111 protein-coding genes and 7 pseudogenes are annotated in these 115,343 nt (G+C 37.9%); 90 read left to right on the top strand and 28 right to left on the bottom strand.

All coding sequences use genetic code 11. The features are described 5' to 3' along the window. Positions 1-130 precede the first annotated feature (130 nt). A complete protein-coding gene (locus tag SLH51_RS07345; RefSeq protein ID WP_335960293.1) occupies positions 131-271 on the top strand; it encodes a hypothetical protein in 141 nt (46 codons plus the stop codon). 173 nt (positions 272-444) lie between these two features. Then, positions 445-1,767: a coiled-coil domain-containing protein gene (locus SLH51_RS07340; protein ID WP_335960292.1), complete on the top strand. Its 1,323-nt coding sequence runs from the start codon at positions 445-447 to the stop codon at positions 1,765-1,767. A 162-nt stretch (positions 1,768-1,929) separates the two neighbouring features. On the opposite strand, the gene SLH51_RS07335 is transcribed toward SLH51_RS07340, so the two are convergent. Further along, complete coding sequence (locus SLH51_RS07335; protein WP_335960290.1) at positions 1,930-2,922, bottom strand: ABC transporter substrate-binding protein; 993 nt, start codon at positions 2,920-2,922, stop codon at positions 1,930-1,932. A gap of 224 nt (positions 2,923-3,146) precedes the next feature. Between SLH51_RS07335 and SLH51_RS07330 the strand changes: the two genes are divergently transcribed. From SLH51_RS07330 to SLH51_RS07300, 7 genes are all read left to right on the top strand, one after another. Further along, positions 3,147-4,151, top strand: coding sequence for a FecCD family ABC transporter permease (locus SLH51_RS07330; RefSeq protein WP_335960288.1), 1,005 nt, complete (start codon positions 3,147-3,149; stop codon positions 4,149-4,151). Further along, positions 4,148-5,209: a FecCD family ABC transporter permease gene (locus SLH51_RS07325; RefSeq protein WP_335960286.1), complete on the top strand. Its 1,062-nt coding sequence runs from the start codon at positions 4,148-4,150 to the stop codon at positions 5,207-5,209. Before SLH51_RS07330 ends, SLH51_RS07325 begins: the two co-directional genes overlap by 4 nt. A 20-nt stretch (positions 5,210-5,229) precedes the next feature. Then, positions 5,230-6,066, top strand: a complete 837-nt coding sequence (locus tag SLH51_RS07320; protein WP_335960285.1) for an ABC transporter ATP-binding protein — start codon at positions 5,230-5,232, stop codon at positions 6,064-6,066. Then, the gene (gene fhuF, locus SLH51_RS07315) at positions 6,038-6,799 is read left to right on the top strand and encodes a siderophore-iron reductase FhuF (protein ID WP_335960283.1); all 762 of its coding nucleotides are present in this window, start codon (positions 6,038-6,040) and stop codon (positions 6,797-6,799) included. Before SLH51_RS07320 ends, fhuF begins: the two co-directional genes overlap by 29 nt. Before the next feature lie 238 nt (positions 6,800-7,037). Further along, complete coding sequence (locus SLH51_RS07310; protein ID WP_335960281.1) at positions 7,038-8,441, top strand: DHA2 family efflux MFS transporter permease subunit; 1,404 nt, start codon at positions 7,038-7,040, stop codon at positions 8,439-8,441. 64 nt (positions 8,442-8,505) lie between these two features. Beyond that, entirely contained in the window at positions 8,506-8,808 is a 303-nt protein-coding gene (locus SLH51_RS07305; protein ID WP_335960279.1) for a 4a-hydroxytetrahydrobiopterin dehydratase, read from the top strand. A gap of 177 nt (positions 8,809-8,985) precedes the next feature. Continuing rightward, positions 8,986-9,165, top strand: coding sequence for a hypothetical protein (locus tag SLH51_RS07300; RefSeq protein WP_335960277.1), 180 nt, complete (start codon positions 8,986-8,988; stop codon positions 9,163-9,165). An 89-nt stretch (positions 9,166-9,254) separates the two neighbouring features. On the opposite strand, the gene SLH51_RS07295 is transcribed toward SLH51_RS07300, so the two are convergent. Continuing rightward, complete coding sequence (locus tag SLH51_RS07295; RefSeq protein ID WP_335960276.1) at positions 9,255-9,461, bottom strand: heavy-metal-associated domain-containing protein; 207 nt, start codon at positions 9,459-9,461, stop codon at positions 9,255-9,257. Between the two features lie 200 nt (positions 9,462-9,661). On the opposite strand from SLH51_RS07295, the gene SLH51_RS07290 reads away from it, so the two are divergent. From SLH51_RS07290 to SLH51_RS07235, 12 genes and pseudogenes are all read left to right on the top strand, one after another. Beyond that, a complete protein-coding gene (locus SLH51_RS07290) occupies positions 9,662-10,960 on the top strand; it encodes a lysine N(6)-hydroxylase/L-ornithine N(5)-oxygenase family protein (RefSeq protein ID WP_335960275.1) in 1,299 nt (432 codons plus the stop codon). Positions 10,961-11,008: 48 nt separating this feature from the next. Beyond that, positions 11,009-11,203, top strand: a pseudogene (locus SLH51_RS07285) (ectoine hydrolase DoeA); the annotation flags it as partial. 676 nt (positions 11,204-11,879) lie between these two features. Then, the gene (locus SLH51_RS07280; protein WP_418769531.1) at positions 11,880-12,350 is read left to right on the top strand and encodes a LysM peptidoglycan-binding domain-containing protein; all 471 of its coding nucleotides are present in this window, start codon (positions 11,880-11,882) and stop codon (positions 12,348-12,350) included. Positions 12,351-12,544: 194 nt separating this feature from the next. Continuing rightward, on the top strand, positions 12,545-12,961 hold the full coding sequence (locus SLH51_RS07275) for a MarR family winged helix-turn-helix transcriptional regulator (protein WP_335960274.1): 417 nt from the start codon (positions 12,545-12,547) through the stop codon (positions 12,959-12,961). Positions 12,962-13,195: 234 nt separating this feature from the next. Further along, positions 13,196-13,714 (top strand): MFS transporter, encoded by a 519-nt coding sequence (locus tag SLH51_RS07270; protein WP_335960273.1) that lies wholly within the window; start codon positions 13,196-13,198, stop codon positions 13,712-13,714. Between the two features lie 50 nt (positions 13,715-13,764). Next, entirely contained in the window at positions 13,765-14,109 is a 345-nt protein-coding gene (locus SLH51_RS07265) for a DUF1904 family protein (protein ID WP_335960272.1), read from the top strand. 688 nt (positions 14,110-14,797) lie between these two features. After that, positions 14,798-15,855, top strand: a pseudogene (locus SLH51_RS07260) (tartrate dehydrogenase). Positions 15,856-16,066: 211 nt separating this feature from the next. After that, positions 16,067-16,225, top strand: a complete 159-nt coding sequence (locus SLH51_RS07255) for a glycerate kinase (protein WP_335960271.1) — start codon at positions 16,067-16,069, stop codon at positions 16,223-16,225. Positions 16,226-16,424: 199 nt separating this feature from the next. Then, positions 16,425-17,153 (top strand): ABC transporter ATP-binding protein, encoded by a 729-nt coding sequence (locus SLH51_RS07250; RefSeq protein WP_335960270.1) that lies wholly within the window; start codon positions 16,425-16,427, stop codon positions 17,151-17,153. Further along, entirely contained in the window at positions 17,150-18,166 is a 1,017-nt protein-coding gene (locus SLH51_RS07245) for an ABC transporter permease (RefSeq protein ID WP_335960268.1), read from the top strand. The genes SLH51_RS07250 and SLH51_RS07245 overlap by 4 nt, the downstream gene beginning before the upstream one ends. Positions 18,167-18,243: 77 nt before the next feature. Then, complete coding sequence (locus tag SLH51_RS07240) at positions 18,244-18,903, top strand: TetR/AcrR family transcriptional regulator (protein WP_335960266.1); 660 nt, start codon at positions 18,244-18,246, stop codon at positions 18,901-18,903. Between the two features lie 72 nt (positions 18,904-18,975). Then, complete coding sequence (locus SLH51_RS07235; protein ID WP_335960264.1) at positions 18,976-19,584, top strand: methyltransferase; 609 nt, start codon at positions 18,976-18,978, stop codon at positions 19,582-19,584. Between the two features lie 45 nt (positions 19,585-19,629). Here SLH51_RS07235 and SLH51_RS07230 read toward each other — a convergent pair whose 3' ends face one another. Further along, positions 19,630-20,451, bottom strand: a complete 822-nt coding sequence (locus SLH51_RS07230) for a formate/nitrite transporter family protein (protein WP_335960262.1) — start codon at positions 20,449-20,451, stop codon at positions 19,630-19,632. 421 nt (positions 20,452-20,872) lie between these two features. On the opposite strand from SLH51_RS07230, the gene SLH51_RS07225 reads away from it, so the two are divergent. Continuing rightward, positions 20,873-22,477: an amidohydrolase gene (locus SLH51_RS07225; RefSeq protein WP_335960260.1), complete on the top strand. Its 1,605-nt coding sequence runs from the start codon at positions 20,873-20,875 to the stop codon at positions 22,475-22,477. Between the two features lie 34 nt (positions 22,478-22,511). Beyond that, a complete protein-coding gene (locus tag SLH51_RS07220; protein ID WP_335960258.1) occupies positions 22,512-23,144 on the top strand; it encodes a pyridoxamine 5'-phosphate oxidase family protein in 633 nt (210 codons plus the stop codon). 205 nt (positions 23,145-23,349) lie between these two features. Here SLH51_RS07220 and SLH51_RS07215 read toward each other — a convergent pair whose 3' ends face one another. Then, positions 23,350-24,615 carry an L-lactate MFS transporter gene (locus SLH51_RS07215; RefSeq protein ID WP_335960256.1) on the bottom strand — a complete coding sequence of 422 codons (1,266 nt, stop codon included), beginning with the start codon at positions 24,613-24,615 and terminating at the stop codon, positions 23,350-23,352. Positions 24,616-25,155: 540 nt separating this feature from the next. On the opposite strand from SLH51_RS07215, the gene SLH51_RS07210 reads away from it, so the two are divergent. The 12 genes from SLH51_RS07210 (at position 25,156) to SLH51_RS07155 (ending at position 37,796) form a co-directional block, all read left to right on the top strand. After that, positions 25,156-26,361: an ROK family transcriptional regulator gene (locus tag SLH51_RS07210; RefSeq protein ID WP_335960254.1), complete on the top strand. Its 1,206-nt coding sequence runs from the start codon at positions 25,156-25,158 to the stop codon at positions 26,359-26,361. A 25-nt stretch (positions 26,362-26,386) separates the two neighbouring features. Next, positions 26,387-27,241, top strand: coding sequence for a sugar phosphate isomerase/epimerase family protein (locus SLH51_RS07205; RefSeq protein ID WP_335960340.1), 855 nt, complete (start codon positions 26,387-26,389; stop codon positions 27,239-27,241). A 1-nt stretch (position 27,242) separates the two neighbouring features. Further along, on the top strand, positions 27,243-28,232 hold the full coding sequence (locus SLH51_RS07200; RefSeq protein ID WP_335960252.1) for a Gfo/Idh/MocA family protein: 990 nt from the start codon (positions 27,243-27,245) through the stop codon (positions 28,230-28,232). Positions 28,233-28,245: 13 nt separating this feature from the next. Then, the gene (locus tag SLH51_RS07195; protein WP_335960250.1) at positions 28,246-29,250 is read left to right on the top strand and encodes a Gfo/Idh/MocA family protein; all 1,005 of its coding nucleotides are present in this window, start codon (positions 28,246-28,248) and stop codon (positions 29,248-29,250) included. Further along, positions 29,247-30,224 (top strand): Gfo/Idh/MocA family protein, encoded by a 978-nt coding sequence (locus SLH51_RS07190; protein ID WP_335960248.1) that lies wholly within the window; start codon positions 29,247-29,249, stop codon positions 30,222-30,224. The genes SLH51_RS07195 and SLH51_RS07190 overlap by 4 nt, the downstream gene beginning before the upstream one ends. Positions 30,225-30,263: 39 nt before the next feature. Further along, positions 30,264-31,205 carry a carbohydrate ABC transporter permease gene (locus SLH51_RS07185; RefSeq protein WP_335960246.1) on the top strand — a complete coding sequence of 314 codons (942 nt, stop codon included), beginning with the start codon at positions 30,264-30,266 and terminating at the stop codon, positions 31,203-31,205. A gap of 11 nt (positions 31,206-31,216) precedes the next feature. Further along, on the top strand, positions 31,217-32,098 hold the full coding sequence (locus SLH51_RS07180) for a carbohydrate ABC transporter permease (protein ID WP_335960245.1): 882 nt from the start codon (positions 31,217-31,219) through the stop codon (positions 32,096-32,098). Positions 32,099-32,199: 101 nt separating this feature from the next. Next, positions 32,200-33,579: an ABC transporter substrate-binding protein gene (locus SLH51_RS07175; RefSeq protein WP_335960338.1), complete on the top strand. Its 1,380-nt coding sequence runs from the start codon at positions 32,200-32,202 to the stop codon at positions 33,577-33,579. A gap of 57 nt (positions 33,580-33,636) precedes the next feature. Then, positions 33,637-34,500 (top strand): sugar phosphate isomerase/epimerase family protein, encoded by an 864-nt coding sequence (locus SLH51_RS07170; RefSeq protein ID WP_335960244.1) that lies wholly within the window; start codon positions 33,637-33,639, stop codon positions 34,498-34,500. Between the two features lie 15 nt (positions 34,501-34,515). Beyond that, complete coding sequence (locus SLH51_RS07165) at positions 34,516-35,577, top strand: Gfo/Idh/MocA family protein (RefSeq protein WP_335960243.1); 1,062 nt, start codon at positions 34,516-34,518, stop codon at positions 35,575-35,577. A gap of 124 nt (positions 35,578-35,701) precedes the next feature. Then, a complete protein-coding gene (locus SLH51_RS07160; RefSeq protein WP_335960241.1) occupies positions 35,702-36,913 on the top strand; it encodes an MFS transporter in 1,212 nt (403 codons plus the stop codon). A gap of 331 nt (positions 36,914-37,244) precedes the next feature. Further along, on the top strand, positions 37,245-37,796 hold the full coding sequence (locus SLH51_RS07155) for a hypothetical protein (protein ID WP_335960239.1): 552 nt from the start codon (positions 37,245-37,247) through the stop codon (positions 37,794-37,796). Positions 37,797-37,909: 113 nt separating this feature from the next. Here SLH51_RS07155 and SLH51_RS07150 read toward each other — a convergent pair whose 3' ends face one another. The 3 genes and pseudogenes from SLH51_RS07150 to gdhA all read right to left on the bottom strand — a co-directional run bounded on the left by SLH51_RS07150 (position 37,910) and on the right by gdhA (position 40,137). Next, complete coding sequence (locus SLH51_RS07150; protein ID WP_335960237.1) at positions 37,910-38,200, bottom strand: hypothetical protein; 291 nt, start codon at positions 38,198-38,200, stop codon at positions 37,910-37,912. Between the two features lie 76 nt (positions 38,201-38,276). Continuing rightward, positions 38,277-38,561 (bottom strand): annotated as a pseudogene (locus SLH51_RS07145) (sulfatase-like hydrolase/transferase); the annotation flags it as partial. A gap of 193 nt (positions 38,562-38,754) precedes the next feature. After that, the gene (gene gdhA, locus SLH51_RS07140; protein WP_335960234.1) at positions 38,755-40,137 is read right to left on the bottom strand and encodes an NADP-specific glutamate dehydrogenase; all 1,383 of its coding nucleotides are present in this window, start codon (positions 40,135-40,137) and stop codon (positions 38,755-38,757) included. A gap of 190 nt (positions 40,138-40,327) precedes the next feature. Here gdhA and SLH51_RS07135 point away from each other — a divergent pair, with 190 nt between their 5' ends. From SLH51_RS07135 to SLH51_RS07085, 11 genes are all read left to right on the top strand, one after another. Further along, complete coding sequence (locus SLH51_RS07135) at positions 40,328-41,233, top strand: LysR family transcriptional regulator (protein ID WP_335960232.1); 906 nt, start codon at positions 40,328-40,330, stop codon at positions 41,231-41,233. Between the two features lie 333 nt (positions 41,234-41,566). Next, positions 41,567-42,124 (top strand): 5' nucleotidase, NT5C type, encoded by a 558-nt coding sequence (locus tag SLH51_RS07130; RefSeq protein ID WP_335960230.1) that lies wholly within the window; start codon positions 41,567-41,569, stop codon positions 42,122-42,124. Further along, a complete protein-coding gene (locus SLH51_RS07125) occupies positions 42,111-43,061 on the top strand; it encodes an NAD(P)/FAD-dependent oxidoreductase (protein ID WP_335960228.1) in 951 nt (316 codons plus the stop codon). Before SLH51_RS07130 ends, SLH51_RS07125 begins: the two co-directional genes overlap by 14 nt. Positions 43,062-43,139: 78 nt before the next feature. After that, positions 43,140-43,670: a type 2 periplasmic-binding domain-containing protein gene (locus SLH51_RS07120; protein ID WP_335960227.1), complete on the top strand. Its 531-nt coding sequence runs from the start codon at positions 43,140-43,142 to the stop codon at positions 43,668-43,670. 177 nt (positions 43,671-43,847) lie between these two features. Then, the gene (locus tag SLH51_RS07115) at positions 43,848-44,303 is read left to right on the top strand and encodes a VOC family protein (RefSeq protein WP_335960225.1); all 456 of its coding nucleotides are present in this window, start codon (positions 43,848-43,850) and stop codon (positions 44,301-44,303) included. Positions 44,304-44,334: 31 nt separating this feature from the next. Further along, positions 44,335-44,793 carry a VOC family protein gene (locus SLH51_RS07110; RefSeq protein WP_335960223.1) on the top strand — a complete coding sequence of 153 codons (459 nt, stop codon included), beginning with the start codon at positions 44,335-44,337 and terminating at the stop codon, positions 44,791-44,793. A 29-nt stretch (positions 44,794-44,822) separates the two neighbouring features. Continuing rightward, positions 44,823-45,272 (top strand): VOC family protein, encoded by a 450-nt coding sequence (locus SLH51_RS07105; protein ID WP_335960221.1) that lies wholly within the window; start codon positions 44,823-44,825, stop codon positions 45,270-45,272. A gap of 197 nt (positions 45,273-45,469) precedes the next feature. Continuing rightward, positions 45,470-46,390 (top strand): aldo/keto reductase, encoded by a 921-nt coding sequence (locus SLH51_RS07100; RefSeq protein ID WP_335960337.1) that lies wholly within the window; start codon positions 45,470-45,472, stop codon positions 46,388-46,390. Continuing rightward, entirely contained in the window at positions 46,387-47,034 is a 648-nt protein-coding gene (locus tag SLH51_RS07095) for a ThuA domain-containing protein (RefSeq protein WP_335960219.1), read from the top strand. Before SLH51_RS07100 ends, SLH51_RS07095 begins: the two co-directional genes overlap by 4 nt. A gap of 91 nt (positions 47,035-47,125) precedes the next feature. Continuing rightward, the gene (locus SLH51_RS07090) at positions 47,126-48,112 is read left to right on the top strand and encodes a 2-hydroxyacid dehydrogenase (RefSeq protein WP_335960335.1); all 987 of its coding nucleotides are present in this window, start codon (positions 47,126-47,128) and stop codon (positions 48,110-48,112) included. A gap of 52 nt (positions 48,113-48,164) precedes the next feature. Next, a complete protein-coding gene (locus SLH51_RS07085; protein ID WP_335960218.1) occupies positions 48,165-48,446 on the top strand; it encodes an aldo/keto reductase in 282 nt (93 codons plus the stop codon). Between the two features lie 217 nt (positions 48,447-48,663). On the opposite strand, the gene SLH51_RS07080 is transcribed toward SLH51_RS07085, so the two are convergent. After that, entirely contained in the window at positions 48,664-49,116 is a 453-nt protein-coding gene (locus SLH51_RS07080) for a hypothetical protein (protein ID WP_335960217.1), read from the bottom strand. Positions 49,117-49,272: 156 nt separating this feature from the next. Next, entirely contained in the window at positions 49,273-49,863 is a 591-nt protein-coding gene (gene yyaC / locus SLH51_RS07075; RefSeq protein WP_335960216.1) for a spore protease YyaC, read from the bottom strand. Between the two features lie 228 nt (positions 49,864-50,091). On the opposite strand from yyaC, the gene SLH51_RS07070 reads away from it, so the two are divergent. Both SLH51_RS07070 and SLH51_RS07065 read left to right on the top strand, forming a co-directional pair. Continuing rightward, the gene (locus SLH51_RS07070) at positions 50,092-51,264 is read left to right on the top strand and encodes an MFS transporter (RefSeq protein ID WP_335960215.1); all 1,173 of its coding nucleotides are present in this window, start codon (positions 50,092-50,094) and stop codon (positions 51,262-51,264) included. A gap of 335 nt (positions 51,265-51,599) precedes the next feature. Then, entirely contained in the window at positions 51,600-52,487 is an 888-nt protein-coding gene (locus SLH51_RS07065; RefSeq protein ID WP_335960213.1) for a hypothetical protein, read from the top strand. 114 nt (positions 52,488-52,601) lie between these two features. Here SLH51_RS07065 and SLH51_RS07060 read toward each other — a convergent pair whose 3' ends face one another. Further along, the gene (locus SLH51_RS07060; RefSeq protein WP_335960211.1) at positions 52,602-53,279 is read right to left on the bottom strand and encodes an NAD(P)H-dependent oxidoreductase; all 678 of its coding nucleotides are present in this window, start codon (positions 53,277-53,279) and stop codon (positions 52,602-52,604) included. 368 nt (positions 53,280-53,647) lie between these two features. Here SLH51_RS07060 and SLH51_RS07055 point away from each other — a divergent pair, with 368 nt between their 5' ends. Then, positions 53,648-54,625 carry a ring-cleaving dioxygenase gene (locus SLH51_RS07055; RefSeq protein WP_335960209.1) on the top strand — a complete coding sequence of 326 codons (978 nt, stop codon included), beginning with the start codon at positions 53,648-53,650 and terminating at the stop codon, positions 54,623-54,625. Between the two features lie 48 nt (positions 54,626-54,673). Here SLH51_RS07055 and SLH51_RS07050 read toward each other — a convergent pair whose 3' ends face one another. Continuing rightward, positions 54,674-56,128: an NADP-dependent isocitrate dehydrogenase gene (locus SLH51_RS07050; protein ID WP_335960208.1), complete on the bottom strand. Its 1,455-nt coding sequence runs from the start codon at positions 56,126-56,128 to the stop codon at positions 54,674-54,676. 304 nt (positions 56,129-56,432) lie between these two features. On the opposite strand from SLH51_RS07050, the gene SLH51_RS07045 reads away from it, so the two are divergent. Further along, positions 56,433-57,356: a S66 peptidase family protein gene (locus tag SLH51_RS07045; RefSeq protein ID WP_335960206.1), complete on the top strand. Its 924-nt coding sequence runs from the start codon at positions 56,433-56,435 to the stop codon at positions 57,354-57,356. A 109-nt stretch (positions 57,357-57,465) separates the two neighbouring features. Here the strand turns inward: SLH51_RS07045 and SLH51_RS07040 are convergent, their stop codons facing one another. Continuing rightward, positions 57,466-57,927 carry a hypothetical protein gene (locus SLH51_RS07040; protein WP_335960204.1) on the bottom strand — a complete coding sequence of 154 codons (462 nt, stop codon included), beginning with the start codon at positions 57,925-57,927 and terminating at the stop codon, positions 57,466-57,468. Positions 57,928-58,391: 464 nt separating this feature from the next. Between SLH51_RS07040 and htpX the strand changes: the two genes are divergently transcribed. Then, positions 58,392-59,306, top strand: a complete 915-nt coding sequence (gene htpX, locus SLH51_RS07035) for a protease HtpX (protein WP_335960202.1) — start codon at positions 58,392-58,394, stop codon at positions 59,304-59,306. 54 nt (positions 59,307-59,360) lie between these two features. Here htpX and SLH51_RS07030 read toward each other — a convergent pair whose 3' ends face one another. Both SLH51_RS07030 and SLH51_RS07025 read right to left on the bottom strand, forming a co-directional pair. Beyond that, the gene (locus SLH51_RS07030; RefSeq protein WP_335960200.1) at positions 59,361-59,654 is read right to left on the bottom strand and encodes a hypothetical protein; all 294 of its coding nucleotides are present in this window, start codon (positions 59,652-59,654) and stop codon (positions 59,361-59,363) included. 218 nt (positions 59,655-59,872) lie between these two features. Beyond that, the gene (locus tag SLH51_RS07025; RefSeq protein WP_335960198.1) at positions 59,873-60,295 is read right to left on the bottom strand and encodes a VOC family protein; all 423 of its coding nucleotides are present in this window, start codon (positions 60,293-60,295) and stop codon (positions 59,873-59,875) included. 237 nt (positions 60,296-60,532) lie between these two features. On the opposite strand from SLH51_RS07025, the gene SLH51_RS07020 reads away from it, so the two are divergent. The 3 genes from SLH51_RS07020 (at position 60,533) to SLH51_RS07010 (ending at position 63,502) form a co-directional block, all read left to right on the top strand. Next, positions 60,533-61,450, top strand: a complete 918-nt coding sequence (locus SLH51_RS07020; RefSeq protein WP_335960196.1) for an aldo/keto reductase — start codon at positions 60,533-60,535, stop codon at positions 61,448-61,450. Positions 61,451-61,611: 161 nt separating this feature from the next. Further along, the gene (locus tag SLH51_RS07015) at positions 61,612-62,244 is read left to right on the top strand and encodes a cyclase family protein (RefSeq protein ID WP_335960194.1); all 633 of its coding nucleotides are present in this window, start codon (positions 61,612-61,614) and stop codon (positions 62,242-62,244) included. A gap of 94 nt (positions 62,245-62,338) precedes the next feature. Further along, positions 62,339-63,502 carry an iron-containing alcohol dehydrogenase gene (locus tag SLH51_RS07010; RefSeq protein ID WP_335960192.1) on the top strand — a complete coding sequence of 388 codons (1,164 nt, stop codon included), beginning with the start codon at positions 62,339-62,341 and terminating at the stop codon, positions 63,500-63,502. A gap of 193 nt (positions 63,503-63,695) precedes the next feature. Here SLH51_RS07010 and SLH51_RS07005 read toward each other — a convergent pair whose 3' ends face one another. The 3 genes from SLH51_RS07005 to proC are packed head-to-tail and all read right to left on the bottom strand — an operon-like array spanning position 63,696 to position 67,001. After that, positions 63,696-64,967: a glutamate-5-semialdehyde dehydrogenase gene (locus SLH51_RS07005; protein WP_335960334.1), complete on the bottom strand. Its 1,272-nt coding sequence runs from the start codon at positions 64,965-64,967 to the stop codon at positions 63,696-63,698. Positions 64,968-64,981: 14 nt separating this feature from the next. Further along, positions 64,982-66,112: a glutamate 5-kinase gene (proB, locus tag SLH51_RS07000; protein ID WP_335960191.1), complete on the bottom strand. Its 1,131-nt coding sequence runs from the start codon at positions 66,110-66,112 to the stop codon at positions 64,982-64,984. A gap of 31 nt (positions 66,113-66,143) precedes the next feature. Next, the gene (gene proC, locus SLH51_RS06995; protein ID WP_335960333.1) at positions 66,144-67,001 is read right to left on the bottom strand and encodes a pyrroline-5-carboxylate reductase; all 858 of its coding nucleotides are present in this window, start codon (positions 66,999-67,001) and stop codon (positions 66,144-66,146) included. Between the two features lie 325 nt (positions 67,002-67,326). Here proC and gltB point away from each other — a divergent pair, with 325 nt between their 5' ends. Continuing rightward, positions 67,327-71,922: a glutamate synthase large subunit gene (gene gltB, locus SLH51_RS06990; protein WP_335960190.1), complete on the top strand. Its 4,596-nt coding sequence runs from the start codon at positions 67,327-67,329 to the stop codon at positions 71,920-71,922. 3 nt (positions 71,923-71,925) lie between these two features. Next, positions 71,926-73,410, top strand: a complete 1,485-nt coding sequence (locus tag SLH51_RS06985) for a glutamate synthase subunit beta (protein ID WP_335960189.1) — start codon at positions 71,926-71,928, stop codon at positions 73,408-73,410. On the opposite strand, the gene SLH51_RS06980 is transcribed toward SLH51_RS06985, so the two are convergent. After that, positions 73,384-73,653: a hypothetical protein gene (locus SLH51_RS06980; protein ID WP_335960188.1), complete on the bottom strand. Its 270-nt coding sequence runs from the start codon at positions 73,651-73,653 to the stop codon at positions 73,384-73,386. The genes SLH51_RS06985 and SLH51_RS06980 overlap by 27 nt on opposite strands. A gap of 383 nt (positions 73,654-74,036) precedes the next feature. Here SLH51_RS06980 and SLH51_RS06975 point away from each other — a divergent pair, with 383 nt between their 5' ends. Next, a complete protein-coding gene (locus tag SLH51_RS06975) occupies positions 74,037-75,485 on the top strand; it encodes a DEAD/DEAH box helicase (RefSeq protein WP_335960187.1) in 1,449 nt (482 codons plus the stop codon). A 33-nt stretch (positions 75,486-75,518) separates the two neighbouring features. Further along, positions 75,519-75,863 carry a toprim domain-containing protein gene (locus SLH51_RS06970; protein WP_335960186.1) on the top strand — a complete coding sequence of 115 codons (345 nt, stop codon included), beginning with the start codon at positions 75,519-75,521 and terminating at the stop codon, positions 75,861-75,863. A 107-nt stretch (positions 75,864-75,970) separates the two neighbouring features. Here the strand turns inward: SLH51_RS06970 and rluF are convergent, their stop codons facing one another. Further along, the gene (rluF, locus tag SLH51_RS06965) at positions 75,971-76,678 is read right to left on the bottom strand and encodes a 23S rRNA pseudouridine(2604) synthase RluF (RefSeq protein ID WP_335960184.1); all 708 of its coding nucleotides are present in this window, start codon (positions 76,676-76,678) and stop codon (positions 75,971-75,973) included. Between the two features lie 195 nt (positions 76,679-76,873). On the opposite strand from rluF, the gene SLH51_RS06960 reads away from it, so the two are divergent. The 5 genes and pseudogenes from SLH51_RS06960 to SLH51_RS06940 form a co-directional block, all read left to right on the top strand. Next, positions 76,874-77,029: a hypothetical protein gene (locus tag SLH51_RS06960; protein ID WP_335960183.1), complete on the top strand. Its 156-nt coding sequence runs from the start codon at positions 76,874-76,876 to the stop codon at positions 77,027-77,029. 78 nt (positions 77,030-77,107) lie between these two features. Then, a pseudogene (locus SLH51_RS06955) lies at positions 77,108-77,308 on the top strand (alpha/beta hydrolase family protein); the annotation flags it as partial. A gap of 88 nt (positions 77,309-77,396) precedes the next feature. Continuing rightward, complete coding sequence (locus tag SLH51_RS06950) at positions 77,397-78,398, top strand: asparaginase (protein ID WP_335960182.1); 1,002 nt, start codon at positions 77,397-77,399, stop codon at positions 78,396-78,398. A gap of 46 nt (positions 78,399-78,444) precedes the next feature. Then, complete coding sequence (locus SLH51_RS06945) at positions 78,445-78,783, top strand: copper homeostasis protein CutC (protein ID WP_335960332.1); 339 nt, start codon at positions 78,445-78,447, stop codon at positions 78,781-78,783. Positions 78,784-78,822: 39 nt separating this feature from the next. After that, positions 78,823-79,007, top strand: a pseudogene (locus SLH51_RS06940) (sugar phosphate isomerase/epimerase family protein); the annotation flags it as partial. Positions 79,008-79,043: 36 nt separating this feature from the next. Here the strand turns inward: SLH51_RS06940 and SLH51_RS06935 are convergent. Further along, positions 79,044-79,130 (bottom strand): YjcZ family sporulation protein, encoded by an 87-nt coding sequence (locus SLH51_RS06935; protein ID WP_335960330.1) that lies wholly within the window; start codon positions 79,128-79,130, stop codon positions 79,044-79,046. A gap of 281 nt (positions 79,131-79,411) precedes the next feature. Beyond that, positions 79,412-80,068, bottom strand: coding sequence for a DsbA family oxidoreductase (locus tag SLH51_RS06930; protein WP_335960328.1), 657 nt, complete (start codon positions 80,066-80,068; stop codon positions 79,412-79,414). A 221-nt stretch (positions 80,069-80,289) separates the two neighbouring features. Here SLH51_RS06930 and SLH51_RS06925 point away from each other — a divergent pair, with 221 nt between their 5' ends. From SLH51_RS06925 to SLH51_RS06900, 6 genes and pseudogenes are all read left to right on the top strand, one after another. Continuing rightward, positions 80,290-82,038: a WG repeat-containing protein gene (locus SLH51_RS06925; RefSeq protein ID WP_335960181.1), complete on the top strand. Its 1,749-nt coding sequence runs from the start codon at positions 80,290-80,292 to the stop codon at positions 82,036-82,038. Positions 82,039-82,190: 152 nt separating this feature from the next. After that, a complete protein-coding gene (locus SLH51_RS06920) occupies positions 82,191-83,288 on the top strand; it encodes an MBL fold metallo-hydrolase (protein WP_335960180.1) in 1,098 nt (365 codons plus the stop codon). 41 nt (positions 83,289-83,329) lie between these two features. Continuing rightward, on the top strand, positions 83,330-83,584 hold the full coding sequence (locus tag SLH51_RS06915) for a DUF3006 domain-containing protein (protein ID WP_335960178.1): 255 nt from the start codon (positions 83,330-83,332) through the stop codon (positions 83,582-83,584). Positions 83,585-83,767: 183 nt separating this feature from the next. After that, positions 83,768-84,025: a hypothetical protein gene (locus tag SLH51_RS06910; protein ID WP_335960177.1), complete on the top strand. Its 258-nt coding sequence runs from the start codon at positions 83,768-83,770 to the stop codon at positions 84,023-84,025. A 338-nt stretch (positions 84,026-84,363) separates the two neighbouring features. After that, positions 84,364-84,726: pseudogene (locus SLH51_RS06905) on the top strand (substrate-binding domain-containing protein); the annotation flags it as partial. Positions 84,727-84,845: 119 nt separating this feature from the next. Further along, complete coding sequence (locus SLH51_RS06900; RefSeq protein ID WP_335960176.1) at positions 84,846-84,995, top strand: hypothetical protein; 150 nt, start codon at positions 84,846-84,848, stop codon at positions 84,993-84,995. 86 nt (positions 84,996-85,081) lie between these two features. Here SLH51_RS06900 and SLH51_RS06895 read toward each other — a convergent pair whose 3' ends face one another. Further along, positions 85,082-86,347, bottom strand: coding sequence for an ammonium transporter (locus SLH51_RS06895; RefSeq protein ID WP_335960175.1), 1,266 nt, complete (start codon positions 86,345-86,347; stop codon positions 85,082-85,084). Positions 86,348-86,558: 211 nt separating this feature from the next. Between SLH51_RS06895 and SLH51_RS06890 the strand changes: the two genes are divergently transcribed. Continuing rightward, positions 86,559-86,831, top strand: coding sequence for a YkvA family protein (locus SLH51_RS06890; RefSeq protein ID WP_335960174.1), 273 nt, complete (start codon positions 86,559-86,561; stop codon positions 86,829-86,831). Between the two features lie 102 nt (positions 86,832-86,933). On the opposite strand, the gene SLH51_RS06885 is transcribed toward SLH51_RS06890, so the two are convergent. Then, on the bottom strand, positions 86,934-87,830 hold the full coding sequence (locus tag SLH51_RS06885) for a LysR family transcriptional regulator (protein WP_335960172.1): 897 nt from the start codon (positions 87,828-87,830) through the stop codon (positions 86,934-86,936). A 623-nt stretch (positions 87,831-88,453) separates the two neighbouring features. Here SLH51_RS06885 and SLH51_RS06880 point away from each other — a divergent pair. The 3 genes from SLH51_RS06880 to SLH51_RS06870 all read left to right on the top strand — a co-directional run bounded on the left by SLH51_RS06880 (position 88,454) and on the right by SLH51_RS06870 (position 90,973). Beyond that, a complete protein-coding gene (locus SLH51_RS06880) occupies positions 88,454-89,224 on the top strand; it encodes a fumarylacetoacetate hydrolase family protein (protein ID WP_335960171.1) in 771 nt (256 codons plus the stop codon). A gap of 551 nt (positions 89,225-89,775) precedes the next feature. Then, entirely contained in the window at positions 89,776-89,916 is a 141-nt protein-coding gene (locus SLH51_RS06875) for a hypothetical protein (protein WP_335960170.1), read from the top strand. 133 nt (positions 89,917-90,049) lie between these two features. Next, a complete protein-coding gene (locus SLH51_RS06870) occupies positions 90,050-90,973 on the top strand; it encodes an NAD(P)H-dependent flavin oxidoreductase (RefSeq protein WP_335960326.1) in 924 nt (307 codons plus the stop codon). A 241-nt stretch (positions 90,974-91,214) separates the two neighbouring features. Here SLH51_RS06870 and SLH51_RS06865 read toward each other — a convergent pair whose 3' ends face one another. The 3 genes from SLH51_RS06865 to ybaK all read right to left on the bottom strand — a co-directional run bounded on the left by SLH51_RS06865 (position 91,215) and on the right by ybaK (position 95,931). Continuing rightward, complete coding sequence (locus SLH51_RS06865) at positions 91,215-93,032, bottom strand: LysM peptidoglycan-binding domain-containing protein (RefSeq protein WP_335960168.1); 1,818 nt, start codon at positions 93,030-93,032, stop codon at positions 91,215-91,217. A gap of 563 nt (positions 93,033-93,595) precedes the next feature. Continuing rightward, the gene (ilvD, locus tag SLH51_RS06860; protein WP_335960167.1) at positions 93,596-95,287 is read right to left on the bottom strand and encodes a dihydroxy-acid dehydratase; all 1,692 of its coding nucleotides are present in this window, start codon (positions 95,285-95,287) and stop codon (positions 93,596-93,598) included. A gap of 167 nt (positions 95,288-95,454) precedes the next feature. After that, entirely contained in the window at positions 95,455-95,931 is a 477-nt protein-coding gene (gene ybaK / locus SLH51_RS06855) for a Cys-tRNA(Pro) deacylase (protein ID WP_335960166.1), read from the bottom strand. 147 nt (positions 95,932-96,078) lie between these two features. Here ybaK and SLH51_RS06850 point away from each other — a divergent pair, with 147 nt between their 5' ends. From SLH51_RS06850 to SLH51_RS06800, 11 genes are all read left to right on the top strand, one after another. Continuing rightward, on the top strand, positions 96,079-97,563 hold the full coding sequence (locus SLH51_RS06850; protein WP_335960165.1) for a nicotinate phosphoribosyltransferase: 1,485 nt from the start codon (positions 96,079-96,081) through the stop codon (positions 97,561-97,563). Between the two features lie 106 nt (positions 97,564-97,669). After that, entirely contained in the window at positions 97,670-99,085 is a 1,416-nt protein-coding gene (locus SLH51_RS06845; protein ID WP_335960164.1) for a Na+/H+ antiporter NhaC family protein, read from the top strand. 605 nt (positions 99,086-99,690) lie between these two features. Beyond that, positions 99,691-100,890 (top strand): endo-1,4-beta-xylanase, encoded by a 1,200-nt coding sequence (locus tag SLH51_RS06840; protein ID WP_335960162.1) that lies wholly within the window; start codon positions 99,691-99,693, stop codon positions 100,888-100,890. Positions 100,891-101,575: 685 nt separating this feature from the next. Then, positions 101,576-102,790 (top strand): NupC/NupG family nucleoside CNT transporter, encoded by a 1,215-nt coding sequence (locus tag SLH51_RS06835; RefSeq protein ID WP_335960160.1) that lies wholly within the window; start codon positions 101,576-101,578, stop codon positions 102,788-102,790. A gap of 100 nt (positions 102,791-102,890) precedes the next feature. Beyond that, on the top strand, positions 102,891-104,195 hold the full coding sequence (locus SLH51_RS06830) for a pyrimidine-nucleoside phosphorylase (protein WP_335960158.1): 1,305 nt from the start codon (positions 102,891-102,893) through the stop codon (positions 104,193-104,195). 101 nt (positions 104,196-104,296) lie between these two features. Next, complete coding sequence (gene deoC / locus SLH51_RS06825; RefSeq protein WP_335960157.1) at positions 104,297-104,968, top strand: deoxyribose-phosphate aldolase; 672 nt, start codon at positions 104,297-104,299, stop codon at positions 104,966-104,968. A gap of 31 nt (positions 104,969-104,999) precedes the next feature. After that, positions 105,000-105,161: a XapX domain-containing protein gene (locus SLH51_RS06820; protein WP_335960156.1), complete on the top strand. Its 162-nt coding sequence runs from the start codon at positions 105,000-105,002 to the stop codon at positions 105,159-105,161. Between the two features lie 78 nt (positions 105,162-105,239). Continuing rightward, on the top strand, positions 105,240-106,415 hold the full coding sequence (gene deoB / locus SLH51_RS06815; RefSeq protein WP_335960155.1) for a phosphopentomutase: 1,176 nt from the start codon (positions 105,240-105,242) through the stop codon (positions 106,413-106,415). A gap of 24 nt (positions 106,416-106,439) precedes the next feature. Further along, the gene (locus tag SLH51_RS06810) at positions 106,440-107,261 is read left to right on the top strand and encodes a purine-nucleoside phosphorylase (protein WP_335960153.1); all 822 of its coding nucleotides are present in this window, start codon (positions 106,440-106,442) and stop codon (positions 107,259-107,261) included. Positions 107,262-107,277: 16 nt separating this feature from the next. After that, positions 107,278-107,676, top strand: coding sequence for a cytidine deaminase (locus SLH51_RS06805; protein ID WP_335960152.1), 399 nt, complete (start codon positions 107,278-107,280; stop codon positions 107,674-107,676). A 195-nt stretch (positions 107,677-107,871) separates the two neighbouring features. Then, positions 107,872-108,603, top strand: coding sequence for a GntR family transcriptional regulator (locus SLH51_RS06800; protein WP_335960151.1), 732 nt, complete (start codon positions 107,872-107,874; stop codon positions 108,601-108,603). A 6-nt stretch (positions 108,604-108,609) separates the two neighbouring features. Here SLH51_RS06800 and SLH51_RS06795 read toward each other — a convergent pair whose 3' ends face one another. After that, positions 108,610-108,840, bottom strand: a complete 231-nt coding sequence (locus SLH51_RS06795) for an SDR family NAD(P)-dependent oxidoreductase (protein WP_335960325.1) — start codon at positions 108,838-108,840, stop codon at positions 108,610-108,612. Beyond that, positions 108,789-109,144 (bottom strand): annotated as a pseudogene (locus tag SLH51_RS06790) (SDR family oxidoreductase). The gene SLH51_RS06795 and the pseudogene SLH51_RS06790 overlap by 52 nt, the downstream one beginning before the upstream one ends. Positions 109,145-109,459: 315 nt before the next feature. Between SLH51_RS06790 and SLH51_RS06785 the strand changes: the two are divergent. The 6 genes from SLH51_RS06785 to larC form a co-directional block, all read left to right on the top strand. Next, complete coding sequence (locus SLH51_RS06785) at positions 109,460-110,293, top strand: purine-nucleoside phosphorylase (protein ID WP_335960150.1); 834 nt, start codon at positions 109,460-109,462, stop codon at positions 110,291-110,293. Positions 110,294-110,532: 239 nt separating this feature from the next. After that, complete coding sequence (locus SLH51_RS06780; protein WP_335960149.1) at positions 110,533-111,465, top strand: LysM peptidoglycan-binding domain-containing protein; 933 nt, start codon at positions 110,533-110,535, stop codon at positions 111,463-111,465. Positions 111,466-111,945: 480 nt separating this feature from the next. Further along, complete coding sequence (locus SLH51_RS06775) at positions 111,946-113,214, top strand: nickel pincer cofactor-dependent isomerase, group 22 (RefSeq protein WP_335960148.1); 1,269 nt, start codon at positions 111,946-111,948, stop codon at positions 113,212-113,214. A gap of 100 nt (positions 113,215-113,314) precedes the next feature. Beyond that, entirely contained in the window at positions 113,315-114,115 is an 801-nt protein-coding gene (larE, locus tag SLH51_RS06770) for an ATP-dependent sacrificial sulfur transferase LarE (RefSeq protein ID WP_335960145.1), read from the top strand. A 167-nt stretch (positions 114,116-114,282) separates the two neighbouring features. Further along, on the top strand, positions 114,283-115,044 hold the full coding sequence (gene larB / locus SLH51_RS06765; protein ID WP_335960143.1) for a nickel pincer cofactor biosynthesis protein LarB: 762 nt from the start codon (positions 114,283-114,285) through the stop codon (positions 115,042-115,044). After that, positions 115,041-115,343, top strand: a 303-nt coding sequence (gene larC / locus SLH51_RS06760; protein ID WP_335960141.1) for a nickel insertion protein, incomplete at its 3' end; no start/stop codon positions are given. The genes larB and larC, both read left to right, overlap by 4 nt.

The following is a 115,343-nucleotide window of genomic DNA, read 5'->3' as shown; positions in this document are numbered from 1 at the left end:
TGAAAATAAATTCGTTTTGTTTCCCAAATGTGATGTGTGTTTTTTTCCAAAGATGACATGAAAGTAATATCATTTTTTTCTTAATTTTGTACATCATATAAACAAGCTTATCAATAGGGGGAAAACGTAAATGGATGAGCAATGTTTTTATTGTAACAACACAATTGAAGATACTTATTACCATGGCGTATTTGTCCAGCAAAATGAACATGTTGATAAACCTCTGTGCAATGAATGTTATAAAGAATGGCTTGAAGGGATAAAAGAATAGGTCTTTGAAAAAGGTAAGGGGGAAACCCTTGCCTTTATCACTTTTGTCAAGAAATGGTTTTAAATAAAAGGGGCATCTCGAAAATCATTGCTCGCAACCACAACAGTTAGTAAATTATCAGGCACTTAACACACATTGATTTCATAGACTAACTGTATCTTGGATAGCAAGGAGTGAGTGCTGTTGTGGGCAATTTTTATGATGAGAATACTTTGAAGCCCAATGTATATGTGCAAAAAAAAGACCATGTCAATCAAAATATCTTTTACTCAAATAGTATAGAGTCTCAAATGAGTGATTTCCAACAAACAATAAGAACTCTTAGTCAGTTTAATAAAAAATTGCTGAACCAATTAGAAGATCAGGAGAAAATGACACAAAAACTGGCGAAAAGGAACAAGAAATACGAACGAACCGTTGATAGTCATAGTAAGATTCACAAAAAGCTTTCTAGTAAAATAAAAGCGCAGGAATCTACCACTGATAAGTTACAAGGAAAGAACAAAAAACTGCAGCACAGACTAGAGTCGCATGAGCAGGTGCACGAAGACCTTTCAACTCAATTAAACCAGTTGGAGACCACAACGCAAAGTCTGCAACAAACACAAGCGCATCTTATTCAGAAACATGAGGAAGTTCCGCTTCTGATAAAAGAGCAGGAGAATAACACTACCCAAACCTTGCAAGAGATACAAAAAATGGTGAACCAAACAGTTGTAAGTAAAGAACAGATAAATGAAGAACTTACGAATCTAATAAAAGAACAAGAGACTAGCACAATCCAAACTCTGCAAATGATGGAAGAAAAATTGCAACAATCGCAAAAAAGCTATGATCAAAGAAATGAAGAACTTTCAAGTCTATATGGAAAACTTTCAAATGCTTTAAATGAACAGGGAAACAGCGCAAATCAAAACCTTCAAACAATGCATGAATACATTCAAGATATAAATAAGCAAAAAAATGATCTAGAACTAGAGTTAGTGAACAAGTTAGAAAAGTATGAAGAAGAGAGAAGTGCCTTACAATTAGAGCTTTTAAAGCTTGCTGATAATCAAAAAACATTAACAGAGCGACTCAATTGTATAGAGCAAGCAAATGAAGATCTATTTACTGAAATCAATCAATATAGCAATCGTTTAATGTCCCAGGAATTGTTATCTAAAAAGGTAGAAAGCGAACAAGAAAACCAAAAAGTAAGACAGGATGAAGTAATTCAACAATTTGAATTACAAAAGGTTGATCACGATGATTTACTTCAGAAAGTGAAGAAGAATGAAGAAGACCAAAAACAAATTAAGGAAAGTTTTAAGGAACTTGTAGATATTACGTCGACAATATCAGGACAAATTAGCGATCATGAAAAAGTGCAATTAGAACTTTACACACAACTTAATCAGCTACAACCTGTTCATGCAGCAAGTTCTAACCAACCGAAGAAACCCATCTCTAAGGAAATGTCACATTTTTCAACAAAGATAGAGAGGTCTGAATAGAAAACCAACCAATAGGTGTTATCTATTATAAAACCATAACAGGATGCAGCTCCTAATTATTTGCTGATTCCTAAAAGAAATAACGATAAGAGGACGAAACCGTTGAGATTTCGTCCTCTTATTGTTATTGTATTTTCGTATTTTACTTGCTGTATTTCTAAATTAATCGAGGATTTTGCTTTCTAAGTCATCAATCATAAGATTAGCAGCAATAACTCCACCTGCTGTATTCCAAACTTCATCGCTCACTTTATGCGCATTTCCACTTTCTACAACTGGTAACTGTTGGAACAGGGGATCATCTAACCATTCTTGTTCTACTTTTGATCCTTCGCCGTCACCTGTTTCATATGTGAAGTAAAACAGAATATCACCGTCCATGTCTGGAATCATTTCTTTCGTTGCTCCCATAATAGCAAATTCATCGACATCTTGTGATTCAGGACGGTTAAAACCAATCTCCTCAAGAATGACTCCTGAGAATGAATCCTTTTGATAAATACGAACATCGCCACCAAGGAAACGGATCATAGAAACTTCTAAATCTACTAAATCTCCAGCTTGTTCTTGGAATTGAACAATGCGGTCAGCATACTCATCTAAGATTTGCTGGCCTTCTTCCTCTTTGTTAAGAGCTTGGGCGTAAAGCTCGAAATTAATTTTCCAATTTCCTCTAAGGGACTCTGCAAAGACAGTTGGTGCAATGGCGCTTAATTGTTCGTAAACAGCTTCCTGACGCATTTTGTTTCCGATAATTAAATCAGGTTTAAGGGCAGCAATCGCTTCTAGGTTTGGCTCACTTTCTGTTCCTACTTCTTGAACACCTTCCATTTGATCACTAATATGCGCATACCAAGGGTCACCAGTCCAAGATGAAACTGCTCCTACTGGTGTAACACCTAATGCTAGTAAAGCTTCTGTTCCTTCATTTGTTAAGATCACGACTCGTTCAGGTGTTTTCTCAATTTCGGTCGTATCCATGGCGTGTTCAACCGTATAAGCAGTGTTATTTGTTTCGGCTTCTGCATTATTTTCTATTTCAGTGTCTGAAGTTTCTGGTGTCGTTTCTTCAGAATTATTTCCGCAAGCAGTTAAAGCTAAGATAAGTGTAAGCATTAGTGCAATAAGAATCGACTTCATTGATTTTTCGATCATAGTAATTCCCTCCAAATATTATGTAATTGATAATAAATTTCATTTGCAGTTACAATATTAAAGTTTGTTCTGTCATATGTCAATACATAATTGAAAGTGATTCTCGTAATCATTGACAATAGTTATCACTTGCAATAAACTAATAGACATAGAAACATGACGTTATAAATAAGTAGAAATTAAAATAGGAGACATTGCACTATACTAAAGAAGGAGTCACCATCATGTTATTACAAACAAAACGAGCAAAAGTTCTTGGACTTTTACTTGGATTCTTATTATTTCTCTTATTTATTTGCTTTAGTATTGTTTATGGATACACAAATACAACGTGGACTACAGCAATTGAAGCCTATACAAAGTATGACGGGTCGAATGAACACCTTATTATTCAAACAGTGCGGATGCCAAGGGCTTTAATTGCCGCTGCGGTTGGAGCTAGTCTTGGAATTGCAGGTGCGTTAATGCAGGCATTGACGCAAAATCCTTTAGCCGATCCAAAAATCTTTGGAATTAATGCTGGAGCTAGCTTTTTTATTGTTTTTGCTGTCTCCTTTTTTTCGATTACTTCATTAGGAGCCTTTATTTGGATTGCTTTTTTAGGAGCTGCTGTGGCAGCTATCATCGTCTACTTTATCGGTTCATTAGGGCGAGATGGATTAACGCCGATGAAATTCACATTAGCAGGCGCTGCAATTTGGGCTTTGTTTTCCTCCTTAACGCAAGGAATGCTTGTATTAAATGAAAAAGCATTAGAGGAAGTCTTATTCTGGTTGGCTGGCTCTGTACAAGGACGAAAGCTTGAATACTTACAAAGTGTATTGCCATATCTGACGATTGCTTGGGTTGGCTCATTGATACTCGCACGCCATATTAATCTTTTATCGATGGGGGAAGATGTTGCAAAAGGATTAGGTCAAAAGACCGTACTCATTAAATTAGTTACTGCTGTCATCGTTATTCTTCTTGCAGGAGGGTCTGTCGCAATAGCAGGACCAATTGGTTTTGTTGGGATTATGGTTCCTCATCTTGCTCGTTTTTTTGTAGGCATTGACCATCGCTGGCTGATTCCTTACTGTGCCATTATCGGAGGGTGTCTGTTGCTTGTAGCCGATATTAGTGCTCGTTATATTATCATGCCGCAAGAAATTCCGGTTGGGGTCATGACGGCGATTATTGGAACTCCATTCTTCATTTATATTGCACGTAAGGGGTTGACTAAATCGTGAAGTTTACTAAGTATCGTGCATTTCGTTTTGGAAAAGAAAACATATCCTTTTTAGTTGACCGCAAAAGTTTAATTGTCATCCTTGTACTCCTAATTTTGACCATTCTTATAGCATTAGTTAGCGCTGGGTTAGGTGATATGAAGATTAGCCCAATCAATGTAGTAAAGGCGTGGTTTGGTTATGGACCAGACACGGAGCGTCTCGTTGTGAATTCGTTTCGATTGCCTAGAATTATCATAGCGATTCTAGTTGGAATTTCCTTCGCTATTTCAGGAGCGATGTTACAAGGAATTGTTCGGAATCCTTTGGCTTCTCCCGATATTATTGGGATTACGGGAGGAGCAGCAGTAGCTGTTGTATCCTTTTTAGCCATTTTTAGTGATGAGAATAATGCATTAACCGTAAGCATTAAATGGATGCCATTAGCTGCCTTTATCGGTGCTACGGCAATTGCCTTTCTTATATATATATTAGCGTGGAAAAATGGGGTATCACCGATTCGATTAGTGTTAATTGGAATTGGTTTATCTGCCTTAACTCAAGCATTAACTACATTATTTATGATATTAGGTCCGATTTACCGGGCAAGCCAAGCCAACATTTGGCTAACGGGATCAATCTACGGGGCAAGCTGGGAAAATGTCTCGACTTTATTACCATGGACAATTTGTTTACTTATCATCCTAGTTATGGTTACGAGACATCTAAATGTACAAGAGTTAGGTGATTCCGTTGCAATGGGTGTTGGGAGTGCAGTCGGGCGTCAGCGCATGGTCCTCCTCCTTATAAGTACTGGTTTTGCAGCTGGAGGAGTTGCATTTGCAGGTGGAATTGGGTTTGTAGGATTAATAGCACCTCATATTTCTAGAAAACTTGTCGGTTCCTCCTTTGGAGCATTACTCCCAGTTTCTGCATTAATCGGTGCAATATTAGTGATGGTTGCAGACTTAATCGGAAGAGTGTTCTTTGGTCCAAGTGAGATCCCTGCTGGTGTCTTTACGGCAGTAATAGGAGCTCCATATTTTATTTACTTATTGTATAAACATAGAAACCTTTAAATAGAAAGGAGTTACATGTTATGAGTCTAGAAGCATCGGCATTAACACTTGGTTATGGTGAGTCAATTATTATAGAGGATCTTAATTTGCAAATTCCTAAAGGTGAAATTACCGTTTTTATTGGTGGAAATGGTTGCGGGAAATCTACGTTACTACGATCACTTGCAAGATTATTGAAGCCAAAAACAGGTTCAATTATTCTCGATGGAACGACGATTCAGAAAATGCAAACGAAAGAGATTGCCAAACAATTGGCTATTCTTCCGCAAGGTCCAGAGGCGCCTGAAGGTCTAACTGTTTTACAATTAGTGAAACAAGGACGGTATCCTTATCAAAACTGGCTAAAACAATGGTCTGAAGAAGATGAGAGGAAAGTTAACGAAGCTTTAGAAGCGACACAAATGACGGAACTAGCAGAAAGACAAGTTGACTCTCTATCAGGAGGTCAACGTCAAAGAGCTTGGATTGCAATGACGCTTGCTCAAGATACAGATACAATTTTATTAGATGAGCCAACAACGTATTTAGATATGACGCATCAAATTGAAATTCTTGATTTGTTATTTGACTTAAATGAAAGAGAGAATCGAACGATTGTAATGGTTCTCCATGACTTAAATTTAGCCTGTCGTTATGCTCATAATATTGTAGCTGTTCAAAATAAAACGATTTATGCTCAAGGAAAGCCTGAAAATGTCATTACTTGTAACCTAGTAAGAGATGTGTTTCGAATGGAATGCCAAGTTACGAATGATCCTATTTTCGGTACACCATTATGTATTCCTTATGGAAAAGGGCGGTGTTTAGTTAATAAAGTGGGTGAAAACGATGGAATGCCTTCCGCTAAAATTGGATGAACAGCAAAGCCTTCGTGAATTTCGTGTTTGCTTTCAAAAAGGTGAAGGAGATTCGTTAACGATTCCAATCAGAGAATTAACAAATAACGTTCTCTTGAAAAATTATATGGATAGAGTCCAACAAAAGTTGAACGCACCTAATTTAATGGTTGCAGCTTCCATGTTTGCTAAGCGCTATAGTTATTTAATTGTTGTTCCGGCACTATATTCCTTTTCAGCTTTGAATAAAAGGGTGAATGTATCAATCGATCATGTCAGTCTTGAGCCGTCTGGGTCCAAAGAGTATTGGCTGCCAGAGCTTTATCTTATGGATCAAACGGTTGTTTCTCCAAGTACGATAAAGGAAAGAGAAGAGTTACGAGAGCAGGTTATAACAGAGTTGTTTGCTGATCACTTGAATGTCATTTGGGAGGAACTTTCAAAAATCGGCAAAATCCCTAAACAAACCCTTTGGGAAAATACTGCTATTTATCTTTTTTGGTTGTATGAAACGTTGTTAGACAAAGATTTTCCCGAGTTAACAAGAAAAAGGATTAAAGATGATTTTCATTATCTATTGTACAACGCTGATAGTTCTCTGTTCGGAAACTATAATAGAAATCCTATAACTAAATTTTTTCATGATAAACAAATGATGGATGGTAGTATGGTTCGAAAAAGAAGGACTTGTTGCTTTTCTTATGAATCTGAAACGCGGAAGATGTGCAAAACTTGTCCTAAGAATTCCTGCTGATATAATAGAAGTTAACTAAGTGATATCTTAAAAGTGAAAAAAAGGCAGCGGCTTCGCTCATTGCTTCGGGGGTGTCCAAAAAGGTCAAAACGAGACCTTTTTGAACACCCCCTTAAAGTTGTGCATAGAAAAAATTTAGAAGTTCGAAATAATAGATTATTAGTAACGATTCGTGTACTCTATAAAGTATGAACTGAGCCTGCCATTATCGTGAAAATAAAAAGAATGAGGGAAAGAAATGGAAACAACTGAGTATAAAAAATCGACAATTGTGGCGCTTTTGCTTGCTGGATCATTCATCGCCATATTAAATCAAACATTAATGATTACAGCGATACCGCCAATTATGCAAGAAATGAATATTACGGCGAATAGTGCACAGTGGCTTACAACCGTTTTTATGTTAGTGAATGGGGTGATGATCCCTGTTAGTGCCTTTTTGTTGGAACGATTTACAACAAGGCAGCTTTTTATTACCGCTATGAGCATTTTTGCTTTTGGAACGTTGGTTGCTGGGCTCGCACCTAATTTTGAAGTGTTACTACTTGGACGGGTCATTCAATCAGCTGGAGCAGGTGTCATGCTTCCACTAATGACAACCGTATTTTTAATGATTTTCCCTGTGAATAAACGAGGGGCAGCGATGGGGTTAATTGGCCTTGTTATTTCTTTTGCTCCTGCGATTGGTCCAGCCTTGTCGGGATGGATAACGTCTAATTATTCATGGCGCCTCTTGTTCTTTATTATCTTGCCGATTGCTATAATTGATATTATTATTGCGTTTTTTGTTTTGAAGAATGTAACGGAAGTAACCAGACCAAAAGTGGATGTACTGTCAATTATGTTGTCTTCCTTTGGTTTTGGAGGGTTACTTTACGGATTTACTTCTGCAGGGAATAATGGATGGACCCATATCATTACCTTGGCTTCGCTAGCGATTGGAGTTCTAGCACTTATTTGGTTTATCATTCGTCAACTGAGATTGGAGCACCCGATGCTTGAGTTTCGAGTGTTTAAGTATTCGATTTTTCCATTTGCTGTTGTGATTGGAATGATCGCCTTCATGGGATTAATCGGAGTAGAAACGTTAGTGCCTTTATTCATGCAAAACATGCGGGAATTTACGGCATTTGAAGCAGGTCTCGCCCTTTTACCAGGAGCGGTAATTACAGGGGTTATGTCACCAATCAATGGACGTATCTTTGATAAAATAGGAGCACGTTGGCTTGTGTTAATTGGGTTAATTATTATGACAGCCTCTTCGTTCGCTTTTATTAATTTAAGTCATGAAACATCCTTTACATATATTACGGTAATGTACGGGGTGCGTATGTTTGGTTTATCTATGGTTATGATGCCGATTCAAACCGCAGCATTAAACCAGCTACCAAAACGATTAATTCCACACGGTGCTGCTATGGACAATACGATGAGAATGATGGCCGCATCTGTAGGGACGGCAATTCTTGTCACTGTAATGACAACGACTGCGATGTCTGCCGAGCATCGCCCAGACATCTCATACCCTGACATTCATGGTGTAAATATAGCGTTTCTAGTCGTATCAGTTCTTTCGTTGTTTGCTTTAATTCTTTCCTTTTTTATCAAATATGGAAAGTCGGCAGAGACTAAAAATGGGTGAACAGAAGCAAGAAAGCCCCGGTAAATGAGTAGTTTTCTATTGAATGAAAGAAAGGAGGGTTAAAATGGAAAAGATAGCTCTTGGTGTAGTAAATGAGAAGATCAAAAACGTAGAAGGCTGGAGGGTGTCGGATGAAAAATGGTTAATTAAAAAATATCGCTTCCGATCATATCTGAATGGTATTTCATTTGTGAACAAGGTGGCTGAGCTTTCAGAACAAGAAAATCACCATCCATTTATATCAATTGATTATGTAGTTATTACGATTAAGCTCTCTTCATGGCGAGCAAATGGAATTACTGATCTTGATTTAAAGCTGATTGATGAGTATGATCAGTTCTACCGATTAGAGAATCCTACCCTTTAAAATAATTATCATTCCTGTCCTTTCTTACTTAAATGGGCAGGAATTTTTGGTGGTTAAATGTATTGAAGATAAATCAATTTTTTTTGATGTTTTAATTGCCAAAACATACCTTTCTGAATATAATAAGGTATATCAAAAAAAATTGATTAGTTAGTAGTCAAAAGGAGGAAAACAATAATGATGAATTATGATCCTTTTACAAAGGCTGAAGTTGAGTATCGGCAAAGCGAAGCGAGTCGTTCTTACCAAGAGGTCAATTTCAAAAATGACAGAAGAATGGCAGTGGCAAATGGATGGTTGCAATCATTTAAAGCGCTCTTTACGAGAAAGAGACCTTGTTGCACTTATGAATGTTAAGAAGTATTATGTATTATTGATCAAAAAAATTGATGGCGTAACTTTGACTCCCACTAAACTTTATCAATCAAAGTTAGTGGGAGGTATGCTTAAATGATTAAGTAGCCCGCGTGCCTAACAGCTTTTGCCATATGTACTACATCTGTTATCGTTTCATCATACAAAACGGTTACAGTTTTATTTTTTAATGATCCTTTTGCTTCACTAACCCCATTAATCCCTTTCAATGCATTTTCAACAGTTGAAAGACAATTCCCGCAACTCATTTTTTCTACTTGAAGAGAGATATTTTTCATAATGTGTCACCTTCTTCTTTTTTTATAGGTTTTGAATGTAAGGTTGTTTCTATTCAACTTGCAAGAGAGTGAATACCTGGAATTAGTAACGTAATGACAGGATTGGCAGCTGAAAAGTCCAGTAAAAGCCCGGCACTAAGAATTCTTTTTATGTTTTTCCTAATAATAGTAAAAAGAAGACTTAGAGGAGGAAAGGCAGTATGGATAATGAAGTACATGATTTAATTGGAGTGGGGATTGGACCTTTTAATTTAAGCCTTGCAGCTTTACTGGAGGATCTTTATGAAGTGAAATCAATCTTTTTCGATAAAAAGTCACATTTTGAGTGGCATCCAGGAATGTTAATAGTAGGAACAAGGCTTCAAGTTCCTTTTATGGCGGACTTAGTAACATTAGCTGATCCAACAAATCAATATAGTTTTTTGAACTATTTGGCTAAGGAAAACCGCTTGTATCCTTTTTATTTTTTACAACGCTTGGATATTCCAAGAAGAGAATATAACGATTATTGTCAGTGGGTTGCAAATGAATTGGAGAATTGCCTTTTTGGAAAAAAGGTCGTAGGGTTGGAATACATTCAACAAGAGGAAATATTTTTAGTGAAAGTTCAAGACATTCATACAAAAGAAACAATGAATTATAAAGGCAGGAACCTTGTTTTAGGGACTGGAAGTGTTCCAGTCATACCTGAATCTATGAAAGGTCTGCCTGCAGAAGACGTTTTTCATACTTCTGAATTTCTTGATCGTCAAAAACGCTGCAGAGAAGCGAAATCAATTACTGTCATCGGTTCAGGCCAAAGTGCTGCTGAGGTGTTTCGAGAGTTGTTAAAAGAACAGATGGATCATCATTATCGGTTAAACTGGATAACAAGGTCGCGAAGCTTTTTGTCGATGGAAGAATCTAAATTGAGTGTAGAGCAATTCTCTCCAGATTATGTGAATTATTTTTACCAATTCTCACAGGAACAAAAAGACAAAATCTTTGCATCTCAAGATTTACTCTATAAAGGGATCAGTTCGCATACAATTACTGATATTTACAATTTGCTTTATGAGCATTCTGTCTCCGGTGAAGAGGTGGATGTAAGGTTACAAGTTTTAACAGAAGTTAAAGGGATTCAAGCAAAAGGAAATGAATATGAAATTCTATGTAATCAGTGGCAACAAAATAAAGAGTTTATCCATGAAAGTGAAGTTGTAATTGTAGGGACAGGCTACCGTCCTTATATACCTGAATTTATTGAAAATATAAAGACTTATATTCATTGGGATGACCAGGGGAGATATAGGGTTGAGGCTGATTATCGCTTACGTCTAGACATTCCTAATCAGATTTATGTACATAGTGGGATATCACATTCTCATGGAGTGGGATCAACCAATTTAGGGCTAGCCGTTCATCGAAATAAGGTGATCATTAATCATTTAACTGGAAGAGAGGTATTTCCAATTTATGATAAAAATGTCTTCCAAAACTTTGATGCAGAAACGTTCTAACCATGTCTATAGAAAGTAAGAAGGGAGCGAACAAACATGGATTTCTAAAAAGATTCACGGGTCGGATATTCAGTTGGGTTAAGTAATCCACCAGACTGGGGGAGCATACCGCAAGCCTTCGAAAAGGGGACAAAACAATTATCAAACCGAATATGACCATTCATTTGATTCTGGTATGACGATTATGGAGTGGAAATTAGTGAAACGTTCGAAGTTACGAAAGCGGGATGTAGAAAACCCTAAGCGACTTTTCGAGAAAGTTGTTTGTTGTTACAAGTACGTATTACTATTAACTAATAGCCTGGGGTTATCCCTAGGCTATTTGTAAAAGAATGTGAATTATATATGTTCCTCAATAATTTTTTGCCTGTTCAACGTTATTACTACTAAACTCCTGATACTGTACATGGACGTCTTGAATTATACTGACAGCATGTTCTACTACAGCCTTCCTAAAATTAGGTATGTATTTTTTCGAATGTACGTGTCCTCATCACTAGCATATTGAAATATATGATCCTTTTTATTTTGATTTAAATCCTGTAAAATGTTTTCTTCCATTATAGAATAAAGCGTAGTTCGCTGTGCTTTTGCATGGTCGTAATATCCCATTCACATCAATTTCCTTTCTTTAAAAATTCTCCTGTTTTGTTGATTCTCATGCATGGATTGTTATTCAATGACATATGAATCAGTAATAATAGTTATAATTATACTATTTATTTTTGCTGTTTATTTGCTAGATTTTCTATTATGAGGACACAGTTAATCGAAATTTCGACAAGTACAAGGCACGCGCCAATGAGGAGGGATTTGTATCTTAAATAATTACAATTATTCACGGTCGTATGTAAGACAGCATTCCACGTGTCAGTATGACCAGCAATATTATGTCCAACCTGGAGATACTTTTTATCAATTGGCCGAGCGCTATGGCATATCAATTATTGGAATCGAACAGGCAAATCCAGGTGTCGATGACAACCATCTACTCGTTGGCCAAACCATTTGTTTGCCTTTGCCACCGTGTCAAAATGGTTTTCAATATATAATCAAACCAAATGATACATTGCATCATATTTCGCAAATGTATAATGTTACTGTCGAATCGATTTTAAACCGTAACCGTGAATTGAATCCATACAATCTGCATATAGGGCAAGCAATTTGCATTCCTCCAAGCATTGATGTCGACTGTCCAATGGAGCGTTTTCATATTGTTAGACCGGGAGAAACATTACATGAGTTAGCAAACCGTTTCCATATTTCATTGCAATCATTGCTTTTTGCTAATAATCATATTGAAAGTCCAAATCGGGTACCAGTTGGAACAAAGTTATGTGTACCTAGTTCCATGGAAACAATAGCTCGGAAGGAGTTTGAAAAGTGACGAATTAGATTTAAAGAAAGTGTTTCTTTCAACGCTAGGATTACCTAGCGTTTTTTCTTCTTCTGCTGTATTTTCTGCCATAGGTCCCTTGATGGTTTTCTTTAGACACTCAAAACAAAAAGGTTGAATGATCTGTCCATAGACTATATACTTACTTAGGTAATTATATAGTCTTGATGAAAGTAGGGATAGATATGACTTTGCTATATGGACATGTGGTAAATCAGCTCGCACGTAAGTTCAAGAAAAAATTAGATGAACAAATTTCTCCTCTTGGACTTTATAGCTCGCAATGGGCGATTATTTATTATTTAGCTGACAAGGAAAAGGTCAATCAAATTGAAATTAGTCATTATTTAAATGTAGAAGCCCCAACGATTACCCGTACGTTAACTCGTCTTGAAGAAGAAGGCTGGATAAAAAGAGAGTCTGGGCAAGATCGACGTGAGAGATTTGTTATGCTCACACAAAAAGCACGAGAAAAATATGATGAATTGTTTAAAACTTCGCAAGTCATGGAAACAGAAGCTAGTGCTGGGATTAGTGAGAATGAATTATTTATTTTTAGACGTGTTATTGAACAGATGAATGAAAACTTGGATCGTCTTTAATGAAGAGAAAAAATAATTTAAAGCTGATAATTACTTAGGTAATTATATAGCCAATACAATCGGACGGAGGAAGGGAACATAATGAGGAACTTTATTATGCTTTGTCCTTTAATTTTGCAGTTGTATTAGGACCGTTCATTGGCTTAACGGCTATTTATCAGTGGAGTACAAGTATGTTATTTGGAATTGTTGTTTTATGTAGCCTGTTATCTATCATAATGGGGCTTATCGATTTTGTCCTTTGTTCCTGTCTACGCAGAGGAACTTGGTTTTTTACAAGCGTCTAGTTATTTCTTTGTTGTTTATGCTTTAGTTATGCTGCTGTCTAGACCATTTACGGGAAAGTGGTTGGACGTTTATGGAGCGAATGTCATTGTGTATCCATCGATTCTGATCTTTTCATTTGGTATGTTTCTATTAGCGATGTCCGAGACAACCGTTATGTTCTTGTTAGCTGGAGCGTTCATCGGTTTAGGGTGGGGGACGCTGTTCCCGACATTTCAAACGATTTCTGTTCAGAAGGCGGCTGCAGAACGAAGAGGTTTGGCAATGGCGACATTTTTATCAATTTTTGACCTAGGGATCGGAGTAGGTTCGTTCATTGTCGGAATGGTAGTGGCGGAAACGAGTTTACATACGTTTTACTATTCTGGATCTTTTATCTTACTTTTAGGCATTGTTGTATACCATTTGATGCACGGACGCTATCTTTTAAAAGAACCGAATTATCAGAAGAATAATCACATTGGATGAGGACAAACACGAATTCATCTAGATAGTCTTATAAGAAGGAGTTATTTAGAATGCCATTTCTACGATTTAAAGGGTTTGAAAAAAAACATATTGAAGCAATCACACCAATGCTTATAAACGAATTTTCTGTGATTGCAGATGTGCCAAAAGAAATTGTAAAAGTAGAACTTCTGGAGATTGAGCAAATTACCAACTCGCCCTCTTCTGTAGAAATCTTTATGTTTCAACGAAAACAAGAGACACATGATGCGATTGCGTCGATGATTTATAAAAAAATCAGTAAATATGGTTATGATCATGCACATATTTTTTATGTTATTCTTACACATGAACTATATTATAAAGAAGGCAAACCATTGCAGGAGATCCCTAAAAATCGAATATCAACGTATTAGGGTTGGTTAGGTTACTAAAAGAAAAATTGTGAAATAGTTGATAGTTTATTAGAGAGTAGAAGGTCTTATCGATGAGAACTTCTTTATTGTAGTTCGACAACATTCGGGCGGTGCCAGGCGCCATAAAACTGAAAAACTTAGAATGTCGTAGAAAAAATAAGATAAGTGAAGAGAATAATGGAAAAAATATATATAACGGAATATTTAGAATGTTTACAAAATAATGACAATCATTTATTCTAAGATTGTAACAAGCAACACTACTTAATATTTAAGAAAGGAGATAGCACAGTACAACAACCTTTTAATTTTATGCCTACATAATTGGCTAACAGAAGGGGTGTGGATCCAATGATTTGAGTAAGCGAAGTGTACTTGGATTGAACAGTACATGGGGAGCTAAAAAGAAACTATAACATCTCTTACCGAGTAGAAAGGTTCTGCAGTAATGAAAAATGACATAATTTGAGCGACTTTATTATCATAAATTGATAATAAGGTCGCTTTTAATTTATATAATAGTTTTCTTGTTGTTATAAGTTTATAGAAGGAAGATCTTATTGTTTTAGAGATGAAATCTTCTTTCTAATTCGGGCGTTTCCTGACACCTCCCGAATTGCGGTAATCATAACTTGATAGTACTATGTTAGTAAAAGGTTGAATTTTCTAAATAGTGAGGAGATTTATTGTGAGATCATTAAAAATAGCAAATATACCTGGTGATGGAATTGGACGAGAAGTCGTGCCTGCAGCAACAGAAGTTTTGAAAGCGATTGCAGATGTTCATGGAGGACTAACCTTTACCTTTGAAGAATTTCCTTGGAGTTGTGAGTATTACCTAGAGCATGGGCAGATGATGCCAGAGGACGGGTTAGATAGATTAAAAGAGTTCGATACTATTTTCTTAGGGGCCGTCGGGAATTTGGAGCTCGTGACAGATCATATTTCATTATGGGGATTGTTAATTAAAATTCGCCGTGAGTTTGAGCAAGTGATTAACATTCGACCTGCCAAAACGTTAAAAGGAGTTAGATCTCCATTACTTAATCCGAAAGACTTTGATTTGTTGGTTGTTCGGGAAAATAGTGAAGGGGAATATAGTTTAGTCGGAGGAACGATTTATCAAGGTGAAGAGCAAATTGCGATTCAAAATGCTGTTTTTTCTAGAAAAGGGACAGAACGGGCAATGCGTTTTGCGTTTGACTTAGCAGCAAAACGGAAAAAGCATGTAACGAGTGCAACAAAATCGAATGGGATCATTTATTCTATGCCTTTTTGGGACGAGGTTTTTAAAGAAGTATCAAAAGACTATCCAGAAATTCGTACAGATTCTCAGCATATAGATGCGCTAGCAGCCTTTTTTGTGACACAGCCCAAACGATTTGATGTATTGTTGCAAGTAATTTATTTGGAGATATATTAACAGATATTGGTGCTGCAATTATGGGAAGTGTTGGAATTGCTCCGGCAGCTAATATTAATGTGAATGGCAAGTATCCCTCGATGTTTGAACCGGTACATGGCTCTGCTCCAGACATTATTGGAAAAGGGATAGCTAATCCAATTGGTCAAATTTGGACGGCAAAAATGATGTTGGATCATTTTGGAGAGGAAGAATTAGGGTCTAAATTATTAGATGTGATTGAGAGTGTCACAAGTGATGGGTTTTTAACTCCTGATATTGGAGGTGATTTTTCTACTAAAGAAGTAACTGATGAAATGATAAAACGCGTGAAGGCTCTGTAATACTAGTGAACTGATCACAATTATTATAGAAGGGTACAGGCACTATTCAGTGCTTGAAAAAGTTGGTAATTCTTTTGGTATCCTGCAAAGTACATAGTGAAATCGAATTTGAGCGAGAGGCTTAAAAAATGAAAGTCCTAATTGCGATTGATTTGTTTAAAGGGTGTATATCTTCCTCAGCTGGGAGTAACGCCATAGCACGACAGAAGAAATGATGAAAGAGCTTGACATAGTACTGAAACATTTTGCACAAGTTGCTAATCATCATTTGGATAGAGAGATTGATAAGATTGCTGGAGCTGGTGCAGCGGGAGGTTTAAGTGCAGCATTTTTAGGCTTTTTACAGGGACATCTTCAGTATTTGGAATAACGGATAAGCAGTTATTTAGGCTTATTCAAGCTAGTAAATAATAATGTAAATATGAAAACAGAGCAAACTTCAAGAAGTGAATGTTGCTCTGTTTTCATATTTATAAAACGAATAAATAAGTGATTACTCACTTTACAATCGGATGCACCTAAAGTAAAATAAAGTGAGTAATCACTTATTTTGTGATAGGAGGGATTAGATGAATACATCACGCATCATTCATGCTACTGAAATCAGCAAACGCTTTGGGGATAAAACAGTAGTAAACAACATTTCAATGAGTGTTTTTCAAGGAGAGATCTTTGGTCTGTTAGGTCCATCAGGAGCTGGAAAAACAACACTCGTTAAAATGATGGCTGGAATCGATATAGCAGATTGTGGAGAGATTACCGTTTTGGATATGACAATGCCTACATTTAAAGTGATAAACAAAATCGGCTTCATGTCACAATCAGATGCATTATATGGAGAGTTAAATGCATTTGAAAATTTGGAGTTTTTCGCATCTATTTACGGTCTGAAAAAGGCTCAAAGAAAAAATAGAATACGAGATGTCGTTGATTTAGTCAATTTGAATGATGATATCAAGAAACCAATTAATCAGTTTTCAGGGGGAATGAAAAGAAGGTTGTCATTAGCCATCTCGTTATTGCATGAACCCGATGTTCTCATTCTTGATGAACCAACAGTAGGAATTGATCCTGTCCTAAGACAATCGATTTGGAATGAATTGCGGAGGCTCAGTCAAAATGGGACGACGATTGTGGTGACGACTCATGTAATGGATGAAGCAGAAAAATGTGATCGATTAGGAATGCTTCGAGATGGAAATTTACTAGCAAAAGGGACTCCTGAAGAATTAAAAAAACAAACAGGAATGCAAACAATTGAAGGAGCATTTTTGCAGTATGGAGGTGCTAGACAATGAGAATAAAAGCACTTGTCATAAGAATTATTCGTCAGTTTTTACGGGATAAGCGGACACTAGGAATGATGGTCATCGCACCTATTTTTATTCTTACGCTTATTTCACTCGTCTTTTCTAGTGATCAATACGAGCCAGTGATTGGTGTCATCGATGTAAATGATGAAGTAGTGATGAATTTTGAAGAACAAAACGCCGTGATCATGCAATATAAAAAAGAAGAGGAACTAATAGAAGCTTTACGAAATAAAGAAATTGATGGTTATATGCAACTAGGCATTAGTCCACAAATTACGCTTGAAGGCAGCGATCCAACAGTAAATCAAGCTGTTCTTAAAACCGTTCAAATGGTGTTAGGTGGACAAGTGGGAGGGGCTAAGCCAGTGGTTACTTATTATTATGGGGCAGAAGAAATGGGTATATTTGATAACACCGGACCTTTCTTAATTGGATTCTTTGTCTTTTTCTTTGTGTTTTTAATCGCAGGTGTTTCCTTTTTAAGGGAGAGAACGAGTGGGACACTTGAGAAGTTACTATCAACGCCTCTTAGAAGGTGGGAAATTGTTGTCGGTTACGTAATAGGGTTTGGACTTTTTACAACGGTGCAGTCAGCTATTATTGTTTGGTTTTCGATTCATGTGCTTGATATGATGATGTTTGGATCGATTGGATTGGTTATGCTTGTGACACTTGTGTTATCAATTACCGCACTCACACTAGGGACATTGCTATCTACTTTTGCACGAAATGAATTTCAAATGATTCAATTTATCCCGATTGTCATCGTCCCTCAGGTGTTCTTTTCCGGCCTTTTTAACATGGATGTAATGTCCCCTTGGCTTCGTTCAATTGGAATGGTTATGCCGTTAACTTACGGAGGAGAAGCGATGAGAGATATTATGATTCGAGGAAAAGGAATAGATGAGATCGCAATGAACCTCTTGATATTACTTGCATTTTCAATGTTGTTTATGTTTTTAAATAATTTTGCACTGAAAAAGCATCGGAATCTATAAGGTTCGCCGTACATTGTCCTTTCATGTAACCAAGGTATATAATAGATATATCCTTGGCTGTTAAAGGAGCACGAGTCATGACACAGTATGAATCACTAAAAGAATTAATAATGCTAGATGCGAATGAAGAAGCTAAGTTTAGTGAAAAGCAATTAAAAATCATTGAAGCAGCAATTGAGATTTTTTCAGAAAAAGGCTTTGCAGCAACATCGACAAATGAAATCGCCAAAAAAGCGGGAGTAGCTGAAGGAACGATTTTTCGCCATTATAAAACGAAAAAAGAGCTGTTGGTTTCCATTGTTTCCCCACTTATGGCAAAGCTTCTCGGTCCTCATTTTGCAAAGGATTTTGCAAATGAAGTATTTGAGTTAAAATACGAGACGTTTGAAGAGTTTATTCGAAACCTTGCGTCAAACCGCTATGAATTTATCAAGAAACATATAGCAGTTGTGAAAATACTGATTCAGGAAATTTCCTATCATAAAGAGTTGAAAGAGCCGTATGTTAGATTATTTAAAGAGCATGTGTATGAGAAATTCAAAAATATCATCCTGCACTTCCAGAAAAAAGGGGAGATTGTTGATGAATCTCCTGATACAATTATGCGTTTAATTATTACAACAATAATGGGGACGTTAGTATCGTTATTTTTAGTATTACCTGATAATGAATGGGATACTGAGAGTGAGCTTGAGTCAACAATTCAATTTCTAATTAATGGATTATCAGTGAAATAAGTCAGACCTGTCCCCCATCAAGATAACGGGGAGCAGGTTCTTTTTGTAATAAAATGTAGTAGAGGAGAACAAATGAAAGAACACTATTATGATAAACTGTTAAATATTAACACAAAAGGCGTGCAAAAAGAACGAAATAAGGTGGTGCACTATAATCGTTACGAACCAACCCCATATAGTGCCATAGAGAAATTATTTGAAAGTTATCAGCTAAAGAGCAGTGATCGACTAGTAGACTTTGGGTGCGGGAAAGGAAGATTTTCTTTTTATATTCATTATTTTTATAAAGCATCAGCTGTAGGTGTAGAAATGAATGGAGCTTTTTACCAAGAGGCTATAGAAAATCAAGATCGTTATGCAAGGAAAGTGAAAAATGAAAGTCACCATATTCATTTTTATTGTGGCTTAGCTGAAGAGTATGAGATTGACCACAGAGACAATCGATTTTACTTTTTTAATCCATTCTCTGTTCAAATTTTCATGAAAGTAATCAACAATATTTTGCTTTCCTATGAGAATTCAGAAAGGCAAGTCGAGTTGATTTTGTATTATGCCCCAGATGAATACGTTCATTATTTGGAAACACAAACCTTTTTTGAATTTAAAGAAGAGATTTCACTTGTTACAGATTACAATCAAGACCCTTTTGAGAGATTTCTAATCTATCAATTATCGTACTAGCAAGAAGCAGGAATTCTTTACACTTTAAATTCCTGCTTTTTGCGTTTATTTAATCGCTTTAATTGGCTCATGTTCGTTTTCTTCTGTTTCTTCTGCTTGCTTTGGATGATTGACGTAATAGTAGAACATGCCCATAAGCATGCTACCGCCAATAATGTTTCCAAGAGTCACAGGTACAAGGTTATGAATAACGCCACTAAATGAGATCGAATCTGGGTGATTTAACACAAGTGAAATAGCAAACGTGCACATATTAGCGATGCTATGTTCGTAACCGGAAATAAAGAAACAAAAAACAAACAATACCATCGTGAAAATTTTAGCTCCTTCGCTTTTTAATGTCATAGGAATAAAGAAAGCAAGGCAAACTAGCCAGTTACAGAGAATTCCACGAAAGAATAGTTCAAGCCAAGGGGTGTTCATCTTTTGATCGGTTACACTGAATAAAAAGCTATTTACAGAGTGATCATTAAACAAACCGGTAAAATAAATCAATATAGCAAATGCGACCGCGCCAAGGAAGTTCCCAAGATAACTCATACTTAGCAATTTTCCAACGTCGATCCAACGCATCTTCTTTTTAAGTGAAGTATAGGTGAAATAAAATGTATTTCCTGTAAATAAATCGCCGCCACCATAAGCAATCAAGATAATAGCTGCTCCAAACGTTATGGCTGCCATAGGGTAGGTTAATGGAGAATTTTCTAAATAAAAGAGATTCCCAGTTTTAAAAGCGACAATGACGCCAAATCCAATAAAAAGACTTGCTAAAATCGAACGCAATAAATAACGAATTCGACTTTGCTGATAAACCCTTTGTTTTTTCAGTGCCATTTGTTCAACTTTTGCGAGTGCGGCATGTTCCATGTAAATGATCCTTTCTCGTAAGTTCCTTCTTCTCATTAAGGGGAGGAACGAGGTAATAGTTTCGGTTGAAAGTATCCTTACTTTATCATGAAAAAATGTAATTTAAATAGAGATATGAAACTGTCAAAATCATGTCATATCGGTCGCGCTTTCATTGTTAATATATTGTGAAGTAATTCACAATGTTATGTGTGTGCTCTTTCAGTGATGGTTATTTTTTATTTTTAGTGATTTTTGTATGCAATAAATTATTTACTCACTTCGAAAAAGAAGATATCATTCTCAAAGAGTTTTGTGATGTGTTAGAACAAGAACTGAATTATTCAGCCATTCAAAAAATCGTCCGTATTCAAGTGGATAGTGGCCTATTTGTTGCGAACCAAGTTAGTAAAAATTACATAGATTTGCGGAGGGGATCAACGTGAAGAAATTATTTTATAATGGCTTTATTTATACTTCTAATCCTAATCAACCTCATGCAGAGGCGATGATTGTTGAGGCAGGGAAGATCATATGGATTGGGAATCAGGCAGAAATAAAAGAGGGGATGTCAGATGCAGAAGGGATTGACTTACAAGGGAGAAGAGTATTGCCAGGTATCATTGATGCCCACATGCATCCTGTAATGTTAGCTGATGTTGATCAACAAATTTATTGTGGCCCGCCGAAAGTCCATTCTATTTTTGAGATGCAAGGAGAAATTCAAAAAAAGTATGACGAGCTCAGTGCCCAAGTTCACAATACTTGGATTCGTGGGTGGGGGTACGATGAGGTGAAATTAACTGAGCAAAGGTCGCCCACTCGGTGGGATTTAGATCAAGTAGCCCCTGATGTCCCTGTGATTTTAACAAGAACGTGTTCGCACATCATCGTAGTTAATAGTGTGGCACTGCAATTAGCTGGTATAAATGAAAAGACGGTGTCACCTACAGGTGGAGAAATTGATGTGAATGCTAAGGGAGAACTGACTGGGATCTTTAAAGAGAAAGCAAGAGAGTTTATATACAGTGTGATACCTGAGCCAACGATTGATGAGCAGGCACAACGACTTGCAACATTTAGTGAGAAATTGTTTACTCAAGGAATTACTTCGACCACTGAATTAATGGCAACGTCATTATCAACCAATTTCTATGACCTCTTTATGAAAGCTTACACATTTGGTTACAAACAAAGAACGGTTCTTTATTATTTATGGGAGGAGATTAGCCGAAGCGAGGAAGTATTAGCAACTCATAAATTGAATCGCAATTCCTTCTTACACATTGGTGGAATAAAACTTTTTGCAGATGGGAGCATTTCAGGAAAAACGGCATGGGTAGACAGTCCTTATAAAAATGAGCGAGAAAATATTGGTTTATCGACAACGACATCTGAGGAATTAGTAGATGCGGCAAAGGTTGCAAAGAAACATGACATTCAATTAGTCGTGCACGCGATGGGGGAGCGAGCAATTGAGCAAATTGTCGACACATTTCATAGACAGCACAATTGGATAAAAGATGCACCGTCCATCCGAATTGAACATGCAGCCTTGCCTAAGAAAGAGACGCTACTAAAAGCAATTGAAATAGGAATCAGCTTTGTCACCCAGCCAATCTTTTTGTTTGCAGAAATTAACAGCTATCTGACAAACTTAGGTTCAGAAAGAACTAATCAATCTTATCCATTAAAAACGATGATACAATTGGGAGCGAAAGTCGCCATCTCTTCAGATGCTCCAGCCACATCATGGGCTGATACATCTAATCCATTTATTGGAATCAAGGCAGCAGTGACTCGAACTGCCTATACGGGACAAACGTATAATCTAAGTGAATGTGTTACGGTAGAAGAAGCAATTGACTTGTATACTCGTCATGCTCAAGAGATCGCGCGTATTGCGAATGTTGGACAATTAAAAGTTGGGTATTGTGCAGATTTTATTATTTTAGATAGGGATATTTTGAACATGGATGTAAATGAGATTGATCAAATAAATGTGCTGCATACGTATTTAGATGGTCAGTTGGTCCATTCAACATAGAAAATCATTGGATAAAGAGAAGGAGGAAAATGGGTTGAATCAAGTATTTAAAAACGTGATAACATCTGAAGAAGAACTTAGGGCACTTGCAGGGTATCCAAGTGAGGGTGTAAAAAAGAAAGTTATTCCCGCTTTGGACTCGCATTGTCGAGATTTTATGGCAAAGTCCCCTTTTTTAACTCTTGCAACAGCAGATAGCAATGGGGCGTGTGATGTGTCTCCGCGTGGGGATGCCCCAGGCTTTGTTCACATTATTGATGACCATCATTTTGTCATTCCCGAGAGACCAGGAAACCGGCGGATGGACTCGATTACAAACATATTAGCGAATCCTCAAGTTGGAATTCTCTTCTTTATTCCAAGATTAGGTGAAACATTAAGGGTGAATGGGAAAGCAGTGTTAATTACTGATGATGACCTATTAGAAAAGATGCAAGTGCAAGGGAAAAAGCCTGTTTTAGGAATTGGTATTCAAGTAGAAGAATGTTTCATTCATTGTGCCAAGGCCTTTATACGATCTGGTCTTTGGAATCCAGATTCATGGTCTGAGAAAGAATTACTTCCTTCTGTGGCGAGGATATTAAAGGATCATATTCATTTACCAGATGTAGAAGTAGAGGTAATTGAAGAGGACCTCAAAGCGAGTTATGAGAAACATTTATATTAACTCGTTTTTTACTGAAGCAAAGAGGCTCATTTCAGTAATAGAATGAGCCTCTTTGCTTGTTCAACTGAAAAATATTCAATTAAGTGATAAAGTTTTTCAACGAATGAATTCATTAAAGGGTCGCCCCTCGAGTTGACTTTTACTCTTCTTCTCGTGACAGACTGACTAGTTAGTCTGTCGGGAATCAACTAAAATTAAACTACTTCTATGAAACCGCATGTTGTTGTTTCTCTCGTAAAGCCTTCTCGCTTTTTTTAATATCTAGCTTCATCATAATCGAAACGATAAAAGCCAATAGAATTAAAGCAGAGAATACATAAAAAACAGGAATATAACTATCCGTTCTTTCTCTAATTTGAGACACAATCATTGGGCCAAATACCCCACCAAGAGACCAAGTAGTTAACAAGTACCCATGAATGGCACCGAGCTGTTTCGTCCCAAATAAATCACCAACAAATGCTGGTAAGTTTGAGAAACCACCACCGTAACAACTAACAACAAGTAAAATTAGAATTTGAAACAAAATAATACTTGTAATAAAAGGAAGTGTTAAAAAAGCGACAATTTGGATAGAGAAGAAAATGATGAAAACAGTTGGGCGTCCAATATAGTCAGAGACAGCTGCCCAGCCAAGTCTACCTCCACCATTAAAGATCCCCATAATTCCAACCATTGAAGCAGCTGAAGCAGCTGTTAACCCCACAACTTCTTGAGCCATAGGAGAAGCGACAGAAATCATCATAATCCCAGCCGTTGTATTAATGAGCATCATCGTCCAAAGCATCCAAAAGCGTTTCGTCTTAACCGCTTCTTTTGACGTTAGTTGTTGCAAATCTTTTTTGACAACTTTCCGACCAGAAGCAATATCTTTCTTCATTGAATCCGGCATCCAACCTTCTGGGGGAGGGGCGATATAGGAGGCACCAAGCATCATAAGGACAAAATAGCAGGCACCGAGTACATAGAATGTATTTGTGATTCCAATTCCTTCCATCATGCTTGCTGCGACTGGCGCTGTAATGAGAGCACCAGCTCCAAAGCCAAGTACGGCCATGCCGGTTGCTAATCCTCTTCTATCAGGGAACCATTTCACGAGTGTGGATACGGGTGAGATATATCCAATACCAAGTCCAAGCCCACTAGCTAAACCGTATGTAAGAAGAAATAAAGGCAGTGAACCAACCGCGATTGCCACACCAGATCCTGCTTGCCCGATTCCAAATAAAATAGCAGCCACCATTGCAGATTTTCGTGGTCCATTTCGTTCAACAAATTTTCCAAACAAGGCGGCAGAGGATCCTGCAAGCGCCATCATAATTGTAAATGCAATCGTTACTTCTGTTGCAGTCCAGCCCATTTGTTCACTGATCGGATAGGTGTAAACGCTATAAGCGTAAGCTGCACCAATTGAAATGTGAATGGCAATAGCAGACATAGCAATTAGCCATCTATTTTTAGTTATCTTCATGTGTTTCCTCCTTCTCTTTATCTCATTTTTGTAAACCCTTACATATATAGGATATAACCCAGTGGATAAAAAATCAAACTAATTAAAAAATTTATAAATTTAAGTTTCTTTATTAGGTAAATAGATGTTAACTTAAAATAGCTAATATCTTACAATACAAGTGATGAAAAAGGATGATAATGTTGTTTGAAAATGGATTTTGTCAGAAAGTGTGACTCTGAAATTTATTTTTAATATTGAAACAATTTTGAAGATATGATAAATTGTTTTTAACAACTTACTAAAGGCATTGGAAAAAGTAAGTTTACACCTCAGAAATGCAAATGTTTCCTATCTACTCTGTTTAAACTTCCACAAAACTCTACTTCTTAGCTTTGTACTTGAATTTGTTTTGCTTGTACTTATGCAACCACATCTAGTATTTCATACGTTATTTACTACCTAAAACGGAATGTCACTCCAATCTATTTGTTATTCTGTCAGATTTTTTGGTCACTGTAAAAAGTAAATAAATTCTTAAAAAGGAGGTGGTATCTGTAAATGAGGAGAACTGGCGATTTAAAATTTATTCAAGAATTAAATCGTTCGATTATTTTAGATGCAATTAGACAACTTGGACCTATTTCAAGAAGTGACCTAGCTCAAAAAAATAATCTTAGTCCAACGACGGTGACAGCTGCTGTTAACGAATTGATTCAGGAAGGATTAGTTTGTGAAGATGGATTCGGGACTTCAAAGGGAGGGAGAAAACCGATTCTCGTTCGATTTTCTCCAGATAGCCAATTTTTGATTGGCATCTCGATTAGAAGTTCAACGATTACGATAGCAGAGATGAATTTAGAAGCCAAAGTACGAAGAAAGCAGACATATGCTGCCCATGGATATTATGGAGAACAAGTAATTGACTTTATTTCTGATATAACTACGGATTTTATCGAGAATACCTTATTCTATGAAAGGTGTATCGGGATATCGATCATCTCACAAGGGATCGTCAATTCTTCGAAAGGTGTTATTCTATTAAACACAAAAATGAAGATGAAGGATATTCAAATAAAGAAAATACTTGAAGAACGCTTCAAGAAAAATGTTTGGTTAGACAATGATACGAATGCGTATATTCTTGCAGAAAAACAATTCGGTGATTATCAAAAATACCAAAATATTGTTTACATTACGATTGGTGACGGTGTTGGAGCTGGAATTCTTTTGAATGGAGATATTTACCGTGGTCATAATGGAAGTGCAGGTGAATTAGGGCATACAAGCATTGATAGAGGTGGCATTCAGTGTGAATGTGGTAATAAGGGCTGTCTTGAGAATTACATAAGTTGGCCTGCTATATTTTCAAGAATTATTTCCGCCATTACGAATGGCAAAGAATCAATAATGGAAAAAATGGTGAAGGGTCAGTTGACTGATATTTCACCTGCGATATTTAGAAAAGCTGTACTACAAGAGGATGAGCTCGCATTAACGATTATGAATGAAACAATTCATTATTTATCAACAAGTCTTGTCAATCTCGTTAACCTATGTAACCCTCATGCCATCATACTAGGTGGGGAAGTGGTTTATCAAAACCCCGTATATATTGAAAAAGTAAAACAGCTAGTTAATAAATATACGATTCACCAAGACTATGAAATTTGTTCGACCTCACTTGGGGAGGAATTTGAAATGATAGGTGCGGCATCGGTATTGCTTCAAGATAAATTTCAATTTTCCTTTACAACAACGAGTTAATAATAGGTGACTATTCTTGAAAGGAATGATTTGTTTGTTAAAAGGTATAAATCAATGGTGTTATCCTGATGGAACTCCATTAGAAAAAGTTTTTGAATATAGTAAAGAGGCGGAATTTGATGCGGTTGAACTGAACCTTAATCCAGTTGGTGGTATCGGATTAACAATGGAAACGACAGCAAGCGAAGCTCAAGACATACGAAAATTAGCTTCTTCCTACGACTTAACATTAAAGAGTTTGTCAACGAGCTTATTATGGAAGTTTCCATTATCTTCACCTGATGAAGAAGTAAGAAGGCAAGGGAAAAATGTTGTCATAAAGCAACTTGAACTAGCAAATATAATGGGAATGGATAGTGTACTAGTTGTTCCGGGAGCTGTCAGTTCAGAAACGAGCTATAGTGATTGCTATGAGCGAAGTCAGAATGAACTTAAGGAAGTACTTGAAGTAGCAGAGCGGTTTTCGGTTAAGATTGGGATTGAGAATGTTTGGAATAAATTTCTATTGTCTCCGCTCGAAATGGCGCGATATATTGATGAACTTGGTTCGGAGTATGCAAAAGCCTACTTTGATGTTGGAAATGTGCTTCAATTTGGCTTTCCAGAGCAATGGATTAAGACCCTTGGGGACCGCATTACAAAAATTCATGTAAAAGATTTTAACACAAAGGTTGGAAATATTACGGGATTTGTCCCACTACTTGCAGGAGACGTGAATTGGCCAGCAGTCAAGAAGGCTTTAGATGAGATCGGATATACAGATACGATTACAGCCGAAATTTCACCTTATGCAAGTAGTCCAAAACAAGCAGCCATTGATACGGCAAATCAAATGGATATTATTTTAGCCAAAGATGTACTGTTAAAGGAGGAAGTATAATATGAAAGTACGAGTTGGTTTTGTCGGAGTAGGGGGAATTGCAGATGTTCATTTGCAGAATGTTTCTAAAAATAAAAATGCCGTTGTCGTCTCCGTTTGCGATATAGCAAAAGAGAATGCGGAAAAAGCAGGAGCGAAGTACGGAGCTATCTCATATACGGAATTAGATGAAATGCTAGATAAGGAAACACTGGATGCAATTTTTGTCTGCGTACCTCCATTTGCTCATGGAGATATAGAAGAAAAAATAGTTGAACGCGGTATTCATTTAATGGTAGAGAAGCCATTAGGATTGGAAATGGAGACGGTTCAAAAGAAAGCGGAAATCATAAAGAACTCAGGGGTTATTTGCGGAGTAGGGTATTGCTTACGTTATTTAGACACAGTAGCCAGAGCGAAAGAATACTTAATGAATAAACAGATTGGAATGGTAAGGGGACACTATATTACGTCTTTTGTACAAATACCATGGTATAGACAACTAGATAAATCGGGCGGCCAGTTAGTGGAACAATCAACCCACACCTTAGATTTAATGCGTTATCTAGGTGGAGAAATAGAGGAAGTCTATGCGAATATGAGCTTGCAGCTATTAACAGATATTCCGAATATCGACATACCTGATGTGACGTCAGTTAATGTCAAATATACATCTGGTGCAGTCGGACATCTTGATAGTTCTTTCACCCAAGCCGATCATCAATCAGGAATCGAAATTTTAGGGAAAGAATTTAGGGTAATTCTTGATGGAGTCAATTTAACGATAGTTGAGAAGGATCAGACAATTACTTACAAATCGAAGGTTAATTTTTATGAGGAACAGGATAAGTGTTTTATTGAAGCCATTATGGTAGGAAAGCGAGAATTACTCCTTTCTTCCTATGACGATGGGGTAAAGACATTGGCAGCTACTATTGGTGCGAATAAATCAAATGAATTAGGTCTCCCAATAAAAGTTTCAGAGTTAGTAGATTTTACAATTACTCAATAAAAGAGGTGCCTTTATGTTGAAAGTAGTTGTTGTTGGGACTGGTGTGATGGGGTGTTTACACCTTAACACCTGGTCTCATCAAAGCGGTGTTAAGATAGTTGGGATTATTGGAAGAAATAATGAAAAAAGAGACGAGTTAGCAGAAACTTATGCGTGTGGCAGCCTTGAAACATTACAAGAGTTATTGAATGTTGATGTCGATGTCATTGATATATGTCTACCTACTTATTTGCATGAAGAGAGTATCAAGGAAGCTTCTAAATATTGTAAACATATCATATGCGAGAAACCTTTGGCTTTAAATGTCGATTCGTGCCGTTCGATTATTGACGTTTGTAAGGAGCAAAAGATTCAATTATTTGTTGGACAGGTGTTACGTTTCTTCCCGGAATATGTAGACGCATGGAGAAAAGTGAAGGAAGGTGCCATTGGAGAGCCTGGAGTAGTACGATTATCTCGTGGTGCACCCTTTCCAAGAGGGAAGGATGCTTGGTATGGTGATCAATCTAAAAGTGGAGGGGTCATTTTAGATCTTGGCATTCATGATTTTGATTGGCTCAGATGGACATTTGGTGAAGTTGAGCGAGTGATGGCAAGGAAAAAAGTGATTATACGAGAAAATCATCCGATCGAGTATGCATTAGTAATGCTCCGAATGACAAATGGAACAATCGCACATGTTGAACTTTCTTGGTCAAAGTTAGAATTTGAGGCTTCATTTGAGCTGGCAGGTAAAAAAGGAATGATTTCTTATAATAGCAATGAAAGTAAACCTATTCAAATGCAGCTGCTTGAAGAAGAGAAGGAACTTCTCCCATTAATTGTACCAACAAGCATCCTCGAAAGGTCTCCTTTAGATAGGCAGTTAGCCCATTTTAAGGAGTGCATTGAAAAGGGAGAAGAACCGATTGTTTCGTATAATGATGCTTTGAAATCAGTTGAAATTGCAGAGGCTGCAATAACTTCTGTAAGATTGGGCAAGCCAGTGTTTCTTAAACAATCGGAGGTGCTGAAATGAAAATAGGAATCATCAGTTTCGCTCACATGCATGCTTTAAGTTATGCCAGATGTTTACTAAAGCACCCTCAGGCAGAGCTTGTTAGTATTTGGGATAACAATCAAGATAGAGGCAACAAAATGGCCCGTGAATTTACCTGTGATTATTATGATGATTTGGATTTGTTTCTAAAGTCCAATGTTGAAGCTGTAATTGTTTGTTCAGAAAATGCAAACCACAAGGAGCATGTCCTTTCAGCTGCGCGTGCTAAGAAGCATATTCTCTGTGAGAAGCCAATTGCAACTGAAATTAACGATGCAAAGGAAATGATTCAAACGTGTGAACAAGAAGGTATCATGTTTCAGATTGCTTTCCCAGTTCGTTTTTCCCCTGCTATTCTAGAAGCTTATGAAATCATAACTTCTGGTGCGATTGGAGAGGTCATGGCGATTAACGCTACAAACCATGGGCAAATGCCAGGGGGATGGTTCATTGAAAAAGAGCTTTCTGGAGGCGGGGCTGCCACTGACCATATTGTCCATTTGATGGATGTCATTCGTTGGTTCTTAAAGGATGAGGTTAAAAATGTTTATGCTGAATTAGATACCAGGTTTTATGATATCGAAGTAGAAGACTGTGGAATGGTTTCTATTGAATTACAATCTGGTGTCATTGTCAGCATTGACCCTAGTTGGTCTAGACCTGCTACGTTTTCAACTTGGGGTGATGTGAAAATGGAAATCCTCGGAACAAAAGGAAGCCTCTCTATCGATGCCCTTAAACAAAGTTCCCTCTACTTTAATGATGCAGATGGGAAAGTACAGGATTTGTTCTGGGGGGATGATATGGACAAAGGACTGATTGACGACTTTATAAATAATGTTCTAAACGATTTACAACCTTCTATTACTGGAGAAGACGGATTAAGAGCGTTAGAAGTCGTTAAAGCAGCCTATGAATCAAATGAACATCAACAAGTGGTAACGCTTACGTAAGAGTACTAGCTTCGTTATTTTTCAAAAAGGGGTGATGATATGCCAAAAGTAGAAGTACCAATACCAAAAAACAATCCGAATCTAGTATTAAATAAAAAGAAGTTTCTTACGAGTCGTGATTGGGCGGGGTTCTTATTTTCCGCCCCCCTATTAATAGGAATTCTTGCATTCTCTATTTATCCTATGTTTGGAGCGTTAGTATTAAGCTTTAAGAGAGGCCAATCTTATGAAGGGGCTTGGGTGGGGATTAGTAACTATTCATACGTATTATCAGATTCATTATTTTGGAGGTCGATCTATAATACTTTTTATATGGGAATTCTCGCTGTTGTTTTAGGGGTAGCTTCCTCTTTTATTCTGGCCAGTTTGATTCATAACTTAGCAAGTCATAAATTAAAAAATTTCTTTAAAGGTGTCTATTTCCTACCTAACGTTGTCTCTTTAGTTGCCACAAGTATTTTGTTCTCCTTTTTATTTAATCCTGGAAGTGAAGGATTGCTAAACTATGTTCTTGGTTTTGTTGGCATTGACCCAGTCGGTTGGTTTACGGATCCGAAATACGCACGTTTTAGTATTGTCTTAATGACGCTTTGGGGAATGCTTGGCTATAATACGATTATTTTTATTGCAGCTCTTACAAGTGTTCCGAGAGATTTGTATGAAGCTGCTGAAGTTGATGGGGCTAGCTGGCTAAAAAAATGGTGGTATATCACTATCCCTTATTTAAGACCGATCATTATGTTTATGATCATCATTGGGACGATAAATGCTATGAAACGCTTTACAGATGTTTGGTTAATCGGTGGAACAGCTGGAAATCCAAGTGGGTCTCTCATGACTGCAGTGCTGTACATCTACCGGAATGCGTTCCTTTCTGGACAAATGGGAATTGCAACAGCAGCTTCGTACATCTTATTTATTTTTATCCTTATTTTAACGATTTTATTACTCCGCTTTAACCGAAGAAATAACTTTGATTGAGAGGTGATTGGATGAAAACATCTATTTTAAATACCACAACGAGTAAAGGTATAAAACAAACGAAGCGTACTAAAAAATTAGGAAACATAATTTTAACAATCGTCCTTTCACTTGGATCACTAGTTATGATTATCCCCTTTCTTTGGATGGTGATTACCTCCTTTGACTGGGCGGCAAGATTAAGCATTCCATTTCCTCCAAGGTTCTGGCCTGAGGATCCCTCAATCAGAACTTACCAACTAGCATTTACGAACATACCAATGTTTAAATACATGATAAATTCATTAATTGTTTCGGGTGGAGTCATCATCATTAGCCTTGTTTCCGCTTTGTTATCTGGTTACGCGATTTCCAAATTAAAGTTTAGAGGGTCTAGTATTGTTCTCGTGCTTGCTTTAAGTACGATGATGATTCCTTTTGAAATGACAATGATTCCACAGTATCTATTGTTTGGACAATTAAAGCTGCTAGATACATATTGGGCATTCTTTCTTCCAGCATTAAATTTTGCTTTTGGTACCTTTTTAGCAAAAGCATTTATCGATCAACTCCCTGGAAGCTTGAGAGAAGCTGCCATCATTGACGGAGCAAATGAAGTGATCGTATTTCTAAAAGTTTATTTACCTTTATGTATTCCGATTTTAGCAACGATGGTCATCCTTCAGTTTTTAGCAGTATGGAACGATTTACTTTGGCCTTTATTAGCATTAAAGACACCAGACAAATTTACGATTCAGTTAGGTTTAGCGATGTTCTCCTATAATAAAGATTTGCCTTTGCCATCTGTTATCATGGCAGCGACAACCGTAAGTTTATTACCAGTCATTGTTTTGTACTTATTCCTTCAGAGATATATTGTCGAAAGTATCGCTCTTTCAGGGATTAAACAATAGTGAAATCAAATAGAAAGGGGGTGGTTCTACTCACAGGTTCATGTCATCTAAGTCAGTGGCAAAGGTTAAATATCTATGAAAAATAGGGGGGAATAACATTGATGAAACGATTTCTTTTTAGCGTCTTTGCTGTTGTTATGGTAACTGCACTTTCTGCTTGTGGAGGTTCATCGAGTAGTACGGATAGTGAAGCTTCAGATGTTGACGTAGTATCAGATATGGAAGCTACTGTACGTGTCGCTTTAGCTGGTTGGCAACTAGAAAGCGGGATTGACCCCATTACCGGAGTTGAAAATATGGGATTAAATGAATATGTTGAAAAAGAGTTTAAGCCAAGATATCCAAATATTAAATTAGAATTGTATCAAGTTCCATGGGAAAATGCACAAGCCAGTCAAACGGCAATGCTTCAATCAGGTGATGTTGATGTTCTTTATACAGGTGGAGCCTTTGCTTCACAATGGCAGGAAAGAGGATTACTACGTCCATTAGATGAATTAATTGAGGGTGATGAGAGTTTTGATCCGGATATGTACCTAAGCGGAATATGGGAAGGTTCTTATAGCACGAAATCATTTGATCAAAGTGTTCATTTTGGAATTCCAGCCGTTCTTGGAAGACGTGTAACGATGTATGACACAAAGATCTTTAACGAATGGGGAGTTGAACATCTTTCTGAAAATCCAACGCCAGAAGAAATTTTAGAGAAAGCGAAACAAATGACGGGTGAGAATCCAGAAACTGGTGAGATGAACTACGGACTATGGTGGGACGGGAAATCATTGAATGCAGCAACTTTTGTAGCATTAACTCATTATTATGGAGTAACAGGGGGGGAAGGCACACTTAACGACCTGAAAAATATTGATTGGGATTTAAATTCACCAGAAATGGTTAAAGTCTTTGAATGGTTAGAAGAAGCAGCACAATATGCACCACCTGCCTTCTTGAATAGCCAAGGAAATGAAAACTTTGGTTTAGAAAACAATAATAATATTGCTATTTTCTTAGATGCTTCAGGAGCAAGCACAATGGGTGAAGTGAAAGCATCTGGAAATACTGATTTATTAGATCGTTATGGTTCTTCGTTAAATTTAGGACCAAATGGAGAAGGGTGGGTCGCAGTTGATCCATTCGTTATGGCGAAAGAACCTCAAGATCTTGATGCATCATGGGAAGTATTGAAGTTTATGACTAGCTATGAGACTCAGAAATTCGCTTACGAAAATTTCACGTACACACCAACATTAGCAGAGGCTGATTTTGTTACCGATGAAGATAAGTACATGCTAACTGCGATGGAAATCGCTGCTGTTTCACAAGCAACACTTATGGATGAAGCAAATCCTTTCTTTGGTAGTGAAATGACACCCATTATTAACGGGTTTATCAGTAATGCCCATAATGGCAATACACCAAATATACAATCAACTCTCGATGATTTACAAAAGCGTGCGGAGAACTGGTCTGCACATCAATAAGAATACTGATCAATTTGGATGTGGCACTTGCCACACCAAAAAATTGGAGGTTACAACGTGAAGCTAGGATTAAGTTCGTATAGTTTGTATTCAGCGCTAAAATCAAAGGAGTTCGACATCCTTGATGTAATTCAGTGGGGCGCTGAACAGGGGTTTGACCATGTTGAAATTGTTCCTTTAGGGTTTACGTTAGACGACAATCCACAACTAGTGGCAGCAGTAAGAAAAAAGGCTGAGAATACAGGGATTGAACTTTCGAATTATGCCATTGGAGCAAATTTCATTACTGATGATAATCATTCATATGAACAAGAAATTGAACGAGTAAAAAAGCATGTGCGTATTGCTAATGAGTTAGGGATAAAACTAATGAGGCATGATGTAGCGTGGAGACCAATTGGGGATAATTCAATCGGAAATTTCGAAAAGGATTTACCAAGACTAGTAGAAGCTTGTCAACAAATTGCTGATTTTGCAAGTGATTATGGCATAACAACTAGTGTAGAAAATCATGGATTCTATGTTCAAGCAAGTGATAGAGTTTTGAGCTTAGTAAACCATGTCAATCGACCAAATTTTAAAACTACATTGGATACAGGGAATTTCTTGTGTGTAGATGAGAATCCACTTTCGGCAATTAAGAAAAGTTTACCCTATACATCCATGCTGCATATAAAGGATTTTTATTATCGACCTTTTTATAAGAATCCGGGTGAAGGCTGGTTTCAAACGGAAGCTGGAAATTTTTTAAGAGGATCGATCATCGGACATGGAGATCTTGATATGTATGAAATTATTAAATTAATTAAACAGTATGGTTATGATAATTATGTTTCGATTGAATTTGAAGGAATGGAAGAGTGTAAACAAGGGTCCAAGATTAGTTTAGACAATGTCAGGAGAATTTGGGAAGAAGTATAGGGAAGGGATGATCACATGGAAAAAATTAAAATAGGCGTAATTGGAGTCGGTTCTATATCTGATTCTCATTTGCAATCGTATGTAAAAAATGAGCAAGCTGAGTTGGTTGCGGTCTGTGATAAGAATGCAGAAAGAGCACAAGCAAAAGCAGAGAAATACAATGCTAGCAAAATATATAGTGATTATCACCTTTTATTAGAGGATAAGGAAATTGATGCCGTTAGTATTTGTACGTGGAACAACTCTCATGCCCCTATTGCCATTGCTGCATTAAAGGCTGGGAAAAACGTGTTAGTTGAAAAGCCGCTGTGTACAACGGTAGAGGAAGCAAAGCAAATTGAAGAGACAGTTAAAGACACTGGTAAACTACTTCAAGTAGGCTTTGTCCGTCGTTATGCAACAAATACAAATATTATTAAAAAGTCAATTGATGCGGGTGAGCTAGGGGAAATCTATTATGCAAAAGCTTCTTGCTTACGCAGACTAGGAAATCCAGGAGGTTGGTTTGCCGATAAAGAAAGATCAGGTGGTGGCCCACTCATTGATTTAGGTGTTCACGTAATTGATATTTGTTGGTATTTAATGGGCAAGCCTAAAGTGAAATCAATTACGGGGAATACTTATAATAAATTAGGAAATCGTTCCAACGTCAAAAACTTATCGTTTTACAAAGCAGCGGACTATGCCCCCAACAAAAATACAGTCGAAGATTTAGCAAATGCTCTAATCCGTTTTGAGAATGGAGCATCGTTAATGGTCGATGTCAGCTTTACCTTACATGCAAAAGGAGATCATATTTCAGTAAAATTATATGGGGACAAAGGCGGGGCAGAACTAGAACCAGAACTCGCTCTTATTACAGAAAAGCACGATACCATTTTTAATGTGACCCCTCAAGTCGATTCTTTAACTTTTGATTTTGTTCAGAGCTTCCAACATGAAATAGACCACTTTGTGTTAAGTTGTTTAGGACAGAAGGAGACTTTGAGCCCCGTTGAAGACGGAGTTGAAATAATTAAAATCTTAACTGGAATCTATGAATCAAGTGAAAAAGGGATTGAGATACAATTTGATTAGTTGAGTAAGGTCAATTGAAAAGGCAGGGACAGAGTCCTTGCCTTTGTTGCTTGCAAATATTCATTTGTAAAAATAGCGTAAAATTATTTTACTTCCAACAGGGAGAACGTTAAGGGGAATAAACATGCAGTTATTGTCCGATGTAAAGATGTTTTTTAATGTAAAAGGATCAACAAAATTAGTGTTCACTTTATTTTTCTATGGTTTAGCTTTAGGTATTTTAGCCCCAATGAATGCAATTTACCTGAGTGATGAAGTCGGCTTGTCAAAAGGGGAAGTAGCCGTAGTCTTTGCTTCTTCATTAACTTTGAAAATGATTTTTACAGTCACGATCGGAATCATTAGTGATAAGATGAGAAAAAGGAAACGAATCCCACTTATTGCTACAATCTTTTGTATCACGGGTTTGCTTTATTATATGAGGGCAACAGATTTTACGACTGCTTTAATCGGAATGTCGATTGCTACAGCTCCCTCAGGATTAATTATGGGTCAACTGTTTGCAATGTCGCGTATTCACTATTTAAGACTAGTTCCTACTATGGTGGAAATGTGTCAGCTATGGTTACGCTCTAGTTTAAGCATTGGTTTTTTTAGTGGGCTATTAGTAGGGGCGAATTTATTTCTCGTTGCTACATTTGAAGGTGTGCTATGGGGGAACTTAGTGGGCTACGTTCTCTTGTTGATCTTGCTCTTATCTTATAAGGAGTTGGATGAACCAGTAACGAAGGTAAGGGCTGCAACGGGAAGTGGTGAGCCATTCTCCCTCACGATGTTAATTGCTTTATTGTTACTTGCATCAAGTGATTCATTAAGAGGTCTTTATTTGCCTTTAGTCGTTAATGAGTTATTTGGAAAGCCAGAGCTGATGTCTTATTTATGGAGTGTTCAGGCGATCTTTGAATTGCTCTTTATGACGTTGGCGGGCTATTGGGCGTTTAAATATGGATCAAAGCGAATTATTCTGGCAGGAAGTATTTTTGCTTTTATTGTTTATATTACCTATATGAGTAGTTCCTCTATAATTATCTTTTTTATTGTTCAACCATTCTATTCTTTTTACGTCTCGATCCTTTTAGGAGTTGCAATGGGGTATGTGCAACGGATGTTTATCAATCGAACAGGATTTGGTTCTAGCCTCTATGTCCTCATTTTTGATATGGCTGCATTAATTGGTTATTTTACCCCTCTTCTTATTCAGGGTATTTCACAAACTATCTTTAGAATACCGAGTATATTCGTTGGAATAGCAATGATTTTAATTTTGAAAGAGTTATACGTTGATTATATGAAAAAAAGATACCACAAAAGTAGAATTTTTGAAGAGACGGTGTAGCTATATTCCCAAATAGAGAGTACTAACGAAAAAGTTAGTATGATATTCGTTAGTTTACCTGAAGTAATATTTGCTTCACATTACACGAAGGAGAAAGGTGGTTGGGTTCATTAGGATAGGTTTCGGATAAATTGATAGAAGCTAGTTTTTTACAGAATGAAGTTGTAATCTAAATAGGTTTCATCTAAAATAGTGACGTTATTGTCACAGCTCGATTCGATTTGAAAATTTAAAGTTTGGTTTGTAGAAGTGCAGAACAATCTTACTTAAATATTGCGCTGTCGTTACGAAAGTGAAATTATACGATTCCAAAGAGAAGGAGACAAAGCAAATGGACAGTATAACCCAAGCAAATTTTGAAAATCTAGAATCAAAAGACAAAGACGTTCAATACGAAGCCTATAACAAGATACTAAAGGCGACAGAAAAAGAAGTAGATTGGGCTTATGAAGTTTGGGACAAGTTGAAAGAAGAGTTAACTCATTCTGATAATCACAAAAGGTCAAGAGCGGCACAATTTCTCTCGAGCTTGGCAAAAAGTGATCATGAGAAAAGAATACTAAAGGATTTCCCTGCTTTATGGAAAGTGACGAAAGATGAAAAGTTTGTCACGGCTAGACATAGTTTGCAGTCTATTTGGAAAGTCGGTTTAGCTGGACAAAAACAAAAAGAGGTGGTTATCAATCATCTCATTGAACGCTTTACTACCTGTATGGACGAGAAAAATTATACTTTGGTTCGATTTGATATTATCCAATGCCTACGGAATTTATATGATCAAGAAAAAGATGAGTCACTAAAACAAAAGGCATTGGATTTGATAGAAAAAGAAGAGGATAGTAAATATCGGAAGAAGTATGCTACTTTATGGAAAAAGGCGTGAACAGTAGATTCTGTAGATGAGTAGTATGTTTGAAAATCAGCAGGCACTCGCTGCAATGAAGCGATAAGTGCCTGATTTGTGTTTTATTTAAAAAGTGAAATGCCATACGTAGGTCAATTGTCGCATATTGGCTTTCCGGGTACATCACCACTCGTAGGATATAATCGTTTTTGACGACACTGTTCTCCAAGAACTTTTTCTAACATCTGCTGATTTTTTTTAGAATCAGTAGTTTGATGTAACGGATCGGCTAAATTCCTTTCTTCGAGTGGGTCAGTTGTTAAATTGTACATTTCAAATTGATCAGGCACGGGTTGTGTTTTTGTTATTGTGAAACAAATAGAAACAGTTGTGTTGTCTGATAGAGGAATTGAGCCTTTTTGTTTCTCCTCTACATCGGACACACCAGGATTACTCCAAAATTGAGGGTTGTCAAAATATCGAGATAACTTCCAAATTTCTTCTTTTTTCAAACGTCCCTTTGGCAGCTCCAGTTGTTTGCGTTACCCCATGAAGTGATGGATATTGTCCAGTAAAAAGAGTAGCTCTACTCGGAGAACAAGCTGTACTGCCAATATAATGGTTTGAAAAAGTCATCCCATTTTGACGTAATAATTCTTGTGTTTTCAAGTTTTTTCTAAGCCATTTCTTTAGTTCCTTATTTTCATATACCGTTTGAAATCGTTCCTCATCGACGACGAAGAAAAGGAAATTTGGTCTTTTTTTGTTTTTGGAACTGGTTGGAAGGTGTTTGTTAGGTGTCATTTTTAAATATCCCCCAAAAAGTATTTGTTAAATTACTTTATGTTGGGGGAGAATTTTTTGATTATATGATGGGGGACTTTCTCATTGGAAAAAATAATAGAAAAAGGTTAGTGAGAAAGAAAAGACATGGAAACGTCCATTTGTGGTGGCTTACTTATCGTACGTTCTCACTTTTATAAACCTTATAATTAAATTAAACAACTCCCTGCGCAATCATCGCATCTGCTACTTTTTTAAATCCGGCAATATTTGCTCCTACAACTAGATTGTCTACAGCTTCATATTCTAAAGCGGCATTCATACTGTTTCGATAAATGTTCTTCATAATTTCTTGCAACTTTGCATCGACTTCTTCAAATGTCCAAGAAAGTCTCATGCTGTTTTGAGCCATTTCTAATGCTGAAACGGCAACTCCACCAGCATTTACAGCTTTTGCTGGTCCAAACAAAATTTTGCGATCGAGAAACACTCTCATTGCATCTAGAGTTGACGGCATATTTGCGCCTTCACCAATCGCAACAACGCCATTGGATACTAGCATGTTGGCGGATATTTCATCGATTTCATTTTGAGTTGCGCATGGCAAAGCAATTTCACAAGGTATGGACCAAATCCCTTGGCACCCTTCAAAATATTGGGCATGAGGATGTTTGTTTACATAGTCACGAATTCTTTTTTTCTCAACTTCTTTCAGGTGTTTAACAGTTTCAAGGTTAATACCTTGCTTATCATAAATATAACCGCTTGAGTCACTGCAAGCTACTACCTTTGCCCCTAGCTGTTGAGCTTTTTCTATGGCGTATATGGAGACATTACCAGATCCTGATACGACAACAGTCCGTCCTTTAAAGCTAAGGCCTTTGTCCTTTAACATTTCTTCTACGAAATAAACGGTTCCGTATCCTGTTGCTTCTGTTCTTCCTAAACTTCCTCCGTATTGGAGGCCTTTACCAGTTAAAACCCCAGCCACATAGCCGCCGCGGATTTTCTTATATTGGCCAAACATAAAGCCGATTTCTCTTGCACCTACACCGATATCTCCAGCCGGGACATCGACATCTGGTCCGATGTATTTACTCAGTTCACTCATGAAGCTTTGGGTAAATCGCATAATTTCTCCATCAGATTTTCCTTTCGGATCAAAATCTGATCCGCCTTTGCCACCGCCGATTGGTTGGCCTGTTAAAGAATTTTTGAAAATTTGTTCAAAACCTAGAAATTTCACAATACTGGCATTTACAGATGGGTGAAAACGAATACCACCTTTATAAGGTCCGATTGCGCTATTAAACTGTACACGGAATCCGCGGTTCACCTTGACAGCTCCATGATCATCCACCCAAGGAACTTTAAAGCTAATAACCCTTTCAGGTTCGACCATTCTTTCAAGAATATTTTGTTCGATATAAATAGGATTTCTGGCGAGTACAGGAATCAAAGAATCAAACACTTCTTTCACCGCTTGATGAAATTCACTTTCATATGGGTTGCGTTTTTGTACTAGTTCAAACACTTCATTCACATAATTGATTGCAAATTGCATTTCTGTATGTTCCTGTTTCAAAATAGTAGGCATGTTCTTCCCCCTTAGTTTAAGAATAGTTTAACGTAGGACTTTCTAGTAACAGTGAACCTGTGGTCAACTTATTCTTAATCATTGTTAGATTTTCTGTTATGATGTATTTTATTATTGATAACCAATCTAAACAATACTAAAAATAGATAATTTCAATGCCGAAATGAGATGAAAAGAGGGAGGGATCATTATGGAACTAAGGCAAATTAAATATTTCATGGAAGTGGCGAAGCGAGAACATGTAACTGAGGCTGCTGATGCTATTCATGTGGCACAGTCTGCAGTGAGTCGCCAAATTTTTAATTTAGAAGCCGAGTTAGGAGTTGATTTATTTATAAGAGAAGGTCGAAGAGTTAGGTTGACTCCGATTGGGAAAATGTTTTTTGAACGAATGAAACAAGCAATGAATGTTATTGATAATGCAAGGTTAGAAGTTGAAGAATACTTAGATCCAGAACAAGGTACGATTCGAATTGCCTTTCCAATTAGTATGGCAGCTTATACGCTGCCAAGTGCCGTTGTTGCATTCCGAGAACGGTACCCGAATGCTAAGTTTCAGCTTAAACAAGCTTCCTACCGTAAGTTAATTGATGGTGTTGTTAATGGAGATTTTAATATGGCGTTAATTGGACCTGTACCCAAGCAAGAGAGGAAAGTAGTAAGCAATATTTTATTTACTGAAGAGATTGTGGCACTATTACCGTTTAATCATCCATTAGCAAATAGTACGTCGTTAAAACTAAGCCAATTACAAGACGAACCATTTATTTTATTGCCAGATGGATATGTCTTACGAGATATAATTGTGAATACTTGCTCTGACCTTGGATTTAAGCCGAAGGTATCATTCGAAGGGGATGATATTGATGCATTAAAGGGGTTGGTGTCAGCGGGTTTAGGAATAACGCTCATACCTGAGATTACATTGGTCGATAACTTGCCTCACTCTACAGTTAAAATACCTGTCATTGAACCAACTGTAACACGGACAGTTGGTGTTATCATCCCTAGTGAACGCCAATTGCTCCCGACAGAAAAGCTATTCTATGAGTTTTTGAAAGAATTTTTCAGTAGAATGGATGGGTTCAGAAAATAGGAAGAAATTGCGTGAGAACGTTTGTGAAAATAAAGAAAGATAAGAAAGTAAGTGAGCTTGGAGCATGATCAATACAGCCCAAGTTTATTTGCAATTTACCTTATATTCGTGTTCGATTGATTGTCTACCCTTTCTAGGTTGAGAGTGAATGGATAGTTTTTTTTAGGAGGTTATTTTGTTCACCTCGCTTGGAGTTAAAAAGTCGTATTTTGTTTTCATAATCACACTAATTAATTCTTAGAGCTTTTATAAAGATGTTACAATCATAGAAACGCATTATTAAACGGTGAAAGAATCATAAGAAATACCAACTGTAAAGGAGTTGCGAAGCAATTGAAAACATTATTAATAGATATGGACTCGGTAATTTGTGATTTAATGTCTGAATGGCATAAGCGCTATAACAAAGATTACAAGGACAATCTATCTGCTGCTAGATTAAAATGCTGGAATTCAGAAAAATATGTAAAGCCAGAATGTGGTGCAAAGATTTATGACTACCTAAAGGAACCAGGGTTATTCCTCCATTTAACCCCCTTACCTAATGCGATTGAAGTACTAGATAGGTTACATACAAAATATGACATTTTAATCGTAACGAGTAGTGTATCAACGGCCTTTACGGAAAAAGAAATGTGGATTGAAAAGCACCTTCCTTTTATTGGTAAGCGGAATTTAATTTTCTCTCATCGGAAAAATATGATATGTGGTGACTTGTTATTTGATGACGCTCCCCATAATCTTACTGCATTTTCAGCAACGGGTCGACTTGCGGTAGCGATGGATTATCCTTACAATCGAGATGTTAATGTGCCAAGAGTTCAAAATTGGTTGGAATTTGAAAGTTTTTTAAAGAAAGAAAGTTGGAGGGACAACCATGAAACCAATTGATGTCATCATTATTGGAGGCGGACCAGCTGGGATTTCTGCTGCTATTTGGTGTAAGAGACTTGGCATTAATCATCTACTACTTGAGAAACAAGAACAGTTAGGTGGACAATTGTTTGAGATAAAGAATGAAATTATTGATTATCCAGGAGTAATAGCAAAAGATGGAAAAGAATTGCAAGAGTTCTTTGTTAGGCATTTTAAAGACATCGGATGTTCCTATAAACAAAATGCGGAAGTATTGGCTGTAAATAGTACTTTAAAGACGATAGAAGTTAAGTGTGGAAATAATATTGAGCAATATCCATTTCAATATATTATATTAGCAACGGGAGCTGGACCTGCTTATCTTGATGTTCCCGGGGAGAAGGCAATGATTACTAGAGGGGAAATGTATTCTGCTACAACTGATGCTTATTTGTTTAGAAATAAGAATGTCGTGATTGTAGGAGGAGGCGATCGAGCATTCGAAGGAGCAATCTTACTAGCAAAGGCAGAAGCAAATGTTTATTTGATTCATCGATCAACACAATTTAAGGCTAGAGAAGAATATATTGACGAAGCAAAAAAGATACATAATATAAAAATTATTACAAATGCCCAAGTGACGAGGATTCATGGGGAACAAAAAGTCACAGCAGTAGATTATGTAAATCACAAGGGAAAGATGTGTACACTCCCATCAGACGCCGTATTTATTCGAATCGGAATAAAACCAAATAACACCCTAATAAAACAGATTGTTAAAACAAATGAAAAAGGGTTAATTGTGACAGATTCATTCGGAAAAACGGGGACAAGTTTTATTTATGCTATCGGTGATATTTGTACTAACCCCTTATTTTCAAGTATATCTTCATCAGTTGGGCAGGGCATGATTGTAGCAAAGAATTTATCTTTGTTTTTAAAGGGACAGTATGAGGGATTAAGAGAGTTGTAAGTAATTACAATATACGAAAGAAAACAACCTGAGAAGTCAATTTTCAGGTTGTTTTAGTTAATGTTTTTTGGGAGGGAGATGGATTTTACTTTCGATAGGAAAAATGTGAAGGAAAGATTAAAAAAAAATAATTTTACTATTGGGAACTGGTTTGCAAACTTGTTATCTATCTATGCACCAGACGTAGACTATCGTGCAGTGCCGATTCCGGTTCCACCTGGTGGCAGAGAAGACGCAACGGTGTTTGGTACAAATGTCTGGATGGTTCCAAAAGGGGCAAAAAATCCTGAAGCTGCTGTAAAGTTCATATTGTATGGAAGTCAACCAGAGATATTAGCGGATAATATTAACATTTGGAGATCAATTTCTATCTTCAAAGAAGAAAGTGATGCGATTAAGTGGTTTGATGAAGGAGACGAAATCTATAAAACGGTTATGGATATTGCCAGATCACCACATTCTGGTCATCCAGCTTTAACCTCAGTAAGTGCTGAGTTGAAAAATGAGCTAGATTTAATTCGTGATAATGTCATCTATAATGGCACGGACCCCGGTCCACTTTTAGAAGAATTAGAGAAACGACTTCAAAAAGATTTAGATAGTCAGTGATTGAGGAAGAATAAATAGAGGCTCACTCGGGGTCATGCCCTATCCCTATCAAATTCCGTAATATGCTGTATTAGTTGGGGGGCAGACCCCAGACCCCAGACCTCTAAGCTATGAATCTATTATCAATAGTCGCTTTTTTGTAAAAGGTGAAATTCAGCGAGAAAGGTAGACTCTACCATGGATAAAAATATTCTAGGGACGAATGCAATTACGCAAATTGGTATTGTTGTAAATAATATTGAAAAAACGTCTGAGGCGTATGCCCGCTTTTTGGGAATGGATAAGCCAAAGACGAATCGAACGGAAACAGTTGATCAAACAAAAATGGAATTTAGGGGCGAAGTGAGCCATGCCCAAGCCAAATTAGCTTCTTTTCATCTAGGAGCGTTGCAACTAGACTTAATAGAGCCTGATGAGCACCCTAGCGCATGGAGAGAGTTTCTAGACGAGCATGGAGAAGGGGTTCTTCACATTGCTTTCATTGTCGATGGGATGCAAGAAAAAATATCGCTTCTAGAAAGAATCAACATCCCTCTTGTTCAAAAAGCAGAGTTTAAGGGTGGGAGATATGCCTATATGGACAGTCTGAAAGATTTAAAAGTATTACTTGAGGTTATGGAATTTGATCAATAATTTGCAAACCAATTCAGTCTTAGGAGGAATTATGATGGGAATCATAGATAAAAGTGCAATCTGTCAAATCGCTCTAGTAGTAAAAGATATTGAACAAGTTTCCAAAAATTACGCTGAATTATTTGGAGTAGAAGTACCTACTATCTTTACGATTCCTCCAATTGAAGAATCAAATACAGAGTATCGAGGGGAGCCGACGAAAACACGGGCTAAATTAGCTGTTATTGATTTAGGGCCTGTTGTGTTGGAATTGACAGAACCTGATGAAGAGCCTAGTTCATGGAAGGAATTTTTAGAAGGTAGCGGAGAAGGTGTTCATCACATTGGATTTAAAGTGGAGGACAGAGGAAAAGTCATCGAACATTTCTCAGAAAAAGGAATTCCAATCAGACATTACGGGGAATATCCAGGGGGGAATTACACATTTGTAGACAGCACTAAGCAACTAGGGGTAATACTTAACATTAAACATGAACCGAAGGAATCGTAAGTTACTTAATAAAAGGAGAGATAAACAAGATGGATAAAATGATAGGAACAAGTACAGTAGCACAGATTGGAATATTGGTCCACGATATCGAGAAAACGGCAAAAGTCTATTCAGAGTTTTTAGGGGTAGAACCGAAATTTGTTACAACAGATGCTTATAATCAAGCTGAGACAAACTATTTAGGTAGTCCTTCTGAAGCAAGAGCGAAATTAGCATTTTTCTCGGTTGGTCCGTCTCTAGATATTGAATTAATTGAACCAGATGAACATCCAAGTACGTGGAGACATGACCTTGATAAAAATGGAGAAGGAATTCATCACATTGCCTTCTTTATTAAAGGGATGGATGAGAAGGTGATGGTATTAAATCAAAAAAATATGCCTCTATTACAAAGGGGAAAGTATACGGGTGGCGAATATTCTTATATAGATGCAACAGACGATTTAAAAATCGTTTTAGAATTACTAGAGAACCATTAAAGAGGATAGTTTAAATGGGAAGTTATTATTTCAAACTGTTTTCCTTGCAGCAATAAGTGTAATCGCTACCATAGTGTCCGACATTAAATCTACCTAATCTCAAAGGGGCTATCATTAGAGTAGACAGATAGATTAGCGGAGTTGGTTACCTAATTTTGTTGACAGACGTAAAGGATGAAAAGGAAGTGAGAAATATATTGGAAAAACGAAGATATGGAAGTACAGAATTGAATGTAAGCGTGCTTGGATTTGGAGGCAGTGAAATCGGTGGGTTAGGTGGACCGGATGCCCACTCTAAGGGGATAAATCTCAAGGAAGTTGAGAAGCTTCTTGGAAGTGCATTGGATGCTGGGCTTAATGTAATCGATACTGCAGAATGTTACAACGACAGTGAAGAAAAAATTGGTTCAGCGGTATCACATAGACGGGATGAATATTACTTATTTACGAAATGCGGTCATGGGAAAGGGTTTGACCTCCCTCATTGGGATCCAAAAATGCTTGAGATGAGTATTGATCGTAGTTTGAAGCGCTTGAAAACTGACTATATCGATATGATTCATTTACACACATGTTCAGAAGAGATTTTGCAAAGAGGGGAAGTCATCGACGTGTTGCAGAGGGCTAAGGAAAAAGGAAAGGTCAGATATATCGGCTATAGTGGTGATCACACTGATGCTCTTTATGCAGTGAAGTGCGGTGCATTTGATTCATTAATGACCTCCCTGAATCTTATGGATCAAGAAGCGATTGACCTAACGATTCCCAAAGCGCAAAAGCAAGGAATGGGTGTGACCATTAAGCGTCCGATTGCCAATGTCGTCTGGAGATATGATCAATTGCCGGAAAATCAGTATCATCATGCCTATTGGGAGCGAATGCAACAGTTAGAGTACGAGTTCCTTCAAGCAGATAAGCAGGAGTCTGTTGGGACTGCTCTACGCTTTACATTATCAGTTCCGGGGGTGCATACAGCGATTGTCGGCACAACGAACCCAACACGATGGAGCGAAAATGCGAGGTTGCTTGAGAAAGGAGCTCTTCCTACTGAGCAATATCAAGCAATCCGGAAACGCTGGAAAGAAAAAGCTAAAACAGATTGGATTGGTTTGGAATGAAGCAATTATTAGCCGTTTGTGGAGATCACTATCATCCATCAGAACCGATTAAAGAGGCACTAACAAAAGCATTAGCCCATTCCGCCTTAAAACAGAAATACGCCATTCGTTATATCGAGCCTAGTGAACTGGTAGATGCGCTCAATGATAAACCAGATTGTGTTATTTTATCGAAAGAAAATCGCTTAAATCCGACTGATGATATTGTAACGTCATGGATGACTATTGAGATTGAGACAGCGATTGCAAACTATGTAAATGAAGGAGGGAGCTGGCTCGCCTGGCATTCTGGTTTAGCCTCCTATCAACCTGGAAGTCCATTTACCAATATGCTACGAGGATATTTTGAATATCATCCTGAAAAACACCAGCAGGTAACGTATAATCGTAAAGGTTCTGAAGACGCATTAACCTTTACGATTTTAGATGAGCATTATTTTGTATATTGTGATGTAGCGAACACAGACGTTTTCCTCCGTTCTGAATCAATTGATGGCCAGTCCATTGCTGGCTGGCGACACTCATATGGAAATGGAAGAGTAAGTTGTTATGCTCCTGCTCATAGGAGAGAAGGGTTAAATCATCAAATGGTTATCTCTCTCTTAGTTGAAAATATAGCTTGGTGCTGTAACGATAACGAGTAAGCCATAAATAAACTGACTATTGCAGTCAGTTTGTTTTGGTTATATAGTTAAATTAACAAAATTTTCGTAAAAAGGGGATGTTAAAAAAGTGATGAAACCTAGAGTATTTACACAAAATCCACTTCCGCAAGACATACAAGCATATCTAAATGAACATGTCGAATTAAAAATATGGGACAAGACAGATTCGCTAACACGAGAGCAACTTTTAAATGAACTTTCTGATGTCGATGGACTACTAACGAGTGGTACGGCTATAAATGAGGAATTATTAGAGCAAGCTCCACAACTTCGCGTGGTAAGCAGTATCTCTGTCGGGTACAATCATTTTGATACGAAAGCGATGAAAGAGTACGGCGTGATTGGGACACATACACCTTATGTGTTAGATGATACGGTCAGTGATCTTGTCATTAGTTTAATGCTCTCAGCAGCAAGAAGAGTCCCTGAGTTGGATGCACTAACAAAAAGAGGTGGTTGGGAAAAAGGAAAGGATCAAGAAATGTTTGGCGTGGATGTCCATCATAAGAAATTAGGGATTATTGGAATGGGCCGAATTGGTGAAACGATAGCGAAAAGAGCAAAATACGGATTTGATATGGACGTTACATATTTTAATCGAACTCGTAAAAAGGAAGTAGAAGAAAAATTAAATATAAGCTATCAGTCTATGGATGATTTACTATGTGAGTCTGATTTTATCGTTTTAATGGTTCCGCTTACAAAGGATACGAAACAGTTAATCGGTGCGAGAGAATTTCAATTAATGAAAAAGTCTGCGATCTTTATTAACGCATCACGAGGACAAACAGTTGATGAACAAGCATTGGTTGATGCTCTTCAAACAGGTGAAATTCTCGCGGCTGGTTTGGATGTATATGATCAAGAACCAATTAATGAGAACAATCCGTTATTAAAAATGAAAAATGTAGTGACACTTCCGCATATCGGTTCAGCTACAAGCGAAACGAGGCACGCGATGGCGATGCTTGCGGCAAAAAATATTGTGGCAGCACTCACAGGTGAAGGTTCATATTATGCGGTGAAGGAGTTACAGGGTGTTGAGGTTAGGCTGTAAAATAAGAACTACTTGCTATATTAAATGAAGAGATCTTTTTGTTGATCAAGAGATGTACACAAAGCGTTATTCGAACGAGGTTAATTATGATATTGCTGAGCGTTTTTCTGCATACGCAAAAGAAAGAGAGGTTCATCCAGCTTCTTTAGCGATTGCATGGGTCATGGCACACAAAGGTGTAACGGCTCCAATTATAGGCGCTAGAAATCTTGAACAGTTAGAGGTTGCATTAGCTTCTCTTGATTTACAGATGACACAAGAGTGGCGCAATGAAATTTCAAATTTATCTGTTGCTCCACTACTTGCTACAGATCGTGCTGAGGAAGCTTTGTAATCTTTAGAACCAACTCTAGGATGATAGAGTTGGTTTTTTACGTTACTTTAAAAGAACATATCCTAATCAGTGTCTTTACAGTGGAATAGATAAATCGAAACAGAGATTTTAGGGAGTATTTAAAATATGGATAAGTGATGAGTTATGCTTCAAGAGAATAATTTACACCTGCCCATAAATTAACTAATTGGTGGGCAGGTGTATTTATAAGCGATCATTAATTAATAGAGACACTATCATCACAAGGTTTTTTCTTTGATTGCAAATTCTTAATTTTATCAGTTAAAAAGGCTAGTTTCGCTTTTGTTTCTTTGATATTCACTTGGTCGTTTGCCTCTATGTATTCATGAAGCTCGAGTAAGTGGTAATCAATTTCTAAGTATAATGTTTTATACGTTTTATTTTGGTTATTATCGAGTCTAAGTCCTAATACTTTTTCAAATACAGATATTACTTTAGGGTTAGTCGATTCTAAAGACTGAAAAACTAGGTTTTCTCCATTGGTAAACGTTGCCTCGCTCGATTGCTTTGATTCTTTATCTACAATATTTAAAATGCTGTAATGGTCTAAATGGTTCCAGAAAATTTTAAAATTCTTATTAGGTAACGCGCGGATAACATAACGAAGTGCTGGTTTGCTAATAATCATATTACCAGTTGATTTTTTCATAGTTAATCACCTCATGTTTATTTATATATCCCCTTAGCTTTATTATAAACGTATTTTTTAAATAATTAAAGCGCTTTCATTAATCAAAATAAGATAATATGATTCAACATGGAACAAGGATGTACTTCAATTGACAAAATTCTCTTAAATCGTATTTTAATTAGAGCGTAGTATTGGATGATCGGAAGGATATCGAAAATATTGCCTAACTAAAAGAGCGATTCCTCGTGCGATATTCATTGCCATTGTGTAGATGAAATGCAAATTGGTGTAAAGAAGAGAGCTTATGTTCATAGGCTCCTCTCTCAACATGACTCCCATCACGCTACAATCTCCAATCGGAGGAAGTTTCTGACCTAAACCTTCACCAGGCAACAATGAACCGTCGCGAATGACAATTGAATTCACGAATCCTTCTGTACTTATGACACTATCAATTGCAACGACAAAGCTATTCGTTGGTAACTTAATTTGCGAAAACGTTGGAACGAGTGTTGTCGCATCTAATGGATGCTCAAGATTTCCAACGACCGTTAAATGGTTTGGAAATAAGTCTCGAAGAAAAGTGCCAACAAATGGGCCAAGGCTGTCGCCACTAATTAGATTGGACCCAATTCCAACAACGTAGATTTGCTCTGTTCCATCAGGAATAAGGGAATACAAGTTGTTGCGAATGTGTAGTGGGGCTAGTTTATGATTATATGGAATCATTCTGATGCTGCTGACTTTTTCACATTGCTTAGACATATACCACACCTCACGTATTATTCATTTCCTAATGGTATTGAGATTTATATTCTTCATTTATAATAAAAAGTCCTTTAAAAATAGTGGAATATATGTATTTTTTCCTGACTTACCGACTAAAAGGTTCAATGTTCATTGTCTTGTGGTAGAGTAAAGAAGAGTGAGAGATATTCAGTATTTTGTATATTGTTGCATTTTATTTGCGATCTATCTAGGGAGAGGATTACGGTGTTCATTTTATCGGCTTTTAATTTTTTATTTTATGCTGGTTATTCCATTATTATATTCTTTCTGCCGCTATACCTTCGCTCTAAAGGGTTAATGACTGTTGAAGTGGGGCTCGTTATGGCTGCTGGGGCGTTTGTGTCCATCTTTGCACAGCCTTTTTGGGGCATAATAAGTGATCGGAAAAAAACAGTGAAGTGGATTCTGTTGATTGTGTTGATTTCGGGTTTATGCGTCAGTATCCCTTTGTTTTTAGCTGATCAATTCCTTTTAATAGTCGTCTTAATGTTTCTTTTTATGTTCTTTATCTCTGCATGTTTGCCGTTGACAGATAGCTTGACTTTTAGATTTGCACAGGAGAATGGACGTAATTTTGGGTTTATCCGTTCTTGGGGAGAAGTGGGGGTTGCTGCTTCTACTATTAGTGTAGGCCTACTTATTGAAATTTATGGAATTCGATATTTAGGATTTATGTATATCTTTCTTGTATTTCTCCTTATTTGCACAACCTTTTTAGTAAAGGATGTCGTTAGAAAATCAGAACCAGTAACAAAAGAAGGGGTAGTAAAGCTTTTTACAAATTCGAGAATCATCTGGTTTCTCATTCTTGTGCTATTTTTAGCGATTCCCCATCGTATGAATGACAACTTATTGGCTATCTATTTAATGGATATGGGAGCAAAGGAATCGCAAGTAGGAAAGGCATGGACTGTTGCAACGCTGAGCACAGTTCCAGTGTTGGCATGTATGGGATTCCTCGTTCGGCGCTATAATGAATTCGGGTTGTTCGTTATAGCTGGGTTCATGTATTCTCTGCGGTGGATTTTGTATAGTATTGCGACTGAGCCTAATACACTTGTATATTTGCAAATTCTTCATAGCTTATCTTTCCCTGTTTTATTTGTTTCTGCGATAACCTATTTAACTCGCATCGTACCAGATGAGTTACGGGCAACTGGACAAACGATGTTTGCTGCTATATTTGGAGGGATAGCCGGAATTATTGGAAGCTCCACTGGAGGGTGGCTATATGACTTTTTTAGTCCACAAACCGTTTATTTATCGGGTGGTTTACTCGCATTTATCGGGGCATCGGCTGCTTTATTTACCTATCTTGTGATGAGAAAAGATCGTCAATTGAATGTGAAACATGCTAGGAAACATGAAGTGTCGTGAATGAAACTTACTGCTAAGGCAGGACTTGCAGTTTAATATATGTTCGTATCGTAAACTGAAAAAGAAGAAATAGGACATATAACTAGGGGAATACAGATGAAATTAAATATTGGTTCTTTATGCGAAAGTTGCGGGAAGTATCACGATGAACTACCGATGAGTTATAGAAGTCCGGCTCCAGAATATTATTACGATGTTCCGTCGGAAGCAAGATCGAATTGAGATGAATGATGATTTATGCACGTTTGATAACAAATTCATTTTTGTTTGCGGCAGTATACCAATGATAGAGTGTTATTTTGAAGGACTCTTTCATTTGTGGCATATGGATGAGAATGGATAAAAAGGTGGAATGGTATTTGAGCTTTTTCTATCAAAATGGGTTTAGATTTTATGAGAGAGAAAAGAAAACAATTGTAGTGGATGAAGCAAAAATTCAATCCTATGTAGACTATATAAATGAAAATCAAATAAAAGTTGTTGCCGTTAATAGTCTTTATTACCATAAGAATGACCTTACCTTTTTGGAACAATGCCCGCATGTTGAGGAGGTTCATATTAATAGTATTTTCATCACAGACCACTCTAAACTGTATTCTTTGAAAAATTTACAAGTTCTTTCTATCGAAGAGCCTAAGATGGAATTAGACTTATCCGTATTTTCAAATACACTAAAAGAGCTAAGTATTGAACACAACAGATATGTTAAAAAATTAGAGACTTGTACCAATCTCCATACTTTGATGATATGGAAGTACAAGCCGAAATCTAAAAATTTAGAGGAGCTAAAAAGTCTTAAACAAGTAAAAGATCTAAGTATAATACAAGGAAATATTAATTCTTTAAAGGGATGTAGGTCATTCCAAAAGTTAACAAAGTTGGAAGTGCACTATTTACGAAACCTAAAGCACATTGATGAGATAGAAAATAATTCAATGACCATAAAAAGTGTTGAATTCGGACATTGTAGAAACCTTAAAAATCATGGTTACGTTGTTTGTTTAAAAGAGTTAGAAACACTTATTTTCGAAAGTTGTGGAGATATACAAAATTTACAATTTGTCAAAGCGTTAACAAAACTAACACATTTAAGTTTTGTTGACTGTAATATTGTCGATGGGAATATTAAACCTTGCATAGGGTTAAATTTTGTTGGATTTAATAACAAAAGGCATTATAACCATACATTCGAAGAATTGAATCCGAATTTTAAAGTGAATTAACATGATGGAAGTTTATTGTTCCTCATGTTGGGACATGAAAGAATAGATGTAACCGCATAAACAAGACGTACATAAGGCGAGGAACTAATTGTTCCTCGCCTTTTTTAAAAAGTGTTATTCAATCCACTGAACTACGTCTTTCACTTCTTTTCTTGTTTTAGGACGTGGCTCTTTTGCTCGATACCCAAAGGCAACCATAACCGAAATGGCTAAATGACCATCTTCAAGTAAATTTTCTTCCTCTAATATTTCTTGAACTTTATCAAAATTAAATCCTTCAACTGGACAAGAGTCAATGCCGATAAGAGCGGCAGCGGTCATCATATTTGCTAGGGCAATATACGTTTGTTTTCCTGCCCAATCGAGCATCGTGCGTTCATTTTCTAAAAGATGAAGATCATCTTCTTGGAAAGACTTGTATCGTGCTTTAATCTTATCAAACAGGTCAGCTGGAAACTTTTTCACATTTAGCATTTGATCCTTAACATACTCTGAATCATATTTCGTATCTTTGATCGTTCTAGCAAGAATCACAACGAAGTGGCTAGCAGTAGGGAGCTGTCCTTGTGCACCCCATGAAACCTCTTGCAATTTCTCTCTTAGTTCAAGATTTTGAACGACGACAAATTTCCAAGGTTCATATCCGACTGAGCTCGGAGATAATCTACCAGCTTCTAAAATAAGGTCAAAGTCCTCTTTTGATATTTTTTTTGTTGGATCAAATTCCTTTGTAGCATGTCTGAATGTAAATGCATCAAGGATTTCTTTATTCTTACTTACGTTATTGGTCATATGTATACTTCCTCCCATAATATTTCGAAGATCTAAAAGTTATTATTACATAGTTATTATCTCAAGGAATGAATAAAATATGAAATAAGTGTAGACTACATCTGCTTTGAAAGTGAAATGATATGCTCATTATATTATGTAGATTTAATAACCAAACTAACATATCTAGTAGAGTGGGAGGGCAATGAAGAAGGATAAAAAAACGACTGTCTTATAGAGGAGTTCTTCCATTTATAACTTACTTACTTATTGACAGTGGAATTTAATGTGTGATATATTTATCTCGAATCAAAGATAAATTAATTAGAGATAAAATTCATGAGATATATTAGTAGAGATATATATAACGGAAAATTGGAGGAAGAATTATGAACGAATTAAAAGGAATACACCATGTAACCGCGATTACGAGTAGTGCAGAAAAGAACTATGAATTTTTCACCTATGTATTAGGCATGCGTTTGGTCAAAAAGACGGTAAATCAAGACGACATTCAAACGTATCATCTATTCTTTGCTGATGATTCAGGCAGTGCAGGCACAGATATGACGTTCTTTGATTTTCCAGGTATTCAAAAGGGAAGCCACGGAACGAATGAAATTTTCAAAACATCTTTCCGCATACCGACAGATCGAGCCCTTGATTACTGGGTCGAACGCTTTGATCGCCTTAAGGTCAAGCATACTGGAATCAAAGAACAATTTGGTAAAAAAACGCTTTCGTTCGTTGACTTTGATGATCAACAATATCAACTGATTTCCGATGAATTTAATCAAGGAGTTGCTTCTGGAAACCCATGGAAAAAAGGACCAATTCCATTGGAATACGCAATTACAGGTTTAGGGCCAATTTTTATTCGCGTTGCGCAATTTGATTATTTTAAAGAAGTGTTGGAGAAAGTTCTATTATTTAAGGAGATCGCCAAGGAAGAATCTATGCATTTGTTTGAAGTCGGAGAAGGGGGAAACGGGGCACAAGTTATCGTCGAACATAATGTCCTTCTCCCTCAGGCAGGACAAGGGTTTGGAACCGTTCATCATGTTGCATTCCGTGTCGATGATCGAAAAGTGCTAAACGAATGGATTGACCGTTTGCCAACTTTCGGGCTGCAGACGTCTGGGTACGTTGATCGTCACTTCTTTGAATCGCTTTATGCGAGGGTTGCACCACAAATTCTCTTTGAATTTGCGACAGATGGTCCAGGGTTCATGGGAGATGAACCATATGAAACACTTGGAGAAAAATTATCGTTGCCGCCATTTTTAGAACCGAAACGAGAACAAATTGAAAAAGTCGTGCGCCCGATTGATACGGTGAGAAGTACGAAGGAGTTTGTGAAAGAATAGAAGAAAGACCTCTTCTCCATTTTATTATAGTATGGAGGAGAGGTCTTTTTATTGACCTTGACCTAACGAATATCCGAGCTCGCCGTTAAAAGTATAAAGGTTTTCCGTTTTAATAAAATCTAATCCTGCTCGCTGAATACGACCTAATAGGTTTAGAATTGCTTCGTTTGATGAAGTGTTATTTAGTTGGAACCGACAGCGCCAATGATCTGTTGTGAACGTTTCTGGAAATCCACTTGGATAGACTTTTACACCTCGATTTGTAATGACAGCTAAGGTGAATTCTGGCCCAGCAAGTGATTCTAAGGTTTCACCGATTTCATCTGATGTTTGTTCATTGTTATAAAGGAAGACATCAACGCCATCTAATTCACGTACAACATCCGCTTTCGGACGATCTTTCACTAATGGAGAAAGTTGGAATGGCGTATCCTTTGAAGGATCGACTTGTTTGTAGGTGACTGGTGTAAAGGAAGTCGGTAATTGTCCAAGTCTTGCAAGTACGGCTTCAGCAAATTCAGTTGTTCCGACAGACGGTCCTCCTTTTGCAATATCTCCTGTGAAAATCTCATCTTCTAACGTTTTCAACCACGCGTTATGTATACGGGTTGCGACCTCGGGTTGTCCGATGTGAACCAACATCATAACCGCTCCAAGAATGAGACCTGAAGGGTTAGCAATCCCTTTACCTGCAATGTCTGGTGCACTTCCATGAATTGCTTCAAACATCGCAAATTGATCACCAATGTTAGCAGAGCCAGCAAGACCGACACTACCTGTAATTTGGGCAGCAACATCTGAGGCGATATCTCCATAAAGATTAGGCATAACAATTACATCAAAGTCTTGTGGCGTATCGGCGATCTTTGCCATCCCAATATCAATAATCCAATGTTCGGTTTCAATTTCAGGATAATCTATAGCGACCTCTTTAAAAACTTTGTGAAAAAGACCATCCGTCAATTTCATAATGTTATCTTTCGTAAAGCACGTTACTTTTTTCCGGTTATTCTTTCTAGCATACTCAAAGGCGTAACGGATAATTTTCTCTGAACCAGGTCGTGTAATTAATTTTAAACATTGTACAACTTCAGGTGTTTGCTGGTGTTCAATTCCTGCATATAAATCTTCTTCGTTTTCACGAATGATCACTAAATCCATGTCTGGGTGCTTTGTTTTCACAAATGGAGCATAGGCTACATTTGGTCTTACGTTTGCGAATAAGCCTAATGTTTTACGAATCGTTACATTTAAGCTTTTGTACCCTCCCCCTTGAGGAGTAGTAATGGGGCCTTTAAAGAAAACCTTTGTCCGTCTAAGAGATTCCCATGCTTCATCAGGTATGCCGGACGAATGTCCTCCTAAATATACCTTTTCCCCAATTTCAATGAATTCAGGTTCAATCATCGCCCCTCCATGTTCTAAAATTTTTAAAGTTGCGTCCATAATTTCAGGACCAATGCCGTCGCCTCTTGCAATTGTGATGGCGCGTCTTTGTGTCATCCCTTACATCATCCTTTCATGGTTAATTAAATAAGATTGCGCTATGGAAGAGGGTTTATAGGGTATAGTGTTTACTTAAATTTGGGTTTTTATCGGTGCTCCTCTGTACAAATTTGTGCAGAGGAGCAATATATTCAAAAGAGAGAAAAGGAGATAGTGCCCACTTCATAGCGAACATAAAATGGAAGTTTATTCATACTTATTAATAAGTGCATGTTAATTTATTTTAAAAACGCATGCTCGTATCACTAGAGGAAAAGGATCTATACTTGGCTTATGACACAATATGCAGGGAGAGGAAACGATGGCTATAAAACCACCGTTGTTACAAAGTGGAGATACGATTGGATTGGTTACCCCTGGTAGCCCTCTTGATGCAAGTATTATAAATACAAGAGCTCAAACGTTGATGGATATGGGTTTTTCCATTGTATATGGGAATTACGTATATTCTTTTGATGGGATTGCAGCTGCACCAGCACAGCAGAGAGCAGAAGATGTAATGAATATGTTTAGAGATCCGAGAGTGAAAATGATCCTACCTACACGAGGAGGGACAGGGGTACAGACGATTCTTCCTTATTTGGATTTTGAGGAAATAAGAGCGAACCCAAAAATCATCTCTGGATATAGTGATATAACCGTACTGTTAAATAGCTTATATCAATTTAGTGATTTGGTGACATTTCACAGTCTCATGCTGATTGATTTTAGAATCGATACACCCGCTTATAATTTTAACCAATTTTTTGAAGCGACGTCTACTACGATTTCGCCAAGGATCATTTCCAATCCACCGAATATGCCATTGATGAGTTTAGTCCCAGGAAATGCAACGGGACCCATTGTAGGTGGAAATATGACATCATTAGTAAATACACTTGGAACTCCATATGAAATTGATACCGCAGGAAAAATCCTTTTTCTAGAAGAAATCAATTCACCTACGACAATGATTTTCCGCTATTTAACTCAATTATTGATGGCGGGTAAATTTGAAGACTGTGTTGGCATTATTATGGGAGAATGTACGAATTGTCTTGTGTCTTGGGGGACAACGTATATCGATTTAATTAATGAGTGGTTGGTTCCTTTAGGGAAGCCTTTAATGATCAATCTTGCTACAGGGCATGGTACGTATAAAGCTGCGATTCCAATCGGTGCGACTGTTAATTTAAATACTGCCAATAATACAGTAACGGTACTAGAGCCAACCGTTTCTAGATGAAGATGAGTATTGGAACTGGTTCGTTGAATCATATATCTAATTTTAGGGTTACAAAACCAGACGCACTTCCTTCTTAGGAGGAAATGCGTCTGGTTGATTGTAATAATCCTTAAATGCGCGAAAAACCTTCTTCGTCCAAGTAATGTGTGGCTTCTTTATACGTAGTAAACGTACCATCTAAAATATCATCAGCGTAGACGTTCCACATATCCTCTTCTTTTAACAAGGTAAGGGTTACGGTATTGTCATTGATCCACACTTCTTCTTCTGGTTCATTTTCCGCTTCTGTTTCCTTTGGTGTTAAAGAAAGAATAGATTTTCGAATTGTTGATCGGAGTGCCTTTTCAGTAAAGTCACGGATGTTTACCATCCCTTTATCATTCGTTTGGTAGCCTGTCATTTTTCCTGCATAAACAAAGCCATTTCCATTAGGATGTAAATGATAAACGACATTTTTTTGATCATACGAACTGTTCGTGTAGTGGAAATTTACTCTTCCCAATGAAACATCCTTTCGTTCCAGCTCAGGAAACGATTCAATTATCGATAATTTTTCTTCAAATGTTAACATGTTGCCTCCAGTATGGTCTGAACTATTTTGTTTGCTCATTATACCATAATAGTTATCAAACTGCTTGTTACCTCTCATAGGACAAGGCACAATTCTTGCGTTCAGCATATGTATACGATATATTTCATACAAAGATTTAAAGGTTAGAAGAAAAGAGGTGTGCTTGTTATCGACAGTTTGAAGGATATATATAATGAAAGTTTCATTTAGAGACTTGTCTACAAGAAAACATTATAAAGGAGTTCATTCACTAACTATTATTAGTAATGGAGTTCCAAAAGCCTCATTTGATTTCATTGTGGAGTAGGTTGAAAGCTGTAACATGGCAGTGGCAAGGAAGAGACTGGATCAATAGGCAGGATTTTAACGAAACAATTCAGTTACTAATTCTAGTATACTTGTCGCTCATGTCCGTTGAAACATGTTAGAATAGACATATATAGATTAAAAATGGAGGCGTAGGAATGGGGAAACGATTATTGCTTTTTATATTGACCAACATTCTCGTTATGACAACGATTGTCATTGTATGGTCACTTATTACAACTTACACAGGCATTAGTGGTTCGTTTGAAACAGGAGGTCCAGGACTCGGAATTGATTACGCGTCGTTAATGCTATTTAGCTTACTTGTTGGTTTTACAGGGGCGTTTATCTCACTTGCGATGTCACGCTTTGTAGCAAAGAAAATGATGAAGGTCAAAGTGTTAGATCCAAATGGTACATTATCAGCACATGAACGTGCTGTTGTGGAGAAGGTTCATCGGTTTTCGCGTGCAGCTGGCCTTACTCATATGCCAGAGGTTGGAATCTATCAATCTGCTGAGGTCAATGCCTTTGCAACAGGCCCTTCGAAAAAACGTTCACTAGTGGCTGTTTCATCTGGGTTATTGACTACGATGGATGACGATGCTGTTGAAGGCGTTATTGCCCATGAGGTTGCTCACGTTGCAAATGGTGACATGGTCACAATGACCTTGTTGCAAGGGGTTGTGAATACATTTGTTGTCTTTTTCTCAAGAATTGCAGCCATTCTTGTGTCGCGTTTAGTGCGTTCTGAAATGCAAATGATTGTTCGTTTTGCGGCAATTATTATCTTCCAAATTTTATTCTCTATCCTTGGAAGTCTCGTTGTTAGTGCGTACTCCAGACATCGTGAATTCCATGCTGACCGCGGTGGTGCTGATCTAGCAGGGAATGATAAGATGGCGCATGCCCTAAGATCGTTGCAGCGCTATGTCGATCGAGCAAAAGTCGATGATCGTACAGACGATTCTGCGATTCAAACAATGAAGATTAACGGAAAAGGCGGGATGACGAAGCTCTTTTCATCTCACCCTGATCTAAATGAGAGAATTGCACGTTTGGAGCAACGGTAAAATAAGGTGAAAAAGCGAACTGCCTCTAGGGCAGTTCGCTTTTTCAGTGATATCCTAAATAGTCAAACTAATGCCGCCATCTTCACTAATTTCTAACGTCGAGTAGCTTTCAAAGGTACCCATATCGGTTATTTCATGCTTAACCGGGCTTGCAAAGCTTTCCATATATTGTTGATACACTTCTGGATTTTTCACAACATGATAATAATACACCTTCTTGCCATTAATCTCATCACTGCTTCTTAACAAAAAATCATCGCCAAATTCCTCTTTAAACCATGCTCTCGCTTCTTCATGACTCTTGAAATCTGGCATGCGCTCATAAATGGATGTTAGATCTAAGTTCATACTATATCCCCTTTCTTCTGGAATATAGTATTGACATTTTAGTGTCTTCTATCCATTGTGTTGCTAGATTTCAAAGATTGAGTATGCTGTTCGGATCGCTTAAGTTGTTGTTTCTAGGACAATGATTATTCTGTAGATGAATCTAAAACATTTACAATAAGTATAGCTTGCTACTATGTAAATGCTCCTGTTTTTATATCAGGAATTGACTGTTCAGCTTACTCAAAAAGATCCCAATGTGGGTTCCAAACGACTTCCCACAAATGACCATCGGGGTCTTGGAAGTGGCCAGAGTATCCTCCCCAAAACGTGTCGTGAGCGGGGTCTGTAATAGTAGCACCAGCACTTTTTGCCTGTTCCATTACCTGGTCAACTTCTTCTTTACTACTGACATTATGGCCAATCGTACATTCAGTAGGACTTGGTGGGGTTTGGTGAACGTTTGCCTCATGGGCAAGATCTTTGCGATTCCAAAGAGCAAGCTTCAAGCCTGCTTGAAATTCGAAAAAGGCAACGGCACCATGCTCAAATTCTTTCCCTACTATTCCTTGAGTTGGGAGACCTAAACCGTCACGGTAGAACGATACCGATCTTTCCAAGTCATCTACACCTAATGTAATAACTGTAATCCGTGGTTTCATAAAACGATGACACACCTCCGTATATATGGCAAAGGTTCTGTAGCAGATTGTTTCTCAAGCTTAGTAAGTTCGAAATCAAAGATAAAGTTAGTTGTAATTATATCAAATATGATCGAAGCTGTCTTACTTCGACTTTTTGGTAAGAAGATTGTCGAAAGAAAAGTGATCTTGATTTATGACCGCTATGCTTTATACGTGATAAAATTAGAATGATGATACGAAAAGGAGTGTTCTTACTTGAAAAAAATCAGATTAGGAAACAGTGATTTGCATGTAGGAGAAATTTCGTTAGGTTGCATGCGTATGGACAAGCTTTCGAAAAAAGAAGCAGCATATGTAATTGAAAATGCGATGGAGGCTGGCGTTGATCTATTCGATCACGCTGATATTTATGGTGGTGGAAAGTCAGAAGAAGTTTTTGCTGATGCGATTGATTTAAATTCATCTATTCGCGAAAAAATGATCATTCAGACAAAATGTGGAATTCGCAAAGGTTTTTTTGATTTTTCCAAAGAGCACATTCTGACATCAGTTGATGGCAGCCTAGAACGATTGAAGACAGATTATATTGATATTTTGCTTCTACATAGACCCGATGCATTGATGGAACCAGAAGAAGTAGCCGAAGCTTTCACGAAGTTAAAGGAAAGCGGGAAGGTTCGTCATTTTGGTGTTAGTAATCAACATCCAATGCAAATTAAATTATTGAAAAAGTATTTAAAAGAAGATTTGATTGTAAACCAACTGCAATTAAGCATCATGCATACACCTATGATTGATGCAGGTGTAAACGTAAACATGCAAAATGATGCATCTGTCGTTCGTGATAGTGGCATTCTTGAATATTGCCGTTTGCATGATATAACGATTCAAGCATGGTCACCGTTCCAATACGGCATGATCAATGGAGTATTTGTTGGCAATGACCAATTCCCAGAAGTAAATGCAAAATTACAGGAACTTGCTGAGAAAAAAGGTGTTACGGATTCAGCAATTGCGATTGCCTGGATTTTACGGCACCCTGCTAAGATTCAACCAGTCGTTGGAACAATGAACCCAGAGCGCTTAAAAGACATTGCTCAAGCTTCTGAAATTCAATTAACGAGAGAAGAATGGTATGAACTGTATCGCGCAGCAGGAAATAAATTACCGTAGAGTACTTGGCACGCCTCGAAGTTTGTCAAATGTACAAGCCCTGACTCGTGCTTCATATGTAGCGAATGAGGAAGGGTCAGGGAGGTTTTTTCTTAATTGTAGGCTCGCTTTAATTGGATACATTGTTAAAAACTATCAAAAAGATTAAGTAGGTGTAAAAGATGAAAATCATTGATATAAGTGTACCAATCTATGAGGGAATGCCAACGTATATGGACAATCAAGCGAACCAACCGAAAGTAAACACACAAACAAAAGGATACATAACAGATACGACACTACAGGTTAATATTCATACTGGCACACATGTAGATGCTCCACTTCACATGATGCAAAATGGTGAAACGATCGAAACAATCGGGCTTGAACAGCTCGTGCGTACTTGTAAGGTTATGGACTTAACCAATGTACATGATTGCATTACTGCAGCTGATCTAGAGAAGCTTCCTATCGAGAAAAATGATTTCATCTTATTAAAAACGAAGAACTCATTAGGAGAAACATCTGCCGTTGACTTTGTGTTTCTAGCAGAGGACGGGGCACAGCTGCTAGTTGAAAAAGGAATTAATGGAGTTGGAATCGATACGCTTGGAATTGAAAGAAGCCAATCTGGGCACCCAACTCACAAGCTTCTATTTGCTAATGACATTATTATTGTAGAAGGGCTGCAATTAAACGATGTCGAAGAAGGAGAGTATATGATGGTTTGTGCGCCAATAAAGTTACTTAATACAGAGGCGGCTCCTGCCCGTGTATTCTTGGTGCCTGGTACACCTCGAAGTTTGTCGATATAAGTAAAGCGTTGTACAAAATAATAAATACTACTAAATGTGTAAGCGGTTGCTATGATTCTTTGAAATAAGTAAAATAAATATTGGAGGCGATAGTATGCAGAACTTTACGTTTCAAAATGGGACGAAGATTATTTTTGGGAAAGATCAAGAGCAGCTGGTTGGACAAGAAGCTGCTCAATATGGGAAAAAGCTTCTTTTGCATTATGGTGGAGGAAGCATTAAAGAAAGTGGATTGTACGATAGAGTTGTTCAGGCTGTTCTTGAGCAAGGAATTGAAATCATCGAACTAGGAGGAGTGCAGCCAAATCCACGAGTGAGTCTTGTAAGAGAAGGCGTTACACTTTGTAAGGAACATAACATTGACTTTATTCTAGCGATAGGAGGCGGAAGTGTGATTGATTCGGCCAAGGCGATTGCTGCTGGTGCGAATTATGACGGGGATGTTTGGGATTTCTTCACAGGAAAAAGTCCTGTAACAGACTGTTTACCGATTGGCGTTGTGTTAACGATTCCTGCAGCAGGTAGTGAAAGTAGTGCAGGTAGCGTCATTACAAATGAAGAGGGCGATTATAAGAGAGCTGTCGGACATGGGACGATGAGACCGAAATTTGCTATCTTAAATCCAGTTCTTACATATACATTGCCATCTTACCAAACAGCTTGTGGAATTACCGATATGATGGCACATATATTAGAAAGATATTTTACAAATGAAAAGAATGTGGAACTTACCGATCGCTTATGTGAAGCAACGTTAAAAACGATCATCAATAATGCGCATACTGTCATAGAAGATCCAACGAATTATGCAGCTAGAGCTGAGATTATGTGGGCAGGTACACTTGCACATAACGATTTATTAAACACGGGTAGGATTGGTGATTGGGGTAGCCATGATATCGAGCATGAGGTAAGTGGGATTTACGATATTGCGCACGGAGCTGGACTTGCGATTATCTTTCCAGCATGGATGAAATATGTGTATAAACACGATGTTAATCGCTTTGTTCAATTTGCGAACAGAGTATGGGATGTTGAAATTGACTTAAATGATTTAGAAAAAACAGCTTTAGCTGGTATTAAGGAAACAGAACAATTTTTCAGCTCAATTGGCATGCCAATCACACTAGCGGAAGCAAATGTTGGTGAGGAGCATTTTGAGGAAATGGCTAAGAAGGGTACGGAGCGAGGTCCACTTGGTAATTTTATTAAGCTGCAAGAGGACGATGTGTTTGAAATTTATCAATTAGCAAAGTAAGAAATAAGACCTCGTTTGTAAACGAGGTCTTATTTTCCTGTTCTAGCGTACAAGGTGATTGTATGGCTAGTAAGCGAGCTGCAACGGCGACTAAACACAACATTACGGATAGTGATGAGCAAGTTATGGCGAGTAAACAAAGAGATATGGCGAGTAATATGCAATCCTCTCTTTGTCTCTTGCATAATTCAGCCTACCGAATTTGTCCGTTTCCTGTAATGCACAATTTGGTAGTTGTTAGTGCGGGTAACCCCATTGGTCCACGAGCATGTAGTTTTTGAGTGGATATCCCAATTTCTGCTCCATAACCTAAAGCACTACCATCGGTAAATCGTGTAGAGGCGTTTTGATAAACAGCAGCAGCGTCAACGCCTTGCATAAATTGGTCTGCTGCAGTTTGATTTTCGGTAATGATCGCCTCTGAATGCTTCGTTCCGTATTTTTCAATATGGTCAATTGCTTCTTGGATGTCATTGACCACTTTTAAAGCAAGGTCTAAACTTAAGTATTCTTCAGCCCAGTCTTTTTCTTCAGCCTTGACAGCACCTGGAATGGCCTGCATGACTTCTTCATCCCCATGAACAACGACCTTATATTCATTTAGCTTTGAAATTAAAGAATCTTTATGATTTGTAAACCAATCTCTATGAATAATGACGGTTTCTAAAGCGTTACAGACAGCTGGACGATCAGTCTTTGCATTGATAAGAATATTTAATGCTTTTTCTACATCTGCTTCTTTATCAATATAAATATGGACATTTCCAACTCCAGTCTCGAGTACAGGAATGGTTGCTTTTCTTACAACGGTCTCAATTAATGAACCTCCACCTCTAGGAATTAAGACATCAATATGTTCTTTTAATGTAAAAAGCTGTTCCGTCGCATTTCTGTCCGTACTAGCAATAAATTGTACAGCATCTACAGGTATTTTCGTTTTCTCGAGAGCTCGATGAATAACGGAAATAATCGCTTTATTTGAAAACAGGGCAGAAGATCCACCTTTTAAGACAATGGCATTACCAGATTTTAAGGAAAGTCCTGTTGCATCAACGGTTACATTTGGTCTCGCTTCATAAATCATTCCAATAACACCAAGCGGAACACGTATTTTCTTGACATTTAAGCCATTTTCTAAAGTCCATTCCGAGAGAATGTCCCCAACAGGATCATCCAATTTTGCTACTTCTCTGAGTCCTTCTGCAAAATCATTCACACGCTCTTTCGTTAAGCGAAGTCGGTCCATGAAGGCACTATCGAAATTGTTTTCTGTCCCTTTTGTTAAATCCTTTTGATTTTCCTCTAAGATAAATGCGTACTCTTTTTCTAATTCATCTGCAATGATCAGTAAAGCTTCATTTTTATCAGCGGTTGACAAAATACTTAGTGGTTTTCCCGCTTTTTGTGCTTTTTGTGCCTGCTCTTTTACATTTACTTCAGTACTGCTTTCTGTAATCAAGAAAATCTCTCCTTTGTAAGTTAATGAGGTGCTGTTATATTCGTGTGGCACACGAAGTCATCTTGACTAATCGCTTCACTCTTCGTCACTTTTATATGGTCTGGAATATCTCTTAGTTTGAGTCTTTTAATTTCTCGGAGCTGGTCAGCAGAGTAGTTAATGACACCGCGTCCGACTTCGTCTCCGTTCAAATGTCGGATAATAACAACATCGCCGCAATCAAACGTTCCCTTCACTTCTCGAACCCCTTGTGGCAGCAGGTGGCTTTGTTCTTCGGTGATTGCTACACGGGCACCATCATCAATGATAACTTCCCCTTTTGTGCCTGAATTAAAGGCAATCCAATGCTGTCTTACATCAAGATCTTCTTGGTCAGCGTTCGGTTTAAAATAAGTTCCTTTTGCCTTGTGGTTCACGGCATCAAATAGAATATTCGGTTTAATGGCATCACCGATAAATGTTTCAATTCCTGCAGCTAATGATATTTTGACTGCTTCTATTTTAGAGCCCATTCCACCTGTTCCAACGTCACTATCTGAATCTCCAGCCGCCGCTTCTATCTCGGGGGTAATTTCATGAACGATCTCTAGGAGTTTAGCGTCTGGATTTGTTCTCGGGTTATCGTCGTAGAGGCCGTCAATATCCGATAAAATAATTAGCTGATCTGCTTCAACCAAACCCGCGACTTTCGCTGATAACGTATCATTATCACCAAATTTTAATTGTTTAATCGTAATGGTGTCATTCTCGTTTACAATTGGAACGGCTCCACGTTCAAGCAGGACTTGTATCGTATTCCGGGCGTTCATATAACGCTTTTGATCTAAAAAGTCACTGCGAGTAATTAAAATTTGTGAAGCAACATATCCATGAGAGCCGAACCTTTCAGAGTAAGCTTCCATTAAAAGACATTGCCCGATCGAAGCAGCCGCCTGCTTCTCGGCGAGTTTGTCAGGGCGCTCGACAAAGCCAAGCTTTCGGTACCCTGCCGCAACGGCCCCCGAAGAGACCAAAACAAGTTCATGACCCTCATCTAAAATAAGAGCAATTTCATCGACTAAACGAACCAATTTTCGTAAACTAATTTCACCGTTTCGACTCGTTAATGAACTACTACCAATCTTGACTACTATTCGTTTTTTTTCTGTCATCTTTCCACCTCTAATTCAAAATATAAAAAAGTCATTTAATTGTGTTTGCGGGTACCGTCGACATCTCTTTCGTAATTTCTTTAGAGCGTTGTGCTGCACGGTTTATACAGTTCCTCATTGTCTCTTGGATTTGATTGTCCTCAAGCACTTTCAACCCAGCTTCGGTTGTTCCCCCGGGGCTTTTTACTTTTTGATAAAGTTCTCTGGGGGTGTGCCCCGAATTCTTCATTAGATCGACTGATCCTTGAATCATTTGTAAAATTAACGCTTCTCCAAGCTGTCGATCTAAATGAAGTTCATCTAATGAGTCAAACATAGCCTCTACTATGTAATACATGTACGCTGGACCACTGCCTGCAATGGCTGTAACGCTATCAACATCCTCTTCTTTCACCTGTCTAACCATCCCGACGGCTTGAAACAAGGATTCCGTTATTGTTAAATGTTCGTCTTTTACAGATTTTCCAGGAGCAAAGACTGTCGCAGAAGATCCAACTGCCGCTGACGTATTTGGCATCACGCGAATTACGGGGGCGTTGTGACCTAATAAGTATGAGATATAATCGGTAGTGATTCCAGCAAGTACGGAAATAAACAATTGATTTTCGCTCGTGTAAGATCGAATGGACTCAATCGCTTTTTGAACTCCTGCTGGTTTCATTGCGAGTATAACAACATTAGCTTCTGCTAATACATGTTCATGATTCGAACTGATTTGTACACCATATTTTTCTTTCAATTCAAGAAGTCTTTCCTCGTTTTGGCGGTTCGTAACAATAATATTTTCTGGGGACATTTTGTTTTGTTGTATGAGTCCAGAAAAAATCGCTTCAGCCATTGAACCTGCCCCAATAAAAGCTAGTTTATAGTTCTGTGTCACTAATATCATCTCCAGTTTTGTTAAGCTTGCCTTATGCAATTAAACCTATTTTGTCCAAGAACACCTAAATAATCAGAAAAAAACAGCAAGTATTAACCATAACATAGAATTCGACTAATGAAAAAAAGAGAGGCTTAATCGGTTCATTGATAAAAGATAAAACTCATGCAAAATGTTTACAAAACAACTTGTATTAAATAGGTGGAAGAAGTTTACACTACTTTATGATGCAAAAAGTTCCGATGAAATCTTGGATTTGCGAGTAGCTGGAATACCAGCCTAAGCAAGGTATACATAACCTAGCTTGATTATCTTCGGTAAGGGGGATGTTGTGATGAGTTTGAAAGGATACCCGGATGCACAAGGTTTATATCATCCTGAGAATGAACATGAAGCTTGTGGGATCGGAATGGTAGCAAATATTGACGGAACAAAAACACATGAAATCGTTGAAAATGCGATTACGATTTTATGTAATTTGGAGCATCGTGGAGGGCAATCGGCAGATATTAGTACTGGGGATGGCGCTGGAATCTTGACGCAAATTCCGCACTCTTTCTTTGAGAAACAATGTGAGAAAGAAAACATTATCCTTCCAGAAGAAGGCGGATACGGGATTGGCATGGTTTTTCTTCCTCAGGACCCAGAGGTTAGGAAGAAATTTCAAAAACAAATTAGAAACTTGATCGAAGAAGAGGGGCAAACCTTTCTTGGTTGGCGTACTGTTCCAGTGAATGATTCATTTGTTGGGGATTTAGCAAAAAAGTCAAAGCCGTTTATAAGGCAAATGTTTATTACTCCGTCAAGTGAAATTGTGGATCAAGATGATTTTGAAAGAAAATTATACGTAATCAGAAAAAGGTTAGAAAAGGAAGTTCCATCCACAGATAAAGAGCATCGTGAAGGCTTTTATATTTGCAGCTTGTCAACAAGAACGATTGTCTATAAAGGAATGTTAATTCCAGAACAATTGGATTCGTTTTATATTGATTTGAATCATCGTTACTTTAAGTCTGCATTAGCACTTGTTCATTCACGTTTTAGCACGAATACATTTCCTAGCTGGGAGAGGTCTCATCCGAATCGCTTAACGATTCACAATGGTGAATTTAATACGATTAAAGGAAATGTGAAGTGGATGCAGGCGAGAGAGGCCGAGTGTCAATCTGACAAGTTTAGCAGCAACGATGATCAAAAGCTCTATCCGGTGATTGACACGGAGGGCAGTGACTCCTCGATGTTTGATAACTGTTTTGAATTTCTACACTTATCTGGACGATCACTTGCTCATACAGCGATGATGATGATTCCGGAGCCTTGGGCACATGATGAAGAAATGGACCATGAAAAAAGAGCGTTCTACGAATATCATAGCTGTCTTATGGAACCATGGGACGGACCTGCAGCTGTCGTGTTTACTGATGGAAAACAAATTGGTGCGTGCCTTGACCGAAATGGGCTTAGACCAGCAAGATACTATGTAACAAAAGATGGGATGATTGTATTAGGCTCTGAAGTAGGTGCTTTAGATATTTTTGCTGAAGATATTGAAGTTAAAGACAGACTTCATCCTGGAAAAATGCTTCTTGTCGATTTAGAAAAGGGCCGAATTATTCCTGATGAAGAAATTAAGGGGCAAATCTCATCAGAGCACCCGTATCAAGATTGGTTAGCAAAGCACTTATTGCGCCTAGATGATTTACCAGAAGCAAGCAGTAAGAATTATTCATTGGAAGCAGAAGAACGGACGCAGCAACAGCTTGCATTTGGATATACGAATGAAGAGTTAAATAAAATTTTAAAGCCAATGGTAACAGACGGGAAAGATCCGGTTGGTTCAATGGGGTATGATTCCCCACTCGCGGTTTTATCAAAAAAACCACAGCTTCTCTACAACTACTTTAAACAATTGTTTGCACAAGTAACGAATCCACCGATTGATGCGATTCGTGAGGAGATTATTACATCCGTTATCACAACGATCGGACCAGAAAGAAACTTGCTAAAACCGGAACCAAAGAGTTGTAGTCAACTACAAATGGATACACCGATTTTGAGCAATCAGCAGCTGGCCAAGCTTCATTCATCAACGTTTCAGACAGAAAGACTTTCCATGCTCTTTTCTATTGAACGTGAAGATCCAGCTTTAGAAAATATATTGAGTGAACTCTTTAGACGAGCGGATGCGGCAATCGAGAGTGGAGCAACTTTGCTTGTTTTAACCGATAGAGGAGTTGATGCTAAACAGGCAGCCCTACCGGCATTGCTAGCTGTTTCTGGTTTGCATCATCACCTGATTCGAAGTGGAACCCGGTCTAAAGTCAGCATCTTAGTTGAGTCAGCTGAACCAAGAGAGGTTCATCATTTTGCAGCCTTGCTCGGATTCGGTGCAGAAGCGATCAATCCGTATTTAGCATATGAATCCTTGCAAGGGATGATCGAAAATGGCGACATACGTGATACATCCGTTGAAAAAGCGATTGATGTTTACAGAAAAGCGGCCACGGATGGCATCTTAAAAGTATTATCGAAAATGGGCATTTCGACGATTCAAAGTTATCGTGGTGCACAAATTTTTGAAGCGATTGGAATTCAACAAGACGTGATTGACAAATACTTTACAAAAACCGCGTCGCGCATCGGTGGAATTGGACTCGATATTATTGCAAAAGAAGTGATAATGAGGCATAAGAGAGCATTTGCTGTGCCAAGAGGTGAGAAGAAGTCATTAGAATCGGGTGATGATTTTCAGTGGCGCCAGGACGGGGAAGATCATCAATACAACCCAAAGACGATTCACCTGCTTCAACAAGCATGCAGAACAAATAACTACAAATTGTTCAAAGAATACTCATCCTTACTTACGGATACGAATCATAATTTACAATCAATTCGCGGATTGCTTTCCTTTAAGAAAAGAGAATCGATTCCGATTGATGAAGTGGAATCAATTGACGCGATTTGCAAAAGATTTAAAACGGGAGCCATGTCTTACGGATCTATCAGTCAAGAGGCTCATGAAGCCCTAGCGATTGCGATGAATCGAATCGGTGGGAAAAGCAACTCAGGAGAAGGTGGAGAAAACCCTGAGCGATATACACGTGATCCGAATGGGGACTTGCGTCGCAGTGCGATTAAACAAGTTGCTTCCGGACGGTTTGGAGTAAGTAGCTATTATCTCGTCAATGCAGATGAAATCCAAATAAAAGTAGCCCAAGGTGCAAAGCCGGGAGAAGGCGGTCATCTACCAGGAAAGAAAGTCTATCCATGGATTGCAGAAGTAAGGGGTTCTACTCCAGGAGTTGGTCTCATTTCACCACCTCCACATCATGACATTTATTCAATCGAGGATTTGGCCGAGCTCATTCATAATTTAAAAAATGCCAATCCAGCTGCTCGCATTAGCGTCAAGCTTGTATCAGAGGTAGGAGTGGGTACGATTGCCGCTGGTGTAGCGAAAGGAAGAGCAGACCTTGTGTTGATTAGTGGATATGACGGGGGAACCGGGGCTGCACCACGGACGAGCTTAAAGCATGCGGGACTACCTTGGGAAATTGGGCTTGCTGAAACGCATCAAACGTTGCTTTTAAATCGCCTCCGTGATCGTATTGTCGTTGAAACAGATGGAAAGATGATGACAGGGCGAGATGTTGTGATTGCTTCTTTACTAGGAGCGGAAGAGTTTGGATTTTCAACGGCACCATTGGTTGTTCTTGGCTGCATTTTAATGCGCGTCTGTCATTTGGATACATGTCCAGTAGGTGTGGCGACGCAGAATCCAGAGTTGCGGAAAAAATTTCCTGGCGAAGCGAAGCACGTAGCCAATTTTATGAGATTCATTGCCAGAGAAGTTCGAGAATTAATGGCTGAACTTGGGTTTAGAACGATAAATGAAATGATTGGTAGAACGGATGTATTAGAAGCCAATCAGGCAATTACTCATTGGAAAACGAAAGGGATTGACCTAAGCGCTCTATTATATCAACCAGATGTACCGAAACATGTAAGCCGATATGCAATAGTTGAACAAGTGCATGGCCTTGATAAAACGTTAGACAAGCAGGAATTAATCCCGTTGTGTATTGACGCGATTGAAAAGCAGGAACCGGTTGAAGCGACGTTTTCGATTCGCAATATTAACCGTGTGGCAGGAACGATGCTTGGGAGTGAAATTACGAAACGGTATGGTGCTGCGGGATTGCCGGAGGATACGATTCGTTTGACTTGTAAAGGGTCGGCTGGACAAAGTTTTGCTGCATTTATCCCACCTGGGTTAACGATGAGACTGATTGGAGATGCAAACGACTTTTTAGGGAAAGGATTATCTGGAGGAAAGATTATTGTCCATCCTTCGCGCAAAAGTACTTTTATTGCAGAAGAGAACATCATTGTCGGGAATGTTTCCTTTTACGGAGCAACCGCAGGTGAGGCATATATCAACGGCATTGCAGGAGAACGTTTCTGTGTTAGAAATAGTGGGGCAAATGTCGTCGTGGAAGGTGTCGGAGACCATGGATGTGAGTACATGACAGGCGGCAAGGTCGTTGTTCTTGGGGCAACGGGAAAGAACTTTGCAGCAGGAATGTCAGGTGGAGTCGCTTATGTGTTAAATGAAACAGGTGACTTTAAAGGAAAGTGCAATCAAGAACAAATTATTCTCGACCACGTTGACGATGAGGAGGAACTTGCGTCGGTTTATCGCATGATTGAACAACATGTCAATTACACAAATAGTCCATATGGAAAACGAGTGTTAGATGACTGGGAAAAGATGAAAGAACTACTGATACGAGTCATTCCAAAAGATTATTTAGAGATGCAAGAGCGAATTGGACGCTACGAAGCAAGTGGTTTAAGCAAATATAGGGCAGCGCTTAAGGCTTTTGAAGACGGCAAAAAAGCAGTGAATCAAATAAAAGATGGAGGGTGAACGATGGGAAAGCCAACTGGTTTTATCGATTATCAAAGGAAAACTAGGCCCGAACGTGACCCTAAAACACGTATCAACGATTGGGACGATTACACATTACGGCTAGAAGAAACTGAACTAAAAGAGCAAGGTGCTCGTTGCATGGATTGCGGGATTCCAACCTGTCATACAGGCACAATGTTAAATGGGATGACATCAGGTTGTCCTGTTCACCACTTAATTCCTGAGTGGAACGACTTAGTGTATCAAGGTCAATGGCAAGAAGCGTTAAAACGTGAGCACAAAATGAATAACTTTCCTGAGTTTACAGGGCTAGCTTGTCCGGCTCCTTGTGAAGGGGCCTGTGTTCTCGGAATAAATGAGCCTGCTGTTGCCATTCGTTCCATTGAGTTAGAAATTGTTGAAAAAGGATTTAAGGAAGGCTGGGTAAAGCCTGAGCCTCCAGAGAGTCGAACCGATAAAAAAGTAGCAGTTGTCGGTTCTGGACCAGCTGGTCTAGCGTGCGCGGCCCAACTTAATAAAGCGGGGCATAACGTCACCGTGTTTGAACGTAATGATCGAATTGGCGGATTGTTAACCTATGGAATTCCTGAAATGAAACTTCCATATGCAGTCGTCGAACGGCGGGTCAATCTTTTAAAAGAAGAAGGAATTACCTTTGTAACGAATACAGAAGTAGGCAAAGATTATCCAGTTTCTAAGCTTCAGAATGAGTTTGACTCAATCATTCTTTGTGGCGGGGCAACAAAACATCGTGATCTAGAGGTCGAAGGAAGAGAGTTAAAAGGGATTCATTATGCAATGGACTTCCTTCATGCCAATACTAAGAGCTTATTGGACTCCAACCTTGAAGATGGCAAGTATTTATCAGCAAAAGACAAAAATGTCGTCGTCATCGGTGGAGGCGATACGGGAACGGATTGTTTAGCTACCTCAGTTAGACATAAATGCAAAAGCCTGACCCAGTTTGATATTTACGAAAAGAAAGGGGATGTTAGGCCGGATAACAACCCTTGGCCGCAATGGCCGATCATTCACCGTGTGGAGTACGGGCAAAAAGAAGCGGCGGCTGTGTTTGGCAAAGATCCGCGTGCATATGCGGTGATGACAAAAAAGTTTGTTGGAGACGAGAACGGTCATGTAAAAGAAATTCACACAATTGACGTTGAAACGACAACAGATGAACATGGTAGACGGACTCGAAACGAAATTCCTGGTACAGAGAAAGTGTGGCCAGCCGAGCTGGTCCTACTTGCAATTGGCTTTAATGGCCCAGAGCAAGGTCTTATTCAAACATTGCAAGTGGAAACAGATGAACGTACAAATGTGAAAGCCGAATATGGAAAGTATCAAACAAATATTGAAGGCGTCTTTGCAGCTGGCGATATGCGTCGTGGCCAAAGTCTTATCGTTTGGGCAATCAATGAAGGAAGAGAAGCTGCAAGAGAGTGTGATAAATACTTAATGGGAGAAACGAGCCTTCCTTAAAGGTGATTGTGCGGTCTGACTTTTAGATCGATAATCTCTTGCGACATTATTAACCGAAAGACCCACCTTTTTAGGTGGGTTTTCTCGAGTGAAAAAGGATTGAATCACGATGATACAGTTAGCAATAATGTGTATATAACTGGCTCTTTTGGTACCAGATACTTCAATTTGAGGAATGATAATATTTAACACCTCGACTTCCATTCTCTCATCAAGTAATTCAATTGTGTTTGCCTCGATCATTACTCCAAGTCGATTACTATCGTCAACGAGATAGCGTGGTGCCTTTCTCGCAAACGAAATAGAAACCTTTCACTTTCCCTAATTCGCCACCTGTTATTCGAACAATGTAAGGTTATATTGAACTGGTTTTGAAAAGAATAATAATTTCCTCCTTTAACGTGGCTACTTTTTGAATCGACTTTACAGAAGAAGTAAACATTGAGTCATCTGCTTTACTATTTTGTTAGCTTGTTGTTAGTTTGAGGGGTGGTATAATGTGTGAATGAGTAAGACCTTAAGTAAAAGATAGATAACAACCACGATGAAGCATGATAATGCATATGCTATTCACATGTTGGAAAAATAAATAATAACGCAAAATACATAATAAATGAGGGTACTTCATGAGTAATAACGGTTTTAATGATTACAAAGTAAGTGAAGACATTGTAAAAGCGCTACATAGTTTGAACTATAAAATTCCGACAGAAGTTCAAGCAAAAGTTATTCCAATCGCGCTTGAAAAAAAGGATCTTGTCGTGAAATCACAAACAGGTAGTGGCAAGACAGCTTCGTTTGGGATCCCTATTTGTGAGATGGTTGAGTGGGGAGAAAATAAGCCCCAGGCATTAATTCTTACACCTACACGAGAACTAGCTGCACAGGTGAAAGAGGATATTACAAACATAGGAAGATTTAAACGAATTAATGCAACGGCTCTTTATGGAAAACAACCTTTTGATAGGCAGAAGTTAGAGCTGAAGCAAAAGACACATGTCGTTGTGGGGACACCGGGACGCGTACTAGATCACATTCAAAAAGGGACACTCCCTTTAGGGAAGCTACGTTATTTAATTATCGATGAAGCGGATGAAATGCTTAATATGGGCTTTATCGACCAAGTAGAAGCAATCATAAATGAACTACCAACAAACAGAGTAACGATGTTGTTTTCAGCGACGCTACCAAAGGATATTGAAAGTCTTTGTCAAAAATATATGAAAGCCCCAATTGAGATTGAAATTGCAGCGAGTGGGTTAACAACAGATAAGATCGAGCACGTACTTATAGAAGTAAACGAGAATGATAAACTTTCCCTTTTAAAAGATATTTCCATTGTGGAAAATCCTGATAGCTGTATTGTTTTTTGCCGAACACAAGAGCAAGTAAATCATGTGTTTAATCAATTAGATCGTGACGATTACCCGTGTGACAAACTACATGGTGGAATGGTACAAGAAGACCGGTTTGATGTTATGAATGATTTCAAGAGAGGTAGATTCCGGTACTTAGTCGCAACTGATGTTGCAGCAAGAGGGATCGACATCGAAAATATTACCCATGTCATTAATTATGACCTCCCGTTAGAAAAAGAAAGCTATGTGCATCGAACAGGAAGAACAGGACGTGCGGGTCATACAGGAAAAGCGATTACTTTTGCGACTCCGAATGAAAAAAGACATGTTGCTGAAATAGAAGCATATATTGGATTTGAACTACCGAAATCAAATGCTCCATCCAAAGTTGAGGTAGCTAGAAAAAAAGCTGCGTTTGAAGAGAAAATTCAAGCTAAACCTGAGATTAAAAAAGAAAAAAGTGCGCAATTAAACAAAGACATTATGAAGCTTTATTTCAATGGAGGCAAGAAAAAGAAAATCAGAGCGGTCGATTTCGTCGGAACAATTGCCAAAATTTCAGGTGTGACTGCAGATGACATCGGAATTATTACCATTCAGGAAAATGTTTCGTACGTAGATATCTTAAACGGCAAAGGACCGATTGTCTTACAAGCAATGAAGCAAACGACAATCAAAGGGAAATTGTTAAAAGTACACAAGGCAAAAAGGTCTTAACAATAGATATTCCCTATGTAAAGGATGAGTAAAATGGAAGACAAAGTCTTAATTGTTGAAGGGAAAAATGACCGTAAGCGAGTCAAGGAAGTTCTTAATGAACCTGTAGAAATCATTTGTACATATGGGACGTTAAGTGATGAGAAGCTTGAGACATTAATTCTACCAATTGAAGACCATGATGTCTTTATCCTTGTTGATGCCGATGAAGCAGGAGAAAGCTTGAGGAAACAGCTAAAAAGGGAATTGCCAAATTCCACACATTTGTACACAAAGAAGGAATATGGTCAAGTTGAGACGACCCCTTTTGAATATCTTGCGGATGTGTTGAGGGGGCATTTTGAGGTGAAGGAAACGGGGCAGGAAAGTAAATTCTGACTAACGGCTTCGTACTTATCATAGTTTACAGGAGGAAAGGGTATGCATTTTTGACATGCATACCCCTTTTTGCTGAAAAGTTTAGGACTAAATTCAAACCGATTTTTCTACCATTCCTTTGGCTCATAGTTTAGATCATTAAATAATTGAGTGCGTTCTTTCTTTGATAGATCTCTCCATTGCCCAACTGGAAGGTTTCCTAAGTGAATGTTCATGATTCGAGTTCTCTGCAGTCTGAAAACGTCGTAGCCTAACGCCTCACACATACGACGAATTTGACGATTTAATCCTTGTGTTAATATGATTTGAAAATCATATTTTGACAACTGCCTTACTTCACAAGGGAGTGTTTTTGTTCCTAATATTTCTACTCCTTCTGACATTTTTTTGATAAACTCTTGAGTAATTGGCCTGTCCACGGAAACGATGTATTCTTTTTCATGCTTATTTTCGGCACGCAATATTTCGTTTACAATATCACCATCGTTCGTAAGGAGTATTAAGCCATCAGAATCTTTATCTAATCGTCCGATATTGAAGATTCGTAAAGGATGATTGACTAAATCAATAATATTCCCCTTCACCTTTTTTTCAGTTGTGCTCGTAATGCCAACTGGTTTATTTAAGGCAATATAAACATTATTTCTGGCTACCCGGATAGGAGCTCCATTTACTCGAACATCATCGCCAGGTTCGACTTGGCTACCTATTTCTGCACGTTTTCCATTAATCGTGACTCTACCTTCACTAATTAGTTTATCTGCACCTCGTCTTGAGGATTTTCCAGACTCGCTTATATATTTATTAATACGCATTTGAACCACACCCTTACGTGGAGGATTGTTTTCTTAGAATACCTAACTATAGCCTTCTTTTCAAGGTCTAATCATAGTGATCCTTAACATTATAGTCGAACTTAATGATTACATAAGAAAAACTCTAGCATAAAAGCAAAAGGGAAGAGACAAAATAAAAAAGAATGTCTTATAAATTTACTAGGGGTGGCAATGATGGACGTCGAGAAAAAAGAACAAAACCAACAGCCGGTGCAAACTACCACTGACGAACAAATACAATCGTCAGTCAATCAAAAAGCAAAAGAAGGCGGAAAAACAGCTCAAAATGACGGATTTCGTTATGATTATGACGACTCTTCTGATGTGTGAGGAATAATCGACCTATTCTAAATGTTGATAGCGAACAGGGAAAAGAACTGTTCGCTATTATTTATTTTGTTTCTTGACTGGGTTATGAAACCTTTCGGATTTGAAGAAGGAAAAAAGTACCCAACAATCATTGAAATTCATGGCGGACCACATGTGATGTATGCAAATACATATTTCCATGAATTCCAAACACTAGCTGCAAAAGGAGTTGTTGTCGTATTTACGAATCCTCGTGGAAGTCATGGCTATGGGCAAGCATTTGTTGATGCAGTAAGAGGTAAACGGATAAAGCTCTTACTAAATGAATATACATTGACTTAAAGGTTATTCAACGTTTTGTAAAGGATGATTGAGAGGAGATAAAAAAATGATTAGTAGATTGGTTGTAGAAGAACGGCGCTCATCGATAGTGGAAAATTATCATCCTATTAATTATGTAATCTTAAATAAACAGAAAGAGATCAAGTATTCATCAGGGGATATAGAATCGCCTGTTTATTTTCGTTCAGCAGCAAAACCTTTACAAGCGATACCAGCCTTTCTTGCAGGTGCTCCTAAAGCATATCATTTAACCGAGAACGAAGCCGCATTATTTTGTGCCTCTCATCGTGGAGAAAACATACACCAGAAACAGTTAAGAAGACTAATAGGTAAACTCAAAATATCAGAAGAAAGATTGGTCTGTAATCACAGCTATCCCCTTAATACGAAGCCGAAAGAAGAACTTATTTGGAGGAGGGAAAAAAAGAGACGGTTATTGCATAACTGTTCAGGCAAGCACGCTGGAATGATTGCAGCATCTAGACTAAATGGATGGGATGAGAATGGATATGAAAAGGAAAACCATCCCCTCCAGAAACAAATTCATCACATAATTAAAGAGTTATCAGAATGTAGGGACGGTGATATGATAGTTGGTCTTGATGGTTGTGGTGTCCCAACTTTAGCGATTCCACTTTATAATTTAGCTTTAACCTATTTGAAATTTGTTTGTCTGGAATATGTCTCGGATCCGTTATTAAAAGGAGGGATAGAAGAAGTGGGCAGGGTCATGAATCAAGCTCCTGAAATGATTGCATCAAACAAATTTATTTGCACTGAACTATTACGTGATTCTAATATCATTGCAAAAGGAGGTGCTGAAGGGGTATATACATTTGCACTCAGAAAGGAAAAGGTTAGTATTGCGCTAAAAGTAACCAGTGGATCTGAGGTTGTATGGCCAATAGTTATTACGCATATTTTAGAAAAACTATCGTATTCCAATGTAGATACCATTACGCGTTTAAAGGAGACATTTCCGGCTATTCGGTTTAATGACGCAGGTGCAAAAACGGGGTATTTGACTGTAAGAGAGGAAGTTTATTGAAATGATAGAAGTTATTGTCCAATCTAAAGATGAACACACTTGATATATCGTCTCATTATCAGAAGTTAATCCACCATATTTTAGCAAGGAACTCGGTGGGGCAGGTATTGTGTTTGGAGGATTAACAGAAAGAGGAGATTTAGATGAGCAGTTATTACTTGAAGTGATACGAGAAGCAGGTTCATTACCTATTACGTTTCATCGTGCAATAGATGACGTAGAAGATCCAATAAAAATCCTAAAAAAGTTAGTAAAGTTTACTCCAGTTAAAAGAGTTCTAACCTCAGGTGGTAAATCTACTGCACTAGAGGGAATCAAAATTTTACATGAGATGATGAAAATAGAAAATCTCTATCACGGCCCTATGATTATGCAATTCAAATAATTATTACCTCTTAATTCATCTATTTATTAAGTATACGAACATTTCAAGGATTTCTATATCCGACCTTATTATGAGAATCCAGGTAGGGAAAGTAGTTCATAACGGTAAATCAAAATTACTTACGTGGTGCGATTGTAGGTCATGGGGATATTAATATTCGTGAAGTAATAAAAATAGTAAAGAACTCAGGATATGACGGTTTCATCACTGTCGAGTTTAAAGGCAAGGGGCATTTGCCCCTTGCCTTTTCGCATAATTAATTAAAAAGTATACGCAGATCCTACAATGACAAGCAGGATAAATAACACAACAATTAACGTGAAGCTAGTTCCAGTAACGTGACTCATTAAGAATTCCTCCTTTTTGAGTGAGTACACCATATACCTATGTTTGAAGCAGAACATTGGGTGGGCATTTGTCCATAGTTGAAAGAAAATGGGCGGAGAGAGGAGATGAATAATAGCAAAAAGTGAGCAATGGCGAGTAAATAGAAAGTTATGGCTAGAAAGGATTGAGTTATGGCGAGTAAAGAGTGAGATACGGCGAATTTGTATGGAAAGATTCGAAGTAAGAGCTAAATTTATGCAGTAAAAAGCCAGTATCTAACTAAGACACTGGTCTTGACTATTTATTTTTTTTGAATCTCGCAACCATCATCATCGCAAGCCGCACCGTCTTGTTCGTTCCCGTCCGTCAATAGATCATCTTGTTCAATAATCTGTTGCAAGGATTGTACGAACGTTTCACTTGATTGGGCGCCAGTAACAGCATACTTTTTATTAATAAGGAAAAACGGGATACTGCGGATGCCATATTGTTCTGCTTTACGTTCATCTTGGCGAACGGCATCACTAAAGTCATTACTAGCGAGCATGTCTGCCACCGCTTCTTGATTTAATCCAACATCCCCCGCTAACTCGGTTAAGGTTGAATGATTTCCGATATGCTTTGACTCAGTGTAGTAGGCACGTAATAAACGCTCAGTCATTTCATGCATCTGGCCTTTTGTTCTTGCGAATGCGACCAAACGGTGCGCATCAAACGTATTGGTTAAAATCTGTGTATCAAAGCGGAAGTCTAATCCAACCTCCTGTGCCATTTGTTCCATGTTATTACAATTGGCTTTTGCCTGTTCTAAACTCATTCCGTATTTAGAGGCTAATTTTTCATAAATGTTATAGCCTGCATCTCGTTCTATTGAAGGATCTAACTCAAACGAGCGATACTCTACTTTGACAGGGTGTCCAATTTTTTGAAGTGCGTCCTCCAGACGCTTTTTGCCAATATAGCAAAATGGTCAAGCGAAATCTGTCCACATTTCGATTTCTAACATCATTTATCCCTCCAACTTTTTATCTTACGTATATTAGTATATCTATTGAGGTGATGTTTGACTATTAAGATGCATCATTTTATTAAATGACAGCGCACATTAAACAAATAGCACCACTTCACAACCCACCCCGTATGATATCTAGACCAATATCATATGGGGTGGGTTTCATAATGAGAAAGAACATGACTATAAAAGTAACAAGAGCCCCCGAGCTCTTTCCTGCATATGAGGTAACGAAAGATGGAAAGAAATGGGGGTACATTAACCGCAATGGGCGTTTTGTCCTCAAGCCACAATTTGATGAAGCGAATGATTTTCAGGAAAATGGACTTGCAATTGTAACCGTAAAGGGGAGAGCAGGGATGATTGATCACTTAGGTCAATTTGTCATTCAGCCTATCTACAGCCAGGTTATGCCCTTTACGGAAGGTCGTGCGATTGTAATGGATGATGCCGGTTTTAAGGTCATCAATGAAAGAGGACAGGAAATCACAACGAAAGCATACAGCTTAATCCAACCGTATCAAGAACAACGAGCGATTTTTTCAGGGACTAATTCTGGTGGCAAGTATCTTTACGGGTATTTGGATGAGCAAGGAAATGAAGTGATGCCACTTCAATACGAAAATGCTTTTGATTTTACAGGTGGCAAAGCACTTGTGCAACTAAGAGAGAATGAATTTGCTCTTATTGCACGAAACGGAAAAATCCTTCAAACGTATCCATTTGCCATTATGATGGGATACAGTGAAGGATTAATTCCGTTTAAGAAAACTTTTAATGACAAATGGGGATACGTAGATGAACAGGGACAGATTGTGCTGTCACCTCAGTATGCAATTGCTATGGCTTTTCAAGATGGGCGAGCCGTCGTGAACATGTCTGATGATATGTACAATCAGTATGGTTTAATTAATAAATTGGGGAAGTTCTTTATTCCGCCGACATATAATGATATTCGTCAATTGAAAGAGCAACGAGTGGCTGTTGGAATCGCTACTAATCCGGATCAACCATATGTCGGTTCGACATATGGAATCGCCGATACTGCAGGTCATATTCTTACCGAATTTATGTATGATCAGGTCGGTATATATAAAGAAGGGTTAAGCTCAGTGACGATTGATCAATCAACTTTTTTTATTGACGAAAGCGGCAATCCAGCCGAATCTTACCCAGTTATTCCTGGTGTCGGAACACTAGATTTAGAAGGGCGATTGATCCAAGCACATGTCGATCATAGTTTATCCTATTATGATCGATCAGGGAGAAGCGTGTACCAACCGAATACGAATTTTCCTTTGAATGCCGACTATCGGATTCAAATAGAAAAATATAGTCCGAATAAAGATTATCTTGTTTACTATCCGCAGATTGAAGGGATGCAAAACGAAGAAGCCCAGAGAAGGGTGAATGGCATTCTGAAACAACAGTCAAAAGTCATTCAAGTTCCAGATGATGTTCAATTAGATTACAGTTATTACGGTGATTTTTTGGTCTCATTTTTCAAGAAGAATTTATTTGTTCTAAAGTTAGCAGGGTATAATTACCCGTTCGGTGCAGCTCACGGGATGCCGTTTCAAACATATGTCCACATCGATTTGAAAACAGGAACAAATTATGAACTTAAAGATCTATTTAAACCAGGTAGTGACTATGTAAAAATCGTAAGTGACATCATTCAAAAACAGATAGAAGAAGAGGAAACACAAGGTTTTACTTTTTATTTTCTTGATCAATATAAAGGCATTCAACCTGACCAAACTTTTTACGTAACCGAAGATGCGTTGGCAATTTATTTTGAACCATATGAAATTGCCGCATATGCCGCAGGGTTTCCTACTTTTATTATACCTTACCAAGAAATTATGAAAATCATAAATACGAATGGTGCTTTTTGGGGGGCTTTTAAGGAGTAGTTCAGACTTTGAAAAGGTGGAAAAACAACTAAAGTGTAAGGAGACGTAAGGTGCAATTCATTCTTGCGCCTTTCTTTGGGTCAAATGGCTGATAAATTCGTCTTGTTCTTTCATGTTATAATCGTTACTTGTTAGTGATGGGAGGGAGCAGTATGAATTGGTCGGTAAGATATGACCAGCCAGTATTATTCGTTTTTCTATTGATTTCATTCATGATGTTAGCCGCTTGCACCCCGCAACAAGCAACTACCCAGTCTAGTGAAAAATTAGAAGTCCATTACATAGATGTGGGTCAAGGGGATGCGACTCTTTTAAAGGGACCAGATTTTACGCTGTTAATCGATGCAGGGAGACATGATGCAATTGATGTAACGCCTTATCTTCAAAGTCAAGGTATAACAGATCTTGATTTAATGATCTTAACGCATCCTCATGCCGATCACGTTGGTCAGGCGGATAAGGTCATCGAAGCCTTTCCGATTAAAGAAGTTTGGATGAGCGGGGATGAGCATACGTCTGCAACGTTTGAACGGGTGCTTGATGCTCTTCTTGATTCGGATGCTGAGTATTATGAGCCAAGAGCAGGAGAATCTTTTACAATTGGATCTGCTTTGGTCGAGGTTTACAACCCAGAAAGTGTAACAGGCGATTTACATGAAGGAAGTATATCGGTACGGATCAGTTATGGAGATATAAAGTTTTTATTCACCGGTGATGCTGAGTATCAGACTGAACGTGACATGATAAATCGAGGACATAATCTAAAGGCGCATATATTTCAATTAGGTCATCATGGATCGACAACATCCAATACTCAAGATTTTCTCGATCGTGTTCAACCTGAAGTCGCCATTTACAGTGCAAGAGAGGGAAATAGTTACGGTCACCCTCATGATGAGATCATTGAGCGAATAGAGAACATGGGAATTGACCTATATGGAACAGATGAACATGGACATATCATTGTGACAACAGATGGAAAACAATATACCGTTTCTACCGATATCGGTGCGATAACAACCGAGCCAAAAGAGGAACAAGAAACGGTGCGAAGTATTGATGACTGTTTGGATATAAACACTGCTTCAAAGGTAGAGTTGACGGAGATTACTCATATTGGCGAGGAAAGAGCGAAAGAGTTGATTCAATTCCGTCCATTTCTTTCCCTGGATGAATTAAGTCAAATTCACGGCATTGGGCAAGCGAGAGTGACCGAAATCAAAGAGCAGGGACTTGCTTGTGTGCGGTAAATAATGGAAGTCAGTTTAGCTTAGAAAGGGTTGAATACCGAATGGAAAAAGCGATTGTAGATCGACTTGTTGACGGAAAACATGCGGTGTTGTTAGTAGGTGCCAAAGAAATCGAAAAGGTAATTCCTTCTTCAAAATTACCGAGTGGAGTAACAGCAGGGACAGTGGTAAAAGTGGAATTTCGTGGTGATGAGTTAGGGTCAATTGAAGCAGATCATGAGGAAACAGATAAAACAAAAGAACGGATCAAAAGCAAATTGGAGTTATTGCGAGAACGTTCGAAAAGTAAAGATTAGGTTAGACCAAAATGGTGCCCGTCCCCAGAAAGGAAAAGCTTCAATACAGGGGCATGGGCACTTTTTTTGTCCTTTTTTTATAGAATCATGATAGATTAATCGATAAAAAATCGAATTAGCCGATAGATATATTTTAAGAATCCACTAATATTTACTAAAGATAGGGGAGCTGGATGTCGTAGCTTGCCAACATTATGTGTCGCTGCTGCAATTCTTGGAGGTACTCTTATTCAAGGTGGTTACGGAAAAGTCATTGGTAATGTTTATGCTGTCGGTATTTTCCAGGGATTGTCTAGTGGTCTTAACCTATTAGGTGTTCATAGGTCCATCGTAGAAGCTATGGTTGGCGTTATCCTTATCGTCGCACTCGTGATCAATTACGTATCTTCTCAGCTGGATAAGAGAAAAAGTGTAAAAGAACAAACGAAATCGGCTGCATAACAACTGTTTTTACTCCAATTAAAATTGGTTGAAAAATAATTAAAACAAACATTTAGGGGGAGAAAAAAAGCTGCTCGTGTCTCTAGTGGTTCTAGTAAGAATCGGGGAATTCTATTAAGGTTGCAGTAGTTCCTAAACTGGTAGGTATTCCTTACTTTAATGCATCTGAAGTTGCTGCGAAACAAGCAAGTGAAGATCTTGGGGTTGCAGGTGGTATGTCGGCTGCTAACTTAAATTTATGGATTGACTGGGCAATGAAAGAAGTTGAAGAGAACTACCCGAATCTTAACTTAGTAACTGAAAAAATTCCGACTGACGAGAGATAGCAAGAAGCATACCAAAAAACACTTGATTTACTAAGGGCGTATCCAGATTTAAAAGGAATCATGGCTTTCTCAACTGTTGCCCCATTAGGTGCAGCACAAGCAATTGAAGATTCAGTTGCTTTAGTTGGTACAGCATTACCAACAGACTCTCTACCATTCCTTGAAAATGGTTCTTTAAAGGTAGCAACACTTTGGGATCCTGAAAAATTAGGTTACTTAACAGTTTCATTAGCTAAAGACTTAGCTGAAGGAAACCTGCCAACTGATGGTCAAGATATTCCTAATGTTGGTCAAATTGAAGTTCGTGATCAAACTGTTATTATGGGGCCTCCAACAGACTTCACAGCTGAAAATGCCGGAGATTATGATTTTTAAGAGAGATATAATACAAGGACAAGTATACAATTTGTATACTTGTCCTTGTTACAAATGAATCTATATACAGCAGTTTTTACATATAGAGTATCTGAGAAAATATAAAGGTGGTTTTTAATGTGCAAAATGAATACGAGATTCAGCTGAAAGAGCAAATTTGCGATATTGGTATAAGGCTGTATATGAGAGAAATGGGGGCAGCAAATGATGGAAACATTACTGTAAAGCTCTCAAATGATTCACTTCTTTGTTTCAATCAAGCAGGTTGAAGGTATGTTCGACAATTCTACTTTTGATTGTTTACTCAAGGATGGGCAACGACTTAGCACGTAGGAAAGACGGCGCAGCCTCTTTCTTATGCACTTGTTTTTTGATATTGCATGCTTTCAGGGTAACCGTAGCTTCCATGCTCACTAAGGTCAAGTCCAGTAATTTCTTCTTCCTCAGATACACGTAACCCACCTAAAAGGGCTTTTGTGATTAAAAGTAAAACATATGAAACAACGAATGCAAAAGCGGCTACAGCAACTATCCCAATCATTTGGACTCCAAGTTGAGTGAATCCACCGCCATAGAAAAGACCAGCACTCCCTTTGCCATTTAACTCGGCAAGTTCTGGAGTTGCAAAGAACCCTGTTGAGAGTGTTCCCCAAATACCAGCAATTCCGTGTACTGATATCGCAAAAATCGGATCATCAATTTTTGCTTTATCACAAAGTTTCATACTAAAAAAGACGAGGATTCCAGCAACGAGACCAATTACGACTGCTGCCCATGGAGCAACGAATGCACACGAAGCTGTTATCGCAACCAGGCCTGCTAATGCACCATTTAACATTGTAGGCACATCCGTTTTTCCGTTCATAGCCCAAGCAATGAACATCGCTGCAACGACACCTGCACATGCTGCAAGTTGAGTATTTAACGCTACATATCCAAAGAATGCATCTGCTACGCCTAATGTACTACCTGCATTAAAACCGAACCATCCAACCCATAAAATTAATACTCCTAAAGCTGTAAAAACCTGATTATGACCAGCCAAATCATTCGCTGACCCATCTTTATTAAACTTACCAAGACGTGGTTTTAGTAGAATTGTTGCTGCTAGTGCGGCCATTGCTCCTGTTAAATGAACAACGGATGAACCAGCGAAATCTTGCTTCCCTAAATGTGATAACCATCCGCCACCCCAAATCCAGTGTGCGACGACTGGGTAAATCAATGCTGAGAATAATGCTATAAAAACTAAATAAGTAGATAATTTAGCACGTTCGGCAAATCCTCCCGTTGCGATCGTAACAGCAATTGCTGCAAACATCATTTGGAAAAAGAAATCTACGGAACCTACCAATCCTTTTTCGTTAGTCGAATAATCACCATAGAAGAAATCGGTTAATCCGATGAACGCATTTCCTTCCCCATATGCAAACGCCCAACCGACTGCCCAAAACATAATTGAAGCAATTCCTATTGTAAAGATTGTTTTACTGGCAATATGACCAGCATTCCTCATGCGCGTAGATCCTACTTCTAATAGAATGAATCCGCCTTGCATGAACAACACTAAGATTGCAGAAACAATCACCCAAAGATTATCCATTAGTGCTAATGTAGACATATGATTACACTCCTCTATAAATAACATAAATGTGTCAATAAAGTTAACATCGCTTGTAAGGCAAGTATAGAGAACTTAATTTTATGATTCTACATGTTTGTTAGGTAATCTAACACACAAGCAATATATTACCAAAGTTGGAATGAGAGAATGAAGGTAGTTATATTCAATTAATAAAGGTCTTTATTTGGGACGGGAAGTTGGGGTACTGTTGCGGAAAGTTTTAAAAAGAATAACATTTATTTTTAAAGTGTGGAAATTCGTGCCTTTTCTAAAGGATTATTTTCTATCAAAAGAGGTCTCCAAAGGGAAGAAAGTCATTGGTGTGTTATTAATAGTTGTTTATGTCATATTTCCATTTGATATTATACCTGATTTTTTAACCTTTATTGGGATCATCGATGATATAGTCATTGCAACATTTATCTTTGAAAGAATGGTAAAAATGGCTCCAGAATCACTTAAGAGAAAATATGACGTATGAATAAAATGAAACTAATGAGGAGACCAAAAGCATAACGAGCAAAATACAAAAAATAAAAGCCTCCATTTTTACTTAAATGGAGGCTTTTAATCATTAGATGATTTAAGAATGACACAATGTTAAATCCTTCTTAGACATTGATATAAATTCTCTTACAGCGAAAGACAGATACTTATTTTTCTTCCATGCCATTCCTAATTCCAAATGAAGATTAGAACAGTTTAAAGGAATAGCCTTAATTTCATTGTTATAAATATTATTGCCGATTTTACTAGGTAAAAGGGCGATCCCTAATTTAGCTTCTACCATTTCAACCATAAAATCTTTTTGTGAGCTTTCGCAAACAATGTTTGGGTAGAAATTGTTTTTAGTGCATTCTTCCATAATACGATCATAAATAGAGAAATCTTTCCGATACAAAATAAATGCTTGATTTTCTAATTCAGAGAAATTGACTTTTTGTTTACTAGCAAATTCATGATTTTTGTGGACAATGACCATCAATGGATCTTTTACTAGTTTGACCATTTCAAAATCATTACTTGTTTTAGGTATATTACATACTAATCCAATATCAATCGAACCATCTTCTAGTTCATGTATGATTTTTTTTGTACCAACTTCTGTTAACATGATTTCAATGGAAGGGTATGCCTCTTTGAATTGACTAATTAATTTTGAAAAAAAAGCGGCTCCAATAATAGGAGGGATGCCAATTTTTATTTCACCACTTCTAAAATCGATGATATCAGTTAGCTCTGTCGTTAAGTTGTTAAATGATTCTAGTACGATCTTTACATTTGTAAGGACTGCATTTCCTGCATCGGTTAGTTCTAACTGTTTGGGAGAGCGATAAAATAAAGGTACGCCTAGCTCATCTTCTAAATTTTTAATAGCTTTACTAATAGATGGTTGAGAGACATGTAATGACGCAGATGCTTTTGTGAAGCTTAAGTATTTGGCAACTTCAGAGAAATATTCTAATTGTCGAATATCCATATGTGTTCATCCTTTCTATGCTAAATGGCATAGTAACATTCGCACCTACATAGTATTTTCTAAATTAATAATATATTATTAATGATACTAAGTCACTAGAGAGAAAGAAAATTCGGAATAAATAAAAAGGTTTTTATTACATTGATTCCCATTCCGTCAGTACCCGGGTGAATAGCAAGGGTAGGCCATGACGTTCAGCTATTGTAATAAGTTTCTCCACTAAATGATCCTCCCCTATAACTAAGTAATACGAACATGGTCTTTTATTATGACTACGTAACAATTATCCGCATCACGGTGCTCCACTATGCTTAGGTTCAGTATATGGAATGACTCTTCCTATAAATGATAATGTAGTCAATTTAATAATATCATTTTTAATAACCTATATTCTTATAGCTAAAAGGAATATCAGACATTCTAAATATGTATTATTTTTATTTTGACTATTAAGATAGAATACTTATAAACCCTTAAAAAATCTAGATGAACAAAAGTACCATCCAATCATTAAAGTCTGAAAATTCAGTCCTGTTATTGTTCATTGTTAGTTAGTAGGATTTCTAAATATTGTTACTAACCAAGTGATTAGTAACAGGTTGTGAAAGAAAGTAGGTGGAATCATGAAAATAGCACGGTTTACCGTTCAAGGAGAGAAACGTATTCATATAGGTATTGTTGAAGGAGAAATAATTAGAGAAGTTAAGGGCGATATATTTGGAGAATGGACTTACACAGAAGAATTGTTTCAGCTTGCTAAAGTTACATTATTAGCACCTTTAATACCTAACCAAGTCATTGGAATTGGAAAGAATTTTGTCTCGAGCGAGGATGAACTTCCTGATGAATTGCCAGAAATACCAGTGTTTTTCTTTAAACCTGTATCATCTGTTATTGGTCCTGATGAAAAAATAAAATTACCTCCCCAACATGAACAGGTGAAATTTGAAGCAGAACTAGCAGTAGTGATTGGAAAAGAGGCTAAAGATATTGAGGAGAAGGGTGTTCAGGATTATATCTTTGGATATACGATAGGAAATGATGTTACTTCTGCTCAACATTTTCACCCGGATGGTCATTGGACCATTGGTAAAGCTTTTGATAGCTTTACACCACTGGGGCCAGCCATTGAAACGAATCTTGATTTAATAAATGTTAGAGTACAAGCGGCGCATAATGGAAAACTAAAACAAGACAGTTCTATAACACTAATGATCATATCCATTCCAAAAATGATTTCCTATTTATCAAAAGTCATGACTTTACAACCTGGAGATGTCATTCTAACAGGTTCTCCAATAGGAGCAGAATTATTGAAAGTTGATGATTGTATTGAATGTATGATAGAAGGAATCGGAGTGTTACGTAATTCAGTTATGAAGGTGGAGAAGTAGTGTTAGGAATACAAACGTTAAGAGAGGAACCTATCAGCCGCGTTTGTTCTAAAAGATGGATGTTATGGAAACAGGTGTTACTAGAAGGGTAAATAGACCAGATGATATCGATAAAAAGGCTGGCGGAAAATAAAGGTAGTCTTTATCCAAATTTCCTCTTAATTAGTATTGCTAGCTACATTGATTCTTAGTCAATGAGGAAAAATGTTTTACCAAGATAGAAAACCAGAATAAACATATGGTTCACGTAAGAGGTTGAAGCAATTGGATTTATTGATTGAGTAAATATGTTTTCATTCATAGGTAGTTCAAAGGAAACCATTTAATTGATGGTTTCCTTTGAGCTTTCAACACATTTGTTGTTAGAGAAATGTTGGTGCATACAAACTAAAATAGATTATGGTTAATATAAATAGTAGGAGTTACAGATTCCCGAACATGTAAGGCAGTTACGGTTTTGCAGTACCTCTTAGGGATGGGATGAGAGTGAGATCGAATACGGAGTCCACTGAAAACTCATGATTCTAACGAACTAAGAGGAGGGAAACCATATGAACATACGTAATGCTTTTACCAATGAAGTAAATCATATTCGAACTCAAAGAATTAAAGCGTATAGCGAGCATGCGAAGGCCGTTTCAGAAGAACACTGGCAAGCTCTCAAACAAATCAACCTTAGGTGTGATAAATAATACATAAAGATTTTACAACTATCGATAGAATGAAATGTAAGCTTACCATTAAGGTAGACCTTATTTTAATAGGTGAAATAAGTATGGATGAGGAGCGGATTGATTGAATATACCACAGTTAGAAATTGCGCACATGAAACCAAAAGTACCAATAATGCAAGGAGGAATGGGGGTTAAAATTTCTTTAAGTGGATTGGCTTCGGCTGTAGCTAATGCTGGAGGTATTGGTATTATTTCAGGAACGGGCATACCAATCGATGAATTGAAATACCATATTCGTAAAGCAAGAGAACTGACTAAAGGTTTGGGTTATATTGGTGTAAATGTGTTGTTTGCAATGAACGATTTTGCAGAAACCATTAAAGCAGCGATGGAAGAGAAAGTAGATTTTATTATTTCGGGAGCTGGTATATCACGAGATATGTACAGCTGGGGGAAACAATATAATGTTCCTGTCATTTCAATCGTTTCATCTGCTAAATTAGCCAAGATTTCACAAAGGTTGGGAGCCTCTGCTGTCGTAGTAGAAGGATTTGAGGCAGGTGGCCATCTAGGAACGGATAGACCATTATTTGATATTTTGCCTGATGTGTTAGAAACAGTAGATATCCCAGTTATAGCAGCAGGAGGGATCTTAACGGGAAAAGATGTAGCCAAAGCTTTGAAAATGGGTGCATCTGGTGTGCAAATGGGGACACGCTTTGTTGCAAGTGTGGAGTGTGATGCACCAAATGCTTTTAAGCAAAAATATATTGAATGTAAAAGTGGTGATACCGTTCTAGTGAAGACATCAGTAGGACTACAAGGAAGAGCGATACAAAATAGCTTTACTAAGAGCATAAGCGGAGACAAAAAGTTAAAAATTGATAAGTGCTACTCTTGTCTTAAACAATGCTCTTACCGTTTTTGCACATTAGATTCATTGATGACATCTGTGCAAGGAGATGCAGAGAATGGGTTAGTTTTTGCCGGTTCTAGAGTTCATGAAATAAAAGAGATTCTTCCGGTAAAAACAATTATTACGAACATAGTGAAAGAGTATGAGAAAATAGTGTAGTGTCTGTTACTTGTCGAAGAGGGTTTCATCTTCAATACAACTAATAATGATGTGAATGTAAATGATGATATAAGCCGGTTTACGTTAAAGCATTATAAAGTTAGGGGGTACTTACTGACAAAGTAGAAAATTGATAGTATTCATCAATTTCACATGCTAATTATGGGTAATTGTAGAGCGTGCAAAAGGTTCCTGCTCCAGCGCTTTAAGGCGCTGGAGCAGGAACCTTTTTTCTATATTATTACAATAGAAAAGCAAGTGTCGTGCTTATTTCATTTATATGTTCCTGATCAGCCCACAAGATAAAGTAATTGTAAGTTGTTCCCGCAATTTGAATTGGTTTTGGATACCGCACGATCAGAGCAGCTTGATCTTTCATTTCTGGAGGTTGGTCCTCTGACGGGAATATCAAGCATGCTTGTTGTGATTGAATTTGAGTCTGCATGATGCTAGGTCTAGATCCGTATGGTAACAATTGCTGGAATGCTTCATTGTGGCACACCATGTCAATGGATTCATCCGAAAAAATCGCTGAAATTTGGAAGAAACCATCTGGGCCTTCATATCTTTCGTCAGTTACTTTTTGCCAATGCGAAGGGAATAGGAATTGAACTTTATAAATGTTGTTGGTATAGGTCTTTTTCAAAGGAGAAATTGGCATCGGTGACCATTGCAATGATGTAATAAATACTCCTTCTATTAATCTAACCGGAACAGGATGTAATACGTCAATTACCCACATCTCGCTTGCTGTTCCATCGTTGACACAGCCTGATAGATAGGCAATTTTTCTGCTGTCAGGTGACCAAGTAACAGGTGTGGCAAAGCAACTTGCAATGGCCCTTGTTCGGTCGTCCTCTCCTTTTCTTCCTGTTGTTCTGATCAATGAAAAATATCCAACTTCTTCAAAAGCAGTAGCGCTATAAGCGATTGCAGATGAATTTGGCGACCATGCTGGAAAGTAATTTTTTGCAAGAGGTCCGCCTCGTACTTCGAATACGTTTCCAGTTGAAAGGTCTAACGTATAAATGATTGAAATGCTAACACCAGGAGTGGTATATAGTACATACGAGCCATCAGGAGAAAGACGAACATAATTAAGAGCTCCGCCAGTATTTTCAGTAATTTGCTGTTTACTTGTTCCATCGGTTCGAATACGGAATAGTTGACTGATACCTGATGCATCAGGAGCTTGGAAAAGTAGTTCTGTCCCATTTGGAAACCATTGGACATCAGTTGCACCAGGCTGGTTGATTCGCTGTGCTTGATGGGTGATGACATTGTACAAGATCACTTCATCTTGTTTCGTAAAAGCGAGTTTTTGACTATCTGGCGACCAGCTTACATAGATGCCTAATCCCTCTATAAACTGATCAATACGGGCAATTGTCCCTTCAGCAAGTTGGATGACGTAGAGAATGTTATTTTTCCCAACAAAGGCAATTCTTCTACTATCCCGCGACCAAAAAGGAACTGAAAAAGATTCTCCTAATCCGCTTGTAATCTGTTTATTTACACCATTGCTAGTGTTATATAACCATATATCGTATTCCCCTCCACGGTTGGATGTATAAGCAATCAATCCCCGGTCCCCGACAGGAGCATAAGGAATGAGCAGAATCATCCCAGGAAAAAGATCACTAGATGGAAGCTTGTTAACCTGTCGAATCAACTCGGGGTTGCTGTGTCCTGCGGTTACTACGTTAAATCGTCTAGCAATCTGAAAAAGCGTGTCTCCAGGTTGAACAACATAATAGGGATTGCCGGCAGGAACCCTCAGCAGTTGACCGACTTGGATGATATAAGGAGGCTGTAGCTGGTTTGCTTCAATAATGGTAGCTTGAGGAACACCGAAGACCTGAGCAATCTGAAAAAGCGTATCTCCAGGTCTTACACGAATGACGTCAACACCAGGAGGAACAGAAAGCTGTTGACCAACATAAATCGTGTAAGGTGGTACCATATTATTTGCAGCGATAAGGGACTCAACTGGAAGATTCCAGCGTCTGGAAATTTGATACAGTGTATCGCCAGAACGAACCGTGTAAAAAGTCTGCATTTTCAACCCTCCAAATCAATTCAGGATTAATATGGAAAAAAGGTGAGTTCATTGATAACCTCTTTTAAAGATTAGTTGCCTCAAAAGATTTATTAGATCATCAATATTTCAGTAAATCCGACCCGAGGCATATAGCCCGTTTATCCGCTTTTAGTAATTTGAACGAGATCATACATTTGAATATCTCCGCGAGGTCCTTCTTCAACAGTAGGACTAGGGACGTTCCATCTTAGCACAATGACGGGGGTTCCATGAGGTGTAGTAAACGTTAGGTGAAAGTAAGTTCGGCTCAATGTATAACAGCATGGATAATCCTCCTTTTGCTATATGTTATTCGCCGCAAGGTTGGAATAGAAGAATAGTACCTGGTCCCACTGCGATCAATGGAATAAAAAAAGATGACCTCTATTTGAACGTGGCCACTGAAAAAGGTAAAAAGCAACCTTTTTCAGTGGCCTTATTTGAACAGAGGTCATCTCTTATAGTAGCTTAGATGTAATAAAAATGTCCTTAACAAAGGGTGCACGTTATAACTTGCTTATCGTGAACTCGTTAAGATCATGTTAATCCGTAACGGCTCCTTTTGATGCGGATGATACGAGCCTTGCATATTTATTTAGAACTCCTCTTGAATAACGAAGGGGTGGTTCGACCCATTCTGATAAGCGTTTGGCCATTTCCTCATCGCTTACATTAACAGACAGTTCCTGCGTTTCACTATCAATGGTAATCATATCTCCTGTTTTGATTAGAGCAATCGGTCCGCCTACTTGAGCTTCTGGTGATACATGACCAACGACTAACCCATGTGTTCCACCAGAAAATCGTCCATCGGTAATTAAGCCAACCTCTTCACCTAAACCTTTGCCAACGATAATGCCTGTAATTGACAGCATTTCAGACATACCTGGTCCACCTTTTGGTCCACTATAGCGAATGACAACGACATCTCCAGCTTTGATCTCGTTATCCAATACAGCTTTTGTTGCTTCTTGCTCTGAGTCAAATACCTTAGCTGACCCTGTGATTTTCTTTATTTTTAACCCGGACATTTTGGCAATGCCGCCCTCAGGTGCTAAGTTGCCTTTTAAAACAAAGAGTGGACCTGATTCTCGAATCGGGTTGTCAAATGGTCGAATAATCACCTGTCCCTCTTTTAATGGTGCTTGTTTCTCAAGATTCTCAGCAAGTGTTTTTCCAGTCACTGTCAAACAGTCTCCGTGAAGTAGACCGGCTTCAAGAAGCACCTTCATCACAGCTGAAACACCTCCAACTGAGTGAAGGTCATGCATCACATAACGGCCACTAGGTTTCAAGTCAGCAAGGTGCGGAACCTTTTTTCGGATACGGTCAAAATCATCTAGAGTTAAGTCGACATCGACAGAATGCGCAATAGCTAACAGATGAAGGAAGGCATTTGTTGAGCCGCCGAGTGCCATGACGATTGTAATGGCGTTTTCAAATGCTTTTTTCGTCATAATATCTTTTGGATAAATCCCTTTGCGTAGAAGCTCAACGACTGCTTGACCTGCATCATAGCAATCGGTTAATTTCTCAGATGTTTCGGCAGGGTTTGAAGCACTTCCAGGTAAACTCATTCCCATCGCTTCGATTGCCGAAGCCATCGTATTTGCGGTGTACATGCCGCCACAAGAACCGGCTCCGGGGCAGGCGTGACATTCGATATCTTTTAATACCTCTTTGTCGACCGTACCAGCACTATATTGTCCGACAGCTTCAAACACCGAAACGATGTCAATATCTTTGCCTTCTTTTGATTTTCCAGGTGCAATTGTACCACCGTAAACAAAAACAGACGGAAGATTTAAACGACCTATGGCGATCATACAACCTGGCATGTTTTTGTCACAACCGCCAATCGCCACAACGCCATCAAGACGCTCCGCTCCTACAACTGTTTCGATTGAATCAGCAATGACTTCCCTGCTCGGTAAAGAGTAGCGCATTCCTTCATGTCCCATAGAGATGCCATCAGAAACGGTGATCGTATTAAAAATTAATGGTGCCCCGTCTCCGTCCTTGGCCCCTTCTTTCGCTTTACGTGCAAGCTGATCAATATGTACATTACATGGAGTTACTTCACTCCACGTACTTGCAATGCCAATCATCGGCTTTTTGAAATCATCATCACTAAATCCCACGGCGCGAAGCATAGCTCTGTTAGGCGAACGATTTTCTCCTTCACTAATATCAATGCTGCGAATCCGCAAATCTCTGTTTTTTTCGTTGTCCATAATAATCCCCCTCAATTAATTGGTAGCAGTCCAACACTTTTAACAGTATCATCTTTTTTGGGGATTTTTAAAATGAAAAGCTTCAATTAAATTAGGATAGATACAAATTTTAGAAATGATAGCCGAGGGATAAACTAAATGCGAGATACCGGGAGACAATATAGGAACTACTTTCGTACGTCACCATAGCAAGCATTCGTAACACCAACTAAATCTTCTACCTTCAGTTCCATCTGTATCCCGATCATGCCTCCGCTTACAATAATCGTATCTAGTAGTTCAGCGCTTTGATCAAGAAAAGTTGAGAATGATTTTTTCATTCCAATTGGCGAACAGCCGCCTCGTACATAACCGGTTATCTTTGTAATGTCTTTAACTGGAATCATTTCGATCTTCTTTTCTCCTGCCACTTTTGCAGCCTTCTTCAAGTCAAGTTCTGCTTCTACTGGGATTACAAACACATAATAAGCATTACTAGATCCTTGAGAGACCAAAGTTTTATAAACGATAGCCACATCTTTACCGATTTTGTTAGCGACCGATACTCCATCAATTTTCCCGTCATCTGCTTTGTAGGACAGCATTTTGTAATCACATTTTTCTTTTTCCAATATACGTATGGCATTGGTTTTTCCCTTTTTCATGTTTTTCTCCTTCGAACTTTACGCTTTTTGTTTATTTTATTACAGTTATAAGTGGTTTAAAAGACTGGTGAGCGAAGAGCTGTTTATTAGATAAGTAAATTAGGGAAATACTGATAGTAATCAATTGGGTAGCAGGGGGTATTGGAAATGAGAAGTGTTTATGAAGACGACAGTTTGTCTCTCCATACAGATGCATACCAAGTGAATATGGTGGAAACGTATTGGCATGACAGTATGCATAATCGGAAAGCTGTGTTTGAATTGTTTTTTAGAAAGCTTCCATTTGGGAATGGATACGGAGTGTTTGCTGGGCTGGAACGAGTGATTGAATATATGAAAGAGTTCCGTTTTACAGAAAGTGATATCACATATCTTCGCGATGCGTTTGGGTATGAAGAAGAATTTTTAGATTACTTAAAAAACATCACGTTTACAGGGTCCATTCGCTCGATGAGAGAAGGAGAACTCGTCTTTGGCAATGAACCGATACTGCAAGTGGAATCAACTCTTGCTGAAGCTCAACTCATTGAAACGGCCCTTTTAAATATTGTGAATTATCAAACGCTAATTGCAACAAAAGCATCAAGAATCAAACAGGTAATTGGTAGTCAAAAAGCGTTGGAATTTGGAACAAGGCGAGCACAAGAAATGGATGCTGCCATTTGGGGAACAAGAGCTGCCTTTATTGCCGGGTTTGATTCAACAAGTAACATACGAGCGGGCAAAAAATTCGGAATTCCGGTCTCCGGTACACATGCTCACTCAATGATTCAAGTTTATAAAGATGATTATATAGCGATGACAAAATACGCTGAGAGCTGTGTAAGACGTGAAAACAAGGTCTTTATTCCACTTGTGGATACGTATGATGTTTTGCGCTCTGGTGTACCTGCAGCGATCCAAGTAGCAAAAGAATTCAAAGGGGAAATTGACTTTAAAGGGATTCGCTTAGATGGTGGTGATATGGCCTATCTGTCGAAGAAAACGAGGGAGATGCTTGATCAAGCCGGGTTTGATTCAACACAGATTGTTGCATCAAGCGATTTAGATGAAGAAACCATTCTGAGTTTGAAAGCGCAAGGCGCAAAAATCGATGTGTGGGGAATCGGGACCAAATTGATAACGGCCTTTGATCAGCCGGCCCTTGGTGCTGTTTACAAGATTGTAGCCATTGAAGATGAGAACGGACAAATGCAAGATACCATTAAGATTTCCTCAAATCCCGAAAAAGTAACCACACCAGGAATGAAAAACGTGTATCGAATTGTTAATATGCAAAACGATAAATCAGAAGGAGACTACATAGCTTTAAAAGATGAAGATCCGCAAAAAGAAGAACGATTAAAAATGTTTCATCCAACTCATACCTTTATTAGCAAATTCGTTACCGATTTTGAAGCAAGGGAGCTCTTGACGGATATTTTTGTAAATGGAGAACTTGTTTACGAGAATCCAGACATTTTTACGATTCAGACATTTGTCTCTGAAAACATCAACCTTCTATGGGAAGAGTATCGACGTACGTTAAACCCTGAGGAGTATCCTGTTGACCTAAGTCAAAAATGCTGGGACAACAAGATGACGATTATTCAAGACATTAAAAAGAAAGTTAAAGGTAAGCTTGGATATTAGATTGAAAGACAACTGAAAGTATAATATTCCAACTCAATCACAAGATAAGAAGACGAACTTTTATCAAAAAATCGGATGAATAAAAATCCAAGATAGGTGATTGACGATGGAATCAAGCTGGCTTTCGATTATCCCATTTTTAGTGGTAATCCCAGTAGCGATTTATACAAAGCAAGTGCTCCCAGCCCTTTTTCTTGGTCTGCTCGTGGGGTCCTATATTATGGATCCTTCTGTCATCGGCGGTGTTCAGACGATGTTCACCTACGTTGTCCAAGCACTGATTGATACAAATAATATTAAAATTATCGTCTTTTTATATGCCTTCTCTGGTCTTGTTGGCATGATTAAGATGACAGGGGGAATTAGAGGATTTGTTGAGAAAGCAGCAGAAAAAATTCAAACAAGGAAGCAAGCACTGCTGCTAACCTATGTTTCAACAATTGGAACGTTTGCCGCACCTACGTTTCGGTTTGTGACAATCGCTCCGATTATGAGAGCATTACTTAAAAAAGTAAAGATGACGACAGCAGAGCTTGGTTTTGTAATTGAGACAACAGCAACTCCAATCATTGTCTTGATTCCTGTTGCAACAGCCTTCGTCGGCTATATGGTCTCAATTATTCAAATAGCGACTGAAAATCAAGGGATTGCACTCGATCCTTACTCGCTATTTATTCAAAGTATTCCATTTAACTTCTTTTCGATCGTTATCATTTTTTTAGGAGTGTATTTAAGCTTTTTCCACCATTCCAAAACAAAATCAACAGCACCAATGCAGATTGATGAACACGCGGCAGAAGAGGAAGATGATTGGCATGATTGCCATCCAGTTGTCGCAAAAGAATTACCGATTAAACCGATGAATCTTCTTCTGCCACTTGTTTTGGTCATTGGTCTTACGTTGTTTTTAACATGGTGGGACGGTCATGTACAAGGGTATGATTTTTTCGAGGCTTTTATAAAAGCAGATGTACTTGATGCGATGGTTGTCGCTCTTTTAATTACTGTATTACTTTCCATTGCATTTTACTTGCTGCAACGTTTTAAGCTTAGTCATTTGATTGCTGGTTTTATTGATGGCGGAAATGAATTAATGTCTGTGATCTTGTTGCTATCTATTGTTTGGGGGCTCTCGTCTATTACGGATGACTTAGGGTTTTCAAGCTTTGTTACAGCGCACTCCGGGTGGATCCCGCAAATGTTCATCGCACCCCTTATCTTTATTTTCGGGGCAGCGGTTTCGTATTTTATTGGCTCTGCTTGGGGAACATGGGGGATATTAATGCCTCTTGGAATATCACTAGCGACAGTTGGTGACGTTTCTTTGCCACTCGTCATTGGCGCCGTCTTTGCAAGTGGCTCGTTTGGGGCATTTGCTTCGCCTTTAAGTGATGATACAAATACAATTGCTAAGATTTTAAACTTGTCTGTGATTGAATATGCAAAATATAAATTGAAGCCAGCCTTGATTGCAGCAGGGATTACGACGGGGCTGTATATTATGGTTACGTTTATTTTTTAGACAATGTATCGTTTCGCCTCTCCTCTAAATCAGAAACAGTAGGAGAGGTTTTTGCTGTTTTAAATTACTTGCTGAAGGTAGGTTCTACGTACTTCTATTCCAAAGACAGTGGGATAGTGGGCACTTTTTTTCTTTTTTTAGAATTACTATAGTTAGTTAATAGCGAATCGATTAAGTATTTTCAGATTCAAAGATAAAATGCTATGAAAAAAACAGAAGTTGACATCTCTTAAGAGATATTACTAGTGTAAATGCTTCAAAATAGAAAGTAGGTCTATATATCTTAATTGTTACGCTTGTTAGAATCGAATATAGGTATTTAGGCTATGGTTTATCAAAAGTTTAATTATAGTGGAGGATATTTATACCAATACCTTTCTATCGTTTTAAAAAAACTTTGTTTGTTCAGTGTACGAACAAAGTTGCTGTTGCTATAATGAGTGCAAGTTATAAAAAGCCTTGCAGGAGAAAATCCCATTTTGTTTTTTTATGAAAATGAAAGCCTTTTCTTTTTGGGTGCAGGCACTTAGATTATATGAAAAGGAGGTTTAGTTAGTTACTTACGCATTTGTTTTCAAATAATTTACTTAAAAGGGGAATTATTCATGTTGAAATTTCTAAGAAAACCAATCGTTACAGGATTAGCTTTATCTCTATTAGTAGCTGGTGGAATGAGCAGTGTATCTGCTCAAGGGAATGGTGGACCATCAAGGGAAGGAGTCTTTGCAGAAGGTGAGAAAGGAAATGGGAATGTTGACCCTTTCGCATGGCAAGTAGCTTCTCTTGCTGATCGGTATGAAGATTCTTTTGACATCGGAGCAGCGGTTGAGCCGTATCAGCTTGAAGGAAGACAGGGAAAAATACTGAAGCATCATTACAACAGCCTCGTGGCAGAGAATGCAATGAAGCCAATTTCATTACAACCAGAAGAGGGTGTGTGGAACTGGGAAGGAGCAGACAAAATTGTTGAATTTGCTCGAGAAAATGATATGGAGCTGCGCTTTCATACGCTTGTTTGGCATAGCCAAGTTCCGGAATGGTTTTTCGTAGATATTGAGGGGAATTTGATGGTTGATGAAGAAGATCCAAACAAACAAGAAGCAAATAAGCAACTTTTACTAGAGCGCATGAAAACTCATATTAAAACAGTTGTAGAGCGTTACAAAGATGATGTTACTTCTTGGGATGTAGTGAATGAAGCAATTGATGATGGTGGGGGCTTACGTAATTCTGCATGGTATCAGATTACTGGCACCGACTATATTAAGGTAGCTTTCGAAACAGCCAGAAAATATGCGGGAGAAGACGCGAAGCTTTATATTAACGATTACAATACAGAAGTACCATCAAAAAGGGATGACCTTTACAACCTTGTTAAAGACTTATTAGATGATGGAGTTCCAATTGATGGAGTAGGCCATCAGGCACATATCCAAATTGGCTGGCCTACAATCGAAGACACAAAAGCTTCTTTTGATCTGTTTTCTAGCCTTGGATTAGATAATCAAGTGACTGAGTTGGATGTTAGTCTTTATGGCTGGCCGCCAGATAATGCCTATGAATCATATGATGCTATTCCAGAGGAAGACCTTCAAGACCAGGCGGAACGCTACAATCAGATATTCGAATTGTATGAAGAATTGGGTGCTGATATCAGCAGTGTAACCTTCTGGGGAATTGCAGATAACCATACATGGCTCGATAACCGTGCAAGACAGTATAGTGGTGGAGTAGGAGTAGATGCACCATTTGTTTTTGACCACGAATATAGAGTAAAACCTGCATTCTGGAAGATTATCGATTAATAATAATTTCATACTATATGGAAACGAGCAAAACAGCAGCTCCACGATGGTGGAGCTGCTGTTTTTTGTACCGAATGCTATATATAGAATATTCGGTTCATATGGTTACGATTCCACGGAAAAAGAGTAGAGAAATTCAACATGTGTGCTGTTTCCTTTATCGATTAGCCACGATCGTAAATTTAGACAACGTCATTATCTAATGTCGACCAGAGCCGCACTTTCAAAATGGGAATAGATACTTGTAATGAAAGTAGTTCCCTAATCTCTTTATCAGGTAAAAGGGGAATGATTTCTTGAAAGCTTTGCTTAATTCGCCATTTTTATTAATCTCTTTAACAAATAAGTTAATATTTTCTTTTAAAGAAATTGTTTACGGATGTAGTTAAACCATTTATAATGAAAAACTATAAGGTTGTTGGACATCTAACCTTATGAGAAGTAAAATATGAGGTTAAGAAAAAGCGCATTTTGGAAATTGGGAAAATGGCTTTACAAACAGACTTGTAAGATTGTATCCTTTTAAAAGGTTGGACATCATACAAGTCTATTGTGAGAAGATTTACCTTGGTTTTAGAAATAGATTTTATTTTACATTTTGAAAGCGCTAAAAAAACATAAAAAAGAAAGCGTTTTCGATTTGGTTTTGTAAAAATTTTTAATTAATTTAGAGAGGGTTGAGGATATGAACTTTTTATGGGGTGTTTTTGGTATTATCATCGTTTTTTCAATTGCTTACCTTTTTTCTACAAATAGAAAAGCAATCAAGTTACAAACAATTTTAGGTGGATTAACTATCCAAATAATGTTCGCATTTATCGTTCTAAAATGGGAGATGGGACGAGCGGCTCTCCACTGGTTAACGATGCGGGTGACAGACATCATTGGATATGCAAATGAAGGTGTTAACTTTTTATTCGGTGGGTTGTGGGAAGGTGAAGCTGTAGGCTTTGTTTTTGCCTTTCAAGTATTGACAATTATTATCTTCTTTTCTTCATTAATTGCCGTACTATATTACATTGGTGTTATGCAATGGGTTATTAAATTACTTGGAGGAGCACTTTCAAAAATATTAGGGACAAGTAAGGCGGAATCAATGTCAGCTGCTGCAAATATTTTTGTAGGGCAAACAGAAGCCCCGCTTGTTGTACGTCCTTACCTTAAAAAAATGACAAACTCTGAGTTGTTTGCGGTAATGACTGGTGGACTTGCCTCTGTAGCAGGATCAGTGTTGATAGGTTACTCTTTATTAGGTGTTCCATTAGAGTACTTACTTGCTGCGAGTTTCATGGCGGCTCCAGCAGGGTTAGTTATGGCCAAAATGATTATACCTGAAACAGAACAATCAAAAACGACTGATGAAATTGAAATCGGAAAAGATACAGAATCTACGAACGTTATAGATGCAGCAGCACGAGGAGCTGGTGTTGGTCTACAACTAGCGCTTAATGTAGGGGCGATGCTACTTGCATTTATTGCATTAATAGCATTAATAAATGGTATGTTAGGCGGTATAGGTGGTTGGTTTGGCTTTGAAGGCTTATCTCTAGAAGCAATCCTTGGTGTACTTTTTGCTCCAATTGCATTTGCTATCGGTGTGCCTTGGGCAGAAGCGATGGCAGCAGGGAGCTTTATCGGTCAAAAGCTTGTATTAAACGAGTTTGTGGCATATGCAGCGTTCGCACCGGAAATTCCAGAGTTATCAGATAAGACAGTTGCAGTTGTAAGTTTCGCACTTTGTGGATTTGCGAACATTTCCTCATTAGCGATTTTACTTGGTGGACTTGGTGGACTTGCTCCAGAACGCCGGAATGATATTGCAAGATTGGGTCTTCGAGCAGTTTTAGCTGGTGCATTAGCTTCATTATTAAGTGCAGCAATTGCCGGTATGTTATTTTAATTAATTCATAAAGTGAGGTTACCGACAGTTTAAAGAAGGTTTGACGTCGGTAACTTTTATTATAAAGATAAGTATACTATTTAATAAAGGATGATCAATTATGAGGATGGTTGACTTAATTGAAAAAAAACGTGATGGTGAAGAGCTTACGAATGAAGAAATCCAATTTATGATTGAAGGCTATACAAATGGTGATATCCCTGAATATCAAATTTCAGCATTTGCAATGGCAGTGTTCTTCAAAGGAATGACCCAACCTGAGAGCGCTTATCTGACAATGGCAATGGTTGAATCTGGAGATCAGATTGATTTATCGGCCATCGATGGTATAAAAGTTGATAAGCATAGTACAGGAGGAGTAGGTGATACAACAACCCTTGTATTAGCTCCGCTAGTTGCTGCTGTAGGAGTTCCGGTTGCTAAAATGTCGGGCCGAGGGTTAGGTCATACAGGTGGAACAATCGATAAGCTTGAAGCGATTGCCGGATTTAATGTGGAAATTGATAATGAAGAGTTTAATAAACTTGTAAACAGTAATAAAGTCGCTGTCGTCGGACAAAGTGGCAATCTGACTCCAGCTGATAAAAAGTTATATGGTCTAAGAGATGTAACGGCCACTGTCGAGTCAATACCTCTTATTGCTAGTTCGATCATGAGTAAAAAGATAGCATCAGGTGCTGATGCTATCGTTCTTGATGTAAAAACGGGTAGCGGTGCTTTTATGAAAGACTTAGAGGGAGCAAAAGCTTTAGCAAAAGCGATGGTTGAAATCGGAAATGAGGTTGGACGTCAAACAATAGCTGTCATATCGGACATGAGTCAACCGTTAGGATGTGCGATTGGTAATTCACTCGAAGTGAGAGAAGCTATTGATACGTTAAAAGGAAAAGGACCTAATGATCTCCTTGAGCTATGCTTAGTGTTAGGGAGTCAAATGGTTTATCTTGCTGAAAAAGCAGAGACGAAAGTAGAAGCGAGGAAGATGCTAGAAGAAGTAATCACGAATGGGCAAGCGCTTGAGACATTTAAAACCTTTATATCAGCACAAGGTGGCGATCCTTCAATCGTTGATACTCCAGATAAGTTACCTTCTGCATCGTATACCTTCGAGGTCAATGCTAAAGAAACTGGCTTTGTTTCTGAAATTGTCTCAGATAAAGTGGGGACTGCTGCAATGATTCTTGGGGCAGGTAGGGCTACGAAAGATTCTAAAATTGATTTGGCGGTTGGACTTGTTCTTAATAAGAAAATTGGTGAAAGAGTTGAAAAAGGTGAATCGCTTGTAACCATTCATAGTAATCGGGAAGATGTACATGATGTAATAGAAAGAATTTATCATTCTTATAAGGTTTCACAAGATCCGGTTGATTCTATTTCGCTGATCTATGATGAAATAAATAATTAATAAAAAGACCTATTAAAATAGGTCACTTATTGATATGATAGATGTCAGATGTCCAACGACTATAATTTACTAAATAAATAAAACATAAAAGGGTGAAAAAGATGACTGCAACTATTGCCAACATCATTGATCATACATTATTGAAAGGGTCTGCAACAGAAAAAGATATTATTAAATTAGCAGCAGAAGCAAAAGTTTATCAATTTGCTTCGGTTTGTGTGAATCCAACTTGGGTAAGCGCAGCTTATGAAGTTTTAAAAGAGACAAACGTTAAAGTTTGTACGGTAATAGGTTTTCCATTAGGTGCTTCAACTTCAAAGGTGAAGAGATTCGAAACAGAAGACGCAATCGAAAATGGTGCAACAGAAATTGATATGGTTATTAATATTGGTGCATTGAAAAATAAAGATAATGAATTAGTAAAAAAAGATATTGAAGCGGTTGTTCATGCAGCAAATGAGAAAGCACTTGTAAAAGTCATTATCGAAACATGCTTGTTAACGGAAGAAGAAAAAGTCCGTGCTTGTCAGTTAGCTGTTCAAGCTGGAGCTAGTTATGTAAAAACATCAACAGGCTTTTCAACAGGTGGAGCAACTGTAGAGGATATTAGATTAATGAGTGAAACTGTTGGGCCGTCAATCGGCGTGAAAGCTTCTGGAGGAATTCGAAATAGCGAAGATGTTCAAAAGATGGTCGAGGCAGGTGCAACTAGAATTGGTGCAAGCTCAGGTGTGTCGATTGTAAAAGGGGAAACATCAAGTACTAGCTATTAAATGAAAAATTAGATTAGAGGAGAGAAATGTTATGAAAGAATTATTATTAAGTGTGTTAGCAGGAATTATTATAGGTGTTACGTTTAAATTTCTACGTCTTCCGCTACCAGCTCCACCAGTATTGGCAGGAATTTTAGGTATTTTTGGAGTTTACCTAGGTGGAATGATCGCGAGTAGTGTATTTAAACTATAATATTTTTTTTAGAAAAAGATGTTGGACCTCCGACAAGTCATGATGTTTTTGAAAAATTTAAAGAAAGGAGATCATATCATGAAACAGTTTAAAAGAGTGTTTTTAATTGTGATGGACTCTGTAGGAATAGGCGCGGCACAGGATGCAAGGCAATTTAATGATATAGGGGCCGATACATTAGGGCATATCGCAGAAAAAATGGGTGGATTACATATGCCTAATATCGCTAAACTCGGCTTAAGTCATATTCGTGAAATAAAGGGCATCGAAAAGGTGGATCAGCCTCTTGGTCATTATGGGAAAATGCAAGAAGCTTCTATTGGAAAAGATACAATGACTGGTCATTGGGAAATTATGGGCCTTAACATTGAGCAACCGTTTCGAACATTCCCTGATGGATTTCCACCAGAGCTAATTGAAACATTGGAAAATAAAACTGGTAGAAAAGTAATTGGAAATAAACCAGCATCGGGTACTGGTATTCTGGATGAGTTAGGCGAACACCATTACAACACTGGAGACTTAATTGTCTATACTTCAGCTGACTCTGTTTTACAAATTGCTGCACATGAGGAGGTTGTTCCTTTAGAGGAGCTTTATCATATTTGTGAAATAGCTAGAGATTTAACGTTAAATGAGAAATACATGGTTGGTCGAGTGATTGCGCGTCCTTTTATTGGGCAACCAGGATCTTGGGTGAGAACAGCAAATCGTCATGATTATGCGTTAAAGCCATTTGGAAGAACTGTGATGAATGAATTAAAGGACGAAGGGTTCAGTTCGATTGCAATTGGAAAAATCTCTGATATTTATGATGGGGAAGGAGTAACTAATACAGTACGAACTAAATCTAATATGGATGGAATGGATAAGTTCCTTCAATCAATGGATATGGAGTTTACGGGATTAAGCTTTGTGAACCTTGTTGATTTTGATGCCAATTATGGCCATCGTAGAGATCCAATAGGCTATGGAAAAGCGTTAGAAGAATTTGATGCTCGCTTACCAGAAGTATTTGAAAGGTTGCAAGAGAATGACTTATTAATCATTACTGCAGATCATGGCAATGATCCTACTCATCATGGTACAGATCACACACGTGAATACGTGCCACTACTTGTGTATTGTACAAGTCAAAAACAATCAACTGATTTAGGTATAAGACAAACATTTGCCGATATAGGGGCAACGATTGCTGAAAACTTTCATGTGAACATGCCACAGTACGGCAAAAGCTTTTTGGATAAACTATAGTCTCTACAAAAGGAGAAATGATAAATGGAAAATCTACTTGGGAAAATACAAGAGTCGGCTAGCTTTATTTATAACTTACTTACAGAGCAACCGACAATCGGTTTAATCCTTGGTTCGGGTCTTGGCGAGCTAGCAGATGAAATTGAAAATCCAACGAAAATAAAATATACGGAGATTCCACACTTTCCTGTATCTACAGTTGAGGGACATGCTGGACAGTTAGTAATTGGTCAATTACACGGTAAGCAAATTGTAGCCATGCAAGGTCGATTCCATTACTACGAAGGGTATTCAATGCAAGAGGTAACTTTTCCTGTACGAGTAATGAAACAGCTCGGTGTAGAACTAGTCGTTGTGACAAATGCATGTGGTGGAATGAATTCATCGTTTAAGCCTGGTGATTTAATGATTATTGAAGACCATTTAAATATGACAGGTGTTAATCCGTTAATTGGTCCAAATGAAAAAGAACTAGGACCACGCTTTCCAGATATGAGTGACGCCTATTCAACCGAGTTGGTTTCATTTGTTGAAGAAACGGCTAATAAACTGGATATTCCTATTCAAAAGGGAGTATATGCAGGCATTACTGGTCCAACGTATATGACACCTGCCGAGCTTAAGATGTTACGACTAGTTGGTGGAGATGCTGTAGGGATGTCAACAGTACCTGAAGTCACAGTCGCTAGCCATATGGAAATGAAAGTTATTGGTATTTCGTGTATAACGGATATGGCAATCGGTGAAGACTTAGAACCACTTACACATGATCAAGTTGTAGAAGTGGCGAATCGAACAAAGCCTCAATTTATGCGCTTAGTTAAAGAGGTTGTATCAATACTTTAATAGGGGGGTCTCCAGTATGGATAAAATGAAACTAGTGGAAGAAGCGATTAAGGCAAGAGAAAAGGCGTATGCACCTTACTCACAATTTAAAGTAGGGGCAGCATTATTAACAAAGGACGGAAAAGTCATTCATGGCTGTAACATTGAAAATGCTGCCTATAGCATGTGTAATTGTGCAGAGCGTACTGCTTTATTTAGCGCCTATTCTGCAGGTGAAAAAGAGTTTACGATGCTAGCTGTTGTTGCTGATACATCTAGACCAGTCCCTCCATGCGGGGCGTGTAGGCAAGTAATATCGGAATTATGTAGTTCAGATATGAAAGTCATTCTTTCTAATCTTAATGGAGACAAACATGAAATAACGGGACATGACCTGTTACCCGGTGCATTTTCTTCAGAAGATTTAAATAAATAATGATCTTAACACCTCTTGGATTGGGAAATTTCCGTGAGGTGTTTTTATTGTGAAGTCTTTCGGTAAGGTTGCTTGGCTAACCTATGATTCGTTTTCTTTTTAGATAGATTCGGGTAGTTACTGTGCCTTGATTGTTGTTGGACAACACTGTAAAATTTAAACTGTAATAATATAATTTTTTTTGGAGGTAGAGGAATGTCTTTAGATGGATATCAAAGGTCGAGATATCTCTTAATTATTGAAAAGATTAAGAAAGATATTGAAAGTGGTATATTAGAGCCGGGTGAAAAGTTACCTTCTGAAAATAAATTGGCAAAAGACTTAGGAGTTAGCCGCACAACATTAAGAGAAGCACTTCGAATTTTAGAAGAGGAAGGGATTGTAATTAGGAAGCATGGAATAGGAACATTTATTAATAGAAAGCCGATTTTTTCGAGTGGTATTGAGGAGTTAATAAGTATTACAGATATGATAAAAGTGGAAGGGAAAACTCCAGGTACACGTCTTTTATTCTCTGGTTATACCGATCCAATTGAAGAGGACAAAAGTGAATTAAGACTGGATGACCAAGAGTCAGTATTTCTTGTGAAACGAATTCGAACTGCTGATAGTGAGCCAATGGTATATTGTATTGATAAAATTCCTGAGCATTTAATTCCTAAAGATTCCGTATTTGAAAACGAGTCATTATTTGATTTTATGGATGAGAAAGCAGCTGTAACGATTAGTTATGCAACTGCTTTTATAGAAACGATAGGCTATCATGAAGAAATTTCAAAAATTTTACAATGCGAAAAGGAATCTCCGTTATTAGTATTGAAGCAGACACATTATGATTTACATGAAAAGCCGGTTTTATATTCGATAAATTTCTTTAGAGCAGATAAATTCAGGTTTAGTGTTTTTAGGAAACGCGTTAAGTTCTAATACATATTAATTTATATAAATCTCATATTGATTACGATCGTTTTCAAGAATAAATTTTGCTAATTCTTTCGGTTTTTTAAGGCGGGATTGATCTTTTATATGATTTGTATGTTTCCAAAATGGAGTATCCATTCCACCCATATAAACAGCTGTGACAATAATAGGGGTTTGTTCCAATCCTTTTACTAAGCTTTCTGTGAAACCACGGATCGCAAATTTACTGGCGACATAACGGATTCATTTACTTTTCCTTTTTGTCCAGCTGTTGAAATGATATTCATAATTTTTCCTCTATTTTGTTTTAAAAAATGGGGTAGGAGGGTTTTTGATAAATAGATCGTTCCTTTAAATTCGTATCTATCATTTCATTGATTTGAGGTAGTTGATAATTTTGTAATGGACCAAAGTAATCAACATCTGCATTGTTAATTAACAAGTCAATGTTCCGTTCTGTAAGTAATTCATCGACTTTTTTTTGTACATCCACTTCTATTGAAATATTACAAATAGCTACTTCTACTTTACCTCTTGATTGTTGAATTTCATTTTTTACTATTTCTAGTTTGGATCTTGTTCTTCCTAGTGGATGACGTTATGCCCCTAATGACAATATGAAAGGGCTAACTCTTTTCCAAGACCTGATCCGGCTCCTGTAATAGGATTCTTTTCCTTTTATCATCGACTCCTTTAAAAAAGTAAAGAAAAGGTTTACATTTAGTTAAAATAATTTATAATAGTAGTTGTTGGACGTCTTACATCAAAAATAATATATAAAGTAATTCATTTAAAAGGAACTTTATATATTATGAAATGTTTTAATGCTTTTTGTCATATTAGGGTAAAGGGGATAAAATGAATGAAGGTACAAATTGAACAAGCTGCTAGGTACATTAATAGGATTCTATTGAAAACTCCTAAAGTAGGTTTGATTCTTGGTTCAGGATTAGGGGTACTTGCAGATGAGATTAAGGACCCAGTGCAAATTTCTTATAGTGATATACCAGGTTTCCCGACTTCTACTGTAGAAGGTCATGCTGGTCAGTTAGTTTGTGGAACTCTCGAGGGCTTAAATGTAATTGCGATGCAAGGTAGATTTCATTTTTATGAAGGGTATACGTTGGACAAGGTGACATTTCCAATACGAGTAATGAAAGAGTTAGGGATCGATGCATTAATTGTTACGAACGCAGCAGGAGGAGTTAATACAAACCTAGAACCAGGAGATTTGATGTTAATTACGGATCATATTAATAATGCTGGTCAAAATCCGTTAATTGGACCAAATGACACTGAATTAGGAGTACGCTTTCCTGATATGTCAACAGCTTATGATGGTGATCTTCAATCAATAGCCAAAAGAGCAGCAGAGAGATTGGACATTGCTTTGAAAGAAGGTGTTTATGTTTGGAATTCAGGTCCATCGTATGAGACACCTGCTGAAGTTAGGATGTTACGTCAAATAGGTGGAGATGCAGTTGGGATGTCTACAGTTCCTGAAGTTATTATTGCACGTCATGCCGAAATCAAAGTCCTTGGAATTTCATGTATCTCAAATATGGCTGCAGGTATCTTAGATCAACCACTCACTCATGATGAAGTAATCGAGACGACTGAGAAAGTAAAAGATAACTTCTTAATCTTTGTTAAAGAAATTTTATCTTTATATGATCAGGAGAAACGTACTGAATAATTTATTACTAGAATAGTATATCTATTTTCGGGACGCGTATATTCTATTGCGTCTCTTTTTGTTTGGGGGTGTTACTTACATATGGATTGCGCCTTGGTATGACTGCTTCAATGGCCTCTTAATAGCGCGGGGGATCTTTATACGAATTTGGGCTTGTTCAAGCCGTAACTTACTTGCATCGCTCTTCGTTACATATATAAAACAACTAGAATTTACTAACTAAGAAGAGGTGCATGTAAATGTTTAATGGTAAAAAGAACGGAATTAAAATGGTGGCATTATCAGTCGGACTAACCGCGATGCTCGGGTTTGCTCAAGGTGCTGCTGCATCGACATATGAGGTAAAAAGCGGCGATACGTTATATCGGATTGCGTTAGAGAATAAGATGACGGTTGATGAATTAAAACAAATAAACAATCTAACAAGTAATCTTATTTTTCCAGGTCAAAACCTACAATTAAAAGATGGAGTCATTGTTTCGTATTCTGTAAAAAAAGGAGATACACTTTACAGCATTTCAAGAACTTACAAGATGACGGTCGATGAACTAAAAGAAATGAACAACCTAACGAGTAATCTTATTTTCCCAGGTCAGAAACTGCATGTACAGGATGCAAATGCTATGCACTATGAAGTGAAAAAAGGAGATACGCTCTATAGCATTTCAAGAATGTATAAGATGACTATTGATGAACTAAAAGAAATGAACAACGTACAGACAAATTTAATTTTTCCAGGAAAAAAACTCGCAGTAACGAAAATCACGGCTGCTGATAACATGGATATAAAAATGACCGTTCAAAATGGTTATCAATTTGTTGAGGAAGAACCAAGGAAATATCAATTGTTCGCGAATAGAGATCCCGGTTTTTTTGTAAGGGTAGAGGTTGCTGACAGCCGGGCAAATTTAACGGACTTAAAGAAAACGGCAGAACAATATTTAAAAGTAACAGGTCCTATTAATGAAGTAACACGTTTACAACACCTACACCCTTTTTACAAAGGAACTGATTTATATCTGGCAAGTGCAAATTCAGACGTTCGACAAAGCGTCGTTATTAAGAAAATCAACGGTCACTATGTAGTGTTCACCCTTCATTTGCTTGATAAAGAAGAAGCAGAAGATATTACCCCAAGCTTGTTAAATCAGCTTCAAACGATTAGGTTTTAATTTCTCACGTTTAAAAGTCCTATTGGCGTTACTACGTCAGAAGGACTTTTTTAGATTGGTAGACAAAAACGCGTTTCTTATTGCGCTAGATCAAATGAGAACATTATCATAAACTGTGCTTTGTAATTTAAACCCATGTGACACTAATGTTGTTAGTTTGGATGACGGAAAATTTTGACTATTAGGGAATCCTAGCAAATGTTCAATTTAATTCTACATGGTGGTATAATGACCATATTGATAGAATGATTAACTAGTAGAAAAATTTAGGTATCCTTAGTCATTTTATTGCAAGTTAATAGATTCTAGAAGTCTTCTCGCGTTTATACGTCATAATTACTTCCACCTAATAATGAGTGGATAGAAGAAGGGAAAGTATCACTAATGAATGGATTCTTAATAACATGATTCAGAAAATTGGCTACAATCATGCGGGAAACTATTTCACAAAAAGCTAGAAAAAAGGAGTGAATGAAGCCCATGGGTATTCTTCAAGATTTATTAAAGGATATTCCGTTACCTAAGATGGCAAAGGTTAAGCTGCATTTTGATGATCAGAAAATTGAAAATATTGACAAAGCCTTAGACGAAAAGTTGCAACATCAGCACATTGTCCAAAAAATAAAGCCCGGGATGGAAATTGCTATTGCAGTAGGAAGTCGGGGGATGGATCGTCTTGCAGAGATTACAGCTTTAACCGTACAACAGTTAAAAGACATGGGAGCGAAACCTTTTATTGTACCGAGTATGGGGAGTCATGGAGGTGCTACGGCTGAAGGTCAGAGGGAAGTATTAGCGCATCTTGGGGTGACAGAAGAAAGAGTGAAAGCAGAGATACGCTCTTCTATGGAAGTGTTGAAGCTTGGAGAGTTACCTAATGGTCTACCCGTATATATTGATAAATACGCATCACTTGCAGATGGAATTGTAGTTATTAACCGGATCAAACCTCATACTGCCTTTCGCGGGCCGGTGGAAAGTGGCATTATGAAGATGATTAGCATCGGGCTCGGCAAGCAAAAAGGGGCAGAAGCCTGTCATCAATTAGGATTTAAGTATATGGCAGAAAATGTACCTGCGATGGCGAAAATGATGATGGAAAAAACACCGATTCTCTTTGGTGTAGCGACTCTAGAAAATGCATTTGATAAAGTTTCAAGAATAGAAGTACTTGCAGCGGAAGAGATCGAAGTAAAAGAACCAGAATTGCAAGCGCTCGCAAAGAAATTATTACCAAAATTATTCTTTGACCAATTGGATGTTCTCGTTATTGACGAGATCGGAAAAAACATAAGTGGCGATGGCATGGATCCTAATATTACAGGACGTTATCCAACACCATATGCTCACGGTGGACCAGATGTTAATAAGATGGTTGTCCTCGATTTAACGCCTGAAACAGAAGGGAATGCCAATGGTGTTGGAACGGCAGATTTTACGACTCAACGACTTGTAGATAAAATGAACCTGGAATTTACTTATGCAAACGGTTTAACCTCAACGGTTGTAGCGCCAACAAAAATTGCAACAACGTTGGCAAATGATAAAGAAGCCATTCAAGCAGCAATTAAAACGTGTAATATTTTAGATTTTTCAAAAGTGAAAATGGTTCGTATAAAGAACACATTAGAAATAGGTGAAATAGAAGTTTCAGAAGCATTACTTGAACAAATAGCGCAACATCCACAAATGGAGCAGTGCTCAGATCTTTTTGAGCCATATTTTAATGAGAATGGAAATTTGGCGTAACGTTATTTATAACCTAGAAATCTAGCATAGAGAGCATTTAAAACACACATAGAAGTTAACTAAAGAAGGACAAGCTATGTTTTTTAGAAGGGAGAGGCCCATGACGAACAAAAAATATCAAAAGTTAACATCAATTCTCCAAGAAATGAAGTCTGTTGTTGTAGCTTTTTCTGGAGGAGTGGATAGTACATTTTTATTAAAAGTAGCTGTTGAAACATTAGGTAGAGATCACGTATTAGCTGTTACAGCCGATTCTGAGACATATCCTTCTAGTGAGCTATTAGAAGCGAAAGAACTAGCAAAGAAAATCGGAGTAAAACACGAAGTGATTGAAACGTCTGAATTAGCTATTCCAGGCTATACAGAGAACGATAAAAACCGGTGTTATTTCTGTAAAAATAGTTTATTCGAACTTTTAATACCAATAATGGAGGAAAAAGGGTTCGGAAATGTCGTTTATGGCGTTATTGCAGATGATTTGAATGAACATCGGCCTGGAATGAGGGCAGCGAAGGAAAGAGGCGTTCGTGGTCCTTTGCAAGAAGCGAATTTATTCAAAGAGGAAATTAGAGATCTTTCTAAGCAATTTGATTTACCTACGTGGGATAAGCCGTCATTTGCATGTTTATCTTCTAGAATTGCATATGGTGAGAAAATTACAAAAGAAAAGCTTACAAAAGTAGAGAAAGCAGAAGCGTATCTAAAGACTCTTAATATTCGACAAGTGCGAGTTCGGACACATCAGGAAGTGGCAAGAATCGAAGTCGAACCAAATGATATGAAAATTGTCCTCGAGAATCATGATTCGATATCGGAAGAACTAAACACGTACGGATATCAATATGTCACACTAGATTTAATTGGTTATAAAAGCGGCAGCATGAATAAGATTTTAATATAAAGGGACGTCGTTATCACAGTGCAACCTGGACAGCTGTTGTTAAACTGAATCTGGACGTGTATGAAAAGTACGAGAAATAGGCTGATGATTTGTCTACGTGTTTATATTCTTCTACCAAATCAAACAAAAAATAGTAATCAATTAATTCAGTAAAGTGAGTGTTGTGAATGTTAGAAGAAATTTTAAGACAAGTCCAAAAAGGTGACTTGAGCGTAGCTGAAGCAAAACAAAAGCTAGCAACATATGAAGACTTAGGGTTTGCTAAAGTCGATCACCATCGTAAGAAGAGACAAGGGTTTTCAGAAATTGTATTTGGAGAAGGAAAGTCCGCTGAACAAATCATTTCTATTATTAAAGCATTAAGAGAAAAAAACAACAATGTGTTAGTTACTCGTATCTCAAAAGCTAAAGCAGAACATGTTATCCAAGAGTGTCCTGAATTTATTTATCATGACATTGCACAAATTCTGTTATGGAAGAATGAAGCAATAGAAGTAGCTAATGATTCCAAAGGGTACATTAATATCATTTGTGCGGGGACTTCTGATTTGAAAGTAGCAGAGGAAGCAGCCATTACAGCTGAGGCATTAGGTTGCAACGTTCAACGAATGTATGATGTAGGTGTGGCAGGCATTCATCGATTGTTCGATCATTATGAAGAAATTCAACAAGCAACGGTTTCGGTTGTAGTAGCGGGAATGGAAGGAGCACTTCCCAGTGTAATAGGGGGGCTTGTTTCCCATCCGGTCATTGCTGTACCGACAAGCGTTGGCTATGGTGCTAATTTTCATGGTTTATCAGCATTGCTTACGATGTTAAATTCATGTGCCTCTGGAATTAGTGTTGTCAACATTGATAATGGATTCGGTGGAGCATACAACGCTGCATTAATTTATCAGTTAGCACAAAAAGGGGCTGGGAGTGAATGAGAACTCTTTATTTAGATTGTTTTTCAGGGATTAGTGGCGATATGATGATTGGAGCTCTTATTGATGCGGGGGCAGATCCGGCTAAATTAGAAGAGGAATTAAAAAAGCTGCATATCAATGAAGAGTATGAATTGAATTGGAATAAAGTTGTGAAAAATGGAATCACAAGTACAAAATTTGATGTGCTGTTAAAAAATGAAGGTCATCACGAGCACAGTCATGATCACGAGCACAGTCATGATCACGAGCACAGTCATGATCACGAGCACAGTCATGATCACGAGCACAGTCATGATCAC

This window comes from Halalkalibacter kiskunsagensis, assembly GCF_037027555.1.
GTDB lineage: Bacteria > Bacillota > Bacilli > Bacillales > Bacillaceae_D > Halalkalibacter > Halalkalibacter kiskunsagensis.
The sequence above is the reverse complement of the archived record's forward strand: the minus strand, read 5'-3'. Positions and strand labels throughout refer to the sequence as shown.

What these genes read in the sequence shown, in the direction of transcription:
- SLH51_RS06800 (WP_335960151.1), top strand. Translation starts at nt 107,872, where the DNA reads ATGTCTTTAGATGGATATCAAAGGTCGAGATATCTCTTAATTATTGAA.
- htpX (WP_335960202.1), top strand. Translation starts at nt 58,392, where the DNA reads ATGGGGAAACGATTATTGCTTTTTATATTGACCAACATTCTCGTTATG.
- SLH51_RS07210 (WP_335960254.1), top strand. Translation starts at nt 25,156, where the DNA reads ATGAGGAGAACTGGCGATTTAAAATTTATTCAAGAATTAAATCGTTCG.
- SLH51_RS06775 (WP_335960148.1), top strand. Translation starts at nt 111,946, where the DNA reads ATGGGTATTCTTCAAGATTTATTAAAGGATATTCCGTTACCTAAGATG.
- SLH51_RS07110 (WP_335960223.1), top strand. Translation starts at nt 44,335, where the DNA reads ATGATGGGAATCATAGATAAAAGTGCAATCTGTCAAATCGCTCTAGTA.
- SLH51_RS07290 (WP_335960275.1), top strand. Translation starts at nt 9,662, where the DNA reads ATGGATAATGAAGTACATGATTTAATTGGAGTGGGGATTGGACCTTTT.
- SLH51_RS07165 (WP_335960243.1), top strand. Translation starts at nt 34,516, where the DNA reads ATGGAAAAAATTAAAATAGGCGTAATTGGAGTCGGTTCTATATCTGAT.
- SLH51_RS06805 (WP_335960152.1), top strand. Translation starts at nt 107,278, where the DNA reads ATGGATAAAATGAAACTAGTGGAAGAAGCGATTAAGGCAAGAGAAAAG.
- SLH51_RS07160 (WP_335960241.1), top strand. Translation starts at nt 35,702, where the DNA reads ATGCAGTTATTGTCCGATGTAAAGATGTTTTTTAATGTAAAAGGATCA.
- SLH51_RS07215 (WP_335960256.1), bottom strand. Translation starts at nt 24,615, where the DNA reads ATGAAGATAACTAAAAATAGATGGCTAATTGCTATGTCTGCTATTGCC.
- SLH51_RS07185 (WP_335960246.1), top strand. Translation starts at nt 30,264, where the DNA reads ATGCCAAAAGTAGAAGTACCAATACCAAAAAACAATCCGAATCTAGTA.
- SLH51_RS07060 (WP_335960211.1), bottom strand. Translation starts at nt 53,279, where the DNA reads ATGACCAATAACGTAAGTAAGAATAAAGAAATCCTTGATGCATTTACA.
- SLH51_RS06985 (WP_335960189.1), top strand. Translation starts at nt 71,926, where the DNA reads ATGGGAAAGCCAACTGGTTTTATCGATTATCAAAGGAAAACTAGGCCC.
- yyaC (WP_335960216.1), bottom strand. Translation starts at nt 49,863, where the DNA reads ATGTCTAAGCAATGTGAAAAAGTCAGCAGCATCAGAATGATTCCATAT.
- SLH51_RS06975 (WP_335960187.1), top strand. Translation starts at nt 74,037, where the DNA reads ATGAGTAATAACGGTTTTAATGATTACAAAGTAAGTGAAGACATTGTA.
- gdhA (WP_335960234.1), bottom strand. Translation starts at nt 40,137, where the DNA reads ATGCCTACTATTTTGAAACAGGAACATACAGAAATGCAATTTGCAATC.
- SLH51_RS07105 (WP_335960221.1), top strand. Translation starts at nt 44,823, where the DNA reads ATGGATAAAATGATAGGAACAAGTACAGTAGCACAGATTGGAATATTG.
- SLH51_RS06785 (WP_335960150.1), top strand. Translation starts at nt 109,460, where the DNA reads ATGAAGGTACAAATTGAACAAGCTGCTAGGTACATTAATAGGATTCTA.
- SLH51_RS07015 (WP_335960194.1), top strand. Translation starts at nt 61,612, where the DNA reads ATGAAAATCATTGATATAAGTGTACCAATCTATGAGGGAATGCCAACG.
- SLH51_RS06875 (WP_335960170.1), top strand. Translation starts at nt 89,776, where the DNA reads ATGAACATACGTAATGCTTTTACCAATGAAGTAAATCATATTCGAACT.
- SLH51_RS07300 (WP_335960277.1), top strand. Translation starts at nt 8,986, where the DNA reads ATGATGAATTATGATCCTTTTACAAAGGCTGAAGTTGAGTATCGGCAA.
- SLH51_RS07090 (WP_335960335.1), top strand. Translation starts at nt 47,126, where the DNA reads ATGAAACCTAGAGTATTTACACAAAATCCACTTCCGCAAGACATACAA.
- SLH51_RS06835 (WP_335960160.1), top strand. Translation starts at nt 101,576, where the DNA reads ATGAACTTTTTATGGGGTGTTTTTGGTATTATCATCGTTTTTTCAATT.
- SLH51_RS07045 (WP_335960206.1), top strand. Translation starts at nt 56,433, where the DNA reads ATGGCTATAAAACCACCGTTGTTACAAAGTGGAGATACGATTGGATTG.
- SLH51_RS07200 (WP_335960252.1), top strand. Translation starts at nt 27,243, where the DNA reads ATGAAAGTACGAGTTGGTTTTGTCGGAGTAGGGGGAATTGCAGATGTT.
- SLH51_RS07180 (WP_335960245.1), top strand. Translation starts at nt 31,217, where the DNA reads ATGAAAACATCTATTTTAAATACCACAACGAGTAAAGGTATAAAACAA.
- deoC (WP_335960157.1), top strand. Translation starts at nt 104,297, where the DNA reads ATGACTGCAACTATTGCCAACATCATTGATCATACATTATTGAAAGGG.
- SLH51_RS06810 (WP_335960153.1), top strand. Translation starts at nt 106,440, where the DNA reads ATGGAAAATCTACTTGGGAAAATACAAGAGTCGGCTAGCTTTATTTAT.
- rluF (WP_335960184.1), bottom strand. Translation starts at nt 76,678, where the DNA reads ATGCGTATTAATAAATATATAAGCGAGTCTGGAAAATCCTCAAGACGA.
- SLH51_RS06850 (WP_335960165.1), top strand. Translation starts at nt 96,079, where the DNA reads ATGAGAAGTGTTTATGAAGACGACAGTTTGTCTCTCCATACAGATGCA.
- SLH51_RS06925 (WP_335960181.1), top strand. Translation starts at nt 80,290, where the DNA reads ATGAGAAAGAACATGACTATAAAAGTAACAAGAGCCCCCGAGCTCTTT.
- SLH51_RS07010 (WP_335960192.1), top strand. Translation starts at nt 62,339, where the DNA reads ATGCAGAACTTTACGTTTCAAAATGGGACGAAGATTATTTTTGGGAAA.
- SLH51_RS07320 (WP_335960285.1), top strand. Translation starts at nt 5,230, where the DNA reads ATGAGTCTAGAAGCATCGGCATTAACACTTGGTTATGGTGAGTCAATT.
- SLH51_RS06880 (WP_335960171.1), top strand. Translation starts at nt 88,454, where the DNA reads ATGAAAATAGCACGGTTTACCGTTCAAGGAGAGAAACGTATTCATATA.
- SLH51_RS07025 (WP_335960198.1), bottom strand. Translation starts at nt 60,295, where the DNA reads ATGAAACCACGGATTACAGTTATTACATTAGGTGTAGATGACTTGGAA.
- SLH51_RS07085 (WP_335960218.1), top strand. Translation starts at nt 48,165, where the DNA reads ATGTACACAAAGCGTTATTCGAACGAGGTTAATTATGATATTGCTGAG.
- SLH51_RS07065 (WP_335960213.1), top strand. Translation starts at nt 51,600, where the DNA reads ATGGATAAAAAGGTGGAATGGTATTTGAGCTTTTTCTATCAAAATGGG.
- SLH51_RS07175 (WP_335960338.1), top strand. Translation starts at nt 32,200, where the DNA reads ATGAAACGATTTCTTTTTAGCGTCTTTGCTGTTGTTATGGTAACTGCA.
- SLH51_RS06845 (WP_335960164.1), top strand. Translation starts at nt 97,670, where the DNA reads ATGGAATCAAGCTGGCTTTCGATTATCCCATTTTTAGTGGTAATCCCA.
- SLH51_RS07190 (WP_335960248.1), top strand. Translation starts at nt 29,247, where the DNA reads ATGAAAATAGGAATCATCAGTTTCGCTCACATGCATGCTTTAAGTTAT.
- proB (WP_335960191.1), bottom strand. Translation starts at nt 66,112, where the DNA reads ATGACAGAAAAAAAACGAATAGTAGTCAAGATTGGTAGTAGTTCATTA.
- SLH51_RS06840 (WP_335960162.1), top strand. Translation starts at nt 99,691, where the DNA reads ATGTTGAAATTTCTAAGAAAACCAATCGTTACAGGATTAGCTTTATCT.
- SLH51_RS07330 (WP_335960288.1), top strand. Translation starts at nt 3,147, where the DNA reads ATGTTATTACAAACAAAACGAGCAAAAGTTCTTGGACTTTTACTTGGA.
- SLH51_RS06950 (WP_335960182.1), top strand. Translation starts at nt 77,397, where the DNA reads ATGATTAGTAGATTGGTTGTAGAAGAACGGCGCTCATCGATAGTGGAA.
- SLH51_RS07305 (WP_335960279.1), top strand. Translation starts at nt 8,506, where the DNA reads ATGGAAAAGATAGCTCTTGGTGTAGTAAATGAGAAGATCAAAAACGTA.
- larE (WP_335960145.1), top strand. Translation starts at nt 113,315, where the DNA reads ATGACGAACAAAAAATATCAAAAGTTAACATCAATTCTCCAAGAAATG.
- SLH51_RS07155 (WP_335960239.1), top strand. Translation starts at nt 37,245, where the DNA reads ATGGACAGTATAACCCAAGCAAATTTTGAAAATCTAGAATCAAAAGAC.
- SLH51_RS06830 (WP_335960158.1), top strand. Translation starts at nt 102,891, where the DNA reads ATGAGGATGGTTGACTTAATTGAAAAAAAACGTGATGGTGAAGAGCTT.
- SLH51_RS06870 (WP_335960326.1), top strand. Translation starts at nt 90,050, where the DNA reads ATGAAACCAAAAGTACCAATAATGCAAGGAGGAATGGGGGTTAAAATT.
- proC (WP_335960333.1), bottom strand. Translation starts at nt 67,001, where the DNA reads ATGATATTAGTGACACAGAACTATAAACTAGCTTTTATTGGGGCAGGT.
- gltB (WP_335960190.1), top strand. Translation starts at nt 67,327, where the DNA reads ATGAGTTTGAAAGGATACCCGGATGCACAAGGTTTATATCATCCTGAG.
- SLH51_RS06885 (WP_335960172.1), bottom strand. Translation starts at nt 87,830, where the DNA reads ATGGATATTCGACAATTAGAATATTTCTCTGAAGTTGCCAAATACTTA.
- SLH51_RS07255 (WP_335960271.1), top strand. Translation starts at nt 16,067, where the DNA reads ATGATGAAAGAGCTTGACATAGTACTGAAACATTTTGCACAAGTTGCT.
- ybaK (WP_335960166.1), bottom strand. Translation starts at nt 95,931, where the DNA reads ATGAAAAAGGGAAAAACCAATGCCATACGTATATTGGAAAAAGAAAAA.
- SLH51_RS07250 (WP_335960270.1), top strand. Translation starts at nt 16,425, where the DNA reads ATGAATACATCACGCATCATTCATGCTACTGAAATCAGCAAACGCTTT.
- SLH51_RS07345 (WP_335960293.1), top strand. Translation starts at nt 131, where the DNA reads ATGGATGAGCAATGTTTTTATTGTAACAACACAATTGAAGATACTTAT.
- SLH51_RS06960 (WP_335960183.1), top strand. Translation starts at nt 76,874, where the DNA reads ATGGACGTCGAGAAAAAAGAACAAAACCAACAGCCGGTGCAAACTACC.
- SLH51_RS07115 (WP_335960225.1), top strand. Translation starts at nt 43,848, where the DNA reads ATGGATAAAAATATTCTAGGGACGAATGCAATTACGCAAATTGGTATT.
- SLH51_RS07120 (WP_335960227.1), top strand. Translation starts at nt 43,140, where the DNA reads ATGGATTTTACTTTCGATAGGAAAAATGTGAAGGAAAGATTAAAAAAA.
- SLH51_RS06980 (WP_335960188.1), bottom strand. Translation starts at nt 73,653, where the DNA reads ATGATCGAGGCAAACACAATTGAATTACTTGATGAGAGAATGGAAGTC.
- SLH51_RS07050 (WP_335960208.1), bottom strand. Translation starts at nt 56,128, where the DNA reads ATGACACAAAGACGCGCCATCACAATTGCAAGAGGCGACGGCATTGGT.
- SLH51_RS07240 (WP_335960266.1), top strand. Translation starts at nt 18,244, where the DNA reads ATGACACAGTATGAATCACTAAAAGAATTAATAATGCTAGATGCGAAT.
- SLH51_RS06920 (WP_335960180.1), top strand. Translation starts at nt 82,191, where the DNA reads ATGAATTGGTCGGTAAGATATGACCAGCCAGTATTATTCGTTTTTCTA.
- SLH51_RS06895 (WP_335960175.1), bottom strand. Translation starts at nt 86,347, where the DNA reads ATGTCTACATTAGCACTAATGGATAATCTTTGGGTGATTGTTTCTGCA.
- SLH51_RS07125 (WP_335960228.1), top strand. Translation starts at nt 42,111, where the DNA reads ATGAAACCAATTGATGTCATCATTATTGGAGGCGGACCAGCTGGGATT.
- fhuF (WP_335960283.1), top strand. Translation starts at nt 6,038, where the DNA reads ATGGAATGCCTTCCGCTAAAATTGGATGAACAGCAAAGCCTTCGTGAA.
- SLH51_RS07275 (WP_335960274.1), top strand. Translation starts at nt 12,545, where the DNA reads ATGACTTTGCTATATGGACATGTGGTAAATCAGCTCGCACGTAAGTTC.
- SLH51_RS06935 (WP_335960330.1), bottom strand. Translation starts at nt 79,130, where the DNA reads ATGAGTCACGTTACTGGAACTAGCTTCACGTTAATTGTTGTGTTATTT.
- SLH51_RS07055 (WP_335960209.1), top strand. Translation starts at nt 53,648, where the DNA reads ATGAACGAATTAAAAGGAATACACCATGTAACCGCGATTACGAGTAGT.
- ilvD (WP_335960167.1), bottom strand. Translation starts at nt 95,287, where the DNA reads ATGGACAACGAAAAAAACAGAGATTTGCGGATTCGCAGCATTGATATT.
- SLH51_RS06970 (WP_335960186.1), top strand. Translation starts at nt 75,519, where the DNA reads ATGGAAGACAAAGTCTTAATTGTTGAAGGGAAAAATGACCGTAAGCGA.
- SLH51_RS07265 (WP_335960272.1), top strand. Translation starts at nt 13,765, where the DNA reads ATGCCATTTCTACGATTTAAAGGGTTTGAAAAAAAACATATTGAAGCA.
- SLH51_RS07205 (WP_335960340.1), top strand. Translation starts at nt 26,387, where the DNA reads ATGATTTGTTTGTTAAAAGGTATAAATCAATGGTGTTATCCTGATGGA.
- SLH51_RS07135 (WP_335960232.1), top strand. Translation starts at nt 40,328, where the DNA reads ATGGAACTAAGGCAAATTAAATATTTCATGGAAGTGGCGAAGCGAGAA.
- SLH51_RS07080 (WP_335960217.1), bottom strand. Translation starts at nt 49,116, where the DNA reads ATGAAAAAATCAACTGGTAATATGATTATTAGCAAACCAGCACTTCGT.
- SLH51_RS07335 (WP_335960290.1), bottom strand. Translation starts at nt 2,922, where the DNA reads ATGATCGAAAAATCAATGAAGTCGATTCTTATTGCACTAATGCTTACA.
- larB (WP_335960143.1), top strand. Translation starts at nt 114,283, where the DNA reads ATGTTAGAAGAAATTTTAAGACAAGTCCAAAAAGGTGACTTGAGCGTA.
- SLH51_RS07040 (WP_335960204.1), bottom strand. Translation starts at nt 57,927, where the DNA reads ATGTTAACATTTGAAGAAAAATTATCGATAATTGAATCGTTTCCTGAG.
- SLH51_RS06915 (WP_335960178.1), top strand. Translation starts at nt 83,330, where the DNA reads ATGGAAAAAGCGATTGTAGATCGACTTGTTGACGGAAAACATGCGGTG.
- SLH51_RS07195 (WP_335960250.1), top strand. Translation starts at nt 28,246, where the DNA reads ATGTTGAAAGTAGTTGTTGTTGGGACTGGTGTGATGGGGTGTTTACAC.
- SLH51_RS07095 (WP_335960219.1), top strand. Translation starts at nt 46,387, where the DNA reads ATGAAGCAATTATTAGCCGTTTGTGGAGATCACTATCATCCATCAGAA.
- SLH51_RS07030 (WP_335960200.1), bottom strand. Translation starts at nt 59,654, where the DNA reads ATGAACTTAGATCTAACATCCATTTATGAGCGCATGCCAGATTTCAAG.
- deoB (WP_335960155.1), top strand. Translation starts at nt 105,240, where the DNA reads ATGAAACAGTTTAAAAGAGTGTTTTTAATTGTGATGGACTCTGTAGGA.
- SLH51_RS06780 (WP_335960149.1), top strand. Translation starts at nt 110,533, where the DNA reads ATGTTTAATGGTAAAAAGAACGGAATTAAAATGGTGGCATTATCAGTC.
- SLH51_RS06865 (WP_335960168.1), bottom strand. Translation starts at nt 93,032, where the DNA reads ATGCAGACTTTTTACACGGTTCGTTCTGGCGATACACTGTATCAAATT.
- SLH51_RS06820 (WP_335960156.1), top strand. Translation starts at nt 105,000, where the DNA reads ATGAAAGAATTATTATTAAGTGTGTTAGCAGGAATTATTATAGGTGTT.
- SLH51_RS07295 (WP_335960276.1), bottom strand. Translation starts at nt 9,461, where the DNA reads ATGAAAAATATCTCTCTTCAAGTAGAAAAAATGAGTTGCGGGAATTGT.
- SLH51_RS07310 (WP_335960281.1), top strand. Translation starts at nt 7,038, where the DNA reads ATGGAAACAACTGAGTATAAAAAATCGACAATTGTGGCGCTTTTGCTT.
- SLH51_RS07230 (WP_335960262.1), bottom strand. Translation starts at nt 20,451, where the DNA reads ATGGAACATGCCGCACTCGCAAAAGTTGAACAAATGGCACTGAAAAAA.
- SLH51_RS07245 (WP_335960268.1), top strand. Translation starts at nt 17,150, where the DNA reads ATGAGAATAAAAGCACTTGTCATAAGAATTATTCGTCAGTTTTTACGG.
- SLH51_RS07235 (WP_335960264.1), top strand. Translation starts at nt 18,976, where the DNA reads ATGAAAGAACACTATTATGATAAACTGTTAAATATTAACACAAAAGGC.